Below are 115,343 nucleotides of genomic sequence, written 5' to 3'. Positions count from 1 at the left end.
AATATGTGCTATATCCTGAAACTACGGAGCAAGAGCAAGTAGAAAGTGCCAAGAAAACGTACGGTTTATAGTCCCTGTCCAATCTTAAATCTTCTTAAACTACAATTCAGTCATCAAAAATTACAACTGGGTATTTCTTTTTTAAAAAACCTGGGTTATCTGCCGAAATTTGAAGTATAGAAATTAAAACAGGATTAACCTAAAACCAATAAAGATGGAATCAAATATAACAAACGACCAAAATTACAAATACCAAAAGGCTAAAGAGAAAGTACAAGCGATCAAGGGCTTTTACGGAAATTTAATGGCATACTGCATTGTCATTCCAATTTTGGTCTATATCAATTATTCAACCACCAGTTTCCCATGGGCAATTTTTCCGGCATTAGGTTGGGGTTTCGGGTTGGTTATGAACGGACTTTATGCCTATGGCTACAACCCACTTTTCAGTAAAGATTGGGAAGAGAGAAAGATCAAAGAGTTTATGCAAAAATCGTAACCTAACAAATTGAAGATCATGGACAACGCAAAATATAATAGAGCAAAAAATAGGGTAGAGGAAATCAAGGAATTTTACAACAAAGTACTCTCTGCCATAGGAACAATTATTATAGTAGCAAGTATTAATTATTATTTGAACGAATGGGAATATGCCTGGTTTCTTTGGGTGGTATTAGGTTTAAGCATAAACTTGTTTTTTAAAGCAAATAAAATCTTTAACTTGAATCCGTTTATGGATCGCGATTGGGAAGAGAGAAAGATGGAAGAATTTCTACAGGAAGAAGAAAACGCAAAAAGATGGAAGTAATGGAACTCAACGAATTTGAATACGCGGACAAATTGGCAAGGGCCCGTAAAAAGGTCAATGATATAAAGGCATTTTATAGACATGCTACGGTATACGTATTGGTCAACATATTTATTATTATAATTACGGTTTCGGCAAGAATGTCCGGTGGAGAGTCTTTTTCAGAAGCGTTCTTTCATTTTGCTACGTTTTCCACGCCATTCTTCTGGGGAATAGGTTTGGCATTCCATGCCGCCAAAGTTTACAACAAAAATATGTTGTTCAGTAGGGATTGGGAAGAAAGACAGATCAAGAAATTGATGGAAAAGGATAAAAAAGAAGCGGATAAATACAGGTAATATGGAAACTACATCAATTGAAAACAACCATAAACTGGCTTATGCCAAGCAAAGAGTTCTTGAAATCAAGAATTTTTATAAACACCTAGGTACATTTTTAAAGTTGAATTTTCTAGTGCTATTATTTAAAATTCAAGTGTTCGATAGATTTATAGGTGATATGGATCTAGACGCCAAATTTGTGTATTGGTTAGAGTGGAACATTTACAGTATACCTATTATTTGGGGTGTTGTTGTAGCCTTTCATGCACTTTATGTTTATGTATTAAAGTATAAAGATTGGTCTGTGTTCAAACCCAAATTTTTAAAAAATTGGGAGCAAGAAAGAATCAATGAAATTTTAGGGCGCAATGATCATTAACCAAGAATTATAATTTTCAATTATCTTACATATACCCACCAAACCAAATTACCTATGAGAACCATTATAATAGAAGATGAAAAGCCTGCAGCGCGTAGATTGGGCAGAATGTTAGAAAGTTTAGAGCTTGAAGTTTCTACAATGTTACATTCTGTTGATGAGGCTATACAATGGTTTCAAGAGAATGAACATCCAGATTTGATATTCTTGGACATTCAACTATCTGACGGACTCTCATTTGAGATTTTTGATGTAATTGAAGTGCACAGTGCCATTATATTTACTACTGCTTTTGATGAGTATGCGCTTAAGGCCTTTAAATTGAATAGTATTGACTACTTGCTAAAACCAATAGATGATGAAGATTTGGAGCAGGCGGTCAAGAAATATAGAAAACGCTTTAAGGTAGAAAGTGAGCCTAATAAAATTGCCTTAGATTTTGAGGATATTAAAAAGTTATTGGTAAATCCGCTAGAGCGCGAGTATAAAAAACGTTTTACCGCTAAAGTAGGACAGCATTTAAAGATTATAAATTCGGAAGATGTAGAGTGTTTTTATAGTGAGAACAAAGGCACTTACGCGGCAACAAAAGATGGTCGTAATTATTTATTGGATACCACTTTAGAGCAATTGGAAGATGAACTTAAACCGCAGGTATTCTTTAGGGTAAGTAGAAAGTTCTTTGTGAATATTGACCATATAAAGGATATAGTATCCTATACGAACTCTAGGTTACAGATCAAGCTAAAGAACAATAACGACCATGAGATTATTGTGAGCAGGGAAAAAGTTAAGGACTTTAAGCTTTGGTTAGAATAATAATTTCAATTATGTGAACTATTTGCGATAAAGGTCTTCTTCTTCGTCAATTCTATTTTCATCAAAGGCCGATGGTAACAGCTTTGGAATTAACTTAATAAATATAGGAAGCAGAATTGCCCCGCCCGGTAATATAAAAATCGCTAAAGAAGGTATGCTCTTAAAAATATCCAACAGTTGATTTTGAACCTTCCTCTTTTCCTCATCACTTAGATCTCTTACTGTAGATTTAGATAAAAGGGCTACCAATTCTGCACTTTGAGAAAGTTCTTTATGTAATCTTTTGCTGTTACGTAAAATAAGTTTCTTGACAATTTTACCCATGCTGTCGTAAAATTGCTTGGCTAAATTCTTTTCCTTTAAATAAGGAATGGTATCAAAATTAAGTTTAAAAAATTCGGTAACGTCGGTAATAGAGGTTGAGATAATAGTATTGTCAAAACCAAGGTCTTTACCAATGCCAAAAATAAAATCGGACTCCGTATAATCTAAAGAATGGTCTTCCCAAACGGTTAAACAGGCCATATCAAGTAAATATCTGTTTTCCCAATTATCCTTATTGTTCAATAGTCTTTCCCTGTAAGTACCATCAAAATTATTTTCGGCACAGTTAATATAGGTTAATGATGATGCCAATAATTGCGAAAGCTTATTGTCTTTTCTGTCCAGTTCCTTAGAACTTAAAGCGTGGTAGCTAATATTTATGGCCAAATATTCTATTTCTTCCGCCTTTTCCTTTAAAGCGGGGTAGTCGTTTAAAAAATGTTTAAAAAGTAGTACATCTATAAACAGTAATGAATTGGTAATAAGACTATTAAAAGTTTTACTGATAATATTATCCTCAATATATATTCTAGAGGTCATCAACTTTTCTAGTTTGGCAGAAGTTTTATTACCGGTAAACCACTTATCAAAAAAGCTCTCGTTGTTGATTTTTAAAATTTCATAAAATTTGAATACCTGTTCTATAAATATGGAATAGTCTTCGCCACCTTCAATACGATAGGTAAAATACAGGGCATGTAGTAGGTTGATTTTAGCCTTCTCATCTTCAGAAAGGGTATGCTCCAATATAATAAAATCTGGTATGCTGGCATTTAGCCCGTATACAAAACCGCTTTTCTTTAGGGTAGTGTATAGCGCTTCAAAAGTGGGGAATGCATCTTGGTGTTTTTGCACCAACGAACCATATTTCTCGATCCAACCAGAGGAAGACGGGTTCATAATCTTAATAATTTAACACTGCAAAGTTAGCTAATTATTAATTCAAACCTTTTTATAAATAAGTACTTCTACACTATAAATGGTTTTTTTGATGATATGAATTTTAAGGATTTGGAATAAAATTAAATTTTTTTTAAGAAAAAATGAACCTTCCATTTTTATCTCCGTAAGTAAGGGTGATTCTAATCTAAAAAAAGAGATAATGAAAAAATCAAAATTGTTTATGGGACTTGGGGCTTTGGCTCTAGTAGGAGGTCTTTTAGTGGCGGCAGATCATATTGATGCGCCTAGCTCTATGGGAACCACGGCAGATATTGCCGATTTTTATGCTTTTGAACCAACTGAAGGTTCAGACAATACCGTTTTTGCGGTAGATCTTCAATCTAATGTATTGCCAGATTTGGCTTATGGTACGTTCGATGAAAATGTATTACTGGAAATAAATATTGATACCGATAATGATTTGGTAGAAGATTTGGTAATACAAGCTATACCAAGAGATAGTAAAATGTACTTTTTTGGTCCGGTTGCACCAAGCGAAACAGGTTTGAACGGTTCAGTAATGGTAGATGCGCCATTAGGTTCAGTTGACATTTCTGCTGAAACTGCTATTGTAGAAACTACGGATAGTGGAGTTTCTTTATTTGCAGGTCCTAGACAAGATGCTTTTTTCTTTGACTTCTTTCAGTTCAATGAAGTAATTGGTGGTACGGCCCCACTAGGTTTTAAACCAGCGGGTGATCCAGATTCTACAGATGATGACGATGAAACTGCAGTCGATACTTTTGATGGCGCCAATACAATGGCAATAGTTGTTGAAATTCCTAATAGTCTTTTAGGAACTACAACGGGTCAAAATGCTTTGGGTCTAGAAGTATATAAGACTTGGGTAACTACAAATGTTAAGCAATAATAACTTTTTAAAAAAATAGTAAGATGAAATTTAAAAATATAAAATATACGTTTTTGTCTCTTTTGGCAGTAGCCGCATTAGCTTCTTGTAGCGATGATGATGACAATACACCAGTAGTGGTTACACCAACATGTGATGATGGTATTATGAACGGTGACGAAACCGGAGTAGATTGTGGTGGTACATGTACCCCATGTGAAGATGCTATGGAACCAATGGAGCCAGACTTTACAGGTACTTATGCCCAAGTAGATTTTATGGGTAGACCAGGTATCAATACGGTATTAAGTGCAGATGGTGATATTAAAGATGCTCATAACATGTCTATTCCTTCAGAAATGGCTGCAACTTTTCAAGCAGATTTTGAAGCAAGGTTAGAGGCATATCATGATGTGTATGCTAACATTTTAGGAGCTGATCCTGCAGATGTAAACTATGAAAACAACATATTAGGTTTAGATGCACCTACATTAACAGGTTACTTGGCTGCCGATGTTTTAGAGGTTGCTCCTAACTTACCTACCACATACTTTAATCCGGGTACCGATTTTGATAATGATGGAAGAATTTTGGTTCCAGATGGTGATGAGGTTGCTTTGACAGGTAGAACTCCACAAGATGATGTTATTGATGTGTCATTGATTTTATTGTTCGGTGGTATGGAAGGAGACCGTTTTAGTGGTCAAGATACCGATGATGATGGTATGGCAGATTTACCAAGATTAACCTCAGATGGCGTTGGGCTAACGGCCACTGTAGGTACTACGTTCCCATATTTGGGAGCACCAGAATAAGAAGTTGCCTTCACTTTACTTATTGTTAACGGTGAGTAAGATTGGCACATCCCTAAATTGTTTATGAAAGAGAAGGGAAGGGAGGGTTGAAAGGCCCTCCCTATTTTAAACGATCCACAAAAAAACAACCTTATGAAATTAATAAAGCTTTTAATAGTAGTGTTACTGGTATCATCTTGTAATACTAAGAATCATGATGCAATTGCAAACAAAAAAGATTACGATAAATATTTAGTAGCTAACGAGGTCAAGACCACATCAAAATATTTTGATCTTTGGAACTCTAAAATTAGATCAGACAGTATGCAGCTAACCAGTTTTGGTGTAGTAGGCGGGGAGTACAGCAGGTATTTTCAACAAACTGGTGATATAGCGTTTTTAAAGAAGGCTGAAAAAAGTTTAAAAAGAGCCGTTGATATTGCCAATATAGGTAAACCCGGATTTTACAGGTCGCTGGCCAGAAATTATATTTCCCAGCATCGTTTTAAAGAAGCCCTTCAGTTAGCAGATTCTGCAGCGGCAATAGGTGGTGATAAAACAGAGACCCAAAGTTTGTACTTTGATGTTCATATGGAACTAGGAAACTATGATGTAGCAGAAAGCTATTTAGATAGTTTAAAGAACATGTCAGATTTTGGATACATGATCCGTGTAGCAAAATGGAACGATTACAAGGGAGATTTAGATACGACCATAAATTTTATGGAAAAGGCTAGAACGAAGGCCGAATTGTCTAAAAATAATGATCTAATGTTATGGAGCTACACCAATTTGGGCGATTACTACGGGCATGCCGGTAGAATTGAGGATTCATACAATCATTATTTAAAAGCGCTGGAAATTGATAACAACAATGCATACGCTAAAAAAGGTATTGCATGGATCGTATTTTCCAATGATAAGAACTCTAAAGAGGCCATTCGCATTTTGGACTCCGTTACCAAAACCTATGATGCACCAGATTATTTTCTGTTAAAAGCAGAAATTGCCGACTATTCCGGTGATGACTTAATTCGTACAAAGAATTTGGACGAGTACTTTACCCGCGTAAAAGATAAAGCATATGGTGATATGTATAATGCCTATAATCTGGGCTTGTACATTGGTGAAACCAAACAATATGACAGTGCCTTGATTTTGGCACAAAGGGAGGTAGATAATAGGCCTACTCCAGAATCTTATAGTTGGCTGGGCTATAGTCACCTTAAAAATGGGGACAAAGAACAGGCTATGAAGATTATGGATACCTACGTATACGGAAAAACATTTGAACCTGCGCTGCTTTACCAAGCTGCCGAGGTATACAAGGCAAACGGAAAAGAAGACAGAGTTAAGGAAATTAAAGGAGAATTAATAGGAGCCATTTATGAACTGGGTCCTGGTATGGAAAAGCAAGTCCATGATCTGTAATTGATAGCCCAATTATTTTCATTTCATGTTTGTTTTAGGTTGGATTGTTTTTTTTTCAACGCCACGATGTAAAGTCGTGGCGTTGTTATTATTATGCATTTCGTCGAATTTTTGGTTTTTTTTAACAGGCGCATAGATGAAATACATATATTTATCGACCAAATACATTTTAATGTGCGCCCCACGACTTTAAAATGTGAACTAAAAGTAACCAAGTAAACCAATTAGTGTTATGGAATACCTACTCTTTACATTATGGATTAGCTTAATGATTTTATTGGTCGGCAAAACTATAGTTGCCTACAGGTCTTTGCAAAAGACATTAAATCGTACCAATAGCTCTATCTAAATTAATTTTCTTAGCAGCACCGGTAATAATAGTAAATCTAATATCAACGCTGTTACCAAGGTTACACTAATGATCAATCCAATGGTAACACTGGGCTGATGAATAGAAAACAGCATTACCATAAATCCGAAGAACAATATAATGGTTGTAATGACCAGGGCTCTACCTGTTTGAGCAAAGGTTTTTTCAATGGCCGCCTCTTTTTCCAGCCCTTGGGTAATACCTAACTTGTATTTTCCTAAAAAGTGAATGGTGTCGTCTACCGCAATTCCAAATACTATGGCGAATACCACAGATAACGATGCTTCTAACGGAATACCCAGAAAACCCAACATGCCACCTGCAAATAAAATAGGTAGGATATTGGGCACCAATGAAATCAAGAATATTTTAATATCCTTGAAAACAAAAGCCATGATGACCCCTATCAATAATAAACCATAGAGTAATCCTTCAAGAAGACTACTTCTTATGTATTCGGAATTTTTATCCAACAAAATACTCTTACCCGTTACTTTTATTTTAACCAGAGCGGTGTCTAATTGGGTTTTGGCAAAAGCGCCAATGTTTTCATAAACCACTTTTAAGTTGTCTGTTCCAATATCTTGTAACCGGCCATTGATACGTGCAATAGATTCATCTGCATTTACAAATTTTGCAAGCTGTTTACGTGCAAGTTTACGCGTATCTTTTTGATATTTTAAGAACGTTTTTTTGTCCTGTGGAAGCTTAAAGAAAGCCGAGTTGTTTAGGTTATTGGCCTTGTTCAATATTTTATAGGCAAGGTTAGAAGATTGTAAGCTCCCTATACTTTCAATTGTTTTAAGGTACGTAAGCAATTTTTCAATTTCCAAAGCCACTTCATATTCGGTTACCTTATGGTCATCAACACCCATTACAGCAATTTCCAAGGGTCTAAATCCTGCATAATTGTCCTGAAAATATTCAAAATCTAAGGCAATTTTACTTTCAGAAGGTAAGGTCTGTTTAAGTTCTTGGTTGGTCTGCACCATATATATACCTAAAATACAGAGTGCGGTAAAAAGTACAGTACCGGCAATAATGGTTTTAGGAAATTTTTTGGTGAACGTATTGATCTTTAATAAGTAATTGACCCAATTTTCTGATATGCTTTTACGCCCCACCAACGATTTTTCCGGTAAACTTATTAGCAATGATCCTGTTAGGAATATTACCGTGATATAAGCTACCAAAACACCAATGGCGGCATTGATTCCAAATTCTTGAATGCTCACTAATCTAGATGATAAAAGCGTCACAAAACCAACGGCAGTAGTTACGGAGGTAAGTAAGGTAGTCATACCCACTTCTTTTAAAGATGAGGTTATGGCGGCATATCGTGGAATGTTGCTTTGTAGTTTTCGTATATAACTATCGGTTAGGTGTATAACATCAGAAGTACCTACAATAAGCATTAATACTGGGTAAAATGCTGCCATGGCGTTCAGTTCTTTGCCTAGCCAGCCCAAAAGCCCCATAAACAATAAGAGTGACATGGCTATCGAGAAAACCGAAATTAAAACTACGGGCATACTTCGGTAAACCAGTAGAAGAATAATAAACACCAAAATAGAAGCTACTATAGTGGTTGTCAATACTTCGCTCTTTTGCATTTCTACAATAGCTTCATAAAAGAAGGCCCTACCAAGAATATGGTAATCGGGCAGATTATTCGCTTTTAAAGATGCCCTAATTTGATTTAAAAGTTGTTTAGACTGCTGGTAATTGAGGTTGTCTACGGTTTGTAAGGCCAGTACCAGTGATTTTCTGTCCTTAGCAATAAGCGTATTAATGAATAGGGAATCAGATTTTATTTTGTCCCAGTCTTGTTCATATAAACTGGGGTCGTTGATATGGACAATGGGCAACGTAGTATAACCAAAAGATGTCTTTAGAGGGTAGGATAACGAGGTAATAGAGCTGCTTTCCAATACAAATTCAAAATCCTTGCTTTCTTCGGAAATTGCCTGGAACTTTTTTAGAAAGTCTTCTTGAAATACGTCTGTAGGGTTCTTTATGGCAATAAGTAAAAAATTGTCATCAGTACCAAATTCTTCAACATACTTATCATAAAAAGCCAAATCAGGATCTTCTTCAGGAAAAAACTGACTAAAATCGAATGAAAATTGGAGCTCATCCAATTTAGAGACCGCCAATACGCCTAGTAGTATGAACAGTACAACAAAAAACTTTTTAAGGAAACCAAAGTCAACCTTCATAGAAAAGTATAAATCTATTTCGGGTGCAAATTTAACACTCTATAAGCTAATCAACGTACTAAGAACCAAATAAGAATATTTCTTATGTTGGGGTAACTAATAACTAAAGAACCCAAAACACCATACTATGGCTACAATTCTATAAAATTGTCCAAATAAGGGGTCCAGTCATAGTTGGTGTATTCAATATCTACATCTTTTATAGAAGGTATGATATCGTTTTTTTTCAAGATTTTTTTAACACCGTTTTTTCCGCCAAAATCTCCCCTAAACCAATTGAATAATGATGTTACCTTAACTACATTGGTATCTGTATTGAACTCACTTGTTTTTTCTAGATGTTTTTTTGTGCCTATTTCTAACTGTTCTGGTAGGCGTTCCCATTCATATATGGCTACTGGCGGACAATCTTTGGCGCCACAGTTCAACGCAAAATGTATATTGTACACAGGTTTGTCAACTCTTAGTTTTCGTTCAAATTTGTTAGGGAACCATTTGCGTATATAGCCTAAACCATATTCCCATTGAGATTTTCTAATAAGACCATGTTCAATTTTTGCAAACGAAACCATTTCACCGGCAATCTTAATTTGCTCCAATTTAAAGAAACTGCCACGGTCATCATACAGTTTAGGATTATTCTGCAAAATAACCTGTATATAAGCATTGTAAATATTCAACCAAAACGCCAAACGTTTATCATTGGTGTCAAGAGCGGCATCCAATTCCTTAATGGTGGTATTTGCTAAAATATTTTGTATTTCCTGAGTATCTTCTTCGGCTTTTATTTTATGCAAGAAAGATTCTGATAGCTCATTGAAGTCAACGCTTTTGTCACCAGCTTCCGTTTGTGCCTGTAAATTGGTTTTAGCCGTACATGATAATGCAAATAGAGCAGCTAAAAAATATAGTCTTAATTTCATAATGTAGTTTTAGATCACCTTACTTACGTAAATGTATTTGAAAGGTTTGTTTCATCTTGGTCGAGTATATGTTTAATTGATTACGTTAACTTTTTTATAATTATAAAGCCAGTATTAAAACTATTTTGACCAACTTACGTAAATAAACAAAAGTTGGTGTCAATCAAAACAATAGTAATTAACCAAATTTCTACGAATCAACCAGTTATATGATCAGTATAATTATACCTGCCCATAATGAATATGATAATCTACAGCGGCTTTTTAGCATTGCATGTTTTTTAGAGCATAATAAATTAGTAGAAGTAATTGTAGCCTTGTCACCCGGTAATTCTGACGATATTGAATTGCTTGAATGTAATGGCAAGGTAAAAATACTGCGTTGCAAGAATAAGGGTAGGGCTTCTCAAATGAATGAAGCGGCTAGTTTGGCATTAGGCGATACACTGGTTTTTTTACATGCAGATGTAGTTCCGCCTGCTGAATTTATAGATAACATATTGCAAAGTTTAGAAGACGGCTATGATGCAGGATTTTTCTCTTACCGATTTGATAAGGATAAATGGTATCTACGAATAAATGCAGCCTTTACGGCTAAAGACGGCTTGTTTACGGGTGGCGGTGATCAATGCCTATTCATTAGGAAAGAAGCATTTGAACAGCTAGGCCGTTTTAATGAGCAACAGGTGCTTATGGAAGATTTTGAATTTTTTGCAAGGATGAAGAAAGAGCGGATATCTTACACCATAATAAAGAACGATTTGGTAGTTTCGGCACGTAAATATGAATCTAATTCGTATTTACGGGTCAATTTGTCCAATTTCATCTTAGTGGTACTTTTTAAGTTGGGATATCCAGGAAATAAATTAAAATCGCTTCATAATAAATTGATACGCACCCCATATAATGGTTGAAATAATTAACGGTATTCAACAAATAGGCATTGGAGTATCAGATGTCAAAAAAGTATTTAATTGGTATAGAAACCATTTAGGTTTTGATATTTTATTATTTGAAGATGAGGCAGTTGCGTCATTGATGTCTCAATATACCAATAATAAGGTTGAGAAAAGGGAAGCGTACCTATCGCTCAACATGACCGGTGGTGGTGGTTTGGAAATTTGGCAATTTAAAGACCGAATTCCTGTAGCATCTGAAAATCCTATAAAATTTGGCGATTTAGGTATATACGCTATGAAGATAAGATGTGGTAATCTTATGAAAATGCACACGTACTTAAAAGAATTAGGGGTACTTAATTTATCGCAGATAAGCCATACACATAAGCCAAATTTCTATTTTAACGACCCCTTTAGAAACCGTGTTCAGCTGGTAGAAGATATGTATTCCTTCTCTAAGCAGTCTTCATTAAATGGGGGAGTGCTAGGTGCTGTTATAGGGGTAAGTGATATTACGAAATCTATGGGGTTTTACTCCACTATGCTGGGGTATACTAAAGTGGTGTACGATGCGATAGATTCAGTTTTGTCCACCGATAAGAAAAAGTGTAGAAGAGTAATATTACAGCAAGAACGTACGTCTGTTGGTGGTTTTGGAGACCTTTTGGGACCTACGCAACTAGAACTTGTTCAGCTACTAGATGAAAGGCCAAACAAGATATTTAAAAATAGGCTATGGGGCGATTTGGGTTACATTCACCTATGTTTTGATGTATCTGGTATGGCTGTGATAAGGGAAAAGGCAATCAATAATAACTGTCCTTTTACGGTAGACAGTGCCAACAGTTTTGATATGGGCGACGCCGCCGGTCATTTTAGTTATATGGAAGACCCAGATGGCACGTTGATAGAATTGGTAGAGACCCATAAGGTACCTATCTTTAAAGCGCTAGGTTTGTATCTAAACCTAAAGAAAAGAAATCCAAATAAGACCTTACCTAAATGGCTAGTAAAGAGCCTTGCCCTACACAGGGTTAATACAGACCGTTGATTCTATGGGCTAATTTTGGCTGGTATTTCTAATGAGTCCTATACCCGAAAAGAAGAAAATGGCACCTAAAACACCATAGACAATAAGTTGTTTTGTTGTTCCGCTGCTATTAGCGAATAATATTGCAGTATAAACCAGCCCACCGATTCCTAATAAGGTAAGCACCGTTCCAAAAATTTTCTTTAAATCCATGGTGGAAAAATAATAAAAAAAATGGGCAGTTTTTATAAACTGCCCATTAATACATGATTTTTTATTGGCACCGCCAAAGGGTTTAACACCCCTTAGGCTTGCCTTCTAGTTTAAACGTTTATTTCCTTTATATGCCTCATGGGCTTGCCCGGAGGTGTTTTACTTCTTATGAAGCATTGACGACCCCAAGGGTATACAATTGTTCAAGGGTTGGTGATTCGCTACCGCCAGCAGGTTCTAAGGTAATACCAAATGCCTCTGAGTCATTAGGATTATTTAATGCAAAGACTTTGTTTTCATCTGCTGCAAAATCTTCAAGAAGACCCATACTGGTTGGTGTAAGCGGTGAAAGTTTAAGAGACCAAACCTGGTAAACAAAACCATCTGGCGGTTCTGGCAGCCCTTTGGCATCTATAAATACTTTTTCTTCTTGTTTGTTCCAATACGCCTTGGCGTATGAAGTAGGTGAAACGTCTTGCCCTCCTAAAGGGATTACACTAATATTCTTATCCCTAAGTGTATTCAATAATTCTTGGGTCTGTTCTAAAGAAGAATCGGTATCGGCAATTTGCTGCTCCAAATCTACATTCTGCTTTTCCACTAGTTCAATGTTAGATTTCAAATCTTGATTTTGCTGATACATCCAGAAGAGTCCTACAGCCAATAAAATAGATGCAGCCCAACCCATATAAGATAAGAATGGAGTACTACGTTTTTCATTCATATCAACTACCTTGACCTCACCATTAATTCTATTCATCAATGCTTTAAAAGAATAATGATATCCTGGTGAAGCTTTTCTGGACAATTCTAATATTGAAGCCTCAATTTCCTCGATCTCCTTTTTTATTTCTGGATACTCCTTGGCATAGTTGGCAATCTCAAGATTTTCTTTCTCTGAGAGTGTACCGGCTACGTAAAGCTCCAAAATTCCCGATGCTATGTATTTTTCTACATCCATACTATCTTACCTCCATATTCTCCCTTAATTGGGAAATGCAACTTCTATTTCTTGTTTTTACAGTGCCTAAGGGAATTTCCAATTCTTCTGCAGCATCTTTTTGTGTATAACCTCTAAAGTATAACAGTTCAATGATCTGAACACATTTTTCCTTTAAATTATTAACAAGTTTTCTTAGACCTTTAGTATCTACAGATGAACTTTCTTCTTCTTCCCTGTGCTGTAAAATACCTACGAAGTAATCTGCGGAAAGATTCTTTTTGTCATTTTTATACGACCTACTGCGTATTTCATCGATAGCTGCATTTCTGGCTATGTTAAGGATCCATGTGAAAAATCTACCTTTAGAAGAATTATAACTTTCACAGTTATTCCAAATCTTTATAAATACGTCTTGACAGATTTCTTGGGCCAAGGCATCGTTTTTTACTATGGTATTGATAACACCACAGATATTTTCACTATACATACCATATAGCTTTTCGAAAGCCAAAGGGTCTTTCTTTTTAAATTGATCAACCAATAGGTCTAATTGCATATTAAATATTTTGTAACGGTTAAAAATAGAAAAAGCTGTTCTTAGAACAGCTTTTATCCATCATATTTTTAACCCTATTCAATAATACCGGCACAGCTAACACGTGCACCTGCATCACCACTGGGTTGAGAAGTGTAATCATCAACACCTTGGTGTACAATAACCCCTTTTCCTAAAATGTTCTTATTTTCATCATCACAGCCAATACACCATTCGTCTGTTGAAAACTCAACTTTGGCGTTACCATCGGCATCTGCGGTAAAGTTACCTATATCACCTTTATGATATCCTTCGCTTGCTCCCCATTTACCATGTGGCTCATTAGTTGGGTTCCAGTGTCCTCCTGCGGAAGAACCATCGGCTGCAGTACAGTCTGCCGTTTGGTGTATGTGAATGGCATGTTCGCCTTCACTCAAGCCAGATAACATGGCTACCATATCAACTTCGCCATCATCTTCGGTAAAAATGACTTCACCTTTAACATTGCTATCGCTTTTTGGTTCAAGCATAAACTTCACAACAGTATCTTGTTCTGTCATTTCATTCTCTGCCTCATCCATTAATTCTTCCATTTCCTCTTTAGCCTCTGATGCTTCTTTTTTTACTTCTTTGCAACTGAAGACAGCCAATAGTGCCAACAGTGCTAATTCAACTTTCAATATTTTCATGTTAATCTATTTTAGTGTGAAGCAACAAATTAGCCAATAATTAATGTAATATCAAGTAGTTAAGTGCATAGAGCAATACTTTTAATCTTTAGTGATAAAAAAAGAGGAGCGTTAACGCTCCTCTTTATCTATACATATATAATAGGTATTATTTTTTATCCAAAAGCACTTCTGCTTTAACGGCAACTTCGCTCCAAGTTTTGCTCACACCATCTTTACCGGTATGTAAAATTTCACAAGCCTTGTTTATAGAGGCAACGGCATCTAAAGCGTTCCAGTTTTCCAAATCCATTACACCATTAAAAGTAATTTTGTTGTCGCCATCCATTTCGTAGGTAAGGGGTATATTTTGGGTTTCACCATTTAAGGTAACGTCTATGGAGCTATTTTCGCCTTCTACCTTAACCACACCAGAAATAAGCTCGGTATCTTTTAATACCCCAAAAAAGAATTCTAAAAGCTTTGGGTCTCTAGTACCGGTAGGGTCATTGGTAAACAAACTGCTTACGGGAATGCTAAATTCAGTTCCGTTTAAAGCTTCCATAGCAGTTGCTCCACTTGTTGTATTAGTAAAGTTTATCTTTTTGAACATACCGCCAACTGGCACTTTATCAGTTGTTTTGTATGCAGTAAAACTTACCTTGGTAGAGTCTTGAACCAAGCTGTACATATCAGTAGTTTCTGCTGTGGCTTCAACATTTTTAGAATCTTCACTTTTTTTAGCGTCCTTGCAACTTGCGAAAATGATCAATAATGCACTCGCGAAAGACAATGCTATTTTTTTCATAATAATGTAGTTTGTTTATGGTATAAATTTACTTCTTCTTTTTAAAAATGCCACGCAGATCGGTGTTATAAAAAACACCAATTTGTAGACGATCGTAATTAGCCCCTGTAAAGTGATTCTTTAAGTAGCCAAATTGCATACTTAAATCTTCGGTAACGTTAACCCCAAGTGCAGCATAGGCACGGTTTTGACCAAATGCACTGTCTTGTAGATTTATGAAAATCTCATCATAGAAATTCAAGAAAAAGATATCGGTTAGGGGTAAGGTCATTTGAATTCTATAACGAGTTCTGTGCAATATGTTGCTTTCACCGGTAAAATTGTTTTGTACAAAGCGCTGCTCTAGGCGGTAACGATGTTCAAAATTAAATTCCCACACTTTATTTTTAAGAATGAACTGCTCAAATATGCGATGCTCGGAAATTGAATTGTTTTCGACTAAGGTATTTACACCAAGTTCATCAAATTCCGTAAAAGTAGGGTCTGTTTCAATAAATCCGTAGCCTAAAGTAGCGATAGCATCAGGGTTAATATGATAATTCACCCCAGTTCTTAGAAGCAACTGGTTAAAGTTCGAAGCCATTTCATAATATCTAAATTGAGCTTCGGTATGTATACTCCATTTATCGGCAATTTTATTGGTTCCAAAATACATGAACCAACTACCAAAATCGTCTTCTCCTGTACCACCACTTTGAGCATTTATTTGATTAATAGTTGCTAATAATACTAGTAACGTAAAAACTTTCTTCATTCTTTAATTTAATATGAAACTTAAAATTTTGGCTTTACTTATCGCCTTCTTCAATAGGTGTTGCTTTATCCTTCTTCAAATACAAATCTAAAAAATCTAAAACCCTACTATACGCTTCGATCTGATTTTCTTTTTTTACAAAACCATGACCTTCATCTTCAAAGAGCACGTATTCCACGGGAACACCGTTCTTTTTTACACCTGCAACAATTTCGTCAGATTCTACTTGTAATACTCTAGGGTCTTGCGAGCCTTGTAAAACAATTAAGGGTTTGGTCACCTTATCGGTATGAAACAAAGGGGAAATCTCTTTTAACCGAACGGAATCTGCACTGTATGGGTCTCCTAATTCTTTATATAAGGCATCTTTAAAAGACTCCCACCATGGCGGTATACTTTTTAATGTTCGTACCCAATTGGTTACGCCAAACAAATTTACCCCAACGGCAAACTCTTCTGGGGTATAGGTCAATGCCGCCATAGTCATGTAACCACCGTAAGAGCCGCCAATGATTCCAATTTTATTAGCATCTATTTCTGGCTGTTGGGCAAGCCAATTTTTACCTTCTACACAATCTTTTAAATCCTTATCGCCATGGTTTAAATCATCCATTTGATAAAAAGTTTTGCCATAACCGCTACTACCTCTGTTGTTAACGGCTAGTACGGCATAGCCATGATTGGTCAAATATTGAATAAATGAGCTAAAGTTCTGTCTACTTTGTCCGCCCGGTCCGCCATGAACCCAAACCAATGCAGGTACTTTGGTGTCCGCACTTGCCTGGTGCGGCTTGTAATAAATGGCAGGAATTTCAACCCCATCAAAAGATTTATAACGTATTACTTCTGCGTTCACCAAGTCTTCACCGTTTATTTCGCTATTTAAAACATTGGTCAACTGGGTCTGTTCTTTGGTTTCTAAATTATAAACGAACAAATTAGAAGGTGTGTGTGACCCACCCGCATAAAAACGCATTAGTTTTTCATCATCTGAGAAATCTACACTGGTTACGTCCAAACCATCCAAAGAAGGAAGAGCAACATTTTCACCGGTGCTAACATTCTTTATTTCAATGACATTCTTGGCATCTTCGTTAATATAGGTTACCTGATAGGTACCGTTTTCCGTAAAATAGGTACCCCATATATCCCAATTTTTCTGCATCACCTTTTCTCTGTTGCCCGTGGCAATATCGTACTTCATTAAATAAGAGAATTCCTCTCCATCATCTGTGGTATAATACAAGGAAGAAACATCATTGGAAAATCCAGAGCTACTGTTGGCGCTTTGATTTTCATTGATTTTGGTCAGCTTTTTATCTGCGACGGTGTAAATAAACAAATCGGAATCATTGGTATTGATGGGCTTGCCCAAGGTTATATATTTCTTGTCCTCGGAAATTCCGTCAATGCTATAACCTTCCGTATTTTCATAGATCAGGGTAGGCTCAAGAGTTTCTAAGTCCATTTCATAGATATCATCATTTCTAGGGTTTCTCTCGTTAGAAGTATAGTAGAAACTCATTTCATCTTCTGCCCATCCGTAGAACGATGCACGGGCACCTTCTGCCGGTGTAAGGTCGGTCTGCGTACCGTCTAGATCTCTGACGTAAATATGAAATATCTCATCACCATTTCCATCCATTCTAAACAACATACGTTCATCTTTTGGAAAATAGGATATGGCGAATACAGATGCACTGTCAGACATAGTAACAGGAGTCAATTCACCCCCGCTTGTAGGCACCGTGTACATGTTGTAAATACCAGATCTATTACTTGAGATAAGTAATTTAGAATTATCAGGGGAAAAACTACCGCCACCAATGGCTTCGTTATCCATCATTTGTTTGATGGTATAGGTCTTCATCGTTTCTGCAATAGAAGGTTTTTTAGGTTCTTCTTTACAGCTTAACATAAGCGTAAACACAAAGCAAGCCATTAGGTACTTCATAGTAGTGGTTTTTAGATTGTTAGACTTTTACATATTAATTCAAATTAAAAACTTCTGTTTCTTTAAAAGGTGATATATCTAAGCTTTTCATATTAGTTTGGTATTCTACCCATTCTTTGGCGAAGAAAGCATTTGTTTTTTGTAGCGCGCTCTGCAGATCATCTTTGGCAAATTGCATTAATTGTTTTTCCGTTGCCGTCATACCGGTTTTTCTAGATCCTACGTAGCGCCTTGCAATTTGAATACGTTGCATTACCGTCATTTCTTTACTACGGGTTATTCCTTGTCTTTTATCGACCTTACCTAAATATATAGCGGTGATAGAATCTATTTGTTTAATGATGTCTTTAGAGGCGTCTATTTGTTCTTTGTACTTTTTATCGTCCTCTTTTTTCAGGTCTTTTTGAAATTTCTCTGCAACCTCTTTACTTTTTGCCAATTGCTGTACCGCATCTGCTGCTGTCTGCATGTATGATTCCAATTCTTTTCCGTTTGCATAGGCTTCATTGATCCCTGTTTGAGAAACTTCTAAACGTGGGTCTGATTTTACCGTAATCGTAGTTTCTTCTTCCAGATCACCGTATAACATTTTTATGGTATAGGTACCTGGTTTTACGTCTAAACCGCCAGACTCTTTCTTTTTGGTCTGTACTTTTCTAGAAGGTCTATCCGCGCCTTTTTCATCCATTCCCCAGTAAATTCTGTGAAATCCTGCTTTTTCAGGAGTCTTGTATTTTAAAGTACGGATCAGTCTATCGCCATCGTAAAAATCGAACTGAACGGAATCCTTCTTTTGAACTCCGGTCAACGCAACGCTATCTGTTTTTTCTTCTGTTTTTTCTTCGGATGAATCCTCTTTTTTACCCTTCATGCCCTTGCCTTTTTTGGCAGCTTTTTTACCTTCCTTTAAATAATAGGTAATCATAGCACCGGACTTTCTGTTTTCACCTTGGTAAAGACCATCGGCACCAAAACGACTGCCTGTAGGTTGTTGGTAGGATGCCTGATATGCCGTTGGCGGAGTAAATAATTCTATTTCCTTGTTTAAAATGGTTGCATCTGCAGCTAGAGCCCGTAACGGACGAATATCATCCAAAACCCACGCAGCACGACCAAATGTACCGATCACCAAATCTTGCTCTCTTGGGTGAATGGCTAAATCTTTGGTAGAAACCGTTGGGAAACCTTCGGTCCATTTTTGCCATTTTTCTCCGGCATTGAAGGAAACATACAATCCGTCATCGGTACCCAAGAATAATAAATTAGGATTTTCAGGATCTTCAATAATAGATAAGGTATAGCTTTCTACATCTGTGGCGTCAACAATTCTTGTCCAAGTTTTACCATAGTCTTTGGTGCGGTACGCATATGGCGTATAATTGAATCTTCTATAGTCGTTGGCAATCAACAATGCTTCACCCTTATTTCGGGTAGATGCTTTTATTTGCGGAATCCAACTTCCTTTAGGTAAGCCTTTGATATTTGCGGTTACTTCTGTCCAGGTTCCACCTCCGTTTTGGGTATAATGCACACGACCGTCATCAGAGCCTACCCAAAGCATATCTTTTTCAACTGCAGAGGGTTCAATAACCAAAATTGTGGTATGGTTTTCGGCACCGGTTGCATCCATAGATAGGCCACCACTTTCACTTTGTTTTTGTTTTTCTGGATCGTTCGTTGTTAAATCAGGTGAAATCACTTTCCAGGTCAATGCCTTATCCGTACTCTTATGTACAAACTGACTGCCAAAATAAACGGTACTGGTATCAAAAGGATCTTGACTAATGGCCGAGTTCCAATTGAAACGTAGTTCGGTATCCGCATCTGGTGGAGTAGGGCGTACAATGTAGTTATCACCGGTTACATGATCAAAACGTTGTACGTTACCTTGTTGGCTCATGGTATACCCATATCTGGAATCTACAGGATCTGGAACAACATCAAAACCATCACCAAAACTAATTTCTTGCCAGTAGCTATTACGAATTCCCTGTGCTTTCCAAACATAGGCAGGTCCTCTCCAAGAACCGTTATCTTGCATACCACCATAGACATTATATGGATATTCATTATCTACTGCAATATGGTAGAATTGCGCAACGGGAAGGTTGCCCACAAAACGCCATGTTTTTCCGCCATCTTTAGAGATATTGAGTCCGCCATCATTACCGTCCATCATAAACTGACCGTTTTCTGGGTTGATCCAAAAGGCGTGGTGATCGGGGTGTACCCCGTTATCCGCACGGTATGCAGGCATTAATTGCGAAAAGTTTTTGCCGCCATCTTGCGAAACGTTCACATAGGTGAATACGGAGAATACTCTGTTCTCATTTTCTGGGTCTACGTAAATTTCAGAGTAATAGAAAGGTCTGTTACCTATATCGCTTTTGTCGTTTACTTTCTTCCATTTAAAGCCGCCATCTTCAGATTTGTACAACGCATTCTTTTTGGCTTCAACCAATGCATAGATAACCTCAGGTTTTCCCGGGGCAATGGCTACACCAATTCTACCCAGGTCACCAGCTGGTAAACCATCTTCCTCGCTTAATTTCTTCCAATTTTTACCACCGTCGTGGGTCATATAAAGTCCGCTACCGGAACCACCGGAGTTAAAGAACCAAGGTTCGCGCTTGTGTTCCCACATGGCAGCAATCAATTTACTAGGGTTAGTAGGATCCATAATAAGATCTGCAACTCCTGTTTTGTTATTTACGAACAACACCTTTTCCCAAGTCTCGCCACCATCGGTAGTCTTAAAAACGCCGCGTTCTGGGTGTTCTCCCCAAGGAGATCCAATAGCACCTACATAAACGGTGTTAGGGTTCATGGGGTCTATTTTGATTCTATGAATATGTCTGGTTTTTTCAAGACCCATTGATTTCCAGGTCTTTCCACCATCAAGGGATTTGTATACTCCGTAACCACCGTTTAAGCTATTTCTTGGGTTACCTTCACCTGTACCGGCCCAAATTACGGACGGATTACTTTGTTGAATAGCAACAGCACCAATAGATGCGGTCACTTCTTTATCAAAAATAGGTTCCCATTTTACGCCACCGGAAGTAGATTTCCATAATCCGCCAGAAGCGGTACCTACATACATAATATCCGGATTGTCATTGACAACATCAATGGCGGTTACACGGCCGCTCATACCACCGGGACCAATATTACGGGGCTTTAAGTCTTGAACCAGGTCCATTTTAAAATCTTGTGCAGAAACGAAAATAGATGCGAAAAGCATCAACAGGGAGAGTAATCTTCTTGTCATTTGAGTGGTTTGTTAGTTATGTTTCTAAAAATAGCGGAAAAGAAAAGGAAGTATTCTTAAAAGGATGTTAACAGTATGTAGTTTTGAAGAATCCGTAATCCTTTAACAGTTTTGCAGTCCAGTGATCAGTAGGCAGTATCAGTTTTCAGTTGATGGTTACAGTGTAATTTATGGTGCTGAATGGTCAGTTCGAGTGGCTTTTTAGTTGTAGCATAGCGGAAACTGAAAAGTTGCCTGCCTGACGACGGGCAGGTATCGAGAATTTTTGGAACACATAAAGGTTCTCGATACAAATTTCTCGTTCCTCGAAATTCACTCGAACTGACAAATAGTGATTAAGGTCACTGAGCGTAGCCGAAGTGATAGTTTGTTCAGTAGGCAGTATCAGTTTTCAGTTTTCAGTTTTCAGTTAACAGTAGCAGTTTTCAAAAACCAGTTTCGCTATGAGTTTTTCATTCTTGTTTTACCACATTTTAAATAAGGTCACTGAGCGTAGCCGAAGTGATAGTTTGTTCAGTTGGCAGTATCAGTTTTCAGTCTCCACCAATAGTTGAGCCATGCGTTTCTCCTAAACCAAGGTCACTGAGCGTAGCCGAAGTGACCGAGCAACGAGCAACGAGCAACGAGCAACGAGCAACGAGCAACGGGCAACTTGCAACGAGCAACCAACAACCAATCAAAGAACTTGAAATATCCCGAACAACTCGTTCCCTTGTCTTGGTTTAATGGAGTTATAGCAAGGATCGAAAGTGATCGTTTTAAAATAGGGCGATAAATAATTGGTGTACAGATCTTTGTTTCCGCCAAAAGGGCGTTTTTCCATATCACCGGTAAGGGGAAAAGTGAACCAGAGTCCCACTAATTTCCCATTAGGTTTCAATAGGCTTGCCATTTGTTTGGCATAGGCATTTCTATTGGCATCGGTAGGTACAAAAGAGCAGAAAAAGGTTTGCTCTAAAATTAGATCGTATTGGCCTTTGAACTCAAAAAAATCAGATTGGTGCATGTTTTCATCGAGGAAATCGGGGTTTCTTTTTTTAAATTCTTTAAGCGGAATTTCAGAGATATCTAGAATATGGACATTGGTAAATCCTTGCTTCCAAAGGTATTCGGCTTCGTAAGCATTTCCGGCACCCGGAATTAAAATCTGTATCGATTTATCGGTTAATTGATCGGCATATTCTTTAATGGGCGTAGAAGGGTAGCCAATGTCCCAACCCATATCTTTATTCATATACCTTTCTGTCCAATAATGCTCTTCTTCTTTCAAGATAATATAGTATTTGTCGGTACAGTAAATTTAATCAGAATTAGCCAATTTCTACCATCTATGTAGAATTGAATACCATTGATCATAGTTTCATTGCCGTAGATAAATCAAATACCTATCTTTCGTATCTACTAAATACCAACTACTTAAATACATGAAATACTCTTTTTTATCGGTAATGGCAATTTGCCTAACGTACGTATGTTCAGCGCAGACAAATCCACAATGGGCACGTTACCCGGCCATTTCTCCCAACGGTGAAACTATAGCGTTTACGTACAAAGGAAACCTCTTTACAGTGCCTGTAGATGGTGGCGTGGCAAAACAACTAACATACCACGTTGCTAATGATTATGCACCGGTTTGGAGCAAGAACGGAGAAAAAATTGCTTTCTCCTCGGACAGATACGGCAATTTTGATGTGTATATCATGGATGCCAAAGGCGGACCGTCAACTAGATTGACCTATCATAGTAACGATGAAAAGGCGTTCAGTTTTTCTGCTGACGATACCGCAGTTTTATTTGGTGCCATGCGATTGGATGATGCCGAGCATCGCCAATACCCAACAGCATCACAACCAGAACTGTACAGTGTTCCCGCAAATGGGGGCAGGGTAGATCAGGTGTTGACCGTTCCAGCAGAAGATGTACAAGTAAATGCCGATGGTTCTAAAATGGTATATCATGATAAAAAAGGCTATGAAGATGCCTTTAGAAAGCATCACACATCTGCCATTACCAGAGATATTTGGTCGTATGAAACTGCAACGGGAAAACATACTAAATTAACCAATTTTAAGGGAGAGGACCGTAATCCGGTATTTTCAAAAGACGGTAGTGCCATTTACTATTTAAGCGAGCAAGATGGCTCTTTTAATGTCTATTCCATGACGTTGACGGGAGCACCTGAAACTGCTGCACATACCAGTTTTAAGACTCACCCGGTACGCTCATTAAGTATTGGGAACAATACCTTGGCATTTGGTTATGATGGCGAAATTTATACGCTAAAAGCCGGTGAAGGTGCTAAGAAGGTAGAAATAATAGTTAGAACGCAAGAGGATAGTAATGCTATCACCTATAAATCGGTCAACGGTGGTGTGCAGGAAATGGATGTAGCCCCCAACGGCAAGGAAATTGCTTTCATAAGTAGGGGAGAAGTATTTGTGACCTCTGTAGATGGTTCTTTGACCAAGCGTATCACCAATACCCCGGAACAGGAACGCTTTGTAAAGTTTATGCCAGATGGCACATCTGTAGCATACAGTAGTGAACGCAATGGCAAGTGGAGCATTTTTAAATCTTCAAAGGTGCGATCGGAAGAGCCCTATTTCTTTGCGGCTACCCTGATCAAAGAAGATACTTTGGTGACGTCTGAAAATGATATCTATTTGCCTGAGTTTTCTCCAGATAGTACCTATGTGGCATATATAGAAGATAGAAAGACCTTAAAGGTCAAGAATCTAAAGACAAAAGAGGTCACCACATTATTGACTCCAGATGAAATCATCCATATGAGGGACGGAGATCAGTATTACCAGTGGAGTCCGGATAGCAAATGGCTATTGGTAGACTGGAGTGTTTCATTGAACAACACGGAGGTGCTTTTGATATCCAAGGATGGGAAAAAGCGTAAAAACCTGACCCAAAGTGGCTATTATGAGTACTACCCAAAATGGGTGAACGATGGTAGTCAGATCATGTATTTCACAAACCGTAACGGTCTAAAAAGTTATGCCACCAGTGGTTCTTTTGAGACCGATGTATATACCATGTTCTTGACCCAAGAGTCTTGGGATAAATTCAACAATACCAAAGAAGAGTATGATCTGTTGAAAATGATAGAAGAGACTAAAAAAGAAAAAGAAGGCGAGGATAAAGACGATAAAAAGAAGAAGGGTAAGAAGGATGAGAAGCCAAAGGTAAACACCTTAAAGTTCGATTTGGAGGACGTAGACCGAAGAAAGGCCCGATTAACCATACACTCCTCCAAACTGTCTGATGCCGTACTTTCTAAAGATGGGGAAAAACTGTACTACCTGACCAAATTTGAAAAGGACTACAATCTTTGGGAAACCGAAATACGTACTAAAAGCACCAAAATGTTGGTGGCACTAGGTGCAAAATCGGCAAGTTTACAGTGGGATGCCAAAAAGGAAAACTTATTTCTATTATCAGATGGTAGCATTTCTAAAGTAGATGTTGCGGGCGGTAAAAAAGAACCGGTAAAACTGAATGCCGAAATGGTATTGGATGCCGATGCCGAACGTAAGTTTATGTTCGATCACATTTGGCTAAAGACCAATGGCATATTTTATACGTCTACCTTTCATGGAATTGATTGGCAAGCTATGCGTTCCGAATATGAAAAATACCTGCCGCATATTGGCAATGACTTTGAGTTTATGGAAATGGTATCGGAAATGTTGGGAGAGCTGAATGTGAGTCACGCCGGCGGGCGCTTCTACGGTGCCATTGAAAATGGTGATGAAACCGCATCGTTGGGTATTTTTATGGATTATGATTATAAAGGCGACGGAATAAAAATTACCGAAGTCATAAAAGGCGGTCCGTTGGATAAGGCTGGTTTTGACATTTCACCCGGCATGATCATACAGAAAATAAACGGTGAAACTATTGGTGCGGGCACGGATGTGGCGCGCTATTTAAACCGCATTGCCGGAGATTTTACCCTGCTGGATATTGTGGATGAAAAAGGCAAAAAGAAACAGCTGACCGTAAAGCCTATTTCGCTAAGGGAAGAAGGAGGTCTGTTGTATGATCGTTGGGTGAAAACCAATGAAAAAGAAGTACTAAAAAAGAGCAACGGAACCTTGGGCTACGTGCATATACCGGGTATGGCAGACGGACCCTACCGTACCATTTATGAAGAAATGTTGGGCAAGTTCAATGATAAAAAAGCGGTCATTATAGATACCCGTTTTAATGGTGGTGGCGATTTAGTAGCAGACCTGGCCATGTTCTTTACCGGTATACCATTTTTATCTTACGAAACGGAAGATAGGGTAGTAGGTGGCGAGCCAACTTCTAGATGGACAAAACCAACCTTGGCCATGTTCAACGAATCTATGTATAGTGACGGTTCTTGCTTTGCGAGCGGTTATGTGGATCTAAAGATCGGTAAGACCGTGGGAATGCCCGTACCGGGTACCTGTAGCTTTGCCGGTTGGGAACGTTTGCCCAATGGAGGTGTTTGGGGCGTAGTACCCGTAAGTGCCAAAAACAAAGCAGGCGAGTGGATGGAAAACAACGAGACCAATCCAGAATTCATTGTTAAAAACCAACCCGGTGTTATTGCAAACGGCATTGATCAGCAACTGGAGAAGTCAATTGAGGTGTTACTGAAAGAGGTGGAGTAACGCTGAATTTATTAATTAGGGATAATTACCATTGACAAATATTTTTATTATTAGTGATATGGACAATTATGCACATACACAATTGTTAGGCACAATTGAAAAACCTTTAACGAAACTTTAAACAAATCTAATAATCTTGGACTCCAAAATAAACCCACAATGAAACAGACACAATTAATTATTTTCTTTTTACTGATCACCGTAATCTCAAAAGCACAAACTAGTGAACTTGGCACATTAGCAGATCAAATTTATTTTAATGGAGAGATTTATACAATGGACGATAACCGGCCAATGGTGGAAGCTGTAGCCGTAAGAGCCGATTCAATTCTATCTGTAGGAAGTGAGGAAGATATCATGAAGTTAAAAGGGGATAAAACCCAACTCTTTGATTTAAAAGGCAAGACCATGATTCCTGGTTTAATAGAGGGGCATGCCCATTTATATTATCTTGGATTAAATTTAATGGAAGTTGACTTGACTGGTGCTAAGAGTTATGATGAAGCCATTGAAAGAGTTGCAGAAAAGGCAAAAAACATTCCGGAAGGAGAATGGATAATAGCAAACGGATGGCATCATGATAAGTGGGATACACAACCTACTATAATCAATGGGTTTCCCACAAATAAGTTGCTCTCTGCTGCTGTACCAGATCATCCTGTTATTCTTATACATGCTTCTGGACATATCATAATTATAAATCAAAAAGCTATGGATATAGCGGGTATTAATTCAAAGACACCTCAACCAGATGGCGGCGAAATAATTATGGATATTAATGGTGAACCAACCGGAGTTCTTAATGAAACTGCAACAGATTTAGTGTTCAAGTTTGTACCTGAACCTACAAAGGAAGATGTAAAAGAAGCAGTAACTTTAGCTTTAGAAGAGTGCTTTAAAAATGGTATCACCGGATTTCATGATGCAGGTTCTGATGACTACATGATAAACCTTTTTAAAGAAATGGCATCACAAAACCTAATTAAACTAAGGCTGTATGTTATGCTTCGCGGAACAGATTCTGAACTTCTAGAATATTATTTTAAGGAAGGTATTCAAGTGAACTTATACGACAATCAACTAACCATCCGGTCTATTAAACTAATGGCAGATGGGGCTTTAGGCTCTAGAGGTGCCTGGTTATTGGAAGAATATACAGATGCGCCGGGAGAGCATGGTCACAATGTTACTCCGTTAGAGGATATTAATAAAATTGTCAATAATGCCTACAAAAATGGTTTTCAAGTGGGTATACATGCCATAGGAGACAGGGCAACTCGTGAGGTTTTGGATATTTATGAAAACACATTTAAGACTGAATCTACAAATAGTCCAAAAAATGCAAGATTTAGAATAGAACATGCCCAACATTTTGACCCAGCGGACATTGTTAGGGTTGCTGAATTGGATGTTATTCTTGCAATGCAGGCTATTCATATGTCTTCAGATAGACCTTGGGCCATTGATCGTCTAGGAGAGAAACGTATTACGGAAGGTGCCTATATATGGCAGACCTTGTTAAAGTCTGGAGCAAAGATTGTGAACGGAACCGATGCACCCGTAGAACCCATTGATCCTATGGCTGGCTTTTATGCGTCAGTATCAAGAAAAACTCTAAAAGGCATGCCTGATGGTGGTTATGAACCCCTACAGAAAATGACAAGAAATCAAGCACTCAGATCTTATACATTGGATGCCGCCTATGCAGCGTTTCAAGAAAATGACAAAGGAAGTATAGAAGTTGGTAAATGGGCAGATTTCACCATACTCGACAGAAACATAATGACTATTCCGGAAAATCAAATATTAGAAACTAAGGTAGCAATGACAATTATTGGTGGAGAAGTAGTTTTTGATGATAAAAAAACTGATTAAATATTTTCTAATCGATATTGGAGGTTGATTATTATGGATTGGTTTGAAAGTAGAAACCTAAGATTATGTAAACTCGAAATCGATATTTTCAAATTATATAGAATGAAAACCTGACTGGACATTATTCTTGGGTAACGTAAAACGAAAGGGCTATTAAGAAAAAATGAAATTATTAAATAGGCCTAACAACGTCTTTAAAAAATAGCGATTTTAGTGCGTAAATGAAAGTTAAATAATAAAATAAAGGTCTGTTATAATCCGAAAAATTAGTGTCTTTTTACACGCTACGTTCCATACACAAGACCACTGGCAGCAATAAGAAAACCGTAAAACTAATGGAGAACATATGAAAATAATAAAGAAAATAGGAAAGTGGTTTTTGGTTTTACTGGGAATATTAGTTGCATTTATCTTAGTAGTTTTATTAGTTATCCGAATCAATAGTTCTGGAGAAGAAGAGCCTTTCTTAGATGAACAAGGTAATGTGCTTCCAAATAGTATTGCTATGCACGAGGACATGACCATTAACGGAGTGCCACAACGAATTACGATTAGGGGAAAAGACAAAAATAATCCCGTGCTACTAATAGTTCACGGCGGACCGGGTGCACCAATTTTACCGGTAATTTACAAACTCACTGGGATTGATTTAGAAGATATATTCACGGTTTGTTATTGGGATCAAAGAGGGTCTGGACTAGATTATAATGATAGCATACCTGATTCAGCAATTACCTTAAACCAAATTGTGGAAGATGGTTTGCAACTATCGGAACATTTAAAAGAGACTTTTAAAAAGGATAAGATTTACATTGAAGGTTTATCATGGGGAACAGCGGTAGCAGCTTATATGGTACAAAAACAGCCTGAATTATACCACGCCTATATTGGTAGTGGTCTAATGGCGCATCTATCACTTTCAGAAGAATTATCTTATGAATTTGCACTATCGGAATCACAAAAGCACAATGATACTATTTCAGTCAATCTATTAAAACAAATTGGAAGGCCACCTTATATTGAAAACTCAAAAAATTCAGTAGCAGAAGCCTTTGAAATAGAACGACAAATTGTTATGAAGTATGCACCGATAAAATTAGAGACCGACTTCAATTTTATTAAAAGTATGTTTTTAGATAATGGATTAACGTTTAGCGAAAAATTTACGGATATGATCAATAGTCCAGAATCTTACTATCCTGCAGCTAAGATTTTACAACCCACTGCAATAGATATGAATTTAATGCGTGATATCCCAGAATTTAAAGTACCCGTGTATATATTACAGGGAGACAATGATCATTTTACCGAAACGACTGTAGCAAAGATGTATTTTGATTCCATTAGGGCACCTTCAAAAAAATGGTTTTTATTTGAGAATGGCACACATGGAGTACAGGTAGAATATCCAGAAAAATATCGTTCAATATATATTAATGAAATACTGAAAAAATAGTTATTGGCTCATGTATAATCCGAAACGAAAGCATCTTTTAACAAGCTCTAATTTAAATATGGAGACCGTTGTACTTCATACTGAAAAACGAAACGGATAATATAAACGGGAAAGCCGAAAACCGACCAATGTAGGCACTAAACAATCAGAATTATGAAAATACGAACTAACCGATTGACATTAATCGCAACACTTTTTGCAATGGCTTTTGTATTCCAAAGTTGTGAACAAAAACAAAAGGAGGAAACTAGAGAAGTGGAAGAAGAGGTAATTGTTGAACCAGAGAAACCTGAATATTTTTTATTGCGACCAGAAGTAGAAAAAGCTTATGGCTATTCTCACGCTGTGAAAATTGGGAATAGCATTAAAATTTCTGGTGCTGTAAGTATGGATGATGAGGGAAATCCAACTGCTATTGGCGATATGGAACAGCAGATGAAGAATTGTTATGCTGATTTGGAAAAAATATTGAAACACTTTGGTTGCACATTTGACGATGTTGTAAAAGAAGATGTTTTTACCACTGATATGGCACAAATGTTGGAAAAATCAGCTTATCGTGCTGAAATTTATAAAAATGGATTTCCAACTGGCTCTTGGCTAGAAGTAAAAGGATTAGCACTTCCTGAATTTATGGTCGAAATAGAACTCGAAGTACATAAATCGGAATAAAATGTACGACAGCAGAACAAGGTAATTGAAATTTAGACAGATTCAACTATCTCGAAACAAGTTCGGAACAGGCTGTGCTAATCAACTCGGAATTGCTTACGCTCTTGATAAACCGAAAATAATCGTTAATTTAATCCGTAACTAACGGTTATGCGAGACCGTTGTGTGCAACTAAATGACCGAACCTAAAATAAGAATATGAATAACAAAAGACTTAAAAAATCTAATGATAAAATGATAGCTGGAATTTGCTCTGGAATGGCTGAGTATCTTGATTGGAAAACCAACCACGTAAGAACAATTTTCTTAATCGCAACATTATTAGGAGCTTCAGGACTTATAATTTATACTATTTTAAATTTCATAATGCCTAATTCTAATACTGATTATTTAGCTTAAAAAGATATTTCAATTATTCTTTTTATAATCATGCTAATTTAAACGCAAATGGAAAAGAAAAAAATACATTTTGACCATATGAAAAGTTGGATTTGGATATTCATTCTATTCCTTTCTCTAATTTTTATTTTGGTGGGTTTTTCTGAATTATTTGAATTTGAAAATCCAAAACTGAACAAAAGAATAAGTGCTATTGGGTTTTTTCTACAAGTGGTTTATTTCAGTAAAATGTTTTGGTATAAGAATTATGTTCAATGGAACAAGAAAGGAGCTGTTGTTCGGGTAAACTCTTGGATTTCAAAATCATTGAATTTTGACCAAATCAAAAAGACCGAATTAATTCAGAATACATTAATAATTACAAATAACAATGGAGATACAGTTACGTTTGACCTGAATGAAATTAAGGAAACTGATTCTCAAAAACTGAATGAGATAATAGTAAAAAATACTATTGCCAATAACGTATAGTGCATCTAGAGCAAATTGGACTACAATTGAATCCGCTCGGATTTGCAAACGAAATTTCTTAACCGTTTTGAATAATTTAACGACCACTTGAATTGAAAATTAGAAAAGCAACAGAAACTGATATTGACCAAGTATGGGAAATATTCTCAAAAGTGATTGAAACTGGAGATACCTATGTTTTCAATCCAAATACACCGAAAAAGGATTTGAAAAAGCATTGGTTTGCTGATTATATGGAAACTTATGTTATTGAAGAGAACGGACAAATACTTGGTACATATATTATTAAACCCAATCAAATTGATTTAGGAAACCATATTGCAAATTGCAGTTATATGGTAAATCCCAATTCTCACGGAAAGGGCATTGGAAAAAAACTTTGTGAACATTCTCTCGAAATAGCAAAGGAAAATCAATTTATAGGAATTCAATTCAATATCGTAGTAAGTACGAATAAAGGAGCAGTTGAATTATGGAAAAAATATGGATTTGAAATCATTGGAACTACGCCTAAGGGATTTAGACACCCTAAATTAGGATTGGTAGATACCTATATTATGTATAAGCATTTAAAGAAATAAAAAACTACCTATAAAAGTGTAATAACGCAGCTATTGCGGATTCGATTTTATATCAATCTACTTGTAATTGTTGACATCATTGTTTTAACTATTCCACACAAAATGAAAAAACTATTCACCCTTCATAATTTAAAATTCGTATTAGGTTTAGCAACCGGATTTATTATTTATGATGCCTTTGCAAAAGATGAAATTGACTGGGTAAAAGCAATTGTTGTGGCCATTTTGTCTGTGGTTATAATGTTTGGGATTGATAGGCTTAAAAAATAGGATTAAATTTGCTTCGACTTAAGGCTAGAAAATTCTTCTTACTCCTATACCGGTCACTAGTTAAAACAAACATTCAATTCATTTTATACCAAGTCTAAAATAACCTCATGATTACATTTATTACGTCAATGATTTTATTGGTATTGGGGTATATGTTCTACGGCAAGTTCGTGGATAAAACCTTTCAGCCCAATGAAACCAAAGATACTCCCGCACACAAAATGGAAGACGGGGTAGACTTTGTGCCCATGAACAGTAATAGAAATGCATTTATTCAAATTTTGAATATTGCAGGGGTAGGTCCTATTTTTGGTCCCATATTGGGTGCTTTGTACGGTCCCATAGCCTTTATTTGGATCGTGCTTGGATCTATCTTTGCAGGTGCCGTTCATGATTACCTTACCGGTATGATCTCTTTACGTTTTGGCGGAGCACACTTGCCGGCATTGGCATCGCGGTTTTTGGGGAAATCATTTAGTCACGTGGTTAATTTCTTTGCCCTATTACTTTTAATATTGGTGGGCACCGTATTTGTAACCGCACCCGCAAATATGATCAATGATGTTATTGGTTCGGAAACCAATTTTTTGACCATAGTTCTTTTTGCCATATTCTTTTATTACATAGTCGCAACCTTATTGCCTATAGATAAGATCATAGGTAAAATTTATCCTGTACTTGGTTTGTTACTTATATTAAGTGCCATAGGTATTTGCATAGGTATGTTCGTCATTGGAAATCCTATTCCGGAGCTTACGTTTCAAAATATGCATCCGCAGAACATTCCTTACTTTCCAGTTATTTTCTTAACGATATCCTGTGGGGCTTTATCGGGTTTTCATGCCACGCAATCGCCCATTATTTCGCGCACCATCAATAATGAGAAAGACGGTAGAAAAGTATTTTATGGCATGATGATTCTTGAGGCAGCCATTGCAATGGTGTGGGCAGCGGCATCCATGAGTATTTTAGATGGAGACCAGTTAAATGAGCTGTTGCAAAACGGAGGTCCTACAGCCGTTGTAAATAAAATTGCCATAGCCTCGTTAGGAGCCATTGGTGGTACCATTGCAGTACTTGGAGTCATTGTTTTGCCAATTACATCGGGAGATACCTCGTTCAGGGCTGCACGTATGATTATTGCCGATTATTTGAAGATAGACCAAAAAGTATTGAAGAATCGGTTTATGGTGGCAATTCCGTTGTTTATCATCTCGTTCATTTTAACCAACATGGATTTTCAGTTATTGTGGAGGTATTTTTCATGGGCAAACCAAGTTACGGCTGCCATTGCCCTGTGGATCGGAGCGGTTTATTTATATCAAAAGAAAGCGTATTATTTAATAGCCTTAGTACCCGCATTTTTTATTACCAGTGTTGTGGGTTCTTACATATTTTATGACCCAAATGTTGGGTTGGGATTGGATATTCAAATATCCAATTGGATCGGTATAGGGATTTCAACCTTGATCACCATTCTGTTTTTTAAAAATAAGAGGGAACAGGGAGTACCGCATTAAATCATCAATAAACTTCATTGCAAAATAGTAGCAATGAAATGTATTTTGTCATCATAAGCGTTAATTAGAATTAATGAAAAACGAAAAAGTATTTAGAACCAAAACTGGATTTTGCCATATTTTACCGGACAGAATTTTACTTACAAGGGATGGAGTTAAAGGTAATGTTGCAAATGCTACTGTTGGTAAAAGTATCACTAGAGTTTTAATTATTTACGGTATTATAGCTGCATTTTTATTGTTTTCGGCATTTCAAAGTTTTCAAAAAGGAGAGATACCTATTGCCGTGGTGTATAGCATAGTTGGTCTGTTTTTGGTATATGGAATTTTTAAAAGTCTGAATAATTCAGCCACACCAATTATCCAAAGAGATAAAATTAAAAGTGTAAAATTTAAGAAAGCGATTTTGGCAATTACCCGGTCTAGATTTGAAGTTGTTTTTGAAGAGGATGGGGCTATTAAAAAGCGTATAATTATGTTGCCAGGTATAATGGGCAATGGGCAGAATGAGACTGAAAAGGCTAGGAAAATGATGATTGAAGAGAAGTTGTTAAACGTATAACATGTAGTTTTTGTGGAACTATTCTAGTTTCATAAAATATAAAGGCGAAATGATACTACAACCTCCTTTAAATATTAGTCGGTTTTTAGATAAAATCAATGATAAGAAAAATACTAAAAAAGCTATCCTGGTTTATTCTTTACCTACTGTTCAATGCAGTGCTATTTTTTATTGAAGTAAGTGTGTTGTTCACTACGAATGATGGTTTTACAGGCGGTAGCGGATTTGAATCCGTAGACGATGTTTTAGAAGCGCTCAATGTAGTATTTAACATCCTTGAAGGCATGGTTTTGGTGTTCTATTTATATACAGCTATAGTCTTGGCTATTGTTGCTTTGTTACTGTTCATTCCTGTTCAAGTGTACTATATAAACCGTAAATTTAAAAATCACAGGAAGAAGTTTTTATATAGTTTACTAGCTTCTTTCGCTGTAGTAATGACCTTGAAGTTGCTATTATATGCTTGGATGTTTATAGATTTGAATTATCTCTAATATTGTTTTAGAATTTTATAGTTTGACTTTGGTCAAATAAAATATAATCTAAACCCACCAAACAAATAACCATGGGAAAGAAATTAGAATCCATTACACCCCAATTACAGGAATTTATTGAAAAGCAAAAAGTATTTTTTGTGGGTACTGCGGCTGCAGAGGGTAATGTAAATGTATCGCCAAAGGGAACGGACTCCTTTCGGGTCATTAACAAGAATAAAATTGTTTGGTTAAATCTAACCGGTAGTGGTAATGAAACGGCTGCACACCTGATCAAAAATAATAGAATGACCATAATGTTCTGTGCCTTTGAGGGTAAACCTATAATTTTGAGATTGTACGGTGTAGCTAAAATATACCATAGGAGGAATCAAGAATTTTCAAAGTACATTAACCTTTTTCCTGAAAATACAGGGTCCAGGCAAATTATAGAAATGAAAGTGGACTTGGTACAGACCTCGTGCGGATTCGCCGTTCCGTTCATGGATTTTAAAGAAGAGCGAACTACCTTGAACGATTGGTCTAAAAAGCAAGGTGAGGAAAAGATCAAAGAATATTGGAAAAATAAGAATACCAAAAGTATAGATGGTTTTGAAACCCATATTTTAGGAAACTAACAGATAAAATAAACAATATATTGAAGCAATCCATAGCACGCATAGCATTGGTCGTTGATGATTACGATAAAGCCATTGAATTTTATACTAAAAAATTAGACTTCCTACTGGTGGAAGATACCCCGTTAGAAGGGGATAAACGTTGGGTCATAGTTACGCCACCAGGGGATGGACAATGCACTTTGGTTTTGGCAAAGGCGGACAATGAAGCGCAGGAATCAAGGATAGGAAACCAAACAGGCGGACGGGTATTTCTATTTTTGTATACAGATGATTTTTGGCGAGATTACTATGCCATGGTAGAAAGAGGCGTAAAGTTTGTTAGAGAGCCAGAAAAGATGCCGTATGGTATGGTAGCCGTATTCAAAGACCTATATGGCAACCTATGGGATTTATTGGAACCTGCTTCTTAATTATAGGTACATTTCAAACCAAAGAAGATAGTGCTGAAGTTTTTAAAAAATATGTTCAAGTTAAACGGGCTCACCGGTTTTACCATTTCTAGAAATGCCATAACCGCTAAAAGGCTACTCTGTGGTATTGGAACTTCTAGCATGGGAGAAAGCAGTATTGAAATTACGGATTACCCTTTTGAACCCTCGGTCGTTTATCCTTCAGCAAGCATAGAAGCCCATGAGATTGATGCTATTTCCTTAGAGTTTGGTGTGTGTAAACTATATGTAAAAGATGATATTGTTTTTGTGTCCGCTGAAAAGAAGAAGGAACTAGAGCTTTTTGCCAAAGTTCATAATTTAAAATTGATACCCTATAGTTGGAATTGGGATAGGCTTCTAGAACCATACTTAGATACAGAGTTTACCAAAGAGAACGAGCAACGGGTGTTGGAGAGACTTCTGGAAAACGGATTTACTGCCACTGAAATAGATGATATAAGAGCCGAAGTGAAAAAACAAATGTATGCCTATAATTTTGATACCATGCTTTGGGATTGGTGTAGTCTAAGCCTATCTGATGTTTTAAGCGCCATGCGTGCAAAATATAATAAAGTCCAATTTCGTGACTTTTATAGTCGCGCTTTGGAAATTGAAAAACGTTCCCCAACAAATACATAGTAATCTTACTATCTTTTAAGTGGAAAAGGGATATAAAAAAATGGCAAAAATCTAAGTAGACTTTTGCCATTTTATTTAGGTAAAACTATGTGCTATTGTAAGGTAGACTTAAGCATCCAGATTAGTTTTTCCTGTCCGGATATTAAATCGCTAACCAACGTAGCGGTACCTTCATCATTGTTGTCAGATGAAAATTCCAAAATTTCTCGCTCTTGAATCAATAACTCGTTCAAGTTATCTATCAATAAAGAGATACCTGTAGCACCGTCAGACACTTCTTTAATGATTCTAATAGTCTTGTTGTCCAAATAATCTTCAAACGTATGTAAAGGTTGTTGATCTAGGGTCAAAATACGTTCAGCGATCTCATCAACGGTTTCAGTAGCTTCGGTGTATAACTCTTCAAATTTTTCATGTAGAAGAAAGAAATTGCTTCCTTTTACATTCCAATGCATCCCTCTCAAATTCATATAATGAACTTGATAATTAGCTAAAAGAAGATTTAATTTATCACTGATCTCTATTTTGTAATCTTGGTCTATTCCCACGTTTTTATGTAAAGTTTCCATAAGTATGTTGTTTTAATTTCTTGATGTAAAACTACGAATAAAGCCCCTGTTTATGGGTGACAAATGTTACATAACCCATATGATTTTCTTATACTGATATCATTTTTTATGAGTGATAAAAGTTGTCTTTTTAAGCAATTGTAGTTGACCAAATAGATTCGTAAATTAGAAAGGTTAATATAGATAACGAACCGCCATGCAAATACCTGAAATACCTAATTTAATACACTATGCCATTCCGTTTTTTACGGTCACGGTAATTTTAGAAGTCATACTGTCGGTAAAGATCAAGCTCCATGATTATGAGTTTAAAGATGCGGGTACTTCAATTGTAATGGGGTTGGGCAATGTGGGCATTGGCTTGGTAACCAAGGGCATTGCATTAGGGTTCTTTTATTTGCTGTATAATTTCTATCATATTTTTGAAATTCCGTTTGCGTGGTGGTCTTGGTTAATACTCCTATTTGCAGAAGATCTTTGCTATTATTGGTTTCATAGAACCAGTCATGTAAGTCGGTTTTTCTGGGCTAGCCATGTGGTGCATCATTCCTCTAAAAATTACAATCTAAGCACGGCTTTAAGACAATCTTGGTCTGGCGGATTTTACACCTTTATTTTTTGGACTCCGCTCATACTCATCGGTTTTCATCCGGTGATGGTTTTGGTACAGATGTCCGTTAGTCTTATTTATCAATATTGGATTCATACAGAATATATTACCAAACTGCCCAAATGGTTTGAAGCCGTTTTTAATACGCCCAGTCACCACAGGGTACACCATGCCACCAATCCACAATATTTAGATAGAAACCATGCCGGTATTTTTATTATTTGGGATAGATTGTTCGGCACCTTTGAGCCAGAGGTAGAAAAACCCGTATACGGTTTGGTTACAAATATTGATACCTATAATCCTTTAAAAATTGCTTTTGGAGAGTGGTACAAGATGTTGGGCGATTTCTTTACTTCAAAAACCTCATTGGTAAATAGGTTCAAATACTTGACAAAACCACCCGGATGGAAACATGATGGCACTAGTATTCTATCAACAGATTTGCGGAGGGATTGGGAAGAAAGTAAGAATGCGGAATTGTAATTGCTGTAACAATACTGAATGATTATCGTCATATAAACAACCAACCAATCGATTCAATTTTCAATATGAGAAATAAGCTAATAGCGTATTTAGGAATTTTAGGAGTTAGTTTATTTGCGATTGCCGCTATTGTTGGTCCATTATTAATTGAAGATTATAGTGTAGTAAGTCAGTACATCAGTGAATCTTTTGCTGTTGATACTAGGTATGGTACCTATTTACAGTATTTGGGTTATGTACCTAGCGGAATTCTCCTTACTATGTATTGTTTTAGTGCTCCAAAAAAAATTCCAAGTTCAAAGTTAGTGGTAGCGGGATTTTTTGGTTTGGCACTTTTCTACGGATTGGGAACTACTTTAGTAGGATTATTTCCATGTGATGCCGGATGCCCAACAGATGTAATGGACTCCAGCCTAGCTCAACTTATACATAATGCAGTGGCATCTTTAACGTATATATTTTTTCCTATTTGTTTGATGGGAATCGGGTTGGGTTTAAAGAAATCTGAGAACTATAATCGCTTATCCCAAATAGCGATTGTTACGGGAATCATCAGCGGTATTTTCATATTCGCGCTATTCTCTAATCCGGAATCTGGCTATAGAGGTATTTTACAACGTATAATAGAAACCTGTTTCATCGTATTTATAGTTTCTAGTGCTTTGAGAATTAAAGAGGGTTCTGAAGGAAGAAGTGCAAAGTAATAAGTACGAAGTATTAAGTGCAAAGTATCAAGTATAAGTGTCAAGACTAAAGAACAATGAGCAAAGCCGAATGGAAGATATTTCAAAAAGACAATGAGCCCTGCTTTGCTCGCAATGACGAACAACCAACAACGAACAAAGAATAAAGATCCAGGTCACTGAGCGGAGCCGAAGTGAACGGACAACTACTCCTTATAAACCACCCCATCTTTCATTACAAAAGATACATTCTTTATTACGGAAATATCATTGGTAGGATTCCCTTCAATGGCAATGATATCGGCTAGAAAGCCTTTTTGTAAGTTGCCTAATTGATTTAAGTGAAACATTTTGGCATTATTAGAAGTGGCGGAAATTAAAACGTCTAAGGGTTTCATACCATAATCCACCATTAATTCCATTTCTCGATAATTTTCTCCATGGGGAAAAACACCTACATCGCCACCAAAAACTATTTGCACGCCAGAATCGAGCGCCATTTTAAATGATTTTCGTTTCTGTTGAATTCGTTCCGGCTCAGGATCGGTGCTTTTGTTCCAACCTCTATACTGTGTAATGGCATCACCGGCGGCAAGGGTAGGGCATAGACCAACACCTTTTTCTTTCATCATTTCAAAAATTTCAGCTGTACCACCGTCACCATGCTCAATGGTTTCTACACCACCAAGAATGGCTCTTTTCATACCTTCTGGGGTACTGGCATGGGCAACTACATATTTGCCCGCCGTAGTAGCTGTAGCCACCATTGCATTGATTTCTTCTTGTAAAAATGTAGGTTTGGAATCTGCACCCGGTGTCCATCGGTAATCGGCATAAATTTTTATCAAATCTGCACCGTTACCCATTTGCCTACGAACGGTGGTAATACAATTGTCAACACCACTTGTAGCTTCTGCACCTAAGGGTACCTTTACGCCATCATGAAAACCTTTTGGACCGTAAGCGCCCGTAGCTACAATAGCAGGTCCTGCAACCAATAATCGCGGTCCGTCAATAATACCGTTTTCAATGGTTTTCTTTACGTATACATCTGTATAACCTGCACCTTCGGCCCCAAGGTCTCTCATGGTGGTTACACCTGCCATTAAAGAATTTTTTACATGTTCCGTAGCCCTAACGGCACGTTCAACCGGAGACTCTTTGAGAACTTGGTCGTTCCAATCGGTTTCGTTGTATGGGTGCAGTAAAATATGGGAATGCCCTTCAATAATACCGGGCATTAAAGTAGTTCCCTCCAATTCAATTTCAGTGGTATGGTCAGGTAGATTTATTCCAGAAGATTTACCGGCATATGTTATTAAATTTTCCTCTACTAAAACCACCCAATTTTCATGTATTTCCGTACCATCAAATACCCGGTCTGGTTTTAAGAGTGTTTGTGAAAAACCAAGATAACAAGAGAATAGTAGAACGATAAAAAAGGATTTCATACAATAGTGGGTTTAGTGAACAATAGCAGATGTTAAAAGGCTGTCCAGGTCTGATTTGGAATGGTGGTTTCCGTTGGATAACACCATATAAATATCTTGTGTGTTTGTAATGTTTTCTAACGGATTGCTGTTGAGTAAAACAATATCGGCTACTTTACCTTCGGTAATAGAACCATAGTCCGCATCTTGTTTTAAAAATAATGCTCCGTTATAGGCTGAAGATCTAAGGGCATCTAGCGGCGAAATTCCTGTAGCAACCATAGCTTCCATTTCTTTATGTAATGATATGCCTGGGTAGGTATAGCTATTGTAAGCCCCACTATCTGATCCCGCCAGAAGTGTTACACCGTTTATATTCAAATTAAAAGCCAGTTCGCCAAAGAATTGATCTAGTGCTTTTCGGTCGGCAACCTGTTTTGCAGAAGCATTTTTTACCCGGTCAATTCTGCCTTTATAAGTTTGCTGTATTCCAAGACCCATATATTTTAAGTAGTCATCATCAGCATGGTCAACTTCATCCAAATAACTAAGAACCCTACCAATGTGTAGTGTAGGAACAACAAATACATTGTTCCTTTTCAATTTGCCGAATGTTTTTAATGCGGTGGAGTCGGCATATGAAGACTGGAGTAGGGGCATAGCATCCCAAAATCCGATTTCTTTGTCTATCAGTTTTTGGGTGATTTCCTTTTCATTGCTTGAGCATCCTTTCATGATGTAATATAAATGCTCTACAGCATCTATACCTGCATCAATAGTAGCGTCTAGTTCAACGGTAAAGGGCATATGTCCAGAAGTGATCAAGCCACGTTTTTCGCTTTCCTGAATCACCTTCAAATAATTTTCACCTGAAATTCGGCTATCGTAGATTTTTACAAAGTCAGACGGTATAGCTTGCAAAGAATCTAAGGCAGTGATAATATCTTCATCGGTTTCAACTTCCAATGAACCTGCCCATGTACCTTTTGGTCCGTCTATTTTAGGTCCAGATGTAAAAATGCGTGGTCCAACAAGTTCTTTGTTTTCAATAGCCTTACGCCATTTCAAAACCGATGAGGTTAGGTCTCCGCCAGCATCACGCACCGTAGTAATTCCGTTGGCCATAAAAAGCTTAAGAAAGTTCTTATTGGTATCAATTAAAGAATCTCCACCCCTAAAATGGGTGTGATTATCCCAAAAACCGGGTATTATAAATTTATTTGTGGCATCTATTACCGTATTGGCCTTTAGATGATCAGCATCAATGTCTTTAGTAATTTTGGTAATCCTATTATTGGAAATTAAAATATGTGCCATTGAGACCGATCCGTCTTCTAGATTGATGACAGCACCATTTTTAATCAAAGTGTCATAGGTAGCCTCTTTCTCTTTATTACAGCTTACAATTGCCATGAGTAAACACAAGACAATAGATTTCATCATTTTCAATACGCTCATCATATATCTGCGATTTTGCAACGGTAAGGTAAAAAGAATATGCGGTAAATTACAGTTTACGCCTTATATCCTATGGCATTTTAGACATTGGTAATGAATGTATTATTTATTACCAAAGTGATTAAAAAACTCGGGTTAATTTCATTTTTTAATAGCCTGCCAACCACCGTCATTTCTATATTTGATATTCTCATGGGCATGTTGTATAATTTCCTTTATACGTTTCGCCTTGGTTTCTTCTCGCTTAGCTTGGTTTAACCAATATAGGTAGCTTTTACGTTGGCTATGGGTAAAGTTCTTGAAGTTGGTATGTGCCTGGCTATTTTTTTCAAAAGCAATTTGTAATGCTTCGGGTATGACTCCGTTTTCAACATCATCTAAAGAAGTCCATGATCCGTTTTCTTTTGCAATTTTAATCGAAGCTAATCCTGCTTCATGCATTAAGCCATTGGATTTTAAATCTTTAATATGATTTTTATTGACCTTGCTCCAAACGCTTTTGGGTTTTCTTGGGCAGAAGTATTGTTTTCGCTTACCGTCACCTAAACTTTTTACCGTACTGTCAATCCATCCATAGCAAAGTGCTACCCTAACAGCTTCCTCCCAGCGCATACTTTCGTTTTCGTGGGCAACGGAGTAGAAGATCAGGTGAATACCTTTATAGTCGGAATGATTATTATGTAACCAATTTTTGAATTCAGTGTCATTTTTAAAGTATAGTTCGGGTATTTCTAACATAATTCTATTAAAAGGGCATTAATTTATCATAAATGTACAATGTTTAATATAGAAAGTATTGGTTAATACAACTGCACGCCCTATTTTTATGCATTCTAAAATCAACTAAACAACAACGAATAACGTATGAAAAAAATCTTCAATGCGCTGCTTTTGGGCTTTGCGCTTATTATTGTCTCATGTGGTGGCAATAAACGAGAAGGAGAACCAAAGGTATTAGTGTTCTCCAAAACAATGGCTTTTAAGCATGCATCTATACCAGCGGGGGTTGCAGCAATTCAAAAGCTAGGATCAGAAAATGGATTTGCAGTAGATACTACCAAAAATGCAGAACTGTTTACTGATGAAAATTTAAAGCAATATTCAGCTGTTATCTTTTTAAGTACAACGGGTAATGTCTTGGACCAATACCAAGAAGCGGCTTTTGAGCGCTACATTCAAGCCGGCGGCGGTTATGTAGGTGTACATGCTGCGGCAGATACTGAATATGACTGGGGTTGGTACAATGACTTAGCAGGAGCTCAATTTTTGAGTCACCCAAGAGGAATGCCAAATGCGGATTTTATTATCAAGGACAAGAATTTTGTTGCTACACAGTTTTTTACCGACTCTGTGTGGAACAGAACGGATGAATTGTATAATTACAAGAACATCAATCCAGATGTAAACGTATTAATGACTTTGGACGAATCTTCTTATGAAGGTGGGCAAAACGGAGATTTTCACCCCATAGCCTGGTATCATGATTATGATGGTGGACGAGCATTTTACACGGGTGGCGGACATGCCGATGCCAGCTATTCAGAAGACCTGTTCTTAAAACATTTATTAGGTGGTATTCAGTATGCTATTGGTGAGAACTTGGTATTGGATTATGGAAAAGCTACTTCGCAAATACCACCGGATGCCGATCGTTTTACTAAGGTAACCTTAAGTGAAGGTATGTTTTTTGAACCTACCGAAATGGCGGTATTGCCCAACGGAGATGTCTTAGTGGCTCAACGTAGGGGAGAGGTAATGCTGTATAATGATCAAACGCAAGAGCTTACAGAGGTTCTAAAGTTAGATGTGTACAGTAAAACATTGAATACGCCCGGTGTAAATGCCGAAGAAGGCTTAATGGGCTTGCAGAAAGATCCGGATTATGCCAACAATCACTGGATCTATTTATACTATGCACCAACAGGTGATCAGTGGGTCAACCGTTTATCACGATTTAAATTTGTAGATGGTAAGTTTGATACGGACTCTGAGCAAGTAATTTTAGATGTAGATAGTCAAAGGGAAATTTGCTGCCATACAGGTGGTTCTATCGCGTTTGGGCCAGATGGTTTACTTTATTTGTCTACAGGGGATAATACAACGCCATTTAACGAAAAAGGAGCCAAATATGTTCATAGTGGTTTTGGACCAATGAATGATATACCAGGTCATGAACAGTATGATGCTCGTCGGTCGTCAGGTAACACCAATGACCTACGTGGTAAGATTTTAAGAATTAAAGTAAAAGAAGATGGTTCTTATGATATTCCTGAAGGAAATTTGTTTCCTGTAGGTACGGAAAAGACCAGACCGGAAATCTATACTATGGGACATAGAAACCCGTACAGAATTTCGGTAGATATGAAAAGGGGTTATGTATACTGGGGAGATGTTGGTCCAGATGCAAGAGCGGATAGTTTAGGTACAAGAGGTCCTAGAGGATATGACGAAATGAACCAGGCCAAAAAGGCAGGGAATTTTGGTTGGCCCATGTTCATTGGCGATAACTATGCCTATAATGAATACAATTACGAAACAGGTGAGAGCGGACCGGAGTATGATCCAGCCAAACCAATGAATACCTCACGCAACAATACGGGATTAACGGAATTGCCACCGGCAATGCCAGCCTATGTTTATTATCCTTATGATGATTCACAAGCTTTTCCACAAACGGCAACAGGAGGTAGAAATGCCATGGCCGGACCTACCTATTATTCAGATATGTTTCAAGGCGATGAAAAATTGCCGAGCTATTACGATGGAAAAGTTATTATCTACGATTGGATGCGTGGTTGGATGTTCGCTGTTCATTTAGATGAAAATGGTGATTTCAGTAAAATGGAACCGTTTGCTCCAAATATTAAGGTCAACAACTTAATTGATATGGAAGTAGGTCCAAATGGTAAAATTTACCTATTGGAATATGGTAGCGGTTGGTTTTCACAAAACGCTAACTCCGCTTTAGGCTATATTCAATTTAATGGCGGAAATAGACCTCCGTTAATAGATAATATTACTGTAAGTGAAACGGCTGGTAAAACCCCGTTAACGGTAAACGCTACTGTTGAAGCAAGTGATCGTGAAAATGACGCTATAAAGTACATCTGGGATTTTGGAAATGGAGATACTAAAGAAACTACAGAGACAAATGTTAGTTATAGTTATGCGGATGCCGGAGCCTACAAGCTAAAGGTAACTGTTGCGGACGATAAAGGAGCCGAAGTTATAAGTGAAAGCACTGGTATTATTGCGGGTAATTCTAGACCAGAAGTTGCTATAGCTATAGACGGTGGCGCACCAGCTTTTTATCTACCGGGACAGAAAATTTCATACGACGTTTCTGTTACCGATCCAGATGGCACAGCTATAGATCCAAACAATATTTTTGTAAGTGTGGATTATTTGGAAGGTATGGATAAGGTTGCTATGAATATGGGGCACCAACAAGTATCGGCAGCGGTAACTGGTAAAGCCTTAACCCAAGCGATGGATTGTAAAACATGTCATAAAGAAGCAGAAGCATCCATTGGACCAAACTACAAAGATGTTGCCGCAAAATATAAAGAACGTAGAGATGCGTTAAAGTATATTCAAGGCAAAATCAAAACTGGTGGAAATGGTGTTTGGGGAGAAGTGACCATGCCGGCACATCCAAATATTACAACCGATGAATCTAGACAGATTGCTCTTTACATACTTTCCTTGAACGGAGATGAAAAGAAAGAAAAGTCGTTACCGGCAAAAGGTACAATTACGGCAGAATCATCTGCACCAGGTAACATGTTAGTGATAACGGCTAGTTATACCGATGCTGGGGCAGAAGGTACTATTCCTTTGACCGGTTCTAAGACCATTGCAATACCTAGCAGCACGGTAAAGTTCTATGATCAAATGAAATTGGACGGTATGCAAGCAATGCAGTTTGGTGGAATGGACTTATTATTGATCAATAAGGCTGCCGGTTGGTTCATGTTGGAGAACATGTCATTAAAAGGAGTAAAGTCCGTTAGTTTAACTGCCGGATGGCAAGAAGCACCAAACATGTATTTTGATTTTGAAATACATGAAAATATTCCTGATGGTCCATTGTTGGGCAAAGGTCAAATGCCGGCACAACAACAGGGATCACAAGGTACTATGATTACAATACCAATAACAGGTAAAGTATCGGGTGATAGTCCATACTATATAACCTTTAAAGGCGAAGAAGGTAAAGAGCTGGCGCAAGTAGCACTTACCGGAGCAGTATTTAAATAGAAATGACTTAATTGAAATGAAAAGCCCGCTGTATAGCGGGCTTTTTTTAGTTATAATATTAGGAGAGCATAAGCTAAACCAATCTTTTGCCCATTAGTTCTCCTATCTCCATAATCAAATCTGATTCATCTTGTGTAAAATCATAGGGAATCGGCTTTGCGATACCTATAGTGCCATAAAGTGTTTCATTATAAATTAAGGGAGCGGCTAAGGAACCTTCAACCTTGGTGTCTTTTGCAGATGGTCTGGCAACACCGGAATCATCTGTTTGTAGGTTACACATTTCAACAGGTTTTCTTCTTTCAGCAGCAATACCGGCCATGCCTTTACCAATAGGAATGGTAGATAATTTAGGTATTAAGAATTCAGGAATACCAACTTGAGATTGAAGTTGTAATAGTTTGCTTTCATCCAAAAAATGTAAGGTACCCGTAGAACAATCAAAATGATTCAAGATTGCCTTAAGTAGAAGCTCCCAATTAGGAGCGTCTTTTTCGAGTTCTGATTGTATGGTTGATTTAATTTCTTTTACGCTGTTCATTAATCTGCTCTTTTCTAATATCGCCAAGTTATAGTTCGATATTAGGCTTGTTCATCGTAAAGATACATTTTATCTCCTTTTTTTAATGAGACTATTACGCCACTTTTCTATATCTGGGTGGTCTGCGGTATGCGTAGTAACCTAAAACAACTTGCAATGCTTTTGCTATGGCAATTCGTATAGGAAACAATTCGGCGCCCAATGATTCGTCAATTGAACGTAACTGCATATAGTAATTGCTAATAAGCGGATAGTTCTTTTTAGACGAAATATGAATTTCTGCCATTGCTACGGCTTGCGGCTTTTGTTCCTTTATAGGTTTACAGGTTACTAAAGTAGGGGTATTGTTTTTATGCAACATGGCAGAAAAACCAAATAGTCTACAAATAAGACCCCGATGGGCATATTCTGAACAAAATCCTTTTGCACCAGGGGCAATTAGTTTGTTTAAAACGGGACATAGTTTGGTTGAGGTATCTTGTTCAAGATCTTGCAACCAAGTTTCTGCTACACCTTGTTTAAAAAGATGATAGGCTAGGGGTAAAAATTCTAGCACTGTGGCATTAATATCCGGTTTTAAGCAGCAATTTCCGCAATTGGCTACGCAGCCTAAACCTGTGGATTTTTGAAAGGAGCCCAACTCCTTTTCCAATTGGTAGAACATACGGTCTACCGCTCGAACTTTATGGTATATACTCACAAGTAGTTTAAAAAGTTGCGCGAAGGTAGTCTAAGTTTTCATACAAAAATCATAAAAATAAACTATTGTTAGATGGTAATTTTAAGAATGTAAATTACTGATAAATAAATAATTAAAATTTTGAAGTCTTAAGTTTTAGGGGTTTTGGATGGGTGTTCAAGACTATATTGAAACCAATAACGCCTAATACTTGTTCTTCTTCGGTCAGTACTTGTACTTCCCACTCACCGGGAGTAATATTTGATTTATACGTATAGCCTCTAAAACCACCATCTCTACCACCCGTAATATCATAGCCAATATCTTCTACCGTTACCCATTCCTTGGTAAGTTCATTGTATTTTCTCCATCGATGAAATATTGACTTCTTTAAATCTGTAGGAGCAAAAATGGAAGAAAATATATACACACGTTGGTCTGGAGAATAACTAAAATCTAGTTTGTGTTTGCGCCAAAATATGTGTGATTCTTCAGACTCATAGGTTACTTCATACTTGCCATTTTTTTGAACAACGTTGTGGGCTACTATTCCTTTATCCAACGCCAAGGGAACCGGTGGTATCAATCTTAAAAAATAGAAAAGATTGATCAAACCGTATATGGCAATGATAATGAAGATCATTTTACCTAGTTTTATTTCTTTACGCGTACTTGGGCTTTTGCCATAAATGAATGTAAGCAACACTAAAGTGCTTACTAAGCTAACGGCACCTGATATTAAAAATATCGTAGAATTGAGCTCTTTTAGAAATACGGGAATCATGAACGTAAAAAAAGTGAAGCTAATAAAGTAGTACACCCCAAATTGTAAATATTTGTTGGAGATCCGTTTTTTTAGAAACTCATTGGCAATTAGTAATAAAACAAGGATAATAAAGAATGATGCCGTTTTGGATAAAGACACACTTCTTGAAAAATAGATGACATAAGCACTTGATAATCCCCCAAAAAAGAACTGAATGGCCAGTGGTAGGTATTCTTCATATCGTTCTAGTAAGGTGCCCTGCCATTTGCCATCGTCTACCAAATTATATAAGTATAGTGTGATGGATAACGATGTCATATGCAAACATAAAACCGTTAAATCATAGGTACGGTCAATACGACCTAAGGTTAGGGTGTCAAAAATAAAACCACCAATAAAGAAAAGAATAGGGGCATACTTAGTGTGCTTTCTAATAAAGCTTCTAAAAGCGCTATTTCTATATCTGGCAAGGGTCTTTTTCATGTTGGTCTAGGTGCTGAGCAAAAATAGGTGTTTAAAAGCACTACAATTGACCGTAAATAATATTTGATGAACGTTAAAAGTTCACGTAGACAAAGTGTTAATATCAACTTTTGGTTTCAACGTAAAAATTAGAATCTATACGTAAGGATTCTAAGTTGCCTTTCATCTTTTTGCTTTGCCATGTTGTAGACGGGTTCAACCACACAGGTTGGTCATCAACAAAAACTTTTAATGGAATTTTAAAGTCTTTGACCGTATTAGTAAAACGATAAGATATTTTTTTACCCTTGATCGTATATTCAAATACGGGTATTTTGACAGTTCGTAAATACTGGTCAAAAAAAGGATCAAGATCACGTTTCATTTTAGTAGCAATATACTCTTCAATCTGTGCGGTAGTAACCGTTTTATGATAGAATTCAGAATTGAGTCCACGTAAAATTGTTCTCCATTCTTTATCATCATTTACTATTTGACGTAGCGTATGTAGCATATTGGAACCTTTATAATACATATCTCCACTGCCTTCATAATTTACATTGTAGATGCCTATTATGGGTCTGTCGTTTCTAATATTGTTTCTAATACCTTGAACGTAGGCATTGGCAGCTTCTGTACCATAGTGGTAATCTAGAAACAAACTTTCAGAATAGCACGTAAAACCTTCGTGCACCCACATATCTGCAGCATCTTTATAGGTGATATTGTTTGCAAACCATTCATGGCCAGCTTCATGGATAATGATAAAATCGAACTTTAAGCCCCAGCCGGTTTGAGAAAGATCTCTACCCAAATAACCCTTTAAGTATTGATTACCATAAGTGACCGAACTTTGATGTTCCATACCCAGATAAGGGACTTCAACCAGTTTAAACGAATCTTCATAAAATGGATACGGACCAAACCAATGCTCAAACGCCTTCATCATTTTTGGGGCATCTTTAAAATGTTCCTTAGCCTTTTCTAGATTATCCTTTAAAACATAATAATCCATATCTAAGGCACCCTTCTCTCCTTGGTATACTTCATCAAAATGAACGTAATCACCAATATTGACATTTACACCATAATTATTGATGGGGTTGCCCACGAACCAGTTATAAGTATTGGTTTCTTTATGTACACTTCGTAATCTACCATTAGAAATATTCATAAGTCCTTTTGGAGCTTTTACACTGATCAGCATACTATCTACCTCGTCATACATATGATCTTTGTTGGGCCACCAGACACTTGCCCCTAAGCCTTGACAAGAGGTTGCCACAAAATCTTTACCATTATTATCCTTTTTCCAAGAAAATCCGCCATCCCATGGTGCATTGACCGCTTCTTTTGGGTGCCCTAAATAGGAAACAACAATTTCATTGAACTCTCCTTTTACTTGGGGTTTGGTCAACTGTACAAAATGTGCATTTACATTATGGGTTACAGTAAGTTCTTTTCCGTCTTGAGTAACCTTTTCAATGCTTAAAGGAGGTTGAAGGTCTACTTGTAGCACTTGATGGGATTTTAGCACCTTATAGCGAATTGTGTTGCTCCCACTTATGAATTTCTCATCTGGGTCAACGGCAATATCCAAATGATAGTAACTTAGATCCCACCATTCACGTTCTGGGGTAATGCTACCTCTTAACGTATCTTGTTTAGTAAAAGTCTGTGCCTGTGAGAAACTTAAAGTTCCCAGAGCAAGAAAAAGTATGAATTTGTTCATGTATGGTTTGAATAGAATTTATCTGAATACTCCGTTTGGAAAAACGACCGGACTCTCAAATCCGTCTTCACTAACCGCTGAAACTCCGAAAAAATAGTTATCAATAACGATGCCGTCTAAAACAAATTCGGTTACATCACCAACGTATCTGCTATAATCCCAAGTAGGGGATGTGGTGTCTCTCCAGTAAATTTTATAGCCTTTTGCACCATCAACCTTACTCCATTGAAATTTAGCTGCAGGTTCAACAATACCACCAATTTTAACCGTTTTTGGTGAAGGTGGGGCCCATGCTATAGATGCCAGGTTAATTGCGTTTACCGCGGTCAATTTGGCGGCGTACTCAAAATTCACATGCTCTAACACATCACCATAGGCAATACCATCCTCTAGACGAATATCTTGGTGTTGTTGCGTATAGTTTTCGTGAGCTTCCATAATACGTATGCCAGGAAAACCAGCATCATTAAAAGGTCTATGATGACCGCCACGACCAAAACGATCTAAGCGATAGATCATCATTGGGTTCATTTCTGGCATGTATTGCTTTACGTTTTTGTGTACGTATCGTGCCAGTTGTCTTGAAACACCATCCACCTCACCGCCGTAAAACCTTCTGGCCTTGCGTAGTTCCTCTGTTTCTGTAGGAGGTACGGGTTCAGAGAATATTCTAAAATCAACGTTACTGATAGTGCCGTCAACTCCCTTTATATTACCGATCATATCATTATTGAATATTCCAATAACCTCCCAGCCTTGATCTTTGGCATATTGTGCTATACCGCCACCGCCAAAAAGACCTTGTTCTTCACCTGAAAGACCCATGTAGATAATACTATTTTCAAAAGTGTATTTAGAAAGTACACGAGCGGCTTCCAACGTACCTGCCATGCCACTTGCATTATCATTTGCACCAGGCGAATCATCAGTGTAGTTGGTTGGGTCGCTAACGCGAGAGTCAATATCACCGCTCATAATAATGTAACGATTAGGGTATTTTGTTCCCTTTTGAATAGCAAGCACATTTACCACTTCAACATCTTTTACAATACGGTTGTTAGCACCTTTTTTGACTAAGTCTTTTTGAAAAAAAACAGTAAGACAACTGTTACAAGCTGCAGAGGTTTTTTCAAATTCACTTTTGATCCATCTTCTTGCTGCACCAATTCCCCTAGTATTGGAAACTGTATCGCTTAACGTATGTCTTGTTCCAAAATTTGCGAGTTTGGTAACGTCGTTTTCTATACGTTCGGCAGAAACCGCATCAATAATATCATAAATACGTTGGTCCGTTTGTGCTGAAAGGTGAATAGCCGATATGAATAAAGCGAGTAGTAAAAATTTTTTCATTTCAATTTTTTTGAGTAAGTAAAGTTAGTTTGGGTAATCGGTTTCTAAAATTAAGTAAAATATAGGGACGACCATAATTTGATGTGCAATTCTATAGCTTACCAGATTGTATTTAAAAAGTATTGTAGCATTGTTTAATACGGGTTATTTCGTTTTCTTTTTTATGAGGTGATAAACGCCCAGCAATGGTCCTAGACCTAGTGGAATGTATAAAAAATTTATCGGGATACTATTTTGAAGTAATCCTAGAAGTTGAATGCTAATTATAGTGATGGCATAACCTAAACAATTTACAATGGTTAATGCCGTACCTTTTAATTGCGGAGCTACCGATGATGCCACCAAATTGGAAAATTGAGGAGAATCTGCAGTAACGGCTATTCCCCATAGGCACCAGCTTGCCAAAAAGAGATATTGGGGCAATAGGAACAAAACAGGAGAAATAAAACAGAACACACCAGAAATAATCAAAGCAGTTAATGCTACTTTTTTGCTTCCTAAGCTATGAGCAATAATACCGCCTAGTGCACAAGACAATCCGCCAAATGCAATCACGATCCCAGTCCATAAAAATACCGATATATCACTACCGGTTTCAATGGCAAACCATTGTATGGCGATAGGGGTAAAGGCCCAAAAGGCATAAAGTTCCCACATGTGACCAAAATACCCAAAAGCTGCTTTCTTAAAATCATAGTTCTTAAAAAGTCGTGGTCCCGCGTTGATCTGTAATGACGTACTTGCTACCCGATAAGGACCGTTAGGTACAAGTCCTAGCAACAGTAAACCACCCATAACGGTAATGCCAGAGGTTAGTTTAATAACACTATCTGAATCATTTGCCCATGAGGTTCCTTTAATTAAAAACGGAAATGCAGTGCCTAAAACCAATGCGCCAACCAAAAAGCCCAATGCTTTGCCTAACCCTTTTTCATAATAATCGGCTGCTATTTTCATACCTACAGGATAGATCCCAGCGAGGAAAAAGCCGGTTCCGAATCTGGCTATCAACAAGCCGGTCACATTTAATTGTGGAACAATTAGGGTTAAATTAGATAAGGCCGCTAAACATCCACAGACCATAAAGACTTTAGAAGGTGAAAACCTATCGGCAATCATTAGAATTCCAAAAATCAATGTGCCTATGATGAACCCGAATTGTACCGAAGAGATGACGTAACTAACAATATCTGCGCCAAAATCTAATTTTTTGGTCAACGATTCTATGATGGCATTGCCTGCAAACCATGTAGAGGTACAGGCAAACTGAGAAATAATTATTATGGGGAGAATATGTAACTTTTGCTTCAATAGATCAATGTAAAAAAGTAACCTTGGCTATTTTATTATTTTCTATTTCATAAATACCTATTGCAGTATAAGAATCACCGTTGACGGTAATGAATTCTTCATCAATAACTATATTACCGATTACAATCCTATTCTTGATTTCACAATGAAGGTTTGGGGTAGTACTAAAAAAGCGATCATAGCCATTTCGCATATTTTCAATACCCTCGGTTCTTAGTTCGCCGTTAGCACCATAAACTTTCACGTTTTTGGCATATGGACCTAAGAAGGCGTTGATGTCTTTAGTATTATAACCTTCAAGTTGTTGTTGTACAGGTATTTCTGGATCTTCATTGATGGACTTATCTTTTATGAAAGTCATGCTATTTATAAGTCCGTCAACCTCATAAATGGCAACTTGTTGAAATTGTTTATCGCCAATGGTTATCTGTTCTTGATCAATAACGGTCTTTCCCAAATGAATTCTAGAGGATACTTTTACATCAATATTTGGCGTACGGTCATAAAAGCTCTGATATTTTTCCTTTAAAATTTCCCGCCCAATGTACAGGGTGTCTTTTGGGTAGTTTTTTACCACAACATTTTTTGAAAAACAGTTAGCAAATGCTTGTAATTCTCGTGCGTTGAATGTTTCTACTTGTTTGTCCACAATATTTTTTTGCGAATCTTTAGAAACGAAACTTAGATAATTTCCATCTGGACTAATTGCTAATCTAGAGATTCCATTGACATCTGGGTTATTAATTTCATGAGCTATTTTCCATTCTGTATCTACTTTGGGGTCAAAGGAAAGAATGGTTGATTCAATGGCAGTAATTAATTGATTACTGCTCATCCAGCAAATGTCATCGGTGATTTTAGGTAATGAAATTATATCCCCGGTTTTTAATGATATTGGATGCAGTGATTTTACCATATTCCCATTATCCGATTTGAAAATGTAGCTTACCAGGTCGCTATTTGGTATGTTATGTAGTGATCTGCCTACATTCTGTTGAACCGTTATATTGGTATGATCTTTTAAGTTAGCTATTACAAGGTCCATTCTATTCTCGCGAAGAACTGTACAGATTATAATATCTTCAGCATACCAAACATGATAACCAACTTTTAAATCTTCTAGAAGAAGGTTTTGTTCGTTGGTATCTAAGTTATATTCATAAAGTCTTTGCAATCCATCCTCATCTAATCTAATTGCCGAAACAGCATTTTTTCCGGGTATTTTTAATGGTGAATATTCGCTGCCACTTGGGGTATCTGTAATCCATGAAAGGGTTTTATCTTTTATATGAAACAGCACAATATCTGTTTGTCCATTTCTTGTTGCAGCATATAGGACCCTGTCATTATCCAAAAATGAAGGCTGATTGTCATAGCCTTCATTTTTAGATATATTTATTGCACCATTAATAATGACCGAATCTTTTTCCAACCCTAAATTGGTCAAATATACTTCTGTGCTCTGTTGTGCATGTAGCTGTATGCAAGATATGGCACTTAGCAAAAGGATAAAGCACTTCAATTTCAAGGACATAAAAAGAGATTTAGATTAGTGTTTTTCTGCAAATCTCTTTAAGATGGCACGTACATTTTTAGTATTGTCAACAAAGTATCTTGCTTGGGTTTTTTGTCTGCCCACCTTTACGGTAACAGCATCTTCTGGCAGTTCCTGGAACATAAATTCATCTGTCCAATCATCACCTATGGCAAAAACAAAATCGTAGTCATGCTCTGTATACACACGCATAGATGCTCTTCCTTTATTTACGTTGCTGCTTTTGATTTCCATTACCTTATTACCATTGAGTACGCTAAGGTCATCGTTAGCAATAAGACTGGTTAATACCGTATTCAATTCAACCGATCTCTTCTGACCAAAATCTGGATCTGTATTTCGGTAATGCCAAGCCAATGAATAGTTTTTCTCTTCCACGAAACTTCCTGGCGTACGATCTACAAAAGATTCAAGAACTGGTAATATTTTCTCCATCCAATCTTTTTTCACCGTTTCTAGCATTCTAAATTCCTCACCACCTTGAGAGATCCAAACACCATGCTCAACGATCATATTGTATTTCTTAGGAAGAAACCATTTGGTAAAGGTCTCTTTATCCCTTCCGCTAATTAAATACATATCTGTATTGGGTTGAGACGAAATTTGGTCCAATAATGCGTAAAGCTCCTCATCTGGTGACGCTTTTTGCGGGTCATTATGAAACCCTGCTAAAGTACCGTCATAATCTAAAAAGACCAATCTTCTTTTGGCGTTTTTATATTTGCTCATTACGGTATTCATAAGGTCAACCGATAATTTTTTAGATCGGTAAGTCTGATCTTTTTCTTTCTGGCTCACTAGGGAGTTCATAAAATCGTTGGCCCATTTTTCTACATTATAGCGTTCAAGTCTTTTTTGTAGCAATGTATTTCTTGATACCTGCTCTTCTTCGGGCATATTGATAGCTTCATAAAGAGAGTCGGCAATTTGCTCAAAATTATTGGGGTTAATTAATAATGACTCGTTCATTTCATTTGCAGAACCTGCCATTTCACTTAGTATAAGCACCCCTGTCTTATCTGTTCTAGTTGCAATGTATTCTTTAGCTACCAAATTCATACCATCTCTTATGGGCGTTAGCCAGGCAATATCAGAAGAGGTATAAAGGTCAATTAGGTTTTCAAAAGGCATAGATCTATAGAAATACCATATTGGCGTCCAGCTTACAGTGGACAACTCCCCATTAATGCGTCCTACAAGTTCATCAACTTCCCGTTTTAATAATTGGTATTGTGGTACGTTAGATCTAGACGGAACCGCAAGAATAATAAGTCTTACTTTCTCTTTATACTGCGGATATTTCTTTAAAAAATACTCAAAGGCATTTAAGCGTTTTGCAATACCCTTGGTATAATCTAAACGATCTATAGAAAGGAAGAATTTGGCATCGGGAGCAGATTTTTTATGAGTATCCAGTCGTTTCTGCAATTCAGACTTTTGATCCTCGGTACGTTGAGAATGTTCTTTTGCTGCATCGCTAAACTTCTTATAATCGATACCCATAGGGAAAGAGTCTACTTTTATAACCCTATCATCTAAATAGATATCGTTAAAGCTTACCTCTAAACCTAGTAGCCTTCTAACAGAGCTTAAAAAGTGGCGTTCGTAGTCATAGGTATGAAAACCGATCAGATCAGACCCCAGCAACCCTTGTAATACTTCACGTCGCCAAGGTAGGGTTCTAAAAATCTCATACGATGGAAAGGGAATATGTAAAAAGAAGCCTATAGAAATATCCGGTCTTTCTGCTCTTACCATTTGGGGCACCAACATTAATTGATAGTCATGTATCCAAATAGTGTCTTCATTGTTTGCTTTTTCAAGGATGGCATCGGCAAATTTTTGGTTTACCGCTTTGTATGTTTCCCAGCTATCCAGCTCAAATTCAGAATATTCTAAGAAGTAATGAAATAAAGGCCATATGGTTCTATTACTAAATCCATAGTAAAAACCATCTACCTCTTTCTCCGTTAAATTAACTTTTGAAGATCCATGCTCCGCTAAGGCGCTATCAATTTTAGGAACCAATTCTTCGGGAATTTCTTCATCCGTTAATCCGCTCCAACCAATCCAAAGGCTATCACCGCCGGAGTGTACAGATTTCATTCCTGTGGCCAGTCCACCTACACTTGGTACCGCAGTAATGTCGCCATTGCTAATTTGTAATTGTACAGGTAGTCTATTTGAGATAATGATAGTTTTCGCCATAAAAGAGAATTTTTTGCTTCTTCTTGATAATTATTTCTCTAAATTTCGGGAAAAAGGAGGGCAATACCAATTGAAACCTCAAATGAATCAAGAATTTTATTGAATGGATAATTTAGACTACGGAATAATAGGGAATTGCAGAAGTGCAGCATTAATTTCAAAGACAGGAAGCATAGATTGGTGCTGTTTGCCAGAATTTGATAGTCCGTCTGTATTTGCCAAATTACTGGATGAAAATATAGGTGGAAGTTTTGAAATAAGGGTTGATGACAGCTATGAGATTACTCAGAAATATGAGAGGTACACCAATATATTGATTACCTCTTTTAAATCTGGCGAAGATCACTTTGAAATTCATGACTTCATGCCCAGATATCGTAAGTTGGATGGAAGTCACCATGCGCCACCAGAGTTGATCAGGTATTTTAAATTAATTTCAGGTAAGCCAAGTTTTTCTGTTTTGTATGATCCAAGATTGGAATATGCCATGGGGAAAACCGAAACTTTTATTAAAAAGGATTTTATAGCCAGTCTCACTTACGATGTTAAGTTCGATACTGTATTTCTATACACTTCTTTTGATCAAGAATCTATAGTCAATAGTGTTGAAGTAGAACTTCTTCAAGATGAGTACATGCTTATGGGCTACAATGAAAAATTGTTGTTGCCAACCACAGAAAGGGCTTATCTTGATTTACAGAACACCAAGGTTTACTGGTTAAACTGGACAGATTTAACCCCAACTTACAAGAAATTTAACGATGAAATTTCCAGAAGTGCCTTGACCTTAAAATTATTGAGCTATGATAAGACCGGAGCTGTTTTGGCTGCAGCTACCACATCTTTACCAGAAACCATTGGTGAAGTACGTAATTGGGATTATCGTTTCTGTTGGATAAGGGATGCATCAATGGTGATTAAAGTAGTATCTGAATTGGGACATAAGAACGTGGCAAGACGATATTTACAGTTCATTATAGATTTGATACCCGATAAGGCAGAGAAGTTACAGATCATGTACGGGATCAATAAAGAGAAAAAACTGACCGAAGAAACCTTGGAGCACTTGGCTGGTTACAAAGGTTCTAAACCGGTGCGTATAGGTAATGCGGCATATCACCAAAAGCAGAATGATATTTATGGTATTCTGATGGATGTGATTTATGAACAAATGGTGAAATTCAGCATAGACATAGAAAATGGTGAGGACTTATGGGCCATTACCAAAGGTATTGTTTGGATCGTAAGCAATAATTGGAAGGATGCCGATAAAGGAATTTGGGAGTTCCGTACAGAGGATAGACATTTTACATTTTCTAAAGTATTATGCTGGACAGCCTTGGATCGTGCCATAAAAGTTGCTGAAATGCTGGGCAAGCAGCATAAAATTGATAAATGGGAACCAATAAGGGCGGAAATTTGGCAAGACATCTATGATAATGCCTGGAACGATGAAGTTGGGGCTTATACCCAATCTTATGGTTCCAAAGATTTGGATGCTTCTGTCTTATTAATGGAATCTTACGGATGTGTTGATGCAAAAGATGAAAGATATATTAAAACCGTTAATGCCATTGGAGACGAATTAAGTAATGATGGATTGTTGTATAGATATAAGAATGAAGATGATTTTGGTTTGCCATCTTCTTCATTTACGGTTTGTACATTCTGGTACATTAATAGTTTATTTAAAATAGGGGAAGAGAAGAAGGCGTTGGAGTATTTTGAGAGATTATTAGGTTATAGTAATCATTTAGGTCTATTTAGTGAAGATATTGACTTTAAGACTAAAAGGTTACTAGGAAACTTCCCTCAGGCATATTCACATTTAGCGTTGATAGAATGTGCCATCAACTTTTCTAAGAAAGAAAGTGAGGATCAAATGTTAGAAACTTTGAGAGAATAATTACCTCATAACATAAGCCTTAATTTTATGGATTAGGGCTTTAAAGTGTTCTTCCGTTGAAAACGGATTCATAACGGTTACTCGTAAGAAATGAACATTTTTTAATTTGGTCTGTACAATATAAAATTCGCCATCTTCTAAAAGATACTGGCGAATTTTTATGTTTAAATTGTTTTGCTCTTCAAAATTGAAATTAGGGTTTACATATCTAAAACATACAATATTTGACATTGGGCGTAATGCCAGTTCAAAATTAGGTTCAGCCTCTATAATGTCGGCAAATAAGGAACCCAAATCATATAATAGGGTAACATTGGCATCAAAAACTTCTTCACCATAGAGTTTTAGAAGTGTAAACCAATGTATGGCCATCATATTTTTTGTGCATTCAAAGGTACGCTTGCCGGAATTGTACCAATCTTCATGTTCTGAGTCGGTCAATAAGTAATCCGCTTTTTGACTAAATGTAGCCTTGGCATTGTTTTCATCTTTAAAGAGTAGGGCGGTGGTCAATGCTGGCATCATCATCATTTTGTGACCATCAATAACTACTGAATCTGCTTGAGCAATGCCTTTTAGCGTATGCTTGTATTTTTCAGAAAAAATACCGGCACCTCCATGTGCACCATCAACATGAAACCAGATATTATGTTCTTGGGCAAATTCAGAATTGCACTCAAGATTATCAAAAATACCTGTAGCAGTAGATGGTGCGCTACCGATTATGGCAAAGACCTCAATTCCGCTTTCTTGCGCTTCCTTGAATTTAGCTTCTAAAACATGGGTATCCATTGCAAAATCTTTGGTAACGGGTACTTTAATTATGCCTTGATTCCCTAAACCCATAATTCTTGCCGCACGGTCTACACAATAATGCGCTTCTTCACTGACCATTATACCTAATTGATTTTGATTGCCATCATTCCAAATATCCTTATTGGTAATCGTTTTTCTAGCACTTAATAATGCGGTAAGATTGGCAAGTGTACCACCAGATGTTAAAAAACCTCCAGCATTATTATTAAAGCCAATTTTATTACAAATCGCTTCAATGATAATGCGTTCAATAGCATTGGAAGACATGCCCATTTCATATACCGCAGTACCGTTATTTAATAGCGAACTCAATAATCCTGTGAGTGCGGTAATTGGGGCTGGAGGACTCACCTGATGACCAAGGTAATGTGGATGGTGAATGTGCGTGGTACGTTTGTTGATTTCCTGGAACAAATTCTTGCTATTTCCGTGATATAGAAAATCCTTCCAAAACTGGAGTTCATCCTCAGGGTCGTTCCAATGAATGGCATTTGGGGATTTTCCATTTAATTTATCCTCTAAATGAGCGGTCAACTGGTCTATAAGTGCGTGCCCGTTGGTGTTAAAATCAGAGGATGAATACACTTGTTGGAGTAATTTTTTATGCATGGCTCAAAAGTAGTCGCAATAACGATTTATACCAAACAAAAAAACCGCCCCAATTGGGACGGTTTAACATTCAAGTTACCAAACAACAAAAGTAATCTGAACTAGTCAAAGGTGTACCCGTTATCTGCAGCTACCTTATCGGCAATTTGTGTGCGTAAAGCTACTACATTAGGGTAATTTGTATATTTTGTAAAACGTTTAAGTCCCATTAACATCATTCTTTGTTCATCACCTTCAGCGAAAGATACAATGGCTTCCTTACCTTTTTTAATGATAGTTTCGGTTGCATTGTACAAATATAACTTAGACATCGCAATTTGGGTGGCCTGTGCCTCTTCTCCAAAACGTTTTGCGTTTTTCTCTGTACGTAATAATGCAGATTCTGCCATATAAACTTCAATAAGAATGTCAGAAGCAGCTAACATCAATTGTTGGTGCTTTTCCAATTCAGGACCAAATTTTTGAACTGCTGATCCAGCGACCATTAAGAACACTTTCTTCAGTCTTTTTAAAATATCCTTTTCTTCTGCAAACAGTTCAGAAAAATCAGGAGTATCAAAAGAAGGAATTCCCATGAGCTCTTCGCCAACTGCGGTTGCAGGTCCTAAAAGGTCTACATGACCTTTCATAGCCTTTTTAACAAGCATACCTACAGCTAACATTCTGTTGATTTCATTGGTTCCTTCGTATATACGTGCAATTCTTGCATCTCTCCAAGCGGATTCCATTGGTGTATCTGCGCTAAAGCCCATACCTCCAAAAATCTGCACACCTTCATCTGCTGTATGCTGTACATCTTCCGAAACCGCCACTTTTAAAATAGAACATTCTATAGCATACTCTTCAACACCTTTTAATTCAGCTTCTTGGTGAGTATTGCCTTCGCTTTCACGTATTGCAATTCTATCTTCAATGTTCTTTGCAGCACGGTAACAAGCAGATTCACCAACATAAGCATTGGTGGTCATATCGGCTAATTTTGCTTTTATGGCACCAAAGTTAACGATCGGAGTTTTGAACTGAATTCTTTCGTTTGCATAATTAACAGCCTCGTTGATTACCCTTCTTTGTGCCTCTAAACAAGCAGCGGCTAATTTAATACGACCAACGTTTAGGGCATTCATTGCAATTTTAAAACCGTTTCCTCTAGTGGAAAGCATATTTTCAACAGCAACCTTTGTTTCATTAAAGAATACTTGGCGGGTAGAAGAGGAGTGAATACCTAATTTCTTTTCCTCATCACCTAAGGTAATACCATTACTAGGGTCATTTTCTACGATAAACCCGGTTATATTTTTGTCATCTTCAATACGTGCGAATACGATAAACAAGTTACAGAAACCAGCATTTGAGATCCACATTTTTTGACCGGTAATACTATAAGTTTTACCATCTTCTGATAAAACGGCCTTTGTTTTACCCGAATTTGCATCTGATCCAGCACCTGGTTCGGTAAGGCAATACGCGCCAAACCACTCACCTGAGGCTAGTTTAGGTACATATTTTTGTTTTTGTTCCTCAGTACCGTACAAAGTTATTGGCATAGTACCAATACCAGTATGCGCCCCGAATGCAGTACTAAAGGATCCGGTTGCACCAGAAATATAATCACAGACTAGCATTGTAGAAACAAACCCCATACCCATACCACCGTATGATTCTGGTACTGCTACGCTCAGCAAACCTAGTTCACCGGCTTTACGCATGGTTTCTTCGGTATATGCGTAATCTTTTTTCTCAAAACGTTCCCAGTGTGCCCATAATTCTCTATCAACGAATTCTTTGGTGCTTTCACGCATCATTTTTTGTTCTTCGTTCAAATCCTCTAAAGTGAAAATATCATCACAGTTGGTTTCTTTAACAAGGAATTGTCCTCCTCTAAGAATGTCTTTATCCGATGTTTCTGTACTCATGTTGTTAATTGTATTTAGTATAAAGTATTTGGTAATAAGTATTAAGTGAATACCCTATTCCAAAAAATAAGTTTGTTATTTTAAAAATTCGAATATGCCTGCGGCACCTTGTCCAGTACCTACGCACATAGTAACCATACCGTACTGTCCTTGCATATTTCTTTTACGCATTTCATCAAAAAGCTGAACCGATAATTTAGCTCCTGTACAACCTAACGGATGACCTAAAGCAATAGCGCCACCATTAACATTTACAATATCTTGATTTAAGCCTAGTTCTCTAATAACTGCAAGGGATTGAGATGCAAAAGCTTCATTCAATTCAATCAGTTTTATATCATCTTGTTTTAGACCGGCTTGTTTAAGTGCTTTTGGCACCGCGGCTACAGGACCAATACCCATAATTCTTGGTGGTACACCAGCAGCGGCATAATTAACAAGACGGGCAATAGGCTCAAGATTTAATTCTTTTACCATTTCTTCGCTCATCACCATTACAAAAGCAGCACCATCACTCATTTGAGAAGAGTTACCAGCTGTAACACTACCACCGGCTGCAAATACTGGTCTAAGCTTGTTTAATACAGCAGTTGATGTTCCCGCTCTTGGTCCTTCATCTTTTGTTACGGTATATTTTTTGGTCGCTTTTTTACCATCGGCACCTACATAGGTTTCTTCTACCTCAATAGGCACTATTTGGTCTTGAAAGCGGTCTTCCGCTTGAGCACGAAGGGCTTTCATATGTGAATTATAGGCAAATTCATCTTGATCCTCACGAGATACTTTATACTCGTTGGCAACTGCCTCTGCGGTATTTCCCATTCCCCAGTAGTAATCCTCATGACCTGCTTTTACAACGTCATAATTTAATTCTGTTTTGTAGCCGGTCATAGGTACTGAACTCATACTTTCAGCACCACCTGCAATAATGCAATCTGCCATTCCAGATTGAATTTTTGCAGTTGCTATACCAATAGTTTCAATACCAGATGAACAAAATCTGTTGACGGTAACTCCAGGAACATCAACAATGTCCAATCCCATAAGTGAGATTAAACGTGCCATGTTCAAACCTTGAGAACCTTCTGGCATGGCATTACCAACGATGACGTCATCAATTCGTTTTTTATCTAAATTTGGCAATTCTTTCATCATATACTCGATGGTTTCCGCTGCCAATTCATCGGTACGTTTAAAGCGAAAAACTCCCTTAGGTGCTTTACCTACCGCTGTTCTATAACCTTTAACTATATATGCTGTTTTCATTTTTTACTCTTGCTTTTAGCTATCAGCTTTACACTCATAGCATTATTTGTTGTTAAATAAGATTGCCAATAACCATAAGCTAATGGCATATAGCTGTGTAAATTAATTACGTAACGGTTTTCCGGTTTTCAACATGTGCTGAATTCTCTCTAACGTTTTTCTTTCGGTACACAGTGAAAGGAAAGCTTCTCTTTCTAAATCTAACAGGTACTGCTCGTTTACCAAAGTAGGTTCAGATAAATCGCCACCTGCCATTACATACGCAAGCTTATTCGCAATTTTCTTATCATGTTCACTGATATAATGGCTAGCCTCCATAGAATCTGTTCCAACTAGGAACATACCTAATGCTTGTTTTCCTAAGACTTTGATATCTGAACGTTTTACAGGTTGCGTATATCCTTGCTCCGCCATTAATTTTGCATATGCCTTAGCAGTTGCAATTTGCCTGTCCTTATTTACCACAACTATATCTTTGCCATGTTGTAGTATTCCTAGGTCGTAAGCTTCATATGCAGAAGTGGAAACCTTTGCCATACCAATAGTTAAAAAGTATTCTTGAAGAACATTTAATTCTACATCGTTCTTTTTAAAAGTGTCTTGTGCTCTAACGGCAAATTCTTTAGAGCCACCACCGCCAGGAATAACCCCAACACCAAACTCAACAAGTCCTATATAGGTTTCAGCTGCTGCTACTACCATGTCTGCATGTAAAGAAAGTTCGCAACCACCACCTAATGTCATACCATGAGGGGCGGATATTGTTGGAATAGCGGAATAGCGCATACGCATCATGGTGTCTTGGAACATTTTAATGGCCATATTCAGCTCATCATATTCCTGCTCTACCGCCATCATAAAAATCATACCAATATTGGCTCCAACAGAGAAGTTTGCAGCTTGGTTACCAACGACCAAACCTTGAAAATCCTTTTCGGCCATATCAATGGCTTTATTTAGTCCGGCTAAAACATCACCACCAATAGTATTCATTTTAGATTGGAACTCCACATTCAGGATTCCGTCTCCTAAGTCTTCAACAACAACACCGCTGTTTTTGAAAACTTCTTTGGATTTTCTAATATTATCAAGAATAATAAAGGAATCTTGTCCTGGTATTTTTTCTACGGATTTTTTAGGGATATCATAGTAATAGGTAGCCCCATCTTTAATGGCATAGAAAGAATTATTACCTGACGCTTTCATTTCATGTACCCAAGCAGCAGCTTCTAGACCTTCTGCTTTGATGAACTCCAATCCTTTGTCAACTCCAACGGCATCCCAAATTTGGAAAGGACCATGTTCCCAACCAAAACCAGCTTTCATTGCATCGTCAATCTTATAAAGCTCATCGGTAATTTCAGTAATTCTGTGTGATACATATGCAAATAATTGTCCAAAACTTTTTCTGTAAAATTCTCCTGCCTTGTCTTTTCCACCAACGAGTACAGCAAAACGATCAACAACTTTATCAATAGTTTTGGTCAACTCTAAAGTGCCGAATTTTGCGCTCTTTTTAGAGCGATACTCCATCGTATCCAAATCAAGGGTCAAAATTTCGGTCTTGCCCTTATCATCTTTAGACTTTTTATAGAATCCTTGTCCGGTTTTACTGCCCAGCCATTTATTCTCCATCATGGTGCTGATGAAATCAGGTAATTTAAACAGGTCGTGGCGCTCATCATCGGTACAGTTATCGTATATACCATTAGCAACATGAACAAGGGTGTCTAAGCCAACTACATCAACTGTTCTAAAGGTGGCCGATTTTGGTCTACCAATAACCGGACCTGTAAGTTTGTCTACTTCTTCAACAGTCATGTCCATTTCCTTAACCATATGGAAAAGGCTCTGGATGCTGAATATTCCTATTCTATTACCTATAAATGCAGGAGTATCCTTAGCAACAACTGAAGTTTTTCCTAAGAATTTTTCTCCGTAACCGTTTAAAAACTCTAATACCTCAGGCGAAGTTTTGGGACCTGGAATAATTTCAAAAAGCTTAAGGTAACGTGCTGGGTTAAAAAAGTGAGTGCCACAAAAGTGCTTTTGGAAATCTTCACTTCTACCTTCCGACATAAACTTGATCGGAATACCAGAAGTGTTGGAAGTAATTAGCGTACCAGGTGTACGGTACTTTTCTAAATTTTCAAATACTTGTTTTTTAATATCTAAACGTTCAACAACTACTTCAATGATCCAATCTACCTTAGAAACTTTTGCGATATCATCTTCTAAATTTCCAGTTGTAATACGATTTGCAAATTTCTGATGATAAATAGGAGATGGTTTTGATTTCAACGCTGCCGTCAAAGAATCGTTCACCATTCTATTGCGTACTACTTTGTCTTCTAATGTTAAGCCTTTGGCTTTTTCTTTATCATTTAGTTCACGAGGAACAATATCTAGCAATAAAACCTCTACGCCAATATTTGCAAAATGGCAGGCAATACCACTACCCATTATCCCTGAGCCAATTACTGCTACTTTTTTAATGTGCTTGTTCATGTACTTTATGCTGTATTAATTGATAAGTTGAATTAAAATAATTTTTTGTCTGCGATAAGCTTGTTTATGGCTTCGGTAACTTCAAAAAAATGGGCAAGCTTTTCATCGGTAACTTCATCTTTAACTACTTCATTAAATCTAATGACCGTGTTTTTTGAATCGTTTCTTTTTTCCAATCCAAATTCTGTCAAATAAATAAGAACACCCCTACCATCTTTAGGATTTGGTTTTCTTATAATTAGACCTTTTTGCTCCATACTCTTTAAAATTCTGGAGAGACTGGTAGCTTCCATTCCCATTTTTGGTCCTAGGGAAGTTGAAGGTGTACCTGCTTTTGGGTCAATGCTCAATAAAGTAAAGCCAACAGCCATAGTAGAATCAAATTTCTTTGCTTCCTCATTATACATTCTTGCTACAGCTTGCCATGTAGCTCTCAACGCATAATCTATCGTTACTTCTTTCATACTCCTTTAGTTGGTTCCCAAATATAATAAAATTTATTATGCATGCATAATAAATTTTATTATATTTTATTTAATTGGGCGTTACCAAAGTTATTTAAGCTAGTATAATTTAACTGTTGCTATATAGTTAGTTAAAGTTGTGCGTATTCTTATCAGGTATGCGGGCTAATAAATTAAAAGCAAGACACCCAACTAAATATTAAATGATGATTCAGTTGGGTGTCATTGTTATAATGTAAAATGGTTTCTTATCTGTTAATGCTCATAAATATCATTATACAGAGAAATGTATTTTTCCTTTATAACTTTTCTCTTCAACTTCATGGTTGGGGTTAAATGTCCACCGTCAATACTCCAAATATCCGGGGTAAGTCTAAACTGTTTTACCTTTTCCCATTTTGCGAACTTTTCGTTGGACTCGTCAATTTCTTGCTGATACCTTGCTAATACTTGCTCGTTCTTAATAATATCTGAATTCGTCTTAATATCAATTTTGTGTATTACCGCCCATTCTTTTAAAAATTCAAAATCTGGCTGAATAAGTGCAGCCGGCATTTTTTCGCCTTCGCCTACTACCATTATCTGCTCAATGAATCTAGACTGCTTAAATCGGTTCTCCAATAATTGCGGTGCTACATATTTACCTCCAGAGGTTTTGAACATTTCCTTTTTACGATCGGTTATTTTTAGGAACCCCTCGCTATCAAGCTCACCTATATCACCGGTTAAGAAATAGCCATCAACAATAACCTCTTTGGTTTTTTCAGGGTCTTTGTAATACCCCATCATTACCTGAGGACCTTTTATGCAAATTTCACCGTCTGCTGCAATCTTTACTTCTGTACGGTCTATAGGTTTACCAACAGTTCCAATTTTAAAGCCACCATCACGCATATCGTTCACTGAAATCACGGGAGAAGTTTCAGATAAACCATAGCCCTCCATTAATCCAAATTCGGCAGCGTTGAAAATTCGAGATAATCTTGGTTGTAGGGCTGCGCTACCCGAGGCGATCAAACTAAGATTGCCTCCCAGTCCTTCTTTCCATTTACTAAAAATTAGTTTTCTGGCTATTGAAAGTTGTGTTTCATACCACCAACCATTTTTACCGTATGGTTCATATTTTAATCCGAGCTCCACGGCCCAGAAGAACAATTTCTTTTTTATGCCGCTAAGTTCTGTACCCTTGGCATAAATTTTATCATATACTTTTTCTAAAAGTCGTGGTACCGCTGTCATAACATGCGGACTGGTTTCTTTTAGATTGTCACTTATTTTATCCAATGATTCAGCATAATAAATGGTTACGCCTCTAAATTGGTATAGGTAAATTAACATGCGCTCGTAAACATGGCACAGAGGTAAAAAGCTTAACGCCTTGGTTTCACCATCAACAATAGGAAAACGTTTAGAGCTTTCAATGGCATTACTAACCAAATTGTTGTGTGAAAGCATAACACCTTTAGGCCTTCCTGTAGTACCGGAAGTATAAATTAACGTTGCCAAATCATCTGGAGAAACCTCATCTTTTAGTCTATCGACTTCCTTTTGATTAGTGGTGTCTTCGCCTAGTTCCAATACTTTTTCCCAACTTTCACAATCCGATAGGTCATCAAATGAATAGATGTTTTTTAAACTAGGTACCTGATTTTTGATCGCTGCTACTTTTTCATGTACTTCACCACAGGAAACAAAACAATATTTTGCCTCAGAATGGTTTAGCACATAGGCATAATCTTCTTCAGATATAGTGGGGTACACCGGTACGTTCTGTGCACCAAGTTGAAGAATGCCAATATCCATAATATTCCATTCGGTTCTATTGGTAAGTGAAATAACGGCGATTTTATCGTTAGGCTGCACGCCTAATCGCAACAACCCACGACTAATGGCATTTGCTTTGTTGATATACTCTTGCGTAGATGTACTAATCCACTTTCCATTTTTTTTTGACACCAAGGCCTTATCTAAGGCATGCTTTTCTAGCTGATAATATGGGAAGTCAAAAAGACGGGTAACTTTTTGCATACTTAATTTCTAATAAGAATTGCAAAATAGTGAAAGAACTCCATATTTTAAAATTGTATTATTAAATAAATCAGCTTCTCATTACAATATTCTTAATTCTAGCCTTTTATGTAGAAATATATCGATTTTAACCATTTGTCTACAATAAATTGTATTTGAGCGTGTTATGTAATCAACCTAACTTTTTGTAGGAATTTTCCTTATCAAATATAGTTAAGTTTGTTTCAATAAATGTTACCCAAATCGTAGAAAACATGAAAAAAAACTACATAACAGCTTATTTTTTCAAATTTGCAACCGTCTTCGCGTTATTAATAGGAGGGAAGGCTAAGGCGCAATCAGAACCTTTCAATTGTGATTACAATGCCTATTTATTTCAATATAATGATATTTATGCATTGGACCTAGCTTCAGGTAGTTCTTATTTAGTTGCTGAAAATATTACTCCCGGTAATGTAAATGGAGTAGGTTATAACCCGACGGATGGTTATTTATGGGGCTATTTAAAAACACCTTCAAGCACTATTGTAAGGATAGGTAAAGATTATTCTGTTGATCAATATACCATTCCGGAATTACCTACTGGAAATAAATATGTAGGTGATATTTCGCCCGATGGTATTTACTACTTTAAGGCAGGTGGCTCTTCATATTATAAAGTCGATATTAATCCAGATTCAGATACATATCTACAATATTTAGGTGCTTTTGAACTAAGTCAGAGTTTAAATATTGCAGACTGGGCTTTTAATGCTGCCGATGGTATGTTGTATACTGTAGAGGGAAGTACAAGATTGTTATATAAAATAGACCCTGCTACAGGTACGGTCTATAACTTGGGAGCCGTTCCAATTCTTGATGGTTTAAAGTATACTTTTGGCGCCGTTTATTTTGATGTGGATGGTAATTTCTACATTTCTGCCAACCAAACCGGTTCTGTTTATAAAATTGATAATGTTCAAGATATTACCTTAGGTATTATAAAGTCTAACATATTTGCATTTGGTCCTGCAGCTTCTAGTAATGACGGTGCACGTTGCCCTACGGCACCTGTGCCTCAAGAAGATTGTTTAAATGGTATTGATGACGATGGTGATGGTCTTGTGGATTGCGATGACCCATCTTGTTCAGGTGTTGCTTCCTGTCCTGTGATAGTTACTACCTCTAGTGCAAATAAGGGAGGGTTGGAAAGCAATGATAGATTGGCGAACTTAATCAGCAAAAGAAATTTTAACCGAGCTAAATCCAACTATATCTTTGATAAAACCAAAGCAAAAAAGTTGGTTAAAAGTGCGCTGTACGGATTAAGTTCTAAGAACGACGTAAATAACATTCCTTTAAATTCCCTTGTTCCTTTGGGTGTAGTAGGAGAAACCAGTACCATTGAATCTTCACCAAGTGATTTGTTGGATTTGACCAATGCATCGGATATTTATTCCGTAGATTATTTAAATGGTTCAACAAACTTAGGTTCTTTAATGGTGATCAAAACAGATAACACCGTTTATGAGCACAGTAAATTTATTTGTGACCGTTTTCTAGGAGCACAATTGCTATCGGTAAGTAATATTCAATTAAGGGAAAAAGATTTTATAAAGTCTATTATTAAGCAGCCAGATGGTAGTTTGGAATTCGCCTTGACATTTTCTGCCAGAGTAAACGCGGAAGGTAACTTTACAATAGAATCGCATTGGAATATTGATGCTTATACCAGTAATACCGCTTACTATAATTTTCAAATCTGGTCTAATTCAGTAGATGACCTATTGTTGTTGGCAGACGAGATTCTTGATTTGTTGGAAGCCAATTCAGAAATATCCGGATATACCGGGTCTACACCACCGCCTGTTTTTGTAAAATCGGCCAGTTATAAGAATGGAGAAGTATTGTTGAATATCGTAAACAATAATAATTCTGAAAGCATTGACCTTGAAGGCGGTTTAAAACTTACGGAAACCAGTGTTACTGAAGTTTTGGGCGTATCTGCGGAAATAGATGGGTATTTAGATTCTGTTGCCTTAAAAACAGGTACTTTATTTGATCTAGGTTTTAGAATTAGTTCTGGATCAGGTGCAACGCCAGATGATTTATTTGTGGCAGATGCTCCATGGGGCTTAGATGATTCTGCAGATGCCACTACGGTATCTACCTATGAGGTGTTGCCGGCAGAAGGGCCATATGTTGGTGATGGTTACCCTATAGAACGTAATATTAAATTATCAGTTACAACAAGTAATTACGTTGGAGTGTACAGGGCTCTGAATCCAAGGTTTACGGCGGTAGATTTAAGTGATTATTCTAAAATTAGTTTTGAAGCAAAGGGTACTGCCAATATGGATGTGCAATTGATAAAAGGTGACGGTACCATCTATAAGACCAACGTTGGTTTAGAGAATGAACTTAAAGTGTACACCTTGTCTGAAACTGATTTTAAGAATGATGCAGGTGAAGAAACTGATTTTTCAGATATAAAAGTGTTGTCCTTTAATTTGGTTGCAGAGAATGGTTATGCTGAAGAAAAATCTTTAGAGTTGCAAAATGTTGATTTCCACAATAGAAAGCCAGGTCAAGAATTTGTAGACACAGATTTAAATAAATCGGTAGTGTATCCTAATCCTATGATCGAAAGTGCCAGCCTTTATTTTTATGAGGAAAATGCAGATACTTATGAGTTGGATATATATTCCTTAAGTGGTAAGCTTATTGGCAGCCATCATATGGAAGGTGAAAGTATTGCCGGGCAAAATGAAATTATTGTAGAAAGAAAAGATTTGGGCCCAGGCCTGTACCTATACAAACTTCAAAACTCCAAAGAAAAAACTTGGAGCGGAAGGTTATTGGTGAGATAATATGTTTTGGTTGTAAAAAAAAGCTGTGTACCCATTTATTGGTAGTACACAGCTTTTGTGGTTTTAAAAGGTTGTAATTATTTCTGATTTATGATCCATTCCTTGGCATTTACAAAAGCGCTAACCCAAGGTGAAACTTCATCATTTCTGTCTTCAGGGTAATGTGCCCAGTTCCAAGGGAAAATAGAACGTTCTATATGTGGCATGGTCACAAGGTGTCTACCGGTTTTATCACAAAGCATTGCTGTGTTAAAATCACTACCATTAGGGTTTGCCGGGTAACCTTCATAACCGTATTTAGCAACGATATCATAATTGTCCTCTGAGAGTGGTAAAGAGAATTTACCTTCGCCATGAGAAATCCATACCCCAAGTTTACTGCCTTCTAATGATGAAAGCATAACGGAGTTGTTCTTTTGTATTTCTACTGATGTAAAATTGCTCTCATGTTTGTGAGAATCATTGTACGTCATTTTGCCATGTGTTTCATGCTCCGGATTAATTAGGTCCAATTCCATGAACAATTGACATCCATTACAAATTCCAACGGATAAGGTGTCTGGTCTAGCAAAGAAGTTCTTTATAACCGTATTTGCCTTTTCGTTGTATTTAATGGCGCCTGCCCATCCTTTTGCGCTACCTAAAACGTCTGAGTTAGAGAAACCGCCAACGGCTCCTAAGAACTGAATATCCTCTAGATTTTCACGACCAGAGATAAGGTCGGTCATGTGAACATCTTTAACTTCAAAACCAGCTAAATACATGGCGTTTGCCATTTCACGTTCAGAGTTACTTCCTTTTTCACGCAGAATAGCTGCTTTTGGTCTACTTTCGCCAGTGTTAAGCGCACGGCTAGGAAGGGTTAATTGAGTTGAAGTGGGAAAAGTATATTGTAACGGTTGTACTTTATAATTTTCAAATCTATCTTTTGCCAAACCGTTTGCGGTTTGCTGATTGTCCAATAGATAAGATGTTTTAAACCATGTATCGCGTAGAGTCTCAACGTTAAGCCCCATTTCCATCCCGTTATTTTTAATGGTAAGAACAGCTTCATTAGAAACGGTTCCTAGTTTAACGGCATCTATAGCATTCGATTCAAAAACAGATTCAATACTGTCATCTTCTGCTTGCAACACAATACCTGCATTTTCTGAGAACAAAACTTTTATAGTATCGGTCTCACCCAAAGCGGTAAGGTCAAGGTTTGCTCCTAAATTGGTATCTGCAAAGCACAGTTCAAGAAAGGTGGTGATCAATCCGCCAGAGGCAACATCATGCCCAGCAACAATTTTATCATCTTTAATTAAAGATTGAACCGTATTGAACACAGTTTTAAAGTAAGCGGAGTCTGTAATTGTAGGCGTTTCGTTACCAATACTATTTCGGGTTTGTGAGAATGAAGATCCACCTAATTTAAAAGCATCTTTAGAAAGGTTGATGTAGTAGATAGATCCAGCATCTTTTTGTAATACCGGTTCTATTACTTTGGTAATATCATTACAATTTCCGGCAGCGGAAATGACAACGGTACCTGGGGAAATGACATCACCATCCTTATATTTTTGTTTCATGGACAGCGAATCCTTTCCGGTAGGTACATTAATACCTAGTTCAATAGCAAAATCAGAAACCGCTTGTACAGCCTTATATAAACGGGCATCTTCCCCTTCATTTTTACATGGCCACATCCAATTGGCAGATAAAGAAACAGAAGCCAATCCGTCTTTTAAAGGAGCCCAAATAAGATTGGTCAAAGATTCCGCAATACTATTTTTACTACCTGCAGACGGGTCAATAAGTGCAGAAATGGGGGAGTGGCCAATACTGGTTGCTATCCCTTCTTTACCTTTAAAATCCAAAGCCATTACACCACAATTGTTCAAGGGTAATTGTAATGGACCTACACATTGCTGTTTTGCTACACGGCCACCTACACAACGGTCAACCTTGTTCGTTAGCCAATCTTTGCTGGCAACGGCTTCTAGTTGTAGAACGTCGTCAAGGTAATCATGAAAAAACTCTAATGAATAATTGGCATTGGCGTAATTGCGTTCAACCGTATGATCTGTCATTACGGTTTTAGGGGAGCTACCGAACATATCCGATAATTCCAAATCCATAGGCTTGGCACCATTGGTGTTCGACTCAAAAGTAAAACGGTCATCACCGGTTACATCACCTACTTCATACATTGGTGAGCGCTCGCGATCCGCAATACGTTTTAGTAAATCGATATCTTTTTTACCGATGACAAGACCCATACGTTCTTGAGATTCGTTACCAATAATTTCTTTGGCAGATAGGGTAGGATCGCCCACTGGTAATTTATCCAAATCTATTTTTCCACCTGTTTCCTCAACAAGTTCAGAAAGACAGTTAAGGTGGCCACCAGCTCCGTGATCATGAATGGAGACAATGGTATTTTCATCGCTTTCTACCATGCCACGAATAGCATTTGCTGCTCTTTTCTGCATTTCTGGGTTAGAACGTTGAACGGCGTTCAATTCTATGGCAGAACTAAATTCTCCCGTATCTGCACTAGATACTGCAGCACCGCCCATACCAATACGGTAGTTGTCACCACCTAGAATTACAATTTTATTACCGGTTTCAGGCTCAGCTTTAATAGCTTGTTCCACTTTGCCATAACCAATACCACCGGCTTGCATTATTACTTTATCAAAGCCTAATCTTCGTTTACTTGTTGAAGTGGATGTGTTATTTTCTTCGGATGAATCAAAAGGAGTGGAATTTTCATCATACTCAAAAGTGAGCACCGAACCGGAAATTAATGGCTGACCAAATTTATTTCCAAAATCGGATGCTCCGTTAGAGGCTTTTATTAATATGTCCATTGGGGTTTGGTACAGCCAATCTCTTTCTGTCATGCCTTGCTCCCAAGTACGATTTTTTTCTAGTCGGCTGTATGCGGTCATGTATACTGCAGTACCTGCTAATGGCAATGAACCTTTACCACCGGCCAATCTATCCCTAATTTCGCCACCGGCACCCGTTGCGGCACCATTAAATGGCTCTACCGTGGTAGGGAAGTTATGTGTTTCCGCTTTCAGGGAAATAACGGAGTCGTATTCTTTTTCTTGGTAAAAATCGGGTTTATCTGCACTTTTAGGGGCAAATTGTACCACTTTAGGTCCCTTAACGAATGCCACGTTGTCCTTGTATGCCGAAACGATATCGTTAGGAAATTCCTGTGATGTCTTCTTAATTAATTTGAATAAGGAAGTAGGCATCTCTTGACCATCAATAACAAAAGTACCGTTGAAAATTTTGTGTCTACAGTGTTCAGAGTTCACTTGGCTAAAACCGAATACTTCAGAATCGGTTAATTTTCTACCTAGTTTTTTACTAAGATTGTCTAAGTAAGCAACTTCTTCATCATTAAGAGCCAATCCTTCCTGTTGGTTAAAGGCGCTAATGTCCTCTATGTTCAATATAGGTTTTGGCTCAACATTTATAGTAAAGATTTCTTGGTCAAGTACCTTATATTTTTGAGAAATCATAGGGTCAAACCCTATAAAGTCTTCCTTTACACTATTGAATTCCTCAATGCGAATAATACCACCAATACCCATATTTTGGGTAATTTCAGTAGCATTGGTACTCCAAGGAGTAATCATAGCGGCTCTAGGACCAACAAAAAAGGCGTCTAGAGACGCCGCATTTATTTTAGGTTGGTTGCCAAACAACCATATCAATTTATTTGTTTCTTCTGATGAAAGCTCCTTAGCGGCCTGTACCGCAAAAACCTTGTTCGTAGGTTCCCCAAAAAAGTGAATCATTTTCGTGTGTCTGGTATTGATTTTTAAAGTACAAAATTAAGGTTTTACCCGCTACTATTTACGGGAATTTAAAACACTTTTAAACACTGATTGTTAATGAAAATAATGAGATATTGTTTTATCTTTATCCATCAAAATAAAACACCTATTCAAGTATTACTTTTAAGTCTAAAATTTAGATTAACGTTTTTAAATATATTTAAGTTTGATTTTTAGACTCATGTAGAATATTCTGATTTAGCATTGTATTAAGTAGAAGTTATAGTAAAAAGCATGGCAAAAGAAAATATAGAAACGAAGGCTCTTGAATATTGTATGGATATGTTAGGTGGAAAGTGGAAGCCTATTATTCTTTATCATGTTTCTAAAGGAACCAATCGTTTTAATAAACTTTTTAATGAAATTGAGGGTATAAATAGACAAATGCTAAGTAAGCAATTAAAATCATTGGAAAGGTCTGGTATTCTTGATCGTACGCTATACGGAGAAATTCCTCCTCGTGTAGAGTATACATTAACGCCTTTGGGAAAATCACTTTTGCCTGTAGTTCAAGCAATGACCAAATGGGGGCAAAAACAAATAAAAGAGAAAGTTGAGGTGGTTGAAGTACCACAAAATCAACAACTACCCCTTTTTTAGCAAATTTTACACTACTTTCTGATAACATCATTTCAATTGGGGTAAAATTCCTATTTCTTCAAAATAAGGTAAATAAGTTTTCAATTAGATAAAAATAAAGGCTAGTGCATTTTGTGCCAATGAATTTGTGTACCTTTTAGTAACTAATTCAAACTAAAATGAAACAAAAAACTACCTTATGTACATTTATGTGCTGTTTGTTTACTTTAATGGGGACATATGCACAAAAGAAAAGATTTAATAAACAGATTGAAAAGTTAAAATCTGAAGCCGCGGTCTTAGTGGAGGAGAACAAAAAATTATCGCAAGTTATGGTCGATAAAATTTTTAGTTTTTCTGAGCTCGGGTTTCAAGAAGTTGAATCTTCTAAATATTTAACGGGAATACTCGCTGAGAACGGATTTGAAATTGAGCATTCCATTTCAGGTATACCTACGGCTTGGTTTGCAACGTGGAGCAATGGAGACGGACCGGTAATTGCTTTGGGCAGTGATGTAGATTGTATACCAAAAGCGTCTCAATATCCTGGTGTGGCATATCATAAACCTATTGTAGAAGGGGCTCCTGGGCATGGGGAAGGTCACAATTCTGGAATACCCATGAATATTTCATCTGCCCTGGCGGTCAAGAAAATTATGGAGCGTGAAAATATTGGCGGAACATTATTGGTATGGCCGGGAATTGCAGAGGAATTGGTCGCCGCTAAAGCATGGTACGTAAGAGACGGTCTTTTTGATGATATTGATATGTGCATTTTTACCCATGTGGGTAACAACCTAGGAGTTTCTTACGGTCCTACTAGAGGTACGGGTTTAATTTCTGTTGAATATAGTTTTGATGGGGAAGCAGCACATTCAGCCGGTTCACCATGGAGAGGGAAAAGTGCTTTAGATGCTGCGGAGCTTATGAACATTGCCTGGAATTATAAGAGAGAGCATTTGCATCCGCTAAAACGTTCTCACTCTATATTTACAGATTCGGGAGATCAGCCAAACGTTGTACCATCAAAAGCTTCTATATGGTTTTATTTTAGGGATATTAAGTATGAAGGAATCATGGAAATGTATGCTATGGCCAATGATATGGCCAAGGGTGCGGCGTTGATGACAGGTACGACCATGACGTCTAAAGTGTTGGGTACGGCATGGCCAAGGCATTATAATAAGGTGATTGCCGAAACCATGTACGATAATATAAAAGAAGTTGGTCTGCCGCAATGGTCTGCAGCTGACCAAAAATTGGCTAAAGCGGTGCAGACAGAAGTGAACTCTGAAAAAATAGAGGGATTGCCCACTAAATTGGATGATTTAGGGTTGCCGGTTGTAGATCCAATAAGCGGAGGTTCTGATGATATTGGGGATATCTCATGGAAAGTACCAACGGTAACTTTAAGGTATCCTTCAAATATACCCGGATTGCAGGGTCATCATTGGAGTAATGCTATTGCCATGGCTACGCCAATTGCACATAAGGGAGTGGTTGCTGGAGCCAAGGTAGAGGCTATGACCATTATCGACTTTTTACTGAAGCCGAAACTTATGAAAGGCGCATGGGATTATTTTAATAATGAACAGCAAAAAGAAACCAAATATCAGCCGATGATATCAGAAAGTGATATGCCGCCTATTTACTTAAATAAAGACAAGCAAGATAAATTTAGACCGGCTTTGGAAAAATATTATTACGACGAAACCAAATACGATACATATTTGGAACAACTAGGTGTTGAATACCCAACGTTAAAGGAATAGGTTGTCAAATGTCTATTTTAAAAAAAAAGGCTTTCTGTTTTAAACAGAAAGCCTTTTTAATAATTGATTTATATGCTTTTCTCCAATAAAGCCATGTAAAAACCGTCATAGCCACTTTTAGAGGCATAGATTTTCTTGTCCTTTACCAAAGTAAAATCTTTCCCTTCTTCAGACTTTAAGAAAGACTGGACTTGGTGACTGTTTTCTTGCGGTAAAATAGAGCAAGTTGCATACACCATTTTACCACCGGGTTTTACAATTTTACTGTAGTTTCTAATAATTTCATGTTGAGTTTTAACAATCTTGTCTAAAAACTCTGGTTGCATTTTCCATTTTGAATCTGGGTTTCTTCTAAGTACTCCCAATCCTGTACAAGGTGCGTCGATCAAAACCCTATCTGCACTTCCGTAAAGTTTCTTGTAAACCTTTGTAGAATCTATTTCACGTACTTCGATATTGTGCGCGCCGTTTCTTCTTGCTCTTCTTTTAAGTTCCTTCAATTTACTTCCGTAAATATCCATAGATATTAGCTGCCCTTTGTTTTCCATTAAAGCGGCTAAGTGTAATGATTTTCCACCTGCACCCGCACAAGTATCTACCACGCGTTGTCCTGGTTCAATATCTAAAAAGTCAGATACCAGTTGAGAAGATGCGTCTTGTACTTCGAACATTCCGTTCTTAAAAGCTTGGGTCACAAAAACATTAGCTCTTTCTACTAATTTTAGCGCAGAAGGGTAGCCTCTTATTGGTTCTGCTACTATATTTTCATCTAATAACGCTTTTCGTAAAGTCTCTTTGTCAGTTTTCAGCGTATTGGTGCGTAAAATTACTTCTGCCGGCTCGTTTAGTTTAGCAAGTTCTTCTGTCCATAATTTATCACCAAGAGCTTTTTCTCCAAGGTCGTCGATCCAATCTGGAACTGCCTCTCTAAATTTTCTTATTTGAGAAAGTTCATCGAATTTTCCTTTGATCCTTCTTTCTGGTGTAGGTTCTATCTGTTTCCAATCTGGCAACTTTATACCTTTTAATACGGCCCAAACTGCCCACATGCGAAACAGGTCTGGTCTGCTGAAAGGCGCTTTAACTTCCGCTATTTCAGTATAAAGACGTTTGTAACGAACCATTTCATAAGTTGTTTCAGCAATAAAACCGCGGTCACGAGAACCCCAGCGTTTATCAAACTTTAGTACTTTTTGAACAACCTTGTCGGCATATTCGTTTTCGTTAAATATTAGGTTTAAGGCGTCTATTACAGCAAACACCAAATTTCTGTGTAATTTCATTAGAAGTGTTATTGTTACAAGTCAGAAGATTTGAAGCCGTTAATGAATTCAATGTTATTGATATAGGCTTTTGTCCTCCAAAAAATTATGGCTGCAAAGGTATTGTTTTAGAAGCGATTCCATTTATTTTTGATAAACTTTATACCCTATTTACATGCGTTATGTCATTCTTCTGGTAATTTTAATGGTTTCATGTTCAGAAAGTGTGGAACATGAGCCTTTTAATTCTGTTAAAATTGAGACTATTTATTCAGATTCTATAAGTATCAGGGCAATTGAGGTTATGGGGGATAATGTGGCTTTTGCTGCTAATAAGGGCACCTTTGGTACAGTAGATTTAATCTCTGGTAAAATCAGGGCAAACGTTCAAAAATATCATACGGGAATACCTGCTTTTAGGTCTGTGGGCTATACGTCAACAGATTTTTTCATGTTGTCAGTTGAATCTCCTGCCTTACTTTATAAAACAGGTGATAGCGGACGAATGGAATTAGTTTATAAAGAGGAAGGTGAGGGTGTTTTTTATGATGCCATGACTTTTTTAAATGATATGGACGGTATTGCAATAGGTGATACAGTTGGTGATTGCTTAAGTGTTATTATAACTAAAGATGGAGGTAATACCTGGACTAAAGTTCCTTGCAGTCAATTGCCCGAAGGAATTATTGGTGAGGGTGCCTTTGCGGCAAGCAATACCAATATTAAGTCAGTTGGAGATAAGGTTTGGATGGCGACGACAACTGGTAGGGTTCTATTTTCTTCGGATAAAGGAAAATCTTGGGAAGTTTATCAGACACCCATACAACATACAGAACCAACACACGGTATATATTCTATAGATTTTTATGACAAAAATTTAGGAATAGCCTTTGGGGGTGATTACACCAAGCCAGATAATTCAACTGCGAACAAAGCAATCACAAAAGATGGGGGCAAAACTTGGAAATTACTGGCAGATGGTAAACAGCCAGGATACAAAAGTTGTGTACAGTTTGTGCCAGGAAGGGAAGGTAAAGAAATCGTTGCCGTAGGTTTTACGGGCATATCTTACTCTTCTGATATGGGAGAAAGTTGGAAAAAATTATCCAATGAATCTTTCTATACCGTGCGCTTTCAAAACGATTCGGTTGCTTATGCAGCAGGTAAAAATCGCATAGCAAAACTAGTGTTCAAGTAGTTATCTGCCACCTTTGTTTTGACGATACTGCTTCATTAATTGACGTTTGAATTCTTCTTCTGATCGTAGTAATAACAGTGTTTTTTTTGCCGTAATTAGCTTACTGACATCTTTTAAGAATTTAGTGTCTAATGCTTCCTCTTCTTCTTCAATTTTAATGTGAAGTGCTAAAAGACTTTCCGCCTCTTTTTCGGTAAGCGCATCGGCATCCTTTATTTTACCTCTTATTTGGTCGTGATTCTTTTTCCTTAAGGCATTTCTTTTCTCTTGGTACTCGTTGTAAACGGGCCAGAAATCTTGTGCTTCCTTACTGCTTAATGAGAGTTTTTCGGTAATAAAGGCAACTTTAAGCGTGTTTATTTTTTCCCAATTTTGGTTTCTTTGTCCAAAAGAAAGCGTGGTGATAAACAGAAATATAATAAGTACAAGTCTATTCATTTTCGTAAAAATTTAATTCGTCAAAATCACTTACATTTTCATTTAAGTAATCTAGAAGGTTATCGCTCTCAATAGGAGAGCTTAAAAAATCTGAAAACTCGGTATCAGTTACCGGTAGTACTTCAGCTATCTCATAAGGAGATAATTCAAAATCATTATTTTCAAAATAGGCTTCAATATCGGTATTTGCCAAATCATTGAAACTTAGTTCTTGGCTACTGTCCCAATTGTATCCTAAAGCTATAATGGCAATTGCGGCTATAGATGCTGCTATGGCAAAAATTTTCTTGTATGGGAAAAGAGGAATCACCTTCGTCTCTGTCTCAAGCTTGTTTTGTAGCCTGTCATTGAACGTTTCAAAATAATTATCGGGCACCTTGAATGCACTTTTTTCTGGAAAAGTACTTTCTGGTTGAGACAATTTATCCATCAAACTTTCTTCAAAGCTATCAAAGTAGCCTTTGGGAGTTTTAAACGGAATGTTATTTTTTTTGTTCATGATATACGTTTGACAATCAATTGTATAAAAGGTTTAATCTTCTTTTAAATACTGTTCTAATTTTTTTACTGCTAGGTGATACGATGCTTTTAATCCGCCAACGGAGGTATCTAAAATTCCTGAAATTTCTTCATATTTCAATTCCTGAAAATACTTCATATTGAACACCAATTTTTGCTTTTCAGGGAGCGTGGCTATCGCTTTTTGTAGTTGAAGTTGTATTTCATCTCCTTCAAAATAAACGTCTGCTTCCAAATTTTCAACCAATCTATCTTGGTAGTCGGTATCCGATACGCCCTGTAACTTTGCTTTTTGTTTTATAAAATTTAAAGCTTCATTGGTGGCAATACGGTACATCCAAGAGAATAGTTTGCTATCTCCTTTAAATCCGTCTATATTTTTATAGACTTTAATAAAGGTGTTTTGTAGCACATCATCAGCATCATCATGATTTAAAACAATACTACGTATTTGCCAGTACAAGCGTTCTTTATAGGTATTTACCAATACCTCAAAAGCCTGAGCTTGTCTGCTCTTTGTTTTTAAGTCGATAACTAATGTTTCCTCTTCGATCACCAAAAATTGAGGTTTGTTTATACTTAGACAATGAATTTAGTCAAAGGTTTAATTGTTGAAAAGAGTTATTATCATTATAACGAAGATTTTCAATATAATAAGGTTCTTTACGTTGTAAGATAAACCAAAATTAGATTTAATGATTTTACAGAAAAAATTTTACTATGTGCTTATCTTGTTCGTATCAATCTCTATTATTTCTTGTAGTGATGGTGATGAAGATGTAATTATTACTGATGTAGTTGAAGAAACCGAATCTGAAACAGAGACAGAAACCGAAACTGAAACAGAGACCGAAACAGAAACTGAAACAGAAACTGAGGAAGAAGTTGTTGAAGAGGAGGCCGAAGAACTTGATAGTTTTATGGTTTATGAGAACGTAGCATTTGATGTTGACACAAATGGTTTGGACACAAAGAGATTTTTCTCAACCATAACAGGTGAAATATATACGTATAACGAAATTGACGCTGAAAAAGGTGCTACTATAGATTTGGCATGGTATGATATGAGTCCGTCGAATCCGGGGTTTTTGTTTTGGATGAGTCCCGATGATTTATTTCAAGATGAGCAAATTGAAGGAGCAACAACTACAAAAATGGAAAATACGGCTGATCAAATGACGGTAGAAGAATTTGATGCCATTAATGAAGGTAGTCAATTAATAGATTTAGTTATTGAAAATGAGGATGAGGCAATGGGACCACAAGATTACCCGGTTGTAGTTTTATTTGAGAATGCAGCAGGTCATAAAGGCGCCATTAAGATGAAAAGTAACAATGGTGAAATAATGGTAGTAGATATTAAAGTTGCGAGGTAAACATCATTCAGATAATATGAAAAAAGCCATCTTTTATAGATGGCTTTTTATTTTTAGCAATATTTATGTGTTAAGACAACGATTGCATCTCAACCAGCTTTTTATAAGTGCCGTTTAATTCTAAAAGTGCAGCATGTGTACCTTGTTCAACTATTTCTCCTTTTTGCAGTACCACGATTGTATCAGCGTTCTGAATGGTTGATAACCTATGTGCAATGACGATAGAAGTTCTGTTCTTCATCATTTTTTCAAGCGCATCTTGCACCAAACGTTCGCTTTCAGTATCTAGGGCAGAGGTAGCTTCATCCAATATCATAATTGGAGGATTCTTTAGAACCGCTCTAGAAATGGATAAACGTTGTTTCTGACCACCACTTAATTTATTGCCGCTGTCCCCAATGTTAGTATCGTAACCTTTTGGAAGATCCATTATAAAATCATGTGCATTGGCAATTTTTGCGGCAGCTATAATTTCTTCGTCAGTAGCATTTTCCTTACCTAGGCCAATATTGTTCTTAACCGTATCATTAAATAGGATAGAGTCTTGTGTAACCAGACCCAATAGACCTCGGAGCGATTTTTTACTTAGACTTTTTATATTGTTTCCGTCAATGCTGATTTCGCCTTCATTCACATCGTAAAATCTAGTTACAAGATTTGCGATAGTACTTTTTCCACTTCCGGATTGCCCCACAAGGGCTACTGTTTTTCCTTTTTCAACGGTTAGGTTGAAGTTTTTTAGCACATATTCATCTTCATATTTAAAGGAAATATTATCAATCTTCACAGCCTTGGTGAAAGTGTCCTGTTGAATAGGGTTGTCAATTTCGGAAATAGGGTTTTCCGTTTCTAAGACTTCTAAAACACGTTCTGCAGCAGCATTTCCTTTTTTAACTCCGTAAGATGCTTTACTTATTGCTTTCGCTGGCGTTAAAATTTGGTAAGACAAAGCCATGTAAGTTATAAAAAGTTCAGCTTCAAGTGTTTTTTCAACAAGAACCATTTGTCCACCGTACCATAGAATTACACCAATGGCTGCAATTCCGAAAAATTCACTTGTTGGGGAAGCCAAGTTTTGTCTGTTTAGCAAACTGTTCGAAAAATTAAAAAATCTTTTCGTAGAAGATTGAAATTTTCTGGCGAATACAGATTCTGCATTAAACGCCTTTATAACTCTAAGTCCCCCCAAAGTTTCCTCCAAAATGGATAAGAAGTAACCTTGCTCTTGTTGAACTTTGTCCGATTTACGTTTTAACGATTTACCGATCAAAGAAATTAAGAATCCTGAAAGTGGAAGAAACAGAAAAACGAACAACGTCAGTTTTGGACTAATGGTGAGCATTGCTATAATCGTAAAAATTATAGTTAAGGGCTCTCTAACGATTAGCTCCAATATAGATAGAAACGAATGTTGAATTTCTAGTACATCTGAAGTTATACGGGCAATAGTATCACCTTTTCGTTTTTCAGAATAATACGAAATAGGTAATTCTACAGTTTTATCATATAGTTCATTACGTAAATCTTTAAGGACACCGTTACGTAGAAACGTAATAAAATACATTGCTAAATAATTGAAAAGATTTTTTAATAGAAACATGGTAATAATCAGCCCAACCATGTACATAAGAACTTCGCCTGTATCTGTTTGCTGGCTTTGTTTTGTTATGTAAAAGTTTAGGGAATCTGTTGCGTAATCTTTTAGATCGGTTATACCGCTCCATTTTGGTTTGGTATGTATTTTTTCCGTTTGGTTAAAAAGCACGTTCAACATTGGAAATAATGATATCATTGCCAATGTTGAAAACAGTGCGTAAAAGATGTTAGATATAATGTTTAAAATTGCATATATCTTGTAAGGCTTCGCAAAGCGAAGAATCTTTTTGAAATAGTTCATTAAGCTAAATTAAGCTCAGCAAGAATGCTTTTGACTTTATTGTCAAGTTCTGCCGCCACTTTTTTATAATCTTCGGTTTTTTCCAATTTTGTATTGGTACTAATGTAGAATTTCACTTTTGGCTCCGTTCCACTTGGTCTAGCGGCAATTCTTGTGCCATCTTCGGTTTCGTAGATTAAAACGTTGGATTTCGGAATATCAATAGTTTTTTCCTCACCTGTCAGTACATTTTTGGCAGTAGAAGTATTGTAATCTTCAATCCACTTTACTTTAGATCCAGCAACTGATTCTACTGGGTTCTCTTTAAAATCTTTAAGCATTTGCTTAATTTCTTCTGCACCACTAATACCTTTTTTGGTAATAGAAACTAAGTGCTCCTTATAGAAACCATAATCAACATAACATTGAATTAGGTCTTTATAGAAAGAACTGCCATTAGCTTTTGCTTGACTGGCAATTTCGCAAGCCAATAGGGTAGAGGTAACCGCATCTTTATCGCGAACAAAATCACCTACCATGTAACCAAAGCTTTCTTCGCCACCACCAATAAAGTCAGATTCAGGGAAGTCCTTGATCATTTTACCGATCCATTTAAATCCGGTCAAAGAAGTTTTGAATTCTACACCGTACGCTTTTGCCATGGCTTCCATCATTGGTGTGGAAACTATAGTTGTAGCAATAAATTCATTTCCTTTGAATCCTTTTTCCTTTCTCTTCTCCAAAAGAAATTTTGTCATAAGTACCATTGCCTGGTTCCCGTTAACAATTTCCATTTCTCCATCAAGATTACGCACGGCAATACCTAAACGATCACTATCTGGATCGGTACCTACAACCATATCTGCACCAATGTCCTCGGCTTTCTTAACGGCCATTGAAAGCGCTTCTGACTCTTCTGGATTAGGAGATTTAACCGTTGGGAAATTTCCGTCTGGTTTCGCTTGTTCCTCTATAATGGTTACATTTTCATACCCACCTCTTTTCAGAACTTCTGGTATGGCAGTAATTGATGTACCGTGTAAAGACGTGAAAACAATTTTAAAATTTTCTTTCCCTGCAGCGTTAAAATTACCAGCAGCAACAGACTGAGAAATAAAAGCCTCATCAACTTCCTTATCTATTACCTCAATAAGGCTGTCATTAGGGGTGAATTTAATATCTTCAAAACCAAGCGAGTTTATTTCAGAAATAATTTCCCCATCTTGTGGTGGAACAATTTGTCCGCCATCGGTCCAATACACTTTATATCCGTTATATTCTGGTGGGTTGTGAGATGCGGTCAAAACAATACCTGCATGACAATTTAGATGCCTAACGGCAAATGAAAGTTCTGGTGTGGTACGTAATTCTGAGAAAAGAAAAACTTTTATACCATTTGCAGAAAATACTTCGGCAACCGTTCTTGCCAGCGTATCGCTATTATTACGGCAATCAAAAGCAATGACTACTTTGATTTCTTCACCTTTGTACACTTTGTTTAAATAGTTGCTAAGACCTTGGGTGCTCTTGCCTAGAGTGTATTTGTTGATTCTGTTGGTGCCAACACCCATAACGCCTCTCATTCCACCGGTTCCAAATTCCATATTTTTATAGAAACGGTCGTTCAATTCTTCCTTGTCGTTGGCAATTAGGTGCTCAATTTCTTTTTTTACGGCTGGATCAAAAAAGTCGGTTAGCCAGGTCTTTGCGGTATCTAGGATGTTATCCATAGGTTTATAGTTTTATGTGCATTTAAGTTAATGAGAATTTTATTATTCTAAAAGAGTCGTATTCAATTCTTTGGAAATAATATATCTCTTTTCTTCTTTTTTAGAACGTATTAATATTTCTCCAATAAAACCGGCCAAGAACAATTGGGTTCCAATGACCATGGCTATAAGGGAAATATAGAATTGTGGTCGGTCTGTAATTAACCTGCCGAATTTATTTATAAATAGCTTGTCAATACCTAAATATATTGCAAATCCAAATCCAATTAAAAACATTAAAACGCCCAAAGCTCCAAAAAGGTGCATGGGTCTTTTACCAAATCTAGAAACGAACCAAATGGTCAATAAATCTAGAAAACCATTGATGAAACGTTCCATTCCAAATTTTGTTTTACCGTATTTACGTGCTTGGTGTTTTACAACCTTTTCTCCAATTTTTGAAAATCCCGCATTTTTTGCCAATACCGGTATGTACCTATGCATTTCGCCAGATACTTCAATGTTCTTTACCACATCTTTAGCATAGGCTTTAAGTCCGCAATTAAAATCATGTAGGCGCACTCCAGAAGTGCGTCTTGCGGCCCAGTTAAATAGTTTTGAAGGAGTGTTTTTAAAAATGATTGAATCGTAACGTTTCTTTTTCCAGCCAGATACCAATTCGTAACCTTCATGGGTTATCATATGATATAACTCGGGAATTTCTTCAGGGTTGTCTTGTAAATCGGCATCCATGGTAATGATGACATCGCCATTTACGGCTTTAAAACCGGCATGTAATGCTTGGGATTTTCCAAAATTGCGTAAAAAGTGAATTCCTTTTACGGAAGGGTTTTGTTGCGATAATTCTGTAATGATATTCCAAGAATTATCCCTACTACCATCATCTACAAAAAGTATTTCGTAAGAAAAATGATTGGATTGCATTACAGATACAATCCAATCATGAAGTTCTTTAAGTGATTCTTCTTCGTTAAGTAATGGAATTACTATTGATAATTGCATGCGCGACTTCTGGTATTCTCTCCAAAAATACTACAATTACTTAGTATTAATAAGCTGTATCTTCTTTTTTCAAGATTAATCCGGTGATTAGACCAATGATTAATCCTATAATAACATTTATAATAATTATAACAGGATATGAAATCCATGCGAAACTTTTCTGCATTTCTATGCCTTGGTCAATTTGCTCTTCGGTAAGACTAGGGTTGTCAGCCATAGTTTTGATCTTTCCAATTTCATACATTTTGTCCAGGTAATCAGGCTCGATAACGTTTGAAAGCAAAAAGAAATATAATAATCCTACAATAGCAGCTATTAATGCAACACCAGCTCCAACTTTTAATGATTCTGAAATAGTTAAAAATCCGCCACCGGCTTTTTTAAACTTTACGATTGCGAAAATAATACCTGCAGCTAAAATTAAAGTCTGGGTAATTTGAATAGCAGCACCTTGTTCATAGTGCATGTCCATTGCAAAAAGCATAATGCCAAATATTACACCGATAATACCAGTGAGTAAGCCATAATTTAAAGCGAATTTTCCTGTTTTGGGTTGATTTTCTTCCATTGTATAAAGAGATTATAGGTTGTTTTATCTATTAGTATAGTGGTCCTCAATTTTGTTACAAATGTGATGAAATATTATTTTTGATTTTTTTACGATTTGTAATTGCTCATTTATAGATTTTCACTATTTTTGCAGCCTTAAAATGAGTGCCCGTCGGAATGGGTGCGTTAAAGTTTTTAAAATGAAAAAAGATATACACCCAGAAAATTATAGAATCGTGGCCTTTAAGGACATGTCTAACGAAGAGGTATTTTTAACAAAATCTACAGCGGATACTAAAGAGACTTTAGAGGTTGATGGTGTTGAGTATCCATTGGTAAAATTGGAAATCTCAAGAACTTCTCACCCTTTTTACACTGGTAAAGCCAAATTATTGGATACTGCTGGTCGTATTGATAAGTTCAAGAACAAGTACAAGAAATTCTCGAAAGAAGAGAAATAATCATTTTCTTTCTTTTATAAATATAGCGCCTTCGAATTTTTTTTCGAGGGCGTTTCTTTTTCTTTTAATTTTTAAATAATGGAAGTCATCCATTATTTAAAAATGCTCAAGGGATAATTGTTAATTTTGAAAAAAATCATCTAGTATGAACTTTATTCTTTTTGATGGTCCGCGTAGAGATCATTTATTACCATTTACTTTTACCCGTCCGGTATCGGAAATTCGAGTTGGTATTTTGACTCTACGAGAAAGGTGGGAGGCTTATTTGAAAGTGGCTGTTTCTTCTCTTACGGAAGATTATTTAAGTATTAAATATCCCGTTAATATTGAAAGTGAAAATGTATTTATAGATGCATCGGTTTTGCCTACTCCAGATTTGGTAAATGCCTTAAATGTATTGGAAGATGGGCAAGTCCTGAAATCCAAAAATTTAACGATTGCTTATTGTAGTAGTCATGTTAAGGGGGTGGAAGAGTTGGCTTCATTTTCTATTGTAGAATTTAATAATGATTTTGTCCAGATCAATAATACTTGGGATATTTTTGATAAGAATGCGGACATTTTGCAATCGGACTTTGATTTTATTACAAAAGGAAGAAAGAGTCAGCCTATTTCAGAAACCAATCAATTAATACATCCTGAGCGTATATTTCTTGAAGAAGGGGCAAAAGTTGAATTCAGTATCCTAAATGCAACGGACGGACCTATTTACTTAGGTAAGAATGCTGAAATTTGGGAAGGAAGTCTTGTAAGAGGTGCTCTTGCACTTTGTAACAATGCAATAATAAAAATGGGAGGTAAGCTTTACGGGGCAACAACTATTGGTCCCTATAGTAAAGTCTGTGGTGAGGTTAGTAACTCTGTTATTTTTGGTTATTCCAGTAAAGGTCATGAAGGCTATTTGGGTAATGCGGTATTGGGAGAGTGGTGTAATATTGGTGCGGATTCCAATAACTCTAACCTTAAGAATAACTACGCAAAAGTGCGCTTGTGGGATTACGCTACAGAGCGTTTTGAGCAAACAGGTCTCCAGTTTTGCGGTTTAATGATGGGTGATCATAGTAAAACGGCCATTAATACCATGTTCAACACGGGAACTGTGATTGGGGTAAATTCCAATATTTATGTGCCAGGGTTTCCTAGAAATTTTGTTCCTAGTTTTAGTTGGGGCGGAGCTTCTGGTTTTACAGCTTATCAGCCCGCAAAAGCATATGATGCTGCTAAGGTAATGATGGCTAGAAGAGGGGTGGAGTTCAATGAAATTGAAGCCGATATTCTTGCCCATGTATTCGAGATAACTAAAAAATGGAGAAAGTATTAAGTCTTTAAATCTGAATATCAATTAGTTGTATTTTTTTAAACTAGTTGAAGTTTAAGTATTTTTACATTCTCAAAAGAGAAGATTAGATGAAGAAAAAAGTGGCATTTTACACTTTAGGATGTAAGTTGAATTTTTCGGAAACCTCTACAATTGCCCGTAGTTTTGCAGATGAAGGATTTGAAAGGGTTGATTTTTCTGAAAAAGCAGATATGTATGTAATAAATACATGTTCTGTAACAGATAATGCAGATAAGAAATTTAAGACCATTGTTAAAAAAGCTCAGAAAATAAATGCAGATGCCTTTGTAGCTGCTGTTGGCTGTTATGCACAATTAAAACCTGAAGAGTTAGCTGATGTTGATGGTGTAGATCTTGTGTTGGGTGCTACCGAAAAATTTAAGATTACCGACTATATAAACGATTTAACTAAAAATGACCATGGTCAAGTGCATTCTTGTGAAATTGCCGACGCCGACTTTTATGTAGGTAGCTATGCAATTGGTGACAGAACCAGAGCTTTTTTAAAGGTTCAAGATGGTTGTGATTATAAATGTACTTATTGTACAATTCCGCTTGCTCGTGGAATTTCTAGAAGTGATACCTTGGAAAATGTGCTGAAAAATGCTGCGGATATATCTGAACAAGGTATTAAGGAAATTGTATTGACGGGAGTAAATATTGGCGATTACGGTAAAGGTGAATTCGGTAATAAAAAGCACGAACACACTTTTTTAGATTTGGTAAAGGCGTTAGATGATGTAGATGGTATTCATAGGCTACGAATCTCTTCAATTGAGCCCAATCTTTTGAAAAACGAAACCATTGAGTTTGTTGCTCAAAGTAAAACTTTTGTACCTCATTTTCATATACCATTACAAAGCGGTAGTGATGATCTTTTGAAATTGATGAAGCGTAGGTATATGACCAATCTTTATAAGGAGCGCGTTGCAAAAATTAGGGAGGTAATTCCAAATTGCTGTATTGGTGTTGATGTTATTGTAGGTTTTCCGGGAGAGACCGAAGAACATTTTTTAGAGACCTATCATTTCTTAAATGATTTGGATATTTCATATTTACATGTTTTTACCTATTCAGAAAGAGATAATACGCCAGCTGCCACAATGAATGGGGTAGTGCCTAATAAAGTGCGTAACAAGCGAAGCAAAATGTTAAGAGGTTTGTCTGTAAAGAAAAGAAGGGCTTTTTATGAAAGTCAATTGGGCAATGATCTTACTGTTTTATTTGAAGGCGAGAATAAAGAAGGTTATATTCATGGATTCACGGAGAATTATGTTAAGGTGAAATCACCCTGGAATCCGTCGTTGGTTAATACCTTGCATAAAGTGAAGCTAACAGAAATAGACAATGATGGTTTGGTTAGGTTCAATTTTGTAAAAGAAGAAGTTGAAGCGTAAAAAAAAAGCCTTTCCGAAGAAAGGCTTTTAAAATTTGTTAGATGCGTATACCTATAGGTAGCATCTCTTTGTATTGTCTTCTATTTTTACGTAGAAATCCTGCAATATGAGGACTTGTTGGAACAACTCTAAGATTTCTTTCTTGAATAATACTTAGAACGGCTTTGATGAAGTTTTCCCTAAAACTTTCGTCTGTAATTTCTTCTGGAACTACCAATTTGGTAAGAAAGACTTTTCGTTCTTGAGAAGAATATTCTATTCTAGCAAGATGACCGTTTACCGTAGTTTCAAACTGGCGCAGAAAAGAATTGTCATTAATGATAACATCGTTCATATAGGTAATTTTAGTGTTGTTGTTAGACAAAAAAATTACGATGTTCTCATATCGTAATTTTGTCGTTTAGAAATGCTATAAAGATTAAAACACAATGAAAAGAAAGTGTTTTTCACATTCTCTTACAAAACTAGTTAAAAAATACTTAATTTCCTAGTTTTTACTACGTTTCATGGCTATGGAAGATAATAAAATTCATTTGTATTGTATGCCGGGTATGGCTGCGAGTTCTTCAATTTTTGAATATTTAAATTTACCGGAAGAGACATTTGTAGTTCATTTGCTGGAGTGGGATATTCCTACAAAGGGTATATCCTTTACTGATTATGCAAAGAAAATGAGCGAAAAGGTAAAAGAGGATAATGTGGTTTTACTGGGTGTTTCCTTGGGTGGTCTTTTGGTGCAAGAAATGGTCAAATATATCCAAGTAAAAAAGGTTGTCATTGTTTCAAGTGTAAAATCGAGATTTGAATTACCTAAAAGGATGTTATTTGCAAGATATACCAGTATACATAAATTGCTTCCTACCGGGCTCATCAACAATGTGGAGTTAGTTGCCAAATATGCATTTGGTGAAAGTGTGACAAAAAGGTTGTCTTTATACGAACGATATTTGTCCGTAAGGGATAAGGGTTATATAGATTGGTGCATACATGAATTGGTGAATTGGCCGCAAGAAGTACCGTGTGATAATTTGGTTCATATTCATGGGGAGAAAGACACGGTGTTTCCTATGAGCAATATTGCTCATTGTATACCTGTTAAGAAGGGGACACATACCATGATCATACATAGGGCAAAATGGTTTAACGAGAACTTGCCAACAATTATTTTGGAATAAGATAGTTCTATATATACCTTTGGTAGACTTATAATCGGAAGAAATAATTTAAAATATAAAATTCATGAAAACTATTAAGAATATATTGATGTTGTTAGGGGTTGTTTTTGTTGCGGGTACATTGATATTTGCGGTGGGTAATACCAACAATACGGCTGTAGTAGATAATGTTGTGGTTAATGATAGTGTTCAAAAAAATGTAGCTAAATCATATAAAATATCATCCATAGAAATTCCTGAAAATTTAAATTTTGCAGGAGAGGTGGTTCCTCAAGAAGACCCGGAAATTTTAGAACGTATTGATAGGGAATTTTTGGTTAATACCTATTGGCAGTCAAATGCAGTATTGCTTATAAAAAGGGCTCATAAATATTTTCCGGTAATAGAACCTATTTTGGCAAAAAATGGTATTCCAGATGATTTTAAATATTTGGCAGTTGCAGAAAGTGGTTTAACCAATGTGGTGTCTCCTGCAGGTGCTACCGGTTTCTGGCAAATAATGAGAGATACGGGTAGGGAGTATGGTCTAGAAGTTAATTCAAATGTAGATGAGCGCTACCATTTAGAGAAGTCAACAGAAGTTGCGTGTAAGTATTTAAATAGATGGAAAAATAAATATGGAAGTTGGGCTTTGACCGCTGCGGCATATAATGCCGGTCCAGGAGCAATTAACAAATTTATGGGCATACAGCAAGTAGATAATTATTGGGATCTGTTATTGGGTAGTGAAACCGGTAGATATGTATTTAGAATTATGGCAATCAAAGAAATACTGTCTAATCCTGAAAAATATGGTTTTCATATAGAAAAAGAGGATATGTATGAGGCTGTGCCAACGTTCACTGTAGAAATAGATGAGCCTGTAAGTGATTTTGCGGATTTTGCTCAAGAATATGAGATAAACTACAAAATATTAAAGCGCCATAACCCATGGTTGAGAGAGGCGCATTTAAATAATAGTTCTCGTAAGAAGTATGCTATTGAAATACCTAATAAGGGGTATTACCATATAGGTAAATGATAAATTAGATTTTTTTCATCTGTTGCTGCATCATTTTAATTTGATCGGTCAACATGTTGTTTTTGTCTAATTTCTTAGCCTCGTTCAAAAGAGTAGTTGCTTCTCTTTTACGTCGTTTCTGCATAGATATACCAGCTAAGCTTAGTTTTGCCATGGCTACATCGTAATCCATCGTTAGACCAAGCTTTAAGGCTTTCTTAAAGTATTTTTCCGCTTGGGTCAAATTGGTCTGAGAAAAAATGATACCGTGCAGGTAATTGTAATAACCTTGTTGTTTAATGGTTAGTGCAGCCTCGGGATTTTTGATCTTGTCCAACCAGTTTTTAGTACCGGTCAGATCTTGCTTACGCATTCTTAAAAATGCTAAAAGAATAATTTCATTTCTAAAATAAAGAAATATAAAAATTAAGGAAAGTAGGATTAGAAATATACCATTTCCAATATTACCTTCTATAAATTGGTACACGGCATAGGCAATTATAAGTCCTGCAATGATTAATTTTAAATTTTTATTGAACATATTTAATTTATTTTAATCTAATAGATAGTTAAGAAAAGTTTTGGGTTTTTATTGAAACCCTATTAAAATATAGTGATTACGGCGCTAAATTTCAGTTCGGGCAAAATTAATCAAAAGCTTGGTTTTGAGACGAACGGATTTATAAAAATATTTTTTTTCATAACCCTTGCTAAAGCAAAAACTCTTTGTATATTTGCGCCCAGTTTTACCTGTCCCTTGAAAAGGACAAATTTCAAAATTAATACAAAGCATTTAATTATATAGGCGATGAGCAAGAGAACGTTTCAACCATCAAAGAGAAAAAGAAAGAACAAACACGGTTTTCGTGAGCGTATGGCTTCCGTAAATGGAAGAAAAGTTCTTGCAAGAAGAAGAGCAAAAGGAAGAAAGAAATTAACTGTTTCCTCTGAACCAAGCCACAAAAAATAATGATTTCATTGTTTTAAAAATATTTAGGTGTTACTTTTCTGAAAGTAACACCTTTTTTTTGTCCAATTCCCATATTAAATTGTTATAAAATGCCAAAAAGAAAAGATTTAAACTCTATTTTATTAATAGGATCAGGTCCTATAGTTATCGGTCAAGCATGTGAATTTGATTATGCAGGTAGTCAATCATTACGTTCATTACGTGAAGATGGTATTGAAACTATTTTGATAAATAGTAACCCGGCAACTATTATGACAGATCCATCAATGGCGGATCATGTATATCTAAAGCCACTTACCACAAAATCTATTGTAGAAATATTAAAAGCGCATCCGCAAATAGACGCTGTTTTACCAACAATGGGAGGTCAAACTGCATTGAATTTGTGTATAGAGGCAGATAAAAAAGGAATTTGGGAAGATTTTGGAGTAGAATTGATCGGAGTTGATATTGATGCAATTAATATTACTGAAGATAGGGAGCAGTTTAGAGAGTTGATGTTGAAAATAGGAGTGGGCATGGCACCACAAGCCACTGCGACCTCTTTCTTGAAAGGAAAAGAAATTGCTCAAGAGTTTGGTTTTCCTTTAGTAATTAGAGCTTCATATACTCTTGGTGGTGCAGGTGCATCTATAGTGTATAAACCGGAGGATTTTGACGAACAGTTAAGTTACGGTCTAGAAATTTCACCCATACACGAGGTAATGATAGATAAAGCCCTAATGGGGTGGAAAGAGTATGAGTTAGAGCTTTTACGTGATAAAAATGATAACGTAGTTATTATATGTACTATTGAAAATATGGATCCAATGGGTATACATACCGGAGATTCCATTACAGTAGCTCCAGCTATGACATTATCCGATAGGACTTTTCAGAAAATGCGTGATATGGCCATCAAAATGATGCGTAGTATTGGAGACTTTGAAGGAGGATGTAACGTTCAGTTCGCTGTGAGTCCAGATGAGGAAGAGGATATTATAGCTATTGAAATTAACCCACGTGTATCTAGGTCATCTGCGTTGGCTTCAAAAGCTACCGGTTACCCTATTGCAAAAGTTGCTACAAAATTAGCTATAGGTTATTCTTTAGATGAATTGGATAATCAAATTACAAAGTCTACATCGGCGTTATTTGAGCCAACGTTGGATTATGTAATCGTAAAAATTCCAAGATGGAACTTTGATAAGTTCGAGGGTTCTGACCGTACCTTAGGTCTTCAGATGAAATCTGTTGGAGAGGTAATGGGAATAGGTCGTTCTTTTCAAGAAGCCTTGCACAAAGCAACCCAATCCTTAGAAATTAAGAGAAACGGTTTAGGTGCAGATGGTAAGGGCTATAAGAATTATGAGCAGATCATTAGTAAACTAACTATACCAAGTTGGGATCGCGTCTTTGTAATTTATGATGCTATCCAAATGGGTATTCCATTAAGTCGCATTCATGAAATCACTAAGATTGACATGTGGTTCTTAAAGCAGTATGAGGAACTGCACTTTTTGGAAAAAGAAATTTCAAAATATACCATTGCTACGCTTTCAAAAGATTTGTTGTTAGAAGCAAAGCAAAAAGGATTTGCCGATAGACAAATTGCGCATATGGTAGATTGTTATGAGAGTGAAGTATACAATAAGCGAACAGAACTTAATATTAATAGGGTATATAAGTTGGTTGATACTTGTGCAGCTGAGTTTAAAGCTATGACGCCATACTATTATTCTACCTTTGAAGCTGAAATTGAAAAGCCAGATGGTACGCGTTATGTGGAAAATGACAGCATAGTTACAGATAAAAAGAAAATAGTAGTTCTTGGTTCAGGACCAAACAGAATCGGTCAAGGTATAGAGTTCGATTATTGTTGTGTACACGGAGTATTGGCAGCAGCTGAATGTGGTTATGAAACCATAATGATCAATTGTAACCCAGAGACTGTATCTACTGATTTTGATACTGCCGACAAATTGTACTTTGAGCCGGTATTCTGGGAGCATATTTACGATATTATCCGTCATGAGAAGCCAGAAGGAGTAATTGTTCAACTAGGAGGGCAAACGGCACTTAAGCTTGCTGAAAAATTATCCAAATACGGTATAAAAATTATAGGAACAAGCTTTGAAGCTCTAGATTTAGCAGAGGATAGAGGAAATTTCTCCGATCTTTTAAAAGCAAATGATATTCCATTCCCAAAATTTGGTGTTGCAGAAACAGCTGATGAAGCTTTAGCGCTATCGGATGAATTAGACTTTCCATTATTGGTAAGACCGTCTTACGTTTTAGGAGGTCAGGGAATGAAGATTGTTATTAATAGGGAAGAGTTGGAAGAACATGTAGTGGATCTTCTTAGAAAAATACCAAACAATAAACTGTTGTTAGACCATTACCTAGATGGCGCTATTGAAGCGGAAGCGGATGCTATTTGTGACGGCGAAGACGTTTATATCATTGGTATCATGGAGCATATTGAACCATGTGGAATTCACTCGGGTGATTCTAATGCAACATTACCGCCATTTAACCTTGGTGAATTGGTAATGCAACAAATAAAAGATCATACTAAGAAAATCGCTTTGGCATTGAATACGGTTGGTTTGATCAATATACAATTTGCTATAAAAGATGAGGTAGTGTATATCATTGAAGCAAACCCAAGAGCATCTCGTACCGTACCATTTATAGCAAAGGCTTATAAAGAACCTTATGTGAATTATGCGACCAAGGTAATGCTAGGGGAGAAGAAGGTGAAAGACTTCAACTTTAATCCTCAATTAGAAGGATTTGCAATTAAGCAACCAGTATTCTCTTTTAATAAATTCCCAAATGTGAACAAGAATTTAGGACCTGAAATGAAGAGTACGGGAGAAAGTATTTTATTTATTGACAGCCTAAAGGATGATGAATTTTACAATCTTTACGCTAGACGTAAAATGTATTTAAGTAAATAGTCTTGTAATTAGACTAATTTTATAAAGCAAAGGAAAACTCTAAATTTTAGAGTTTTCCTTCTGCATACAACCTTCTTATTTCTTTCTTGTCAAATTTCCCTACACTTGTTTTTGGTATCTGTTTTATGGTAATGTATTGATCTGGTATTTGATACTTTGCAAAGTCTTTAGATAAATATTCTTTCAATTCTTCGCTAGAAACAGTACTACTTTCATTGGTTAAAACTAAAGTTGCCAAAGGTCTTTCAGACCATTTTTCGTCAGGAATGGCAATTACGGCGGCTTCGCTAATTTTGGAATGTGACATTAGGGCAGATTCTAGAGCTACACTTGAAATCCATTCACCTCCACTTTTTATTAAATCTTTGGTGCGATCGGTAATCTGCATATATCCATCAGCATCAATGGTGCTTACATCTCCAGTTTTGAACCATCCATCGTCAGTAAAGTTATCTCGGCTATTAGTCTTAAAATAAGACTTAATTACCCAGGCTCCCTTAACTTGTAATTCTCCCATGGTTTCACCATCTCTAGGTGCTATATTTCTATTTTCATCTATAATTCTCATTTCTATTCCAGGAAATTCAAATCCTTGTTTTGCACGAATTTTCAATTGTTCTTTTCTGGTCAATTTTTCATGCTTTTTCTGTAGTCTACTAGCGGTACCTAAAGGCGATGTCTCCGTCATTCCCCATGCTTGAACACCTTTTATCCCAAAATCTTTTTCAAAATTCTCTATTAGACTTGCAGAGAGGGCAGAGCCACCTACCAAATATTCTTCTAAGGCTAATTTTGTTTTGGGCGGATTTTTTTTCATTTCTTCGTACACCCCTCTCCAAATAGACGGTACGCCATTTGCTTTGTTGATCTGTTCACTTTCAAGAATATTAATGATTGCTTTAGGTTGTAAATGAAGAGATGGCATCACCATATCAGAACCGGTCAGTAGGCACATGTATGGAAATCCCCAAGCCATGACATGAAATTGTGGTACAATTAATAAAATTTTATCACTAAAATTATAATTGCCGGCATTGGGTGAAAGAATGGTCATAGCATGCAAATATGTAGACCTGTGGGAGTATAGTACACCTTTAGGCATGCCTGTGGTTCCACTTGTGTAACACATGCCACTTGCATCGTTTTCATTTATTTCGGGCCAATCTATGGTGTCTAACTGTTCGCCAATTAAATCTTCATAATGTATAATGTTGCCAAGGCTGGTGCTAAAGTTTTTTGTGGCGTTTATTATTACATATTTTTCAACGGTTTCTAGTTTAGGTGCAATTTTTTCTAAAAGGGGAACTAAAGTAGCGTCCACAAAAATGACTTTATCTTCAGAATGGTTGATAATAAATTCTATTTGCTGAGCTGATAGTCTCATATTTATAGTGTGACAAACAGCGCCAATACCTGGAATTCCATAATATAGTTCAACATGCTGATAATGGTTCCAAGCGAAAGTACCGACCATGTCACCTTTCTCAATTCCTAATTTATTTCTTAGTCCATTGGCTAATTGACAACAGCGTTTGTAAAGCTGTGCGTAAGAATACTCATGTCTAGAACCATCGGGTAAGTATGATATTAATTTTTTATCAGGAAAAGCACTATTTGCATAATTTAATATGGTGGTCGTAGTTAGGGGATAATCCATTATTAGTCCATTCATGATAATTAGGTGTATTTCTTTGTTGATTATTAAAGTAAAATAAACGAGTGTTTAATCTAGTATATGATCAATAATTTAACAATAAATATTCAATAAATATATTGTTTGGGAGGGAATTGTGGTAAGGCTGTTTTTACGGTTAAAAATTAATTTTATCAGGTAATCTAGTTTTTGATTTTATAGGTAAACTTGAAGGAATTAAAAGAGTATGTGTTGAAAAAATTACTATTAGGTCTTGGGGTTTTGGGGTTGGTCTTTTTGTTGATGACTTATTTTTCGCTATCAAGTACTTCAAAATCATTTAAGACTTGTGAGATTTTAGAATTGCCTGATGTTGATCAAATTAATTTTCGGGATTATGATTCAGTATTGGTTGCAGCAAGTACTTTATACGAAGGCAATGCGGTCAAAACCATAATGCAAGGCGAGCAATATAGAAAAGCTTGGTCTACTCCGGTAAAGGTTCCAATTTTGTTTCTAAATGAAATGGAAGGTAAGGTAACAATCATGGAAGAAGGAGGAGGCAAGCAGACACATTCTTTAAAATTACGACTAGATAATGGTGTGTTAATGACATTAAGAAGTGTGACTAAAGACCCATCTCCTTTAGTGCCTAAAGTAGCGGAGACTTTGGGAATAGAAAACATAATTGTTGACGGTATATCGGCTCAGCACCCTTATGCGGCATTAGTTGTTGCTAAACTTTCAGATAAGGCGGGAATATTGAATACTAGACCAAAATTAGTGTTCGTGCCAAAGCAAGAGCAGCTTGCAGAGTATAATGATAAATTTGGTAATAGGTTGTTTCTCTTAGAGTATGAAACCGAAGGAAACGCTCAGTGGTTAGAATTAAAGAATGTTGATTCTCTTATAGATACCGATAACCTACAAAAGCTTAAAATTAAGAACTCAAACAAAGTAGTTCTTAATTCCGAAGCACTGGTAAAGGCAAGATTGTTTGATTTGTTGATAGGGGATTGGGATAGGCATGCCAAGCAATGGGGATGGGCACTTGAAAATAAGGGCGATTCTTTTCTGGCAACACCGCTACCATGTGATCGAGATAATGCCTTCTTTAATTTAGAAGGAATACTGCCGACACTTATATCTAATAATGTCTTTTTGCCGGAAGTTCAAAGCTTTGAAAATGAAATAGATTTTTTACCGGGATTGATTTCTTCGTTCGATATTTATTTTATGCGAGGCATCCCAAGGACAACATTCAAGAATGAGGCGGAAAAATTACAATTGCTGTTAACAGATGAAGTTATAGAGGAATCTTTTTCAGTATGGCCGGAATCTATTTTTGAATTAGATGGAAAGGAATTGATATCAAAAATTAAGCATAGGCGCAATCAACTTGTGGAATATGCTGGGCAATTTTATGATCAATTGGATAAAAGTGAAAAACTGACTACAGCATTAAAAGGTTCAGAAGATATAGAGATGACCAATGAGGAAATGGAATGCTTTGATTGTGTTGATAATTAAGCTTCAATAAGTAATAATCAACGCAGTGTAATGGTAATTAAGGGCAATTATAAAGGAATATTATGACCAACAAACTAGTAAATAAAACTGAAAAATTCGTTAAGAATTTATTGGCGGAACAAATGAACAAGAATTTTCTTTTTCATACCCAGGGTTATGCCTTGAAGTCTATAAACAAGGCAAAGAAAATATTGGAAACAACTGATGTTACCAATGTTGAGGTCAATTCTATTTTAATTGCAACATGGTTTATGCATTCTGGTTATGCGGTGAATTATGAAAATCATTTAAACGAGAGCTTAAGCTTAGCCACGGATTTTTTAAAAAATGATGGTATTGATAATGAAAATATCAACAAGGTATTGGAGTTGATTACGAGTGCTTGGAGCAAAGATGAACCTAAAAGCGAATCAGAAAAAATTATGAAGGATGTGCGAACCTGGTTTTATGCATCTAGTGATTTTGAGGAACTGTTACAGCTATTAAGACTTGAGCTTGAAAATTTTAACAAATCCGTTCCTGATATAGATACTTGGCGATTAGATTATGTTGAAGAACTTAGGGTTAGGCACAGGTTTTATTCTGATTATGCCAAGGAAAATTGGCAAGAGCAGAAAGAGGATAATATACTTTCTTTGATCTCAAGATTACAAAAGGCGGAAAAAACAGAAAAGAAAGAAATTTTAAAGGCTAGATTAAAAGATGAGAGCCCGCAGAGGGCTATACAATCATTATATCGCATAGAACTAAGAAATCATATAAAACTGAGTGATATAGCAGATACTAAAGCCAATATTCTTTTATCGGTAAATGCCATTATAATTTCGCTCTTATTGGCTAACCTTTTACCTAAGTTAGACTCGCCTTCAAATTCATACTTAATTTATCCCACGGTAATATTTGTACTATTTAGTATAGCTTCTATGATAATGTCGGTTTTGGCTACAAGACCAAAAGTGGATAATGCCGAGGTGGTTGAAAATGATATTAATAAAAAGGATACGAATTATCTGTTTTTTGGAAATTTCCACACTATGGAAATTATGGACTTTAAAGCAAAATTAAGGGATATCATAAAAAGCAAAGAATCTATTTATGATTCATTGAGTATGGATCTGTATTACTTGGGCAAGGTGCTACAAGAAAAATATAGGTTGTTAAGGTGGACCTATACGGTATTTCTTGTGGGTATAATACTTTCTGTAATTGCCTTTGGTTTCGCATTAAAATATTATGGAATGGAAGACGAACTATTAGATGCCGTAACGCCTTTGCCAAAAGAATAAGCTATGGCTAATTAAACCAAACAGCATACTTCATTCTTCTTAATTCCAGTGCTAGCGCTTTTTCAAGTTTTAAAGCTTCGGCTCTTGTTTGTACAAGGTCAATGTGGTTAAATAAACTACCACGTAAGTAAAGGCCATATTTTTCTACAATTTTTGAAGAAATATTGTGTCCTTTTTTGCTTAAACTACCACTTTTATGCTGTTCAAAACGTTCTTTTGGAGTTTTGCTGGTCATGCCAACGTAAAGGCACTCTAGAACTCCGTTAAATTGTGGATTGGCTTCCCTAAATTTTCTGTTCTCGGAGTATACTTTTTTAGATAATTCTATGACATAAACGGTATACATAAAAATAGGTATGGGAAATGGACTTTAATATAAATATTAGGTTTTGATTATTATTCAAAAATTTCAATACCTTCAGTAGTGAATGAAAATGCCTGTGCACCTAAACCACCCACCATAACAGCTTGAAATAATGGATTTAATTTTCTCTTGGAATACCAATCAATCATAAAATTTGCGCCACTACCACCTGATGTATCTTGTTGCTCAATGACATAATCAATAGATTCCATTGGAGTAAGGTAAATAGGGGAGTCTATATAACTTCTTACAAGATCACCTTCTGTATTGTAATAGTCGATCTTACTTACGAACAAACTATCTTTTAAACTGGTATTTCTAATGCTCAAAGTAGCGGTCAATAAAGTTCTGGTATCTCTTGTTTGATTATAGATATCAGAATAAATAGGTACGTAAACCTGTCTTTTCAAAGAATCGTTTGAGATGGTATTTGCCTTTCTGCTCAGGGTGTGGTTGTCCAAAATTTCAACGGGAACATTTTCCGTAGATTTTTGTTTGCATGACATTACGTTCATAGCAAAAACCAACGAAAGACAAATACCACCTATAAACTTTGTATTTTTCAAATGTTATTTTTTAATCTTCCCATTCTGTATGAAAAATACCTTCGCGATCTAAACGCTCATACGTATGAGAACCAAAATAATCTCGTTGCGCTTGTATTAAATTTAAAGGTAATTTACTTGAAGTATAGGCATCAAAATAAGTAAGTGAATTTGAAAGCCCTGGTAATGGAATTCCGTTTTGTGCTCCAAATGCCACTAATTCTCTAGCCGCATCTACCGTTTCTTTTATTTTGCTTACAAAATTAGGAGAAAGTAAAAGATTCGGTAATGTTGGCTCAGCTTTAAAAGCTTCGGTAATATCAGCTAATAAACCTGCACGAATAATACAACCTGCCCTCCAAATCTTTGCAATTACGGCAATGTCTAGATTATAACCATATTCTTTTGAGGCATCTGCCAATTGATGCAATCCTTGAGAATAGGTAATGATAAAAGAGAAGTACAAAGCCTTTTCGGTAAGCGCTTCTAATTTCTCTTTATCCATATGAGCAACGGTAGGTCTAACATAAAGTGCATCTGCTTTTACTCTCTCATCTTTTAATGCGGAAAGTTCTCTCATGCTTACCGCAACATCAATAGATGGTACAGGTATACCCAGGTCCATCGCATTTTGGCTCGTCCATTTACCGGTACCTTTTTGCTTTGCCTTATCTAAAATTTGATCTACTAAACGTCCTTTGGTCAAATCATCTTCTTGTTTAAAAATTTCAGATGTAATTTCAACTAAGAAAGATTGTAACCTACCAGAATTCCATTTGGCAAAAGTGTTATGTAATTCATCATTATTGTAATCGCCTCCTTTTTTAAGTACATCGTATATTTCTGAAGTCAGCTGCATTAAGCCGTATTCAATACCATTGTGAACCATTTTCACATAATTCCCGGCAGATTTTGGACCTAAATAGGCAACACATGGCTCTCCATTGTATTTAGCGGAAACCGCTTCAAAAATAGGTTTAATATGCTCGTACGCAGATTTAGAACCTCCGGGCATAATGCTAGGTCCTTTTCTAGCACCTTTTGCACCACCGGAAACCCCTGCACCAAAGAAGTTGATAGCCCTTTCTTGCAATTGCGCTTCTCTTCTGTCCGTATCGGTAAAAAAAGAGTTACCGCCATCAATAATAATATCGCCTTTATCTATATGTGGTAAAAGAGATTCTATAACGCCGTCAACAATTTTACCTGCAGGAACCAAAAGCATTATTTTACGAGGTTGCTTTAAGTTCTTTACAAAGGTTTTTATGTTGCTAGAGGCATTGACTTTTTCTACATCTCCACCTAAAGTCTTTAAGGCCTCTACTTTTTCATCATCTAAATCATATCCAAAAGCAGAAAAGCCATTATCTGCTACGTTGAGGATAAAATTTTGTCCCATTACCCCAAGACCTACTAAACCAAAATCGTACATAAATTGTATGTTTTATAATTAAAAGACATTAAAATGTTACAACACTTTAGTTATACTTTGTTGCTAACATAATGTGAATCAAAAATAATTTAAAATATTGACTTTAAATCTAAATAACATCTTAAACAAGCCTAATAATGGCTTACTTTTTAAGATATTTACAAATAAATAGAATTTCAACCTATAATGAAAAAGACAGAAAATCATATGCTCGTAATATTTGGGGCATCTGGAGATTTAACGGCAAGAAAACTGATACCTGCCATATTCAATTTATATAAAGGAAATGATCTTCCTGAAAATTTTGTGGTACTTGGCGTTAGTAGGAGTGATTTGGGCGATTTAAAGTTTAGGAATAAGGTAGTTTTAGAAAGTCCCTATCTAGAAGATGAACGAAAGGAGTTTGATGAGGATTATATTCAAAAATTTGCCGAAAAATTGTTTTATGAAGATTTAGGTTCTGATTACGACACATCATATGAACGATTGGAAAAACGAATTTCGGATTTAGATCAGAAATACGGTACGAACGGAAATCATATATTTTACCTTTCAACACCACCAAGTTTATATGAGCCAATAGCCAAAAACTTGTCCGATCAAGGATTGAATGATGATTCTAATGGTTGGCGTAGACTAATTGTAGAAAAACCATTTGGTTATAGCTTACAATCTGCTAAAGAATTAAATGACGGACTACATACTTACTTTAAGGAAAATCAGATTTTTAGAATTGATCATTACTTAGGTAAAGAAACGGTACAGAATCTACTGGTAACCCGTTTTGCCAATAGTATTTTTGAGCCTCTTTGGAACAGAAACTATATACACCATGTGGAGATTACAAATGCTGAAAGCGTGGGTGTTGAAAAAAGAGGTGGCTATTATGATAAATCTGGGGCATTACGAGATATGTTTCAAAGTCATTTATTGCAAATTGTAGCTTTGATCGTTATGGAGCCGCCATTAAGTGCCGATGCCGAAGAAATTAGAAATGAGAAGTTAAAAGCGTTAAAGTCGTTAAAAATAATGAACGATGAGAAAACGCTTTTTGATAATACCATAAGAGCACAATATGTTGCTTCTAAAATAGATGGTCAAGAAGTAAAGGGATATCGCGAAGAAGAGGGCGTAGATGAAAATTCCACGACAGAAACTTTTGCTGCAATTAAGTTTTTTGTGGACAATTGGCGTTGGGCAGATGTACCGTTTTATGTAAGGACAGCCAAACGTATGCCTACCAAAGTGACCGAGGTTGTTATACATTTTAAAACACCACATCATCAAATATTCAAAGAGTCGGGTATTAGCAATAAAGACAATAAATTAATTATTAGAATACAGCCCGATGAAGGCATTCTAATTAAATTTGGAGTAAAGGTGCCAGGTCAAGGTTTTGAAGTAGAGCGTGCCAATATGGATTTCTACTATTCTAGTTTAACCGAAACTCATGTGATGGAAGCTTATGAAAGATTACTATTAGATGCAATGCAGGGTGATGCAACCCTATATGCAAGGGCAGATGAAGTTGAAGCTGCTTGGGCATTTGTAGATCCAATTTTAGAGTATTGGAAAAATGGTAAGGATGTAAAAATGTACGGTTATGCAGCTGGTGTTTGGGGACCTGAAAACGCAAATGATCTTATAGAAGGTGTAGGCGAATGGCGTAATCCAAGCGAGAATCTGGCAGATGAATCTGGCTATTGTGTTATTTGTTAGTCAAAGCGCAAGAAATAATATTAAAGAATAAAATGGAATTAAAAGTATATCAAAATAAAAACAAGGTAGCGGAAGAGTTTTCTAAGTACTTAATTGAAAAATCAGGTACTCAGAAGGCTTTACATATTGCCTTATCTGGTGGAAGCACCCCAAAAATAGTTTTTGACGTTCTTGCTGAACAATTTTCAAAGGATATTAATTGGAACAACATTCATTTTTATTGGGGAGATGAAAGGTGTGTGGCACCCACGAATGCTGAAAGTAACTATAAAATGACAGTAGAACACCTTATTTCTAAGGTTGCTATTCCAGAGGGAAATATACATAGAATTAAAGGTGAGGAAGATCCAAAAGAAGAAGCTAAGCGTTACGGTGCATTATTGGAGGAAGAACTGCCAAAGGAATTAGGTTTACCACAATTTGATCTGGTTATTTTAGGTATGGGAGATGATGGTCATACAGCTTCTATTTTTCCACATGAAATCAATTTATGGGTATCACCGGATAATTGCGAAGTCGCTATTCACCCAGAATCCGGTCAAAGACGAGTATCTCTTACGGGTAGGATAATCAATAATGCTAAAACAGTAGCATTTTTGGTCACCGGCGAAAGTAAGGCAGAGAAAGTAAAGGTAATTGTTGATAGGGAAGAAGGTTATTTAGAATACCCGGCAAGTCACGTAGCACCTAAAACAAAAGACTTGGTCTGGTTTTTAGATGCTGCCGCGGCAAAGCTTCTTACTTCATATCGATCTTAATATTTTCAGATTCCAATTCTTTGATATAATCTTGAGAGTTAAAGGATTTTGACTCGAATTTAGTGTCTCTTTCTTGAGCTTCTAGTTTGCGGTATTTGCTTCTTGCAAATCTTCTGACCCCTTGATCATCTGAAATTATAAGACCGGGCACGGGAACATTTTTACCATCTGTTCCCTTGGCTACCATGGTAAAGTAAGATGAGTTGCAATGTTTTTTGGTACCAGAGGTAATGTTTTCCGATTCTACACGAACACCAACCACCATAGAAGTACGGCCGGTATAGTTAATACTGGCTTTAAGGGTTACCAATTCTCCTACTTCTATAGGGTTTAGAAAGTTTACGCGATTTACCGATGCTGTTACACAATACTGTTGTGAGTGTTTAGAGGCACAGGCAAAGGCAATTTGATCCATTAAGTTTAATATATGGCCACCGTGTACCTTGCCCCCAAAATTGGAATGGGACGGCAGCATCAATTCTGTTATAGAAACTCTTGATTCTTTTACGCTTTTGAACTTTTCCATAAACTTCTCGCTATAATGTGGTTATTTAATTTCTAAAATGAGGAGATTTTTCTGCATGAACCTCTGTAATAAAGTATTTAGTGTCTCCTAGCCAAAAGAAGGTAGCATAGCGCTCAACATAACTTACTTTTACATATTGCCCTTGATATTCTTTTAACTTGTCTATAACTTCCTTGTCTTTGTCCAATACCGAAAATGAAAATATCTGAGCACCAGAGATTCCTTGGCTTATTTCGCCTTCCCAAGTCTTCACTAATACCCCTTTGTGACTTATTTTAATAAGTTCGCCAGATCTAACACCTTCACTGAAGGTTACAAAGTAGATAAAGGCATAATAAAGAGCTCCTATGAGTACTATGCCCAATAAAAGTAATGATACTATTTTTTTCATGTGTTTAATTTAAAATTGAATTAATGGTTGTTATCTAATGTTTTTATAGGTTCTTCTTCATTTTCATCATCTTCGCTAGCACGATTTAGGATGGACTCAGGAATTGATTTTTTTGCTTTGGCACCCATTTTTTTCAGCTTCTCTATACTGGTAACAATATTACCGCGGCCTTCTACTAATTTGTTCATTGCTCCACGGTATTCACCTTTGGCCTCATCCATCTTTTTACCAACTTTGGTCAGGTCATTTACAAAACCTTCAAATTTATCATAAAGAGCACCTGCTTGTCTTGCTATTTCAATGGCATTTCGTTGTTGCTTTTCATTGTTCCACATGCTATCTATAGTACGTAAAGTAGCCAAAAGGGTAGAAGGGGTAACAATAATGATGTTCTGCTCAAATGCTTTATTGTATAAAGAGCTATCTTGGTTTATGGCTATTGCAAACGCAGGTTCTATAGGAACGAACATCAATACAAAATCTGGACTCTCCATCTCATAAAGGTCTTCGTACTTTTTGGCGGATAATTGGTCTACATGCCTTCTTAGGGAGTTTATATGGTCTTTTAAGAATTTCTCCTTAAAATCATCTTCTGAATTAACATAGCGTTCGTAATCGGTAAGAGATACTTTAGAATCGACTACCATTTTTTTACCATCGGGCAAATTGATGATGACATCTGGTAGCACACGACTACCATCTTCTCGTTTAAAGCTTTGCTGAACTATATATTCGCGATCCTTCTCTAGACCAGATTTCTCCAATACGCGTTCCAATACCAATTCTCCCCAATTTCCTTGCATCTTGCTATCACCCTTTAATGCCTTGGTCAAATTTTCGGCTTCTTGGGTAATTTTAATGTTCTGGGTTTGTAAATGTAGTAGCTGTTCTTTTAAAGCGGAATGGATACTGATATTCTCTTTCTGACTTTCTTCTACCTTCTTTTCAAACAGAAGAATTTTTTCATTTAAGGGAGTAAGAATATTCTTGATGTTCTTCTCATTACGTTCCGTGAATTTTAAACTCTTTTCTTCCAATATTTTATTGGCAAGATTTTCAAACTCCTTTGTGAATTTTTCTTGAAGCTTTTCTACTTCCACTTTCTGCTCTTTGTTCTTTAAGCGTAAATTATCTAAATCAGCTTGATAACGCACTATTTGGTTTCCCAGCTGTTCTTTATCCGTTTGTAATTTGAATTTTTGGTTTTCACTTTCCTTTAATCTATCCTGAAAGACAGAAAGGTTGTTTAACATTTGCTGCTCTCGTTCCTCTAAAGTGCTTTGGCGCGATTTTGTTTTTAGAAACTGAATGTAATTACCTAAGAAGTATCCAATGGCAAGACAAAGGATAGCGATAATTAAGTAAATGTAAATCTCGTTCATATGTGCACTGCAGTAATCATGTAAAGATACTTGATTGCTCAATAAAGTTTAAAAGAGCAGGTCTGTTTTTAATTAACATACCTGCTTTAATTTCTTATAAATGTTGAAAAACCTATTTTTTGATTTTAAAAGAGCCCGTATTGGAGTCAAAAGAAATCATATCGTTAGGGAATAGTGTATCAAAATTCTTGTTCTTTATGAGATTGCATGGTTGGTCAAAAGCATTGTTGCCTCCGTCTAAAATCAGCATTTTATCACATAATTGAATAGCCAATTCAATTTCATGACTGGTATATAAAATAATTTTATTTGTGCTGTGCGCAAGGGACTTCAGAAGTTTTAAAATAGATACCTTATGATAAAGATCCAGATGAGAGGTAGGCTCATCAAGTAGAATAATATCGGTATCTTGAATAAGGGCACGGGCAATAAGAACACGTTGCAATTGTCCGTCACTAAGCTGAAAGCATTTTTTGGATAATAACGGTTCAAGAGCTAAGAGTGCAACACTTTTTTTGATAATGGCAGTATCATTAGCTGTCAATTTACCCAACCAATTGGTGTAAGGTTGTCTGCCCAGCGCCAATAACTCATACACAGATAAGTTTTTAGAAGCAATTGGTTCCGTTAAAACGACACTGACCTTAGATGCAATTTGTAATTCACTATAGTCTGTAAGTTCTTTTCCTTCAATTTGTATGGATCCAGAAAGTTTTGGTTGAAAATTACCTAAGGTACGTAACAGTGTAGATTTGCCAATACCGTTTACACCAACTATAGCAGCAAGTTCCCCTTTCATTAAATGAAATGAAATGTTAGAAACCACTATGTTTTCATCATAACCAATATCAAGGTCGTTGACAAGAAATGTGCTATTTGATGTATTCTTATTAATAATACCTGTTTTTAATTAAAAAATCATTTTTCTTTTACGTAACAGTAACCATATAACTACTGGCGCACCAAAAATACTTGTAATGGCGTTAATTGGTAAAACACTCATATAACCTGGTAATTGCGCAATAGTATCGCATAACAACATTAAAACGGCTCCGCAAATAAGTACAGCGGGAATTTGAATTTTATGGTCGGTCGTATGAAATATCTGTTTAGTGATATGGGGAACCGCCAGACCTACAAATGCAATAGGACCGGCAAATGCCGTAATTGATCCTGCAAGCAGTCCGGTGGCGACTATAATAATGTATCGCGATTTTTTTAGAGCAATGCCTAAGCTTTTTGCATAGTTCTCACCAAGTAATAATGCATTTAAAGGCTTAATGGAAACAATGCTAAGCGTAATTCCTAAAACCGTACATAAGGCAACGATACTTAATTGTAGCCAAGATAAATTTCCTAAACTGCCAAAGGACCAAAATATATATTGCTGTAGTTTTTCGGCCTTTGTAAAATAAGATAGTACGCTAACTATGGCAGCAGTAATACTACCGAACATTAGACCAATAATTAACAATGCCATGGTATCCTTAACCTTTGCGGCCACAATCAATACCAAGAATAAAACTAAAAAACTACCAAGGCTAGATGCAATTGCAAGTGTAAAGTCGTTAAAAGCGGAAAAACTGAAGACTGCCGAGAATAGTGAAGTGCCCATTATTAAAATTGCCGCTCCTAAACTGGCTCCAGAGCTTATGCCCAGAACGTAAGGTCCTGCCAAAGGGTTTCTGAATAAAGTCTGCATTAACAACCCGCTTAATGATAAACCACCACCAACCATAACGGCCGTAATTGCTTTTGGTAGCCTATACTCCCAAATAATATAATAGCTAGAAGATTCTTTAAGTGTAGAGCCAAACATAATTTTAAAAGTATCTGATAAAGGAATAGTAACAGATCCCAGACAAATATTAATGGAAAGGCAAACAATTAATAGAATTAAAAGTAAAATGAACTGTAGGCTATATGTAGTTTGTTTAAACAATTAAAGCAGGGGTTTAAAAAAGTATGGTGTATAGTTGGGTAACAAACCAGGGTGTAAAATATGAATTAAATCCTTTAAAACTAGATCAGGTCTTTGTGGTGCCAGTTCGTAATATAACGTGCCACCTGTTTCTCCTTTTGTATTTGCCGTAGTAAATACTTTTCTTTTTTTAAAGGCATCAAATCTCATGTAGTGCTCGCTTGCGCCTTGCATTTCTTGGTAAGAGGAAAATTGGGCAGGTCCTATCCAATACTCGGCATGTTGCCCAACATCTAGCACACTTTCCCAACTTAAGGAAAGACTTCCGTTTTCATCGGTAGAATTCCATAAATACTGTGCATTGGCATCTTTTAAAAAATTCGCTGCCCAGCTTTTGCCTCCCGGCAAATACCAAACATCATTGTACATGGCACCACTAAGAACGGTAGGTTTATTTTTTGCTCCGGCAGCTAGTTTTTTGGCTTCTAGATAGGATGTTTCAATATCATTAAAGATGGCATCTGCCTCTTGGACCTTGTTGAAAAAAGGAGCAAAGAATTTAATCCATTCCGCTTTTCCTAGGGGTGTTTCTTCTACCCAATCACCATTGTAAACTACGGGGATATTAGCGCGTTGTATGGTTTCATAAGTGCTGTTGCCATTGTTGATCGAAAAGCCAAAGATTAAATCTGGTTGCAATGCCAGGACAGCTTCGGTATTTATACTTTCGTTGACACCTAATTCTTTAATTTTACCGGCATCTATTAATTTTCTTGTTGCTGTAGAAGAAATGTACTTGGTATCTGGAAAGCCAATAAGTTGGTTTAAAACTCCTAATTCTTCCAATGCGGGAATATGGGTAGTTGAGGTCACCACAATATGTTCAACAGGTGTTGAAATTATGGCGTCATATTCATTTTTGTTTAAAGTGACACTTGCTTGTAGTTCTTTAGGAACCAAAGCGTAGGTGTATGTAGTTTTGGCATTTGCCCAAGGTTTTAGTACCCTGATAATGGTAATACCGTTGCTTTGATTTTGAATTTCAAAACCATTCGCATATTGTATAGATGTCCTATTAACCGTGGTTTGATTGGGAAATGCTTCTTTTTTCTCCTGTTTGCATCCCCAGAACAAAATAAAGCAACTAATAAAAAGCAAGTGTTTTAACATGGTAGTAATTCGTCTATTTTTCAAAAGTAGTATTATAAAAGTTTACTTAGAAAGATTAAACTAAATGTTTACTTTCGTCATGAATTTTGGTTTTCATTATTTTTTGTAATGAAATTAAAAGGGAATCTAGTGAAAATCTAGAGCTGTTCCCGCAACTGTAAGCTTAGTCTTTGTTCTAAAGATGGCTACTATTTCTTCGGTACCACTGTTATTAGTTTAATGGGAAGGTGAATAGTAGTACGTAAGTCAGGAGACCTGCCATATTTTTAATTTAAATGCATGGACTTTCGGGTAAAAAGTCGTTGTTGTGATGAAAAAGTTAATTTCAATAGTACTAGTGTTTTGTGCTACAGTTGGGTATGCACAACGAGATTCCATTTTAAAGTTGGATGAAGTTGTGGTGTCCGATAGTAGAGTTAAGCAGTATGCTGAGGGGTATAAAGTAACTGTATTACAAGATAGTATAATACAACGTACTAACGGATTTCTTACCTCGTTACTGGCATTTAATTCTAACATTTATTTTAAAGAGAATGGATTTGGAATGGTTTCTTCTCCTGCTTTTAGAGGAACCAATGCGTCTCATACCGCAGTTATATGGAATGGTATAAATATAAACTCACAGTTAAACGGACAAGTAGATTTTAATACCATAAACCCATTTAACTACAATTCTATTAGCATTCGTAGTGGTGGTGGAAGCGTGCAGTATGGATCAGGAGCTATAGGCGGTAGTATTCATTTAAATAGCGATTTATTATTTAAAGAGCACTTTGATAATCAAGTTTCTATTGGTTATGGAAGTTATAAAACAAAAAAAATAAATTTTAATCAGAGTTATGGTAGCCGATTAATATCCTACAGTTTAGGGGTTAATTGTAATGCATCGGATAATAACTATAAGTATTTAAACATCGGTGAGGAGAATAAAAATGGCGAGTTTAATAATCTAAATTTAAATTGGAATATAGGTTATGTTCTTTCTGAAAATCAGATACTAAAGTTATACCATCAAACTTTTATTAGTGATAGAAATTTGTCGGGAAACTTGGTGGTTTTAGGTAGAAGTAAGTATAAAGATAACCAGTATAGAACTCAGTTAGAGTGGGGGAGTTATGGACCAAAAGCGATATCTAAAATAAAACTAGCCTACTTGCAAGAAGAGTATAAATATTTTGAGAATAAAGATGCAGCTATTTACTCCTTTGGGAAGGTGTCTAATTTTTTAGCAAGATATTCTCTGGATTATAAGATTTCTAAATTTTTTAGACTTAACTCTTTTTTGGAATTTAATAACTATAAAGGCGCGGGGGATAGTTTTGGAAGTCCAGAAAGGGATGATTTTTCTGCGACGGCCCTATTAAAACATATTATTTCATCTACAATAGCCTATAATTTGAGTGTTAGGCAAGACTTTTCTTCAGATTTTTCAAGTCCGTTGGTTTTTTCGTTCGATGGTAGTTATAGTCTTACGGACAATTACCAGGTAAAGATAAATGCATCAAAAAATTTTAGGACTCCCACCTTCAATGATTTGTATTGGCAACCAGGTGGAAATTTAGAGCTTATTCCTGAAAAATCATACCAGTTAGATTTTGGGAATGTTTTAAATATTGGGGCTGTCTCTATGCAATATAACGGGTATTATATTTCAACAAAAGACATGATTAAATGGTTGCCCAATAATGAAGGGGTTTGGTCTCCTATAAATATAGACGATGTTGAAATTTACGGAGCCGAGGCAAAAATAGAAGCAAATTATTCTTTAGGTAAAAACCAAGATCTAGGGATTAAGACAAATTATGCCTATACCGTCTCAGAAGATAAGAGTACTAATGAACAGTTAATTTATGTGCCATTCCATACGGCAAACGGTTCGTTAGAATATAGAATAGCAGACTTAAATTTGTTTTATCAGCATTTGTATAATGGTTCTGTATCTATTGTTGGAGGGGAATTGAAAGAATATCAAGTAGCAAATCTTGGGGCAACTTATACGGCGGATATATTGAAAAAAGATTTAAAATATACCATAGGAGTTACTGTTAACAATGTGTTTAATACATATTACGAAAACGTAGCATTACGTCCTATGCCCAACAGAAATATACAAACACAATTAATATTAAATTTTTAAAAATGAAATTGAAACACTTTATGTTAACAGCGGCTTTAGCCTCATTTATACTTACATCTTGTAGTGATGATGATGATATGCCAACACCGGGAACAATAGGAATAGCTACAACAGAAGATAGTTATGATGAGGGAGAAGGAACAGTAGGAATTACTATCAGTACTACAAGCGTAAATGCTATGGATGTAACCATTAATTATGAAGTAACAGGAACAGCCACTGAAGGGGAGGACTATCAATCTTTATCAGGGTCGGTGGTTTTACCGGCAGGGGAAACATCAATACAAGAAAGTTTAATTTTAATTGATGATACGGAGGTGGAATCTTCAGAAGAGGTAATTTTTACTATTACATCTACTAGTAATGAAGAGGATATTGTGGGAGCTAATAGTTCTTTAATAGTAACAATTACGGATAATGATTCTTACCCATTTGAAAATGGGATATTGGTTTCTCATGAAGGAAATTTTATGCAAGGAAATGCTTCTATTTCTTTTGTTTCGGATGATTTAGCCACTGTGGAAAACGATATTTTTAAAACAGTAAATAATGCAGATGCATTAGGGGACAATGCACAGAGTATGTCCTTTTACGAAAATATGGCTTATATAGTAATGAATGGTTCCCAGAAGATAGAAGTTGTAAATCGTTATACTTTTGAGTCTGTTGCCACAATTGGAGGGCCAAGCGAGACAGATTTTTTAAACCCTCGTTATATGGCAATAGCTAATGGTAAAGGATATGTTACAAATTGGGGAGACGGTTCTAATCCTGATGATGATTATGTTGCTGTGATCGACTTAGAAACAAATACCGTTGAATCTACTATTTCAGTTGCGGAAGGGCCAGAGAAAATTATAGTGAAGGATAATACCGTTTATGTAGCGCTTCAAGGAGGTTTTAATCAAAATAACGGGGTTACTGTAATTGATGCTACCACCAATACGGTTACTACGACCATTACAGTAGGAGATCGCCCTAATTCAATGCAATTAGATGCTAGTGGAAATCTTTGGGTGTTATCAAGTGGAAATCCATCTTGGACCGGAAATGAGACTGCCGGACAAATAGATTATATTAATACTACGGATAATACGGTTACAACAACTATGAATTATGCACTTACGGAACATCCAGGTAATTTAGAAATTGATGGAGCTACTCTTTATTATTATTCTGGAGGGTCTGTGTATGCTATGGATACTACAACAAGTGTATTGCCAACAACTGCGGAAATTGAAGGTCTTAATTTTTATGATATGGCTGTTATTGATGGTAAACTTTATGGGGTAGATGCCAAAGATTTTGTCAGCAATGGCTCTTTAGAGGTTTATGATTTATCAGATAATAACTTATTGGCTTCTAAAACAGTTTCTATAATTCCAGGAGGTATATATTTTAATGAAACAGCAGCAAGATAAAATCTAATTAAAAAGTACAATTTTCAATAGTCTAAATAACAGATTATTGTAAAATTTGATAATATAAAAAGCTGAACAATAGTATCATTGTTCAGCTTTTTTTAATTCGTTTTTTGGCTTCAGGTAATCTTGTATTTAAAAGCGCAATATTAAAGCCAATGCTTTAAATAAGGTATTGGAATAAGTTAAAACTCCAAATCATAAACGGTATCATCCACCATCTTATCGCTCATCAAACTATTTTCCTTAGAACTACTAATAATATTGATGGGGTATTTAACCGTAAAGTCGCGTTTACCGGTAGTACCGGTAATTACCTCAATGGCTTTTGCCAATAAAGGTTCGTTTTCTTCCCCAATAATACCAAGGTTGCTATAATCTTCTTTCAACTCATAATCTGGTTGTAAACCGCTTGTAAAGTCGTAAAAACCATCGGCATTTTCATTCCTGCCAATTAAGGGTTGTATTGCCCATTGATTGTCTGGATTGATATTGTTGACTCTTGAGGGTGTGTATAAATATGAGTTTTCCCTATCATCTACCAATGTGGTGGAAAATTCATTTTTACCTCTGGTAACATCACCAATTTGAATAACATCTATATAAGGCTCCAAGCTATTGATCAATAATTCACTGGCAGAAGCAGAACTAGCAGATGTAATAACATATAATTTGTTAAAGCCTAAAGAATTAATGGTCTCCCCATTAATCTTATCGGCAAAATATACCTCTAACTGACTATCATTAAATTGTTCTTGTAGTTTATCGTTGTATCTCTTTCTAAGAAAAATATCGGATGTGTTGGTGCCATAAATCATACTGGCTAATAATCTTGTAGTATTTACAGATCCACCAGGGTTGTAGCGTAAATCCATAACTAGATTGGTAATACCGGCAGATTTCAAATCTTGAACTGCCGCGTACAGGTCGTCATCATATTCATTGGTAAATTGGTTGTACATGATATAGCCAATATTTTCCCCGGCAATGGTAAAAGATTTGGAAAGAAAAACAGGATTTTCAGCCAGACCTTCTTCTTTTGTTAAGGTTACCTCTTCTTCGTTGGGAACAATATTACCATTCTCAAAGTCTGCCATGTTCAAGGTATACGTATCGTTATCGCCAAAAAGTAGATCAATGTAATTGTCAATGGTCAATGTTTGGCCATCAACTCCGGTAAACAGATCTCCACGTTGAATATTGGCAGAGGTTGCATTGGAATTGGGAATAATGTAGCGAACAAATCCAAAAATTTCATCGCTATCTTGAAATTGGACAAGACCAAACTCCAGGCCGTTACTTTTAGAAATACCTGCCAACGAATTTGTAAGCTCACGATAATCTTCATT

99 protein-coding genes and 1 riboswitch (2 of these 100 cut by a window edge) are annotated in these 115,343 nt (G+C 36.5%); of the genes, 47 read left to right on the top strand and 52 right to left on the bottom strand.

Annotated features, from left to right (window positions below; translation table 11 throughout):
- The 6 genes from YQ22_RS00790 to YQ22_RS00765 all read left to right on the top strand — a co-directional run.
- A protein-coding gene (locus tag YQ22_RS00790; protein WP_071339676.1) for a pyridoxamine 5'-phosphate oxidase family protein crosses the window boundary here: on the top strand, window positions 1-71 show its end. It extends 382 nt beyond the left edge of the window; 71 of the gene's 453 nt are visible here — the last part of the coding sequence; the start codon falls outside the window, past its left edge; its stop codon occupies window positions 69-71.
- A 143-nt stretch (window positions 72-214) separates the two neighbouring features.
- Window positions 215-499, top strand: a complete 285-nt coding sequence (locus YQ22_RS00785; RefSeq protein WP_058103126.1) for a 2TM domain-containing protein — start codon at window positions 215-217, stop codon at window positions 497-499.
- 18 nt (window positions 500-517) lie between these two features.
- Window positions 518-808: a 2TM domain-containing protein gene (locus tag YQ22_RS00780; protein ID WP_071339675.1), complete on the top strand. Its 291-nt coding sequence runs from the start codon at window positions 518-520 to the stop codon at window positions 806-808.
- The gene (locus tag YQ22_RS00775) at window positions 808-1,146 is read left to right on the top strand and encodes a 2TM domain-containing protein (protein WP_071342444.1); all 339 of its coding nucleotides are present in this window, start codon (window positions 808-810) and stop codon (window positions 1,144-1,146) included. The genes YQ22_RS00780 and YQ22_RS00775 overlap by 1 nt, the downstream gene beginning before the upstream one ends.
- Window position 1,147: 1 nt before the next feature.
- A complete protein-coding gene (locus YQ22_RS00770) occupies window positions 1,148-1,507 on the top strand; it encodes a 2TM domain-containing protein (protein ID WP_071339674.1) in 360 nt (119 codons plus the stop codon).
- Between the two features lie 54 nt (window positions 1,508-1,561).
- Window positions 1,562-2,326, top strand: coding sequence for a LytR/AlgR family response regulator transcription factor (locus tag YQ22_RS00765; RefSeq protein WP_071339673.1), 765 nt, complete (start codon window positions 1,562-1,564; stop codon window positions 2,324-2,326).
- Window positions 2,327-2,344: 18 nt separating this feature from the next.
- Here the strand turns inward: YQ22_RS00765 and YQ22_RS00760 are convergent, their stop codons facing one another.
- Window positions 2,345-3,550 (bottom strand): LETM1-related biofilm-associated protein, encoded by a 1,206-nt coding sequence (locus YQ22_RS00760; protein WP_071339672.1) that lies wholly within the window; start codon window positions 3,548-3,550, stop codon window positions 2,345-2,347.
- Between the two features lie 202 nt (window positions 3,551-3,752).
- On the opposite strand from YQ22_RS00760, the gene YQ22_RS00755 reads away from it, so the two are divergent.
- The 3 genes from YQ22_RS00755 (at window position 3,753) to YQ22_RS00745 (ending at window position 6,667) form a co-directional block, all read left to right on the top strand.
- The gene (locus YQ22_RS00755) at window positions 3,753-4,463 is read left to right on the top strand and encodes a DUF4331 family protein (RefSeq protein WP_071339671.1); all 711 of its coding nucleotides are present in this window, start codon (window positions 3,753-3,755) and stop codon (window positions 4,461-4,463) included.
- Between the two features lie 23 nt (window positions 4,464-4,486).
- Window positions 4,487-5,257, top strand: coding sequence for a DUF4331 family protein (locus tag YQ22_RS00750; RefSeq protein ID WP_071339670.1), 771 nt, complete (start codon window positions 4,487-4,489; stop codon window positions 5,255-5,257).
- Window positions 5,258-5,389: 132 nt separating this feature from the next.
- Entirely contained in the window at window positions 5,390-6,667 is a 1,278-nt protein-coding gene (locus YQ22_RS00745) for a tetratricopeptide repeat protein (RefSeq protein ID WP_071339669.1), read from the top strand.
- A 345-nt stretch (window positions 6,668-7,012) separates the two neighbouring features.
- Here the strand turns inward: YQ22_RS00745 and YQ22_RS00740 are convergent, their stop codons facing one another.
- Both YQ22_RS00740 and YQ22_RS00735 read right to left on the bottom strand, forming a co-directional pair.
- Window positions 7,013-9,256 carry an efflux RND transporter permease subunit gene (locus tag YQ22_RS00740; protein WP_071339668.1) on the bottom strand — a complete coding sequence of 748 codons (2,244 nt, stop codon included), beginning with the start codon at window positions 9,254-9,256 and terminating at the stop codon, window positions 7,013-7,015.
- Between the two features lie 131 nt (window positions 9,257-9,387).
- Window positions 9,388-10,179, bottom strand: a complete 792-nt coding sequence (locus tag YQ22_RS00735) for a DUF547 domain-containing protein (protein ID WP_071339667.1) — start codon at window positions 10,177-10,179, stop codon at window positions 9,388-9,390.
- 209 nt (window positions 10,180-10,388) lie between these two features.
- On the opposite strand from YQ22_RS00735, the gene YQ22_RS00730 reads away from it, so the two are divergent.
- Both YQ22_RS00730 and YQ22_RS00725 read left to right on the top strand, forming a co-directional pair.
- The gene (locus YQ22_RS00730) at window positions 10,389-11,093 is read left to right on the top strand and encodes a glycosyltransferase (RefSeq protein WP_071339666.1); all 705 of its coding nucleotides are present in this window, start codon (window positions 10,389-10,391) and stop codon (window positions 11,091-11,093) included.
- A complete protein-coding gene (locus YQ22_RS00725; protein WP_071339665.1) occupies window positions 11,086-12,129 on the top strand; it encodes a VOC family protein in 1,044 nt (347 codons plus the stop codon). The genes YQ22_RS00730 and YQ22_RS00725 overlap by 8 nt, the downstream gene beginning before the upstream one ends.
- A gap of 9 nt (window positions 12,130-12,138) precedes the next feature.
- On the opposite strand, the gene YQ22_RS00720 is transcribed toward YQ22_RS00725, so the two are convergent.
- The 9 genes from YQ22_RS00720 to YQ22_RS00680 form a co-directional block, all read right to left on the bottom strand.
- Window positions 12,139-12,321, bottom strand: coding sequence for a hypothetical protein (locus YQ22_RS00720; protein ID WP_058103114.1), 183 nt, complete (start codon window positions 12,319-12,321; stop codon window positions 12,139-12,141).
- A gap of 166 nt (window positions 12,322-12,487) precedes the next feature.
- Entirely contained in the window at window positions 12,488-13,282 is a 795-nt protein-coding gene (locus tag YQ22_RS00715; RefSeq protein ID WP_071339664.1) for an anti-sigma factor, read from the bottom strand.
- A 1-nt stretch (window position 13,283) separates the two neighbouring features.
- Entirely contained in the window at window positions 13,284-13,820 is a 537-nt protein-coding gene (locus YQ22_RS00710) for an RNA polymerase sigma factor (protein WP_058103112.1), read from the bottom strand.
- A 74-nt stretch (window positions 13,821-13,894) separates the two neighbouring features.
- The gene (locus tag YQ22_RS00705; RefSeq protein ID WP_071339663.1) at window positions 13,895-14,488 is read right to left on the bottom strand and encodes a superoxide dismutase family protein; all 594 of its coding nucleotides are present in this window, start codon (window positions 14,486-14,488) and stop codon (window positions 13,895-13,897) included.
- Window positions 14,489-14,636: 148 nt separating this feature from the next.
- Window positions 14,637-15,275 carry a YceI family protein gene (locus YQ22_RS00700; protein WP_071339662.1) on the bottom strand — a complete coding sequence of 213 codons (639 nt, stop codon included), beginning with the start codon at window positions 15,273-15,275 and terminating at the stop codon, window positions 14,637-14,639.
- A 28-nt stretch (window positions 15,276-15,303) separates the two neighbouring features.
- On the bottom strand, window positions 15,304-16,029 hold the full coding sequence (locus YQ22_RS00695; RefSeq protein WP_071339661.1) for a DUF2490 domain-containing protein: 726 nt from the start codon (window positions 16,027-16,029) through the stop codon (window positions 15,304-15,306).
- A 34-nt stretch (window positions 16,030-16,063) separates the two neighbouring features.
- Entirely contained in the window at window positions 16,064-17,983 is a 1,920-nt protein-coding gene (locus tag YQ22_RS00690; protein WP_071339660.1) for a S9 family peptidase, read from the bottom strand.
- Between the two features lie 34 nt (window positions 17,984-18,017).
- Window positions 18,018-21,254, bottom strand: coding sequence for a WD40/YVTN/BNR-like repeat-containing protein (locus tag YQ22_RS00685; protein WP_071339659.1), 3,237 nt, complete (start codon window positions 21,252-21,254; stop codon window positions 18,018-18,020).
- A 676-nt stretch (window positions 21,255-21,930) separates the two neighbouring features.
- Window positions 21,931-22,524: a methyltransferase domain-containing protein gene (locus YQ22_RS00680; RefSeq protein ID WP_083414157.1), complete on the bottom strand. Its 594-nt coding sequence runs from the start codon at window positions 22,522-22,524 to the stop codon at window positions 21,931-21,933.
- Between the two features lie 154 nt (window positions 22,525-22,678).
- Between YQ22_RS00680 and YQ22_RS00675 the strand changes: the two genes are divergently transcribed.
- From YQ22_RS00675 to YQ22_RS00615, 14 genes are all read left to right on the top strand, one after another.
- Complete coding sequence (locus YQ22_RS00675) at window positions 22,679-25,906, top strand: S41 family peptidase (RefSeq protein WP_071339658.1); 3,228 nt, start codon at window positions 22,679-22,681, stop codon at window positions 25,904-25,906.
- A 159-nt stretch (window positions 25,907-26,065) separates the two neighbouring features.
- Window positions 26,066-27,781 carry an amidohydrolase gene (locus YQ22_RS00670; protein ID WP_071339657.1) on the top strand — a complete coding sequence of 572 codons (1,716 nt, stop codon included), beginning with the start codon at window positions 26,066-26,068 and terminating at the stop codon, window positions 27,779-27,781.
- A gap of 346 nt (window positions 27,782-28,127) precedes the next feature.
- Window positions 28,128-29,237 (top strand): alpha/beta fold hydrolase, encoded by a 1,110-nt coding sequence (locus YQ22_RS00665; protein WP_071339656.1) that lies wholly within the window; start codon window positions 28,128-28,130, stop codon window positions 29,235-29,237.
- Between the two features lie 153 nt (window positions 29,238-29,390).
- Complete coding sequence (locus YQ22_RS00660) at window positions 29,391-29,909, top strand: RidA family protein (protein ID WP_071339655.1); 519 nt, start codon at window positions 29,391-29,393, stop codon at window positions 29,907-29,909.
- Window positions 29,910-30,107: 198 nt separating this feature from the next.
- Window positions 30,108-30,308 (top strand): PspC domain-containing protein, encoded by a 201-nt coding sequence (locus tag YQ22_RS00655; RefSeq protein ID WP_071339654.1) that lies wholly within the window; start codon window positions 30,108-30,110, stop codon window positions 30,306-30,308.
- A 48-nt stretch (window positions 30,309-30,356) separates the two neighbouring features.
- Complete coding sequence (locus YQ22_RS00650) at window positions 30,357-30,779, top strand: hypothetical protein (protein ID WP_071339653.1); 423 nt, start codon at window positions 30,357-30,359, stop codon at window positions 30,777-30,779.
- Window positions 30,780-30,871: 92 nt separating this feature from the next.
- Complete coding sequence (locus tag YQ22_RS00645; protein ID WP_071339652.1) at window positions 30,872-31,360, top strand: GNAT family N-acetyltransferase; 489 nt, start codon at window positions 30,872-30,874, stop codon at window positions 31,358-31,360.
- Window positions 31,361-31,462: 102 nt separating this feature from the next.
- Window positions 31,463-31,630, top strand: coding sequence for a hypothetical protein (locus YQ22_RS19010; protein WP_156894510.1), 168 nt, complete (start codon window positions 31,463-31,465; stop codon window positions 31,628-31,630).
- Window positions 31,631-31,737: 107 nt separating this feature from the next.
- Window positions 31,738-33,150 carry a carbon starvation CstA family protein gene (locus tag YQ22_RS00640; RefSeq protein WP_071339651.1) on the top strand — a complete coding sequence of 471 codons (1,413 nt, stop codon included), beginning with the start codon at window positions 31,738-31,740 and terminating at the stop codon, window positions 33,148-33,150.
- Window positions 33,151-33,223: 73 nt separating this feature from the next.
- The gene (locus tag YQ22_RS00635; protein WP_071339650.1) at window positions 33,224-33,712 is read left to right on the top strand and encodes a phosphoribosylaminoimidazolesuccinocarboxamide synthase; all 489 of its coding nucleotides are present in this window, start codon (window positions 33,224-33,226) and stop codon (window positions 33,710-33,712) included.
- A gap of 98 nt (window positions 33,713-33,810) precedes the next feature.
- Window positions 33,811-34,206: a hypothetical protein gene (locus YQ22_RS00630; protein ID WP_071339649.1), complete on the top strand. Its 396-nt coding sequence runs from the start codon at window positions 33,811-33,813 to the stop codon at window positions 34,204-34,206.
- Between the two features lie 71 nt (window positions 34,207-34,277).
- Window positions 34,278-34,823, top strand: coding sequence for a pyridoxamine 5'-phosphate oxidase family protein (locus tag YQ22_RS00625; RefSeq protein WP_071339648.1), 546 nt, complete (start codon window positions 34,278-34,280; stop codon window positions 34,821-34,823).
- A 20-nt stretch (window positions 34,824-34,843) separates the two neighbouring features.
- Entirely contained in the window at window positions 34,844-35,236 is a 393-nt protein-coding gene (locus tag YQ22_RS00620) for a VOC family protein (protein ID WP_071339647.1), read from the top strand.
- Window positions 35,237-35,287: 51 nt separating this feature from the next.
- Window positions 35,288-35,896, top strand: coding sequence for a hypothetical protein (locus YQ22_RS00615; protein ID WP_083414156.1), 609 nt, complete (start codon window positions 35,288-35,290; stop codon window positions 35,894-35,896).
- Window positions 35,897-35,988: 92 nt separating this feature from the next.
- Here YQ22_RS00615 and YQ22_RS00610 read toward each other — a convergent pair whose 3' ends face one another.
- Entirely contained in the window at window positions 35,989-36,465 is a 477-nt protein-coding gene (locus YQ22_RS00610) for a Dps family protein (RefSeq protein ID WP_071339646.1), read from the bottom strand.
- A gap of 196 nt (window positions 36,466-36,661) precedes the next feature.
- On the opposite strand from YQ22_RS00610, the gene YQ22_RS00605 reads away from it, so the two are divergent.
- Complete coding sequence (locus tag YQ22_RS00605; RefSeq protein ID WP_071339645.1) at window positions 36,662-37,561, top strand: sterol desaturase family protein; 900 nt, start codon at window positions 36,662-36,664, stop codon at window positions 37,559-37,561.
- Between the two features lie 65 nt (window positions 37,562-37,626).
- Window positions 37,627-38,265 (top strand): DUF998 domain-containing protein, encoded by a 639-nt coding sequence (locus YQ22_RS00600; protein ID WP_071339644.1) that lies wholly within the window; start codon window positions 37,627-37,629, stop codon window positions 38,263-38,265.
- Between the two features lie 185 nt (window positions 38,266-38,450).
- On the opposite strand, the gene YQ22_RS00595 is transcribed toward YQ22_RS00600, so the two are convergent.
- From YQ22_RS00595 to YQ22_RS00585, 3 genes are all read right to left on the bottom strand, one after another.
- Entirely contained in the window at window positions 38,451-39,695 is a 1,245-nt protein-coding gene (locus YQ22_RS00595) for a metal-dependent hydrolase family protein (protein ID WP_071339643.1), read from the bottom strand.
- A gap of 12 nt (window positions 39,696-39,707) precedes the next feature.
- Window positions 39,708-41,135, bottom strand: coding sequence for an amidohydrolase family protein (locus tag YQ22_RS00590; RefSeq protein ID WP_232231259.1), 1,428 nt, complete (start codon window positions 41,133-41,135; stop codon window positions 39,708-39,710).
- Window positions 41,136-41,273: 138 nt separating this feature from the next.
- Window positions 41,274-41,870: a YdeI/OmpD-associated family protein gene (locus tag YQ22_RS00585; RefSeq protein ID WP_071339642.1), complete on the bottom strand. Its 597-nt coding sequence runs from the start codon at window positions 41,868-41,870 to the stop codon at window positions 41,274-41,276.
- Between the two features lie 126 nt (window positions 41,871-41,996).
- On the opposite strand from YQ22_RS00585, the gene YQ22_RS00580 reads away from it, so the two are divergent.
- Window positions 41,997-45,392, top strand: a complete 3,396-nt coding sequence (locus YQ22_RS00580) for a ThuA domain-containing protein (protein WP_071339641.1) — start codon at window positions 41,997-41,999, stop codon at window positions 45,390-45,392.
- Between the two features lie 73 nt (window positions 45,393-45,465).
- Here the strand turns inward: YQ22_RS00580 and YQ22_RS00575 are convergent, their stop codons facing one another.
- The 8 genes from YQ22_RS00575 to YQ22_RS00540 form a co-directional block, all read right to left on the bottom strand.
- Window positions 45,466-45,933 (bottom strand): GAF domain-containing protein, encoded by a 468-nt coding sequence (locus tag YQ22_RS00575; RefSeq protein ID WP_071339640.1) that lies wholly within the window; start codon window positions 45,931-45,933, stop codon window positions 45,466-45,468.
- A gap of 94 nt (window positions 45,934-46,027) precedes the next feature.
- Entirely contained in the window at window positions 46,028-46,633 is a 606-nt protein-coding gene (locus YQ22_RS00570; RefSeq protein ID WP_071339639.1) for a YkgJ family cysteine cluster protein, read from the bottom strand.
- A 112-nt stretch (window positions 46,634-46,745) separates the two neighbouring features.
- Window positions 46,746-47,861, bottom strand: a complete 1,116-nt coding sequence (locus tag YQ22_RS00565) for a DUF2914 domain-containing protein (RefSeq protein WP_071339638.1) — start codon at window positions 47,859-47,861, stop codon at window positions 46,746-46,748.
- Between the two features lie 103 nt (window positions 47,862-47,964).
- A complete protein-coding gene (locus YQ22_RS00560; RefSeq protein ID WP_071339637.1) occupies window positions 47,965-49,572 on the bottom strand; it encodes a M1 family metallopeptidase in 1,608 nt (535 codons plus the stop codon).
- Window positions 49,573-49,590: 18 nt separating this feature from the next.
- Window positions 49,591-50,922 carry a M28 family metallopeptidase gene (locus YQ22_RS00555; RefSeq protein WP_071339636.1) on the bottom strand — a complete coding sequence of 444 codons (1,332 nt, stop codon included), beginning with the start codon at window positions 50,920-50,922 and terminating at the stop codon, window positions 49,591-49,593.
- A 144-nt stretch (window positions 50,923-51,066) separates the two neighbouring features.
- Complete coding sequence (locus YQ22_RS00550) at window positions 51,067-52,233, bottom strand: MFS transporter (protein ID WP_071339635.1); 1,167 nt, start codon at window positions 52,231-52,233, stop codon at window positions 51,067-51,069.
- A 4-nt stretch (window positions 52,234-52,237) separates the two neighbouring features.
- A complete protein-coding gene (locus YQ22_RS00545) occupies window positions 52,238-53,767 on the bottom strand; it encodes a nuclear transport factor 2 family protein (RefSeq protein ID WP_071339634.1) in 1,530 nt (509 codons plus the stop codon).
- A gap of 15 nt (window positions 53,768-53,782) precedes the next feature.
- The gene (locus YQ22_RS00540; RefSeq protein ID WP_058103078.1) at window positions 53,783-55,996 is read right to left on the bottom strand and encodes a bifunctional alpha,alpha-trehalose-phosphate synthase (UDP-forming)/trehalose-phosphatase; all 2,214 of its coding nucleotides are present in this window, start codon (window positions 55,994-55,996) and stop codon (window positions 53,783-53,785) included.
- A 103-nt stretch (window positions 55,997-56,099) separates the two neighbouring features.
- Here YQ22_RS00540 and YQ22_RS00535 point away from each other — a divergent pair, with 103 nt between their 5' ends.
- The gene (locus tag YQ22_RS00535) at window positions 56,100-57,902 is read left to right on the top strand and encodes a glycoside hydrolase family 15 protein (RefSeq protein ID WP_058103077.1); all 1,803 of its coding nucleotides are present in this window, start codon (window positions 56,100-56,102) and stop codon (window positions 57,900-57,902) included.
- Here the strand turns inward: YQ22_RS00535 and YQ22_RS00530 are convergent, their stop codons facing one another.
- From YQ22_RS00530 to YQ22_RS00505, 6 genes are all read right to left on the bottom strand, one after another.
- Window positions 57,903-59,327, bottom strand: a complete 1,425-nt coding sequence (locus YQ22_RS00530) for a pyridoxal phosphate-dependent decarboxylase family protein (protein WP_071339633.1) — start codon at window positions 59,325-59,327, stop codon at window positions 57,903-57,905.
- Between the two features lie 101 nt (window positions 59,328-59,428).
- A complete protein-coding gene (locus tag YQ22_RS00525; RefSeq protein ID WP_071339632.1) occupies window positions 59,429-61,240 on the bottom strand; it encodes an acyl-CoA dehydrogenase family protein in 1,812 nt (603 codons plus the stop codon).
- 75 nt (window positions 61,241-61,315) lie between these two features.
- On the bottom strand, window positions 61,316-62,506 hold the full coding sequence (locus YQ22_RS00520; RefSeq protein WP_058103074.1) for an acetyl-CoA C-acyltransferase: 1,191 nt from the start codon (window positions 62,504-62,506) through the stop codon (window positions 61,316-61,318).
- Between the two features lie 102 nt (window positions 62,507-62,608).
- A complete protein-coding gene (locus YQ22_RS00515; protein ID WP_071339631.1) occupies window positions 62,609-65,014 on the bottom strand; it encodes a 3-hydroxyacyl-CoA dehydrogenase/enoyl-CoA hydratase family protein in 2,406 nt (801 codons plus the stop codon).
- A gap of 32 nt (window positions 65,015-65,046) precedes the next feature.
- Complete coding sequence (locus YQ22_RS00510; RefSeq protein WP_071339630.1) at window positions 65,047-65,478, bottom strand: MarR family winged helix-turn-helix transcriptional regulator; 432 nt, start codon at window positions 65,476-65,478, stop codon at window positions 65,047-65,049.
- Between the two features lie 255 nt (window positions 65,479-65,733).
- A complete protein-coding gene (locus tag YQ22_RS00505) occupies window positions 65,734-67,506 on the bottom strand; it encodes an AMP-dependent synthetase/ligase (RefSeq protein WP_071339629.1) in 1,773 nt (590 codons plus the stop codon).
- A gap of 254 nt (window positions 67,507-67,760) precedes the next feature.
- Here YQ22_RS00505 and YQ22_RS00500 point away from each other — a divergent pair, with 254 nt between their 5' ends.
- Window positions 67,761-70,355 carry a DUF6923 family protein gene (locus YQ22_RS00500; RefSeq protein ID WP_071339628.1) on the top strand — a complete coding sequence of 865 codons (2,595 nt, stop codon included), beginning with the start codon at window positions 67,761-67,763 and terminating at the stop codon, window positions 70,353-70,355.
- A 77-nt stretch (window positions 70,356-70,432) separates the two neighbouring features.
- Here YQ22_RS00500 and purL read toward each other — a convergent pair whose 3' ends face one another.
- On the bottom strand, window positions 70,433-74,155 hold the full coding sequence (gene purL / locus YQ22_RS00495) for a phosphoribosylformylglycinamidine synthase (RefSeq protein WP_071339627.1): 3,723 nt from the start codon (window positions 74,153-74,155) through the stop codon (window positions 70,433-70,435).
- Between the two features lie 273 nt (window positions 74,156-74,428).
- On the opposite strand from purL, the gene YQ22_RS00490 reads away from it, so the two are divergent.
- Window positions 74,429-74,794 carry a winged helix-turn-helix transcriptional regulator gene (locus YQ22_RS00490; RefSeq protein ID WP_071339626.1) on the top strand — a complete coding sequence of 122 codons (366 nt, stop codon included), beginning with the start codon at window positions 74,429-74,431 and terminating at the stop codon, window positions 74,792-74,794.
- A 158-nt stretch (window positions 74,795-74,952) separates the two neighbouring features.
- Entirely contained in the window at window positions 74,953-76,545 is a 1,593-nt protein-coding gene (locus YQ22_RS00485; RefSeq protein ID WP_071339625.1) for an amidohydrolase, read from the top strand.
- A 68-nt stretch (window positions 76,546-76,613) separates the two neighbouring features.
- Here YQ22_RS00485 and YQ22_RS00480 read toward each other — a convergent pair whose 3' ends face one another.
- Window positions 76,614-77,828, bottom strand: a complete 1,215-nt coding sequence (locus tag YQ22_RS00480; protein WP_071339624.1) for an RsmB/NOP family class I SAM-dependent RNA methyltransferase — start codon at window positions 77,826-77,828, stop codon at window positions 76,614-76,616.
- Between the two features lie 154 nt (window positions 77,829-77,982).
- Here YQ22_RS00480 and YQ22_RS00475 point away from each other — a divergent pair, with 154 nt between their 5' ends.
- Complete coding sequence (locus tag YQ22_RS00475) at window positions 77,983-79,005, top strand: WD40/YVTN/BNR-like repeat-containing protein (RefSeq protein ID WP_071339623.1); 1,023 nt, start codon at window positions 77,983-77,985, stop codon at window positions 79,003-79,005.
- Here the strand turns inward: YQ22_RS00475 and YQ22_RS00470 are convergent, their stop codons facing one another.
- The 3 genes from YQ22_RS00470 to YQ22_RS00460 are packed head-to-tail and all read right to left on the bottom strand — an operon-like array spanning window position 79,006 to window position 80,518.
- Window positions 79,006-79,443, bottom strand: a complete 438-nt coding sequence (locus YQ22_RS00470; protein ID WP_071339622.1) for a hypothetical protein — start codon at window positions 79,441-79,443, stop codon at window positions 79,006-79,008. It lies immediately after the preceding gene.
- Window positions 79,436-79,942, bottom strand: coding sequence for a hypothetical protein (locus tag YQ22_RS00465; RefSeq protein WP_071339621.1), 507 nt, complete (start codon window positions 79,940-79,942; stop codon window positions 79,436-79,438). Before YQ22_RS00465 ends, YQ22_RS00470 begins: the two co-directional genes overlap by 8 nt.
- 33 nt (window positions 79,943-79,975) lie before the next feature.
- Entirely contained in the window at window positions 79,976-80,518 is a 543-nt protein-coding gene (locus YQ22_RS00460; RefSeq protein WP_071339620.1) for an RNA polymerase sigma factor, read from the bottom strand.
- 139 nt (window positions 80,519-80,657) lie between these two features.
- Between YQ22_RS00460 and YQ22_RS00455 the strand changes: the two genes are divergently transcribed.
- Window positions 80,658-81,338, top strand: a complete 681-nt coding sequence (locus YQ22_RS00455) for a hypothetical protein (protein ID WP_071339619.1) — start codon at window positions 80,658-80,660, stop codon at window positions 81,336-81,338.
- 70 nt (window positions 81,339-81,408) lie between these two features.
- On the opposite strand, the gene YQ22_RS00450 is transcribed toward YQ22_RS00455, so the two are convergent.
- The 4 genes from YQ22_RS00450 to YQ22_RS00435 are packed head-to-tail and all read right to left on the bottom strand — an operon-like array spanning window position 81,409 to window position 86,514.
- Complete coding sequence (locus YQ22_RS00450; RefSeq protein ID WP_071339618.1) at window positions 81,409-83,235, bottom strand: ABC transporter ATP-binding protein; 1,827 nt, start codon at window positions 83,233-83,235, stop codon at window positions 81,409-81,411.
- Complete coding sequence (locus tag YQ22_RS00445) at window positions 83,235-84,944, bottom strand: phospho-sugar mutase (RefSeq protein WP_071339617.1); 1,710 nt, start codon at window positions 84,942-84,944, stop codon at window positions 83,235-83,237. The genes YQ22_RS00450 and YQ22_RS00445 overlap by 1 nt, the downstream gene beginning before the upstream one ends.
- A 42-nt stretch (window positions 84,945-84,986) precedes the next feature.
- Window positions 84,987-85,946, bottom strand: a complete 960-nt coding sequence (locus tag YQ22_RS00440) for a glycosyltransferase family 2 protein (protein ID WP_071339616.1) — start codon at window positions 85,944-85,946, stop codon at window positions 84,987-84,989.
- Window positions 85,947-85,992: 46 nt separating this feature from the next.
- On the bottom strand, window positions 85,993-86,514 hold the full coding sequence (locus YQ22_RS00435) for a DUF4199 domain-containing protein (RefSeq protein WP_071339615.1): 522 nt from the start codon (window positions 86,512-86,514) through the stop codon (window positions 85,993-85,995).
- 181 nt (window positions 86,515-86,695) lie between these two features.
- On the opposite strand from YQ22_RS00435, the gene YQ22_RS00430 reads away from it, so the two are divergent.
- The 3 genes from YQ22_RS00430 (at window position 86,696) to mtaB (ending at window position 89,692) form a co-directional block, all read left to right on the top strand.
- Window positions 86,696-86,956 carry a type B 50S ribosomal protein L31 gene (locus YQ22_RS00430; RefSeq protein WP_058103056.1) on the top strand — a complete coding sequence of 87 codons (261 nt, stop codon included), beginning with the start codon at window positions 86,696-86,698 and terminating at the stop codon, window positions 86,954-86,956.
- Between the two features lie 145 nt (window positions 86,957-87,101).
- Window positions 87,102-88,277 carry a GlmU family protein gene (locus YQ22_RS00425; protein ID WP_071339614.1) on the top strand — a complete coding sequence of 392 codons (1,176 nt, stop codon included), beginning with the start codon at window positions 87,102-87,104 and terminating at the stop codon, window positions 88,275-88,277.
- Between the two features lie 86 nt (window positions 88,278-88,363).
- The gene (mtaB, locus tag YQ22_RS00420) at window positions 88,364-89,692 is read left to right on the top strand and encodes a tRNA (N(6)-L-threonylcarbamoyladenosine(37)-C(2))-methylthiotransferase MtaB (RefSeq protein WP_071339613.1); all 1,329 of its coding nucleotides are present in this window, start codon (window positions 88,364-88,366) and stop codon (window positions 89,690-89,692) included.
- A gap of 37 nt (window positions 89,693-89,729) precedes the next feature.
- Here the strand turns inward: mtaB and YQ22_RS00415 are convergent, their stop codons facing one another.
- Window positions 89,730-90,026, bottom strand: coding sequence for a GNAT family N-acetyltransferase (locus YQ22_RS00415; protein ID WP_058103053.1), 297 nt, complete (start codon window positions 90,024-90,026; stop codon window positions 89,730-89,732).
- Between the two features lie 178 nt (window positions 90,027-90,204).
- Here YQ22_RS00415 and YQ22_RS00410 point away from each other — a divergent pair, with 178 nt between their 5' ends.
- Entirely contained in the window at window positions 90,205-90,867 is a 663-nt protein-coding gene (locus tag YQ22_RS00410; protein WP_071342440.1) for an alpha/beta hydrolase, read from the top strand.
- A gap of 64 nt (window positions 90,868-90,931) precedes the next feature.
- The gene (locus tag YQ22_RS00405; protein ID WP_071339612.1) at window positions 90,932-91,888 is read left to right on the top strand and encodes a lytic transglycosylase domain-containing protein; all 957 of its coding nucleotides are present in this window, start codon (window positions 90,932-90,934) and stop codon (window positions 91,886-91,888) included.
- Window positions 91,889-91,892: 4 nt separating this feature from the next.
- Here the strand turns inward: YQ22_RS00405 and YQ22_RS00400 are convergent, their stop codons facing one another.
- On the bottom strand, window positions 91,893-92,408 hold the full coding sequence (locus YQ22_RS00400; RefSeq protein WP_071339611.1) for a hypothetical protein: 516 nt from the start codon (window positions 92,406-92,408) through the stop codon (window positions 91,893-91,895).
- Between the two features lie 267 nt (window positions 92,409-92,675).
- Between YQ22_RS00400 and rpmH the strand changes: the two genes are divergently transcribed.
- Both rpmH and carB read left to right on the top strand, forming a co-directional pair.
- Complete coding sequence (gene rpmH, locus YQ22_RS00395; protein WP_036155072.1) at window positions 92,676-92,837, top strand: 50S ribosomal protein L34; 162 nt, start codon at window positions 92,676-92,678, stop codon at window positions 92,835-92,837.
- 89 nt (window positions 92,838-92,926) lie between these two features.
- Complete coding sequence (gene carB, locus YQ22_RS00390) at window positions 92,927-95,779, top strand: carbamoyl-phosphate synthase large subunit (protein ID WP_058103050.1); 2,853 nt, start codon at window positions 92,927-92,929, stop codon at window positions 95,777-95,779.
- Window positions 95,780-95,825: 46 nt separating this feature from the next.
- Here the strand turns inward: carB and YQ22_RS00385 are convergent, their stop codons facing one another.
- Entirely contained in the window at window positions 95,826-97,451 is a 1,626-nt protein-coding gene (locus tag YQ22_RS00385) for a long-chain fatty acid--CoA ligase (protein WP_083414154.1), read from the bottom strand.
- Between the two features lie 213 nt (window positions 97,452-97,664).
- On the opposite strand from YQ22_RS00385, the gene YQ22_RS00380 reads away from it, so the two are divergent.
- Window positions 97,665-98,942, top strand: a complete 1,278-nt coding sequence (locus tag YQ22_RS00380; protein WP_232231254.1) for a hypothetical protein — start codon at window positions 97,665-97,667, stop codon at window positions 98,940-98,942.
- 62 nt (window positions 98,943-99,004) lie between these two features.
- Window positions 99,005-100,228 carry a Pycsar system effector family protein gene (locus tag YQ22_RS00375; protein ID WP_071339609.1) on the top strand — a complete coding sequence of 408 codons (1,224 nt, stop codon included), beginning with the start codon at window positions 99,005-99,007 and terminating at the stop codon, window positions 100,226-100,228.
- A 7-nt stretch (window positions 100,229-100,235) separates the two neighbouring features.
- On the opposite strand, the gene YQ22_RS00370 is transcribed toward YQ22_RS00375, so the two are convergent.
- Genes YQ22_RS00370 through gndA form a run of 3 tightly spaced genes read right to left on the bottom strand, consistent with a single transcriptional unit; the run spans window position 100,236 to window position 102,569 of the window.
- A complete protein-coding gene (locus YQ22_RS00370) occupies window positions 100,236-100,574 on the bottom strand; it encodes a GIY-YIG nuclease family protein (protein ID WP_071339608.1) in 339 nt (112 codons plus the stop codon).
- A 50-nt stretch (window positions 100,575-100,624) separates the two neighbouring features.
- Window positions 100,625-101,158 (bottom strand): DUF3124 domain-containing protein, encoded by a 534-nt coding sequence (locus YQ22_RS00365; RefSeq protein WP_083414153.1) that lies wholly within the window; start codon window positions 101,156-101,158, stop codon window positions 100,625-100,627.
- 10 nt (window positions 101,159-101,168) lie between these two features.
- On the bottom strand, window positions 101,169-102,569 hold the full coding sequence (gene gndA, locus YQ22_RS00360) for an NADP-dependent phosphogluconate dehydrogenase (protein WP_071339607.1): 1,401 nt from the start codon (window positions 102,567-102,569) through the stop codon (window positions 101,169-101,171).
- A gap of 186 nt (window positions 102,570-102,755) precedes the next feature.
- On the opposite strand from gndA, the gene zwf reads away from it, so the two are divergent.
- Both zwf and pgl read left to right on the top strand, forming a co-directional pair.
- On the top strand, window positions 102,756-104,288 hold the full coding sequence (zwf, locus tag YQ22_RS00355; RefSeq protein ID WP_058103045.1) for a glucose-6-phosphate dehydrogenase: 1,533 nt from the start codon (window positions 102,756-102,758) through the stop codon (window positions 104,286-104,288).
- Window positions 104,289-104,320: 32 nt separating this feature from the next.
- On the top strand, window positions 104,321-105,046 hold the full coding sequence (gene pgl / locus YQ22_RS00350; RefSeq protein WP_071339606.1) for a 6-phosphogluconolactonase: 726 nt from the start codon (window positions 104,321-104,323) through the stop codon (window positions 105,044-105,046).
- Here the strand turns inward: pgl and YQ22_RS00345 are convergent.
- The 6 genes from YQ22_RS00345 to YQ22_RS00320 all read right to left on the bottom strand — a co-directional run bounded on the left by YQ22_RS00345 (window position 105,027) and on the right by YQ22_RS00320 (window position 110,460).
- Window positions 105,027-105,572 carry an acyl-CoA thioesterase gene (locus YQ22_RS00345; protein ID WP_058103043.1) on the bottom strand — a complete coding sequence of 182 codons (546 nt, stop codon included), beginning with the start codon at window positions 105,570-105,572 and terminating at the stop codon, window positions 105,027-105,029. The two genes, pgl and YQ22_RS00345, sit on opposite strands and share 20 nt — an antisense overlap.
- Window positions 105,573-105,597: 25 nt before the next feature.
- Window positions 105,598-105,963, bottom strand: a complete 366-nt coding sequence (locus YQ22_RS00340; protein ID WP_058103042.1) for a hypothetical protein — start codon at window positions 105,961-105,963, stop codon at window positions 105,598-105,600.
- 20 nt (window positions 105,964-105,983) lie between these two features.
- Window positions 105,984-107,345, bottom strand: a complete 1,362-nt coding sequence (rmuC, locus tag YQ22_RS00335; protein ID WP_071339605.1) for a DNA recombination protein RmuC — start codon at window positions 107,343-107,345, stop codon at window positions 105,984-105,986.
- A gap of 112 nt (window positions 107,346-107,457) precedes the next feature.
- Complete coding sequence (locus YQ22_RS00330; protein WP_257786208.1) at window positions 107,458-108,171, bottom strand: ABC transporter ATP-binding protein; 714 nt, start codon at window positions 108,169-108,171, stop codon at window positions 107,458-107,460.
- Between the two features lie 84 nt (window positions 108,172-108,255).
- Entirely contained in the window at window positions 108,256-109,287 is a 1,032-nt protein-coding gene (locus YQ22_RS00325) for a FecCD family ABC transporter permease (RefSeq protein WP_071339603.1), read from the bottom strand.
- Window positions 109,288-110,460, bottom strand: a complete 1,173-nt coding sequence (locus YQ22_RS00320; protein WP_335626377.1) for an ABC transporter substrate-binding protein — start codon at window positions 110,458-110,460, stop codon at window positions 109,288-109,290.
- Window positions 110,461-110,506: 46 nt separating this feature from the next.
- Window positions 110,507-110,713, top strand: a riboswitch (cobalamin riboswitch).
- A gap of 33 nt (window positions 110,714-110,746) precedes the next feature.
- Here YQ22_RS00320 and YQ22_RS00315 point away from each other — a divergent pair.
- On the top strand, window positions 110,747-112,573 hold the full coding sequence (locus YQ22_RS00315; RefSeq protein WP_071339601.1) for a TonB-dependent receptor plug domain-containing protein: 1,827 nt from the start codon (window positions 110,747-110,749) through the stop codon (window positions 112,571-112,573).
- A 2-nt stretch (window positions 112,574-112,575) separates the two neighbouring features.
- The gene (locus YQ22_RS00310; protein WP_083414152.1) at window positions 112,576-113,994 is read left to right on the top strand and encodes a DUF5074 domain-containing protein; all 1,419 of its coding nucleotides are present in this window, start codon (window positions 112,576-112,578) and stop codon (window positions 113,992-113,994) included.
- A gap of 185 nt (window positions 113,995-114,179) precedes the next feature.
- Here the strand turns inward: YQ22_RS00310 and YQ22_RS00305 are convergent, their stop codons facing one another.
- Window positions 114,180-115,343, bottom strand: the 3' portion of a protein-coding gene (locus tag YQ22_RS00305) for a S41 family peptidase (protein WP_071339600.1). Its footprint extends 306 nt past the window's final position; the window shows 1,164 of its 1,470 coding nt (coding positions 307-1,470); the start codon falls outside the window, past its right edge; it ends in the stop codon at window positions 114,180-114,182.

The sequence above is a fragment of the Maribacter sp. 1_2014MBL_MicDiv genome, from assembly GCF_001865655.1.
Classification (GTDB): Bacteria; Bacteroidota; Bacteroidia; order Flavobacteriales; family Flavobacteriaceae; genus Maribacter; species Maribacter dokdonensis.
Note: the sequence above shows the minus strand (reverse complement) of the source record. Positions and strands in the feature narration are given on the sequence as shown.

Bases quoted from the DNA above. Each gene is read 5' to 3' on its own strand.
- YQ22_RS00740 (WP_071339668.1), bottom strand. From the start codon at position 9,256: ATGAAGGTTGACTTTGGTTTCCTTAAAAAGTTTTTTGTTGTACTGTTC.
- YQ22_RS00310 (WP_083414152.1), top strand. From the start codon at position 112,576: ATGAAATTGAAACACTTTATGTTAACAGCGGCTTTAGCCTCATTTATA.
- YQ22_RS00375 (WP_071339609.1), top strand. From the start codon at position 99,005: ATGACCAACAAACTAGTAAATAAAACTGAAAAATTCGTTAAGAATTTA.
- YQ22_RS00725 (WP_071339665.1), top strand. From the start codon at position 11,086: ATGGTTGAAATAATTAACGGTATTCAACAAATAGGCATTGGAGTATCA.
- YQ22_RS00785 (WP_058103126.1), top strand. From the start codon at position 215: ATGGAATCAAATATAACAAACGACCAAAATTACAAATACCAAAAGGCT.
- YQ22_RS00630 (WP_071339649.1), top strand. From the start codon at position 33,811: ATGATAAGAAAAATACTAAAAAAGCTATCCTGGTTTATTCTTTACCTA.
- YQ22_RS00755 (WP_071339671.1), top strand. From the start codon at position 3,753: ATGAAAAAATCAAAATTGTTTATGGGACTTGGGGCTTTGGCTCTAGTA.
- YQ22_RS00505 (WP_071339629.1), bottom strand. From the start codon at position 67,506: ATGCAAAAAGTTACCCGTCTTTTTGACTTCCCATATTATCAGCTAGAA.
- YQ22_RS00605 (WP_071339645.1), top strand. From the start codon at position 36,662: ATGCAAATACCTGAAATACCTAATTTAATACACTATGCCATTCCGTTT.
- YQ22_RS00600 (WP_071339644.1), top strand. From the start codon at position 37,627: ATGAGAAATAAGCTAATAGCGTATTTAGGAATTTTAGGAGTTAGTTTA.
- zwf (WP_058103045.1), top strand. From the start codon at position 102,756: ATGAAAAAGACAGAAAATCATATGCTCGTAATATTTGGGGCATCTGGA.
- YQ22_RS00480 (WP_071339624.1), bottom strand. From the start codon at position 77,828: ATGAAATTACACAGAAATTTGGTGTTTGCTGTAATAGACGCCTTAAAC.
- YQ22_RS00760 (WP_071339672.1), bottom strand. From the start codon at position 3,550: ATGAACCCGTCTTCCTCTGGTTGGATCGAGAAATATGGTTCGTTGGTG.
- YQ22_RS00315 (WP_071339601.1), top strand. From the start codon at position 110,747: ATGAAAAAGTTAATTTCAATAGTACTAGTGTTTTGTGCTACAGTTGGG.
- YQ22_RS00770 (WP_071339674.1), top strand. From the start codon at position 1,148: ATGGAAACTACATCAATTGAAAACAACCATAAACTGGCTTATGCCAAG.
- rmuC (WP_071339605.1), bottom strand. From the start codon at position 107,345: ATGAACGAGATTTACATTTACTTAATTATCGCTATCCTTTGTCTTGCC.
- YQ22_RS00400 (WP_071339611.1), bottom strand. From the start codon at position 92,408: ATGTTCAATAAAAATTTAAAATTAATCATTGCAGGACTTATAATTGCC.
- YQ22_RS00515 (WP_071339631.1), bottom strand. From the start codon at position 65,014: ATGAACAAGCACATTAAAAAAGTAGCAGTAATTGGCTCAGGGATAATG.
- YQ22_RS00635 (WP_071339650.1), top strand. From the start codon at position 33,224: ATGAAAAACGAAAAAGTATTTAGAACCAAAACTGGATTTTGCCATATT.
- YQ22_RS00485 (WP_071339625.1), top strand. From the start codon at position 74,953: ATGAAACAAAAAACTACCTTATGTACATTTATGTGCTGTTTGTTTACT.
- YQ22_RS00665 (WP_071339656.1), top strand. From the start codon at position 28,128: ATGAAAATAATAAAGAAAATAGGAAAGTGGTTTTTGGTTTTACTGGGA.
- YQ22_RS00580 (WP_071339641.1), top strand. From the start codon at position 41,997: ATGAAAAAAATCTTCAATGCGCTGCTTTTGGGCTTTGCGCTTATTATT.
- YQ22_RS00715 (WP_071339664.1), bottom strand. From the start codon at position 13,282: ATGGATGTAGAAAAATACATAGCATCGGGAATTTTGGAGCTTTACGTA.
- YQ22_RS00700 (WP_071339662.1), bottom strand. From the start codon at position 15,275: ATGAAAAAAATAGCATTGTCTTTCGCGAGTGCATTATTGATCATTTTC.
- YQ22_RS00595 (WP_071339643.1), bottom strand. From the start codon at position 39,695: ATGAAATCCTTTTTTATCGTTCTACTATTCTCTTGTTATCTTGGTTTT.
- YQ22_RS00670 (WP_071339657.1), top strand. From the start codon at position 26,066: ATGAAACAGACACAATTAATTATTTTCTTTTTACTGATCACCGTAATC.
- YQ22_RS00465 (WP_071339621.1), bottom strand. From the start codon at position 79,942: ATGAACAAAAAAAATAACATTCCGTTTAAAACTCCCAAAGGCTACTTT.
- YQ22_RS00385 (WP_083414154.1), bottom strand. From the start codon at position 97,451: ATGAATGGACTAATAATGGATTATCCCCTAACTACGACCACCATATTA.
- YQ22_RS00510 (WP_071339630.1), bottom strand. From the start codon at position 65,478: ATGAAAGAAGTAACGATAGATTATGCGTTGAGAGCTACATGGCAAGCT.
- YQ22_RS00735 (WP_071339667.1), bottom strand. From the start codon at position 10,179: ATGAAATTAAGACTATATTTTTTAGCTGCTCTATTTGCATTATCATGT.
- YQ22_RS00655 (WP_071339654.1), top strand. From the start codon at position 30,108: ATGAATAACAAAAGACTTAAAAAATCTAATGATAAAATGATAGCTGGA.
- YQ22_RS00745 (WP_071339669.1), top strand. From the start codon at position 5,390: ATGAAATTAATAAAGCTTTTAATAGTAGTGTTACTGGTATCATCTTGT.
- mtaB (WP_071339613.1), top strand. From the start codon at position 88,364: ATGAAGAAAAAAGTGGCATTTTACACTTTAGGATGTAAGTTGAATTTT.
- YQ22_RS00520 (WP_058103074.1), bottom strand. From the start codon at position 62,506: ATGAAAACAGCATATATAGTTAAAGGTTATAGAACAGCGGTAGGTAAA.
- YQ22_RS00445 (WP_071339617.1), bottom strand. From the start codon at position 84,944: ATGGATAACATCCTAGATACCGCAAAGACCTGGCTAACCGACTTTTTT.
- YQ22_RS00345 (WP_058103043.1), bottom strand. From the start codon at position 105,572: ATGGAAAAGTTCAAAAGCGTAAAAGAATCAAGAGTTTCTATAACAGAA.
- YQ22_RS00540 (WP_058103078.1), bottom strand. From the start codon at position 55,996: ATGGCGAAAACTATCATTATCTCAAATAGACTACCTGTACAATTACAA.
- YQ22_RS00625 (WP_071339648.1), top strand. From the start codon at position 34,278: ATGGGAAAGAAATTAGAATCCATTACACCCCAATTACAGGAATTTATT.
- YQ22_RS00440 (WP_071339616.1), bottom strand. From the start codon at position 85,946: ATGCAATTATCAATAGTAATTCCATTACTTAACGAAGAAGAATCACTT.
- YQ22_RS00615 (WP_083414156.1), top strand. From the start codon at position 35,288: ATGTTCAAGTTAAACGGGCTCACCGGTTTTACCATTTCTAGAAATGCC.
- YQ22_RS00435 (WP_071339615.1), bottom strand. From the start codon at position 86,514: ATGGAAGAAAATCAACCCAAAACAGGAAAATTCGCTTTAAATTATGGC.
- YQ22_RS00470 (WP_071339622.1), bottom strand. From the start codon at position 79,443: ATGAATAGACTTGTACTTATTATATTTCTGTTTATCACCACGCTTTCT.
- YQ22_RS00585 (WP_071339642.1), bottom strand. From the start codon at position 41,870: ATGTTAGAAATACCCGAACTATACTTTAAAAATGACACTGAATTCAAA.
- YQ22_RS00490 (WP_071339626.1), top strand. From the start codon at position 74,429: ATGGCAAAAGAAAATATAGAAACGAAGGCTCTTGAATATTGTATGGAT.
- YQ22_RS00750 (WP_071339670.1), top strand. From the start codon at position 4,487: ATGAAATTTAAAAATATAAAATATACGTTTTTGTCTCTTTTGGCAGTA.
- YQ22_RS00765 (WP_071339673.1), top strand. From the start codon at position 1,562: ATGAGAACCATTATAATAGAAGATGAAAAGCCTGCAGCGCGTAGATTG.
- YQ22_RS00610 (WP_071339646.1), bottom strand. From the start codon at position 36,465: ATGGAAACTTTACATAAAAACGTGGGAATAGACCAAGATTACAAAATA.
- YQ22_RS00525 (WP_071339632.1), bottom strand. From the start codon at position 61,240: ATGAGTACAGAAACATCGGATAAAGACATTCTTAGAGGAGGACAATTC.
- YQ22_RS00530 (WP_071339633.1), bottom strand. From the start codon at position 59,327: ATGCATAAAAAATTACTCCAACAAGTGTATTCATCCTCTGATTTTAAC.
- YQ22_RS00695 (WP_071339661.1), bottom strand. From the start codon at position 16,029: ATGAAGAAAGTTTTTACGTTACTAGTATTATTAGCAACTATTAATCAA.
- YQ22_RS00455 (WP_071339619.1), top strand. From the start codon at position 80,658: ATGATTTTACAGAAAAAATTTTACTATGTGCTTATCTTGTTCGTATCA.
- YQ22_RS00545 (WP_071339634.1), bottom strand. From the start codon at position 53,767: ATGTCCTTGAAATTGAAGTGCTTTATCCTTTTGCTAAGTGCCATATCT.
- YQ22_RS00555 (WP_071339636.1), bottom strand. From the start codon at position 50,922: ATGAAAAAATTTTTACTACTCGCTTTATTCATATCGGCTATTCACCTT.
- YQ22_RS00775 (WP_071342444.1), top strand. From the start codon at position 808: ATGGAACTCAACGAATTTGAATACGCGGACAAATTGGCAAGGGCCCGT.
- YQ22_RS00660 (WP_071339655.1), top strand. From the start codon at position 29,391: ATGAAAATACGAACTAACCGATTGACATTAATCGCAACACTTTTTGCA.
- YQ22_RS00430 (WP_058103056.1), top strand. From the start codon at position 86,696: ATGAAAAAAGATATACACCCAGAAAATTATAGAATCGTGGCCTTTAAG.
- YQ22_RS00690 (WP_071339660.1), bottom strand. From the start codon at position 17,983: ATGAAGTACCTAATGGCTTGCTTTGTGTTTACGCTTATGTTAAGCTGT.
- YQ22_RS00415 (WP_058103053.1), bottom strand. From the start codon at position 90,026: ATGAACGATGTTATCATTAATGACAATTCTTTTCTGCGCCAGTTTGAA.
- YQ22_RS00475 (WP_071339623.1), top strand. From the start codon at position 77,983: ATGCGTTATGTCATTCTTCTGGTAATTTTAATGGTTTCATGTTCAGAA.
- YQ22_RS00675 (WP_071339658.1), top strand. From the start codon at position 22,679: ATGAAATACTCTTTTTTATCGGTAATGGCAATTTGCCTAACGTACGTA.
- YQ22_RS00405 (WP_071339612.1), top strand. From the start codon at position 90,932: ATGAAAACTATTAAGAATATATTGATGTTGTTAGGGGTTGTTTTTGTT.
- YQ22_RS00640 (WP_071339651.1), top strand. From the start codon at position 31,738: ATGATTACATTTATTACGTCAATGATTTTATTGGTATTGGGGTATATG.
- YQ22_RS00565 (WP_071339638.1), bottom strand. From the start codon at position 47,861: ATGAAAAAGACCCTTGCCAGATATAGAAATAGCGCTTTTAGAAGCTTT.
- YQ22_RS19010 (WP_156894510.1), top strand. From the start codon at position 31,463: ATGAAAAAACTATTCACCCTTCATAATTTAAAATTCGTATTAGGTTTA.
- YQ22_RS00710 (WP_058103112.1), bottom strand. From the start codon at position 13,820: ATGCAATTAGACCTATTGGTTGATCAATTTAAAAAGAAAGACCCTTTG.
- YQ22_RS00705 (WP_071339663.1), bottom strand. From the start codon at position 14,488: ATGAAAATATTGAAAGTTGAATTAGCACTGTTGGCACTATTGGCTGTC.
- YQ22_RS00500 (WP_071339628.1), top strand. From the start codon at position 67,761: ATGAAAAAAAACTACATAACAGCTTATTTTTTCAAATTTGCAACCGTC.
- YQ22_RS00590 (WP_232231259.1), bottom strand. From the start codon at position 41,135: ATGATGAGCGTATTGAAAATGATGAAATCTATTGTCTTGTGTTTACTC.
- gndA (WP_071339607.1), bottom strand. From the start codon at position 102,569: ATGTACGATTTTGGTTTAGTAGGTCTTGGGGTAATGGGACAAAATTTT.
- YQ22_RS00410 (WP_071342440.1), top strand. From the start codon at position 90,205: ATGGAAGATAATAAAATTCATTTGTATTGTATGCCGGGTATGGCTGCG.
- YQ22_RS00575 (WP_071339640.1), bottom strand. From the start codon at position 45,933: ATGAACAGCGTAAAAGAAATTAAATCAACCATACAATCAGAACTCGAA.
- YQ22_RS00370 (WP_071339608.1), bottom strand. From the start codon at position 100,574: ATGTATACCGTTTATGTCATAGAATTATCTAAAAAAGTATACTCCGAG.
- YQ22_RS00450 (WP_071339618.1), bottom strand. From the start codon at position 83,235: ATGAACTATTTCAAAAAGATTCTTCGCTTTGCGAAGCCTTACAAGATA.
- YQ22_RS00425 (WP_071339614.1), top strand. From the start codon at position 87,102: ATGAACTTTATTCTTTTTGATGGTCCGCGTAGAGATCATTTATTACCA.
- YQ22_RS00340 (WP_058103042.1), bottom strand. From the start codon at position 105,963: ATGAAAAAAATAGTATCATTACTTTTATTGGGCATAGTACTCATAGGA.
- purL (WP_071339627.1), bottom strand. From the start codon at position 74,155: ATGATTCACTTTTTTGGGGAACCTACGAACAAGGTTTTTGCGGTACAG.
- YQ22_RS00560 (WP_071339637.1), bottom strand. From the start codon at position 49,572: ATGAACAAATTCATACTTTTTCTTGCTCTGGGAACTTTAAGTTTCTCA.
- YQ22_RS00535 (WP_058103077.1), top strand. From the start codon at position 56,100: ATGGATAATTTAGACTACGGAATAATAGGGAATTGCAGAAGTGCAGCA.
- YQ22_RS00780 (WP_071339675.1), top strand. From the start codon at position 518: ATGGACAACGCAAAATATAATAGAGCAAAAAATAGGGTAGAGGAAATC.
- rpmH (WP_036155072.1), top strand. From the start codon at position 92,676: ATGAGCAAGAGAACGTTTCAACCATCAAAGAGAAAAAGAAAGAACAAA.
- YQ22_RS00730 (WP_071339666.1), top strand. From the start codon at position 10,389: ATGATCAGTATAATTATACCTGCCCATAATGAATATGATAATCTACAG.
- pgl (WP_071339606.1), top strand. From the start codon at position 104,321: ATGGAATTAAAAGTATATCAAAATAAAAACAAGGTAGCGGAAGAGTTT.
- carB (WP_058103050.1), top strand. From the start codon at position 92,927: ATGCCAAAAAGAAAAGATTTAAACTCTATTTTATTAATAGGATCAGGT.
- YQ22_RS00685 (WP_071339659.1), bottom strand. From the start codon at position 21,254: ATGACAAGAAGATTACTCTCCCTGTTGATGCTTTTCGCATCTATTTTC.
- YQ22_RS00720 (WP_058103114.1), bottom strand. From the start codon at position 12,321: ATGGATTTAAAGAAAATTTTTGGAACGGTGCTTACCTTATTAGGAATC.
- YQ22_RS00650 (WP_071339653.1), top strand. From the start codon at position 30,357: ATGGAAAAGAAAAAAATACATTTTGACCATATGAAAAGTTGGATTTGG.